We start from the raw sequence: 113,885 nt of genomic DNA on the forward strand, positions 1-113,885 counted from the left end.
GATAGTCCGGGCTGCGAAACAGGCCCGGAATGAAGTATTGTTGTCCCCATCCAGAAAAACGTCAGAAGCCTTGAACCGTTTCGGCGGTTGTTAAGTGATAGAGGGTGTCATGGGTAACGAAAGCATCAATTGGGACAAGTTGGGTTTTGACTACATCAAGACAGACAAGCGCTATCTGTCGCACTGGCGTAATGGCGAGTGGGACGCAGGCACCCTGACCGAAGACAACGTGCTGCACATCAGCGAAGGCTCGACTGCCCTTCACTATGGCCAGCAATGCTTCGAGGGCCTGAAGGCCTATCGTTGCAAGGACGGTTCGATCAACCTGTTCCGCCCGGATCAGAACGCTGCGCGCATGCAACGCAGCTGCGCCCGCCTGCTGATGCCACAGGTGTCCACCGAGCAGTTCGTCGAAGCCTGCAAGGAAGTGGTCCGCGCCAACGAGCGTTTCATCCCGCCTTACGGCACCGGCGGCGCGCTGTACCTGCGGCCGTTCGTGATCGGCGTGGGTGACAACATCGGCGTGCGCACCGCCCCCGAGTTCATCTTCTCGATCTTCTGCATTCCGGTCGGCGCTTACTTCAAAGGTGGCCTGACCCCGCACAACTTCCTGATCTCCAGCTACGACCGCGCCGCCCCACAAGGCACCGGTGCAGCCAAGGTCGGTGGCAACTACGCGGCCAGCCTGATGCCAGGTTCCCAGGCCAAGAAAGCCCACTTTGCCGATTGCATCTACCTGGACCCGATGACCCACACCAAAATCGAAGAAGTCGGCTCGGCCAACTTCTTCGGGATCACCCACGACAACAAGTTCGTCACGCCGAACTCGCCGTCGGTACTGCCGGGCATCACCCGCCTGTCGTTGATCGAACTGGCCAAATCGCGTCTGGGCCTGGAAGTGGTTGAAGGTGACGTGTTCATCGACAAGCTGTCCGACTTCAAGGAAGCCGGCGCTTGCGGTACCGCTGCCGTGATCACGCCGATCGGCGGCATCAGCTACAACGACCATCTGCACGTGTTCCATAGCGAAACCGAAGTCGGCCCTGTCACCCAGAAGCTCTACAAGGAGCTGACCGGTGTTCAAACCGGTGACGTCGAAGCGCCAGCAGGCTGGATTGTCAAGGTTTGATCTGACCCCGGCTGCATCGAAGCCCTCCATCGCTTTGGCGATGGGGGGCTTTTTTTATCAGCGATGCCCGACCTCTCCCCGCGCAATACGTTTACCGCCCCTGTCCTTGATTCCGCTCGCCTGGCCGTCCTGTTGCTTACCCGAGCGTGCCTGGGTGATCAGCCCCGGAATCAACGCGCCCTCAGGCAGATTCTTCCAGAACCGGGCCGGCAAATGCCCTTGCATGACTTTAGGGTTCAGGCGCGCCGGATTAAAGATATGGCTGTAGTAGGTCAACCACATGTCGCTGTGCGGATCGTCGACGTTTTGAGCCAGCTGCTGCCATTCAACCGGGCACTGGCGCTGGTGGATCAGTTGCTCACCGTCGTAGTAAACCCCGTCCCTGGGCGTCGCAATCAGCCAGCGATGCCGCCCCATGCGCCCGATAAAATGCTCACTGGCACTGTGCAGGATGTCGTGGGCCGGTTCGTGCCAGGCGACGTACTGCGGGCCCTCACCTTCAGGCATCGCGACGAATCGTACAAATGCATGTAAGTGATGAGCTTCACGCTGTACCTGTTTGATTCTTCTATGAAATTCACTGCCTAACTTGTCACCGGCCAGCATCGCGGTGCGGTCCCCATGACTGACCCGCCACAGCACTTCGTACAACAGACTCCAGCGTTGATCACCCCTATAACGAGCGGCGCGCTCCAGGGTGTCCAACAGCGTTCGCGGAATTCGTGCGTGAAACGGCCCCTGGGTTTGAGGTGGCGCATCGTCGCTGGCGAACAGATCGGACACGCCTTCACTGGCCCAACTCACCCGGCTCGGGTCCACCTCATGGCTGAGCAGCCAGCGTGCCTGCTGGCGCCAGGTGTCGAACAGGTCATCGCAATCCAGACTGATCATCCCCATAACCCCATTTGTTGCGGCTGCGGCCGGTCGCGCAATTGCTGATACAGCAAGTGGCTGGTGACCTCGGCCTGCTGCGGGTGGTAGTCGCTGGTGATGAAGAACGGCTTGGCCTTGGCCAGCACGCAACGCATTCGGGCCAGGTCTTCGTAGCGGATGCGGCGCTGACGGCGCAATTCCACCAGGCGCTCGGTGGTGCGCAGGCCAATACCGGGAATGCGTGCGATCAACGATGCCTCGGCGCGATTGAGGTCCAGCGGGAAGACCTCGCGGTTCTCCAATGCCCACGCCAGTTTCGGATCGATGTCGAGCGCCAGGTGCCCGGGCCCCTTGAACAGCTCGCCTGCGGTAAAGCCGTAGCTGCGCAACAGGAAGTCCGCCTGATACAAACGGTGCTCGCGCATCAATGGCGGCGCGGCCAGCGGCACGCTTTTCGGGCTGTTGGGGATCGGGCTGAACGCCGAGTAATAGACCCTTCGCAAACTGAAGTTGCCGTACAGCGCCTGGGCGCTATGGAGAATGGTGCTGTCGTCGGTGTCATCGGCGCCGACAATCATCTGCGTGCTCTGCCCGGCCGGGGCAAATTTAGGTGCGCGGGGTTCGTTGAGTACGGTCTGGACACCGGTGTAGATGGTTTGCATCGCCTGTTTGATCGAGCCCAACTGCTTCTCCGGGGCCAGGGTTTGCAGGCTGGCGTCGGTGGGCAGTTCAATGTTCACGCTCAAGCGATCGGCGTAGCGCCCCGCTTCCTCGATCAGCGCCGGATCGGCTTCGGGAATGGTCTTGAGGTGGATGTAGCCCCGGAATTCGTGGTCTTCACGCAGCAGCTTCGCCACACGGATCAGTTGCTCCATGGTGTAGTCCGCCGAGCGAATGATCCCGGAACTGAGAAACAACCCGCTGACGCAGTTGCGTCGGTAGAAATCCAGGGTCAGTGTCACCACTTCTTCCGGCGTGAAACGTGCGCGAGGCACGTCGCTGGAACGTCGATTGACGCAATACTGGCAGTCGTAGAGACAGAAGTTGGTCAGCAGAACCTTCAGCAACGACACGCAGCGCCCGTCCGGCGTGTAGCTGTGGCAGATGCCCATGCCGTCGGTCGAGCCCAGGCCGCGCTTGCCCTCGGAAGTACGCTTCGGCGCGCCACTGCTGGCGCAAGACGCGTCGTACTTGGCGGCGTCGGCGAGGATGCTGAGCTTGTCGATGAGTTCCATGGGTCACGCCTTTTACTGTGTGGATATACAGTATAGGGTCGACCTTCAAGGCACAAGCCATCAACTAACCCTTGGTCGGGTCAGATCACATCACGCGCAGGTTGCGGTGGCCGTTGTTCGCGGATGGGTTGCACGGTTGGCTGCGCCAGCGTCAAGTCGAACTGCGCCCCCAATGCCTTGCGCCCCAGTGCCGTCAACGCCAGCGCCCGACTGTCCAGATCCTGCGTCACCCATTTGCGCTTGATCGCGTTTTGCAGCAACGCCGCCCCCAGCGAACCTCCCAAATGTGGCCGACGCATGCTCCAGTCCAGGCACGGGCACGCGAAGCGGCGACGCAAGGTGTTCAGGTCGTTGACTTCAATACCCAGTCCTTCCATCAACGCCTCGCCACTCTCGCTCAGGCGATAAACCTGCTCGTCGGTTTCCAGCAGCCAGCCTTTTTCCAGCATCCGGTCATGCAGCAACACCGCCAGTGTCCCGGCCATGTGGTCGTAGCAGGTGCGGGCGAATTGCAGGCGATCCGGTGTACGCGAGTTGAAGGCCGGCGCAGTGTTCTGGCCGATCACCATCAGCGCTTCCAGCGCCTGAGCCACGCGCTTGTCGGCGAGGCTGTAATAACGATGGCGGCCCTGCACGTGCAACCGCAGCAGCGCCAGTTCCTTGAGCTTGGCCAAGTGCGCGCTGGCGGTGGAGGCGCTGACGTCGGCAATCGCCGCCAGTTCGGTGCTGGTGCGCGCGTGGCCGTCCATCAGCGAACACAGGATCTTCGTCCGGGCCGGTTCCGCGATGGCAGCGGCCACTTGAGAGACGCCAATGTCGTGTTGTTCTACGTTCATATTTCGCTCCCGGACGAATCAAGGCCGTTTCGAACTGGAGATAGTAGCAACACTTCTCCCACTACGAACAAGGCTGCGACCCATGGACCCGATCATCGCTGCGACTCATGCCGATCCCTATCCTTATTACGCCCGGCTGCGCGCCGAGGGTGGGCTGGTTTTTCACCAAGCACTGAAACTGTGGGTAGCGAGCAGCGCCGAGGCCGTTGCGGCGGTGCTGGCGCACCCGGATTGCCATGTTCGGCCGGCCGCTGAGCCGGTGCCCAAAGCCATTGTCGACCGCATGGCCGGCAAGGTGTTTGGGCAGTTGATGCGGATGAATGAGGGCGAGCGCCAGCGTTGCCCGAGGTCGGCGATTCAGCCGGGTTTGGCGCTGATTGATGCGGACGAGGTCAGTGCACTGGTGAGCGCGCGGTTGATCACACCGGATGCCGACGGGTTGTACAACGCCATGTTTCGCGGGCCGGTTTGCGTGGTGGCGGCGCTGTTGGGGTTCTCGCCGGCTCAGGGTCGGGCGATCAGCGAATTGACGGCGGATTTCGTGGCGTGTCTGTCGCCGCTCAGTGATCCGCTGCAACTGAAGGCTGCCCACGCTGCGGCGGAGCAGTTAAGCGGGTATTTCGTTGAGTTGCTGGATGATCCGGGCAATAAAAGCTCACTGCTCGCCGGGATTCGAGCGCGATTCGCGGGCGATCCTGAAACGCTGATTGCCAATCTGATCGGTCTGTTTTCCCAGACTTATGAAGCCACCGCCGGGTTGATCGGCAACGCGATGTTGGCGTTGATTAAAAACCCTTCGCTTTTATGCGACTCGACGCCCGTTGACGACTTGATCACTGAAGTTCAGCGCTTCGACCCGTCGGTACAGAACACCCGTCGGTTTGTCGCGGCACCGTGCGAGATCGAGGGTGTGAGCCTCAGTTCGGGCGACGTGGTTCTGGTGCTGTTGGCTTCGGCTAATCGAGACCCGCAACTCAATGACAGTCCCGACGCCTTAATTCTGGATCGCCCGCAGCGACGCAGTTTTACGTTTGGTGCGGGGCGGCATCAATGTCCGGGGCAGATGTTGGCGTTAAGTATCGCCAGTGCAACATTGAAGGAGATTCTGCTGCATCAACCTGCACTGGATCGATTAGCCTGGAAGTACCGGCCTTCACTGAACGGGCGTATTCCTGTCTTTAGCGAGTCGCCATAAGACCGCGTCATCGTTCTTCGCGAGCAGGCTCGCTCCTACATTGGATCGGGTTGACTCAGATCCCCTGTGGGAGCGAGCTTGCTCGCGATGACGGCCTAAAAACCGCTACATCATCTGGATCCGCCATACGCCGCCCCGTCACCCCAATCGATCCGCGACAAACTCGACAAAGGCTTGCAACTTGGGCAGCGACTTCCTGGAGCGCGGATACACCATCTGCACCGGTTTGGGCGGCGGAACATAGGCGTCCATGATCCTCACCAGCTCACCGCTGGCCAACGCCGCCGCCACTAAAAAGTCGGGCTGCATCAAAATCCCCTCCCCGGCCACGCCCGCCTGCAACAACACCTGACCGTCATTGCTCTTCAACACCGCGCCTTCAGGCCAGGGTACTTCGCTGGTGCCGTTCCTCAGGGGCCAGGCAAACCGGTTGTTCCAGGACGTGTGGGTAAGAATCCGGTGTCGGTGCAGGTCCTCGGGGGACTGCGGTTCCTGCCATTTTTCCAGATACCGGGGCGAGGCGCAGATCACCATTCGATACGGCGGCAACGGCGTGGCCAGTAGGTTGACGCCAATCAGCTCGGAAATCCTGAACGCCAGATCGAATGACGTCTCGTACAGATCGATCACTTCATTGCTCAAAATCAGTTCGACCTGGATCTGCGGATAACGCTGCATGAATTCGGCCACCAGCGGCCCGACCAGGGAAACGCCGAGACTCATCGGCGCAGTGATGCGCAGCAGGCCGCTAGGTTCCGGGTTGGACGCTTCCACCCGACTGAATGCGTACTTCACCTGGTCCAGGGCCAATTTGGCTTCTTCGTAAAACAGCCGCCCCTCGGCCGTGATGGATTGGCGGCGGGTGGTGCGTTTAATCAGCTGGGTATTGAGGGCTTTCTCCAGACCCTGGACATGCCGCCCGACCATGACCGCCGACATGCCGACCTCATTGGCCGCATCGGCGAAGCTGCCCGCCTCGACGACAGCGACGAAGACTTCCATTTGCTTGAGTTTGCTCATGTCCCTGCCTTGCATTCAATACATCAGGTTAAAGGAGTAATAACCGGCGATGCGTTTATCACCCGGGACTTTGTCCCTAGAGTCACTGTAATAAAGTGCATAACGAGGCGCCATTGATGCAAACCCTATTGGACACGTCACTCAGTTCTTTCGCGCGGGCAGACCTGTTGCAAGGTCCAACGCCGATTCAGCGCGCCGAACGCCTGGAACAACTGCTGGGTTTGAAGGCACAAGGCATCGGCCTGTTTCTCAAGCGCGATGATCACATGTTGATCGGCGGTGGCGGCAACAAACTGCGCAAACTCGAATTCCACCTCGGCGCGGCGCTCGCGGCCGGGGTCGACACGGTCATCACCATCGGCGGTCTCCAGTCCAACCATGCACGGCTGACAGCCGCCGTGTCTGCCCGCCTGGGCATTGCCTGCGAACTGATTCTGACCCGGTCGGTGCCAAAATCCGAAATGGACTACGAGGCGAACGGCAACGTCCTGCTCGACCAGTTGTTCGGCGCAGACATACGGGTGCTTGCCGGTGGCAGCGACTCACTGGCCGAGGCCGAGAAACGCGCCGCCCACCTTCGGGAAACCGGGCGCACGGTTCTGGTAATACCGACCGGGGGCTCAACGCCGCTGGGCAGCCTCGGTTACGCAAGTTGCGCAGCAGAGATCGCGCAGCAGGAAACGCAACTTGGTCTCACCTTCAACCAGGTGGTCGTGCCCAATGGCAGCGCCGGCACCCACGCCGGGCTCGCTGCGGGGTTCCAGTTGCTGGGTCGGGGAACGTCGATGGTCAAGTCGTATTCGGTCTTGTCTGATCGGGACACGTCAGCGGACAGAACCGCGCGACTGACTCAGGACGCACTGACGTTATTGGGCAGCAGCGCCGTCGTTGAGGCGTCAGAGATCGTGATTGATGGCAGTCAGCTGGGCGACGGTTACGGTCTGCCGACCCCCGCCATGCTCGACGCGGTGCGCCTGATGGCTCGCGCCGAAGGTCTGTTGATTGACCCGGTGTATTCCGGGAAAGCGTTTGCCGGGCTGTTGGGTGATATCAGGCAAGGACGCTTCCAGCGCGGTGACAATCTACTGTTTGTGATGACCGGGGGAACGCCTGGATTGTATGCGTATCGGGAGACGTTTCAGGTCTGATCCGAAAGTCTAGCGAGAATCTGTGGTGAGGGCGCCCCTTCCCTCATCATAATTTGGAAAAACGACCGAACATTCAGAAAAAACCTACATCCATTTAATGCCCGTTGATATAGCGTCCGCATCGTTTTCAAAAGTTGAAACAAGGACGCTCATGGCTAGCAAAACAGACACACCTGCGATTCAACACCCAGCGTCAGGCGACGGGCACCAGGCTTGCAACACCCACCAGAACCACCCGGGAATAGATCAGGAGACCCGCTATGTTTTTTGGATCAGTGGATTTTCAAAAGGTGATGATGAGGGTGACTTTTTAAGGTACGAGCTGACCGTCCTACCAGAATTTGAAGACGTGATAATGCGTGTACTGGGCTGGAACAATCTTGATGAAAGCGCCTATGGGGATTGTTTACTGACTGCCGAGCAAATCCAGCAAATCGCCATGACCATTGATGTGCAGCTACCGACTGACCTGGACCTTTTCATAGGCGTGCGGGAATAGTGGGGAAAACCGTTTGATTGCGGCGAGGGGCCTGCCCCCTCGCTGCACATACCCTTTCAGCCCGCGCGCCAATTAATCATCCCGCGTCAGCACTTCCAGCAATTCAATCTCAAAAATCAAATTCGAATTCGGCGTGATCGCGCCCATCGTCCGCTCGCCGTAGGCCAAATGCGCCGGTACCAGCAACTTGCGCTTGCCGCCCACCTGCATCCCCATAATCCCCTGGTCCCAGCTTTTTCACATGTAACACTCGCCTCTGATACCATATCGACTATCAGGCGCTGGGGCACACACATGCAAAAGAAACAGGCAATCTCATACGTTCGATTCTCAAGCGACCGTCAACGAGTCGGTAGCAGCGTTGAACGCCAAGAGTCCATGATTGCGGAGTGGCTGACCAAGCACCCGGACTTCACCCTGTGCGATCTGAGTTTCAAGGATTTAGGTAAGAGCGGATTCCACGGTGAGCACATCGAAGCTGGCGGTGGATTTGGGAAGCTTCTCGTTGCCGTTGAGGAAGGTGCTATCAAAGCCGGTGACGTGGTGTTAGTTGAGGCCATCGACCGTGCTGGTCGCTTGGAACCTCTCGACATGCTCACATCGATCATCAGCCCAATCCTGAAAGCTGGCGTGTCTATCATCACACTGGACGATGGCACCGAGTACACGAAGGCATCTGTCGGCGGCACTCAGATCTTCTTGCTTGTGGCAAAGATTCAGGCGGCACACGGCTACTCCCAGTCATTATCCAGACGTATCACCGACTCTTACACCCTCCGTCGTAACGCAGCCAAGAATGAGGGCACTACTCCCAAACGTATGACGCCCGTCTGGCTCAATAGCGATGGCTCTATCCGTGAGGACGTGGCGCCGTGGATCAAGATTGCGTTTGAACTGTTCGTATCCGGCATGGGCAAGGCCACAATTGCCAAACGGATGCGGGAATCTGGTGTTAAACGTCTAGCCAAATGCAGCGGGCCAGGTGTCAAAGGCTGGTTACAGAATAAGGCCGTGATCGGTAAGTGGGAAACATTAGCCGGTACGCCAGACCATCAGATCATCGACGGTGTGTATCCCGAAATCGTCGAACCTTCACTGTTCTACAAGGCCCAGATCCACGCTGAGAAAGTAAAGACCAAACGTCCGGTGAAGACGGCTAAACACTTCCTTGTCGGCTTGGTTCGCTGTGGCTCATGCGGCAAGAACTACATCATTCAGAACAAGGATGGCTCGCCCCATTCTATGCGTTGCCGGACCCGGCAGAACCTGAAGGACTGTGAAAACTCGCACATCGTACCCAAGCCTGTGATGGATGCGATCTACCGTTACACGTCTGTCAGGGCTACTGATGAAGCAATGGCCCAACAACAGATGGGCGTGAACGAGAAAGAAATCATCACCCATGAAGCCAAGCTGCTGGAGCTGAACAGGCAGTTTGAAAACCTTGTAGCGATGGTCAAAGAGTTCGGTCTTGACGACGGAAACAAGGAAGCCTACAGGCAAGCTAAGGAAGAACGCGAAGCAGCGGAGAATGCCTTAGTCATCTTGCGTGCAACCGCTACAACTCCATCAAACAGCTTCGTGAAGTTTTGGCAGGAGAAAGGCAAAGTGTCGGACCTCGAAAGAGACGATCCGCAACACCTCGCCGCCATGCTCCGCACTGTCGATTACTCAATCACGATCAACGCAGATGGCCGAATCACTTCATCACACTCCGATGTCACGTACAGATATACCGGTGTTGATCGCGGGGAGGACAAGTACAAGCTCATGTCAGGCGAGAAGCTGATTCTTGTTCCTAAGAAGGATTACCCAGAATGCGAACCCGATGCACCAGATGAACCAGCCGAGTCGGTTTGGACCGAGGAAGACTATGAAGATCTTCGGCGTCAACACGAATAACCGCGCCAGCACCTCTGACGAGCCCCAATGATGACGGGCTCAGCACCGTGCATCGTTGCGCAGAATTAACGACCTAGTATACATACTACCGGGGGGACACCCTCGCACTCTGCGGGAGGGTGAACACACAGCGGAGCTGTAGACGGGATACACCTGAAGTAGTCAGACGAAAGCGAACGCTTTCAACAGTACCCAACGTAGGACGTAGCACCTTCGATCTTCGATCAGACGACTACCCACATCGAATATTCCACAATCCGCTTCGCTTCTGCCTTTGCTCTTGTTTGTCGTGCACAACCGAATGCGGGAGCATTCAACAGGACACCCGTGAGCGAAGCTCAAGACAGTGCACCCTTTGGATTATGGTTATAATTTATTAATAGTTATCCTCTACTCTTAAACGTGACTACTGTCGTGAACCCCGTTCACTGGGAATCCAGTCGTTAGCTCACGCTAACCGTGCATACCGCTTACAGCTCACGCTGTACGTGCATCACTCCCCGAGCGATCCCCTACGGTATACATATTAGGTCCGTAATTCAGCGCAATCGGCGCCTACTTGTACCCCGTGTTTGCTGGACTCTGCACGAGTGCCCGGCGCAGCTTTAGCCCCAGGTTGAACCAGTGATGCACTACGTCGATATCGATACGGTAATCTCAAGCCTCACCCAAGGACGCCCGACATGAAATCACCATCTGACCTCAAGATCCTCAGCCTCATCTACAAGCTGTACTACGAAGAGTTTAAGAACTACATGCAGAGTGAAGACGTTCAGAACGGACGTGTGAGCAAGATTTACGTACCCATTAACTGCAAGATGATTGCGAAGGAACTGGATGTAGACGGCGACATCGTGTTTGGGCGGCTTTACTACCATCTAGAGCACAAGTACGGGTACAAGCAGGAGGACAGCACGAAGGTGCACTTCTTCACGCTGGGGGTTGAGACTGATAGGCACTGTGTGAACTTCCCGCTCCTTGCATCAGTGCTAGCAGGACTAGAGGACGAAAGCCGAAAGTTTCAGATCGCTACTTACACCGCCGCTCTGGCTGTCGTGGTAGCGGTCATCGCACTGTTTACGTAATGGCTCGCCTGCATCCAAGGGCTGTCACCCTGTAAGCCGAATGCAGGCGAACACGGCAGGATTGTACAGCAGCGCCTGTGCCCAATAGGACCAAGACCGTTCTCCACAGAACCCATGCCCCGCCGCCAAAAATTCGGGCCACTTGCACATCGGTTTGAGAATCTGGCGGGAAATATAATCCGGCGGTTTTTGGGGCGCTGCTAAGCGGTGCACAGACGGGGTGAATGGAAACCTGAGCTTTTCAAAAATAACCTTTGCCGCCCTTCCAGATCAGTCTACGAGACTCTACAACGCCACTCCAGGCGACCTACAACCGTGCTTGCTCTGGGGTCAAGGGTGTGACAGAGCGTCACTAGACTGGCCCTGCAGGACGTTACAGAACGATTTCTTTCGAAGGGAACGTGAGGGCCAGGTTCTCCATCACTCGCTTCACTTGCATAGACGACCATGATCCGCCCCGGCTTGTGGTGATGCCCTTCCCGTTCAGACAGTCAGCCACCTGTTGCAGTGTGCGACCACCCTTGCGGATACACAGGTCTATCGGATCACGCACTGATTCTTGCCACGAATTCACACGCTGTTGAATAGCCTCACTGGCCTTAGCCCGGTTGGCGTCGGTACGGCCTTTCTCCAGCGCCTCAGAGCGACGGGCGATCTTCTTGGCAGACTGGACGTCACCCTCATCAGCACGCTTCTGGAGAGCTGCCAGAGCTTCCTTGGTACGACTGGCAATGAACGACCGCTCCTGTTCTGCCAGTGCTGCAAACAAATGAAGTTGGAACTTGTCGGCCTGTGGCATCGTTGCCACTTTGAAATCCATTGCCTCATCCAGCAGACGGGCAATGTGGTGAACGGAACGGGACAGACGATCCAGCTTGGCTACTACCAACTTCGCACCAAGCTTCTTACACAGGGCTAAAGCCTTGGCACCTTCTGGACGATCCTCGATTGCCAGTTTGCCCGACACAACATCCACGAACTCACCAACGATGTTCCAGCCGTTCTGCTTGGCTGCACGGTCGATGTACTCACGCTGAGCCTCAAGACCCAAACCAGACTCGCCCTGCCCTTGGCTGGATACTCGGCAGTAGCTCACTACGTCGATAGTGTTTTGGGTGTTGGTGGTCATGTTCTCGCCCTCTGGAATCCGTCTGAGGGCCACTATAACACTCTCTGAACGGTCGTTCTAGGTTTGTTATAGGCATCTTCCCTATGCCTGCAAGAACGTCCACACGGCAATTCCGAACAAGATAATCCCGCTAACAGTCTTGATGACCTTCTCCCAGAAGCTCCACCGCTTCCAGAAAGGACGAACAGCAGCCACCACTGGTGCCTGAACAGGATTTGCCTGTGCCTGAACACGAGCGGCCTGCTCTGCCTGTCTCTGCATCATGCTCACGATGCGCGGCGTCTCGATTGTTATTTCATGTACAGGAGCCCGAGGCGATCCCAGCTTCGTAGGAAAGTCCTGAGACAGCACGGCGCTGATCCGAGCCAGTTCTTGAGACTCATTCCGCAACATCGCAGCCGTCGCTGCATCAGCGATTGGGTCGCCCGATAGTTCCTGTGGGCTCACTGGTTTCTTCAAATCTGAAATCGATGGCATGACACGTCTCCCCATGGGCCAATCCCCGGAGACAAGGTTTGCACACAAAGTGAGAGGCAGCAAGAAAAATATGCTTGACTATTGCAGCAAACAATGTAATGCAAGCAATTCCTTGCGATCCCTTGTAGGAAAACGGTGTTTCGGTGCGTAAATCGTCGATTCTGTGCAATTTAACCACCTTGAGCGTCCTCACAAGAAAAAGCTTAACCCCCAGCGAACGCGACTCCCTACGGAATGCGGGCTGTAGGCCAGACACTCAGTTAGGCCCAGGTCAATCGTGTGGTAAGCGTTGAGGTTTTGTGAGGTTAAATTGGGGTTATTCGGAGGTTTCCATAATCACTGTCTTCACTGACTGCCATCGTAGATAATCGCCACACAACAGGAGACGCACTGCCGTAGGTGGATGGGTGGTGACAAGGAGAACGGAATGAGTGGCTGGCAACGATTAGGGATTGTGTTGTGTGTGTTGACTGGCCTGTTAACCATCAGCTTCAAATATGACTCGTTCCCCACACAGAAGCAGGCATCCATGGAACATGGTGGCGACATTAGGTTCTGGATGAACTGCGATCAATATTTCCGAGACAAAGAAGCTGGGCGATCCACCACCGTAAATGAATGCTCTTATTATAGAAAATATGAGGTAACAGAAAGTCTGAGCAAAGTACTGAAAGCGTATAAGAGCAAGCTCGATACATTGCCCGATAGGCAAGTGAAGTTTGTCGCATATTACTTTGCGTGGTGGGTTGGGATTAACCTGAGCATCTACCTGATTGCGATTTCTACGAAGTGGGTCTACCGAGGCTTTCGCCCGAAGAAGGTTGAGTGAGTGCTTCGCCCTTGGTTTAGGACACTTTTCGAGGGTACAATATGGCTGCAAGCCACGTAGTATAAGGCCTGTAGCGATGTTAACTCGTCGGAGCACTACTATCAGAGATAGTTGCAGTAGGCGTGTTGCGTCTCTTTGGGCAACAGAAAGCCCCACCATTGCTGGCAGGGCTGAGTGTATATATCAGAACGGCGCTAAGTCTGGAGTCACTTCCCACACTGGGGCCACCATGGGGCGACTGTAGCCGATGTCAGGAGACTCACTGTCGAGCATGATGCTCAGGGTTGCCAGTACTCTTGCCGGGGCAGTCTGCACAACAGCCTTCCGCACTGTGAACTTGATCGGTGCGTATGCCGGGATACGTTCCAAGACTTCTGGCACGAAGTCTCCACCGTAGGCGTTAATTGTGTCGTAGTCGATAACTGGTGTGTTCCTGTCCACGAGAGTATCAAGAGCGACTTGCACATCGGTAACCGACTTACCGTGCAACAGATCGAATAGTGCACGTTCTTCAGATTGGTCAATGTCCCAGGAATTCCTGTAGCTCTTCAACTCGTTGATTCGCTGGATTTCGTTAAACACGTCTTGTAGCTCTGGACGGTATTGCACATGACGCTCCAGTTCGTGATAGAGAACATCGAAAAACTTGAACGTGTACCGTTTGATACCGAACGTACTCGCCAGTTTATCTTGCAAATGATTCTTCAGATTCGACAGAGCCACTGTCGTCATACCCGGCAATGCGGCCATGTGTTTACGGTGTTCTGGGTTGGCTGGGTCTAGGTTGTCGCTCAGCCAGTCCAAGTGTTTACTTCTCTGCGATGCCTGAAGCTTGGCAATACGGACAACATCATCAACCAACTGTTCGCCCAAGTAAGCAATCACTCGGTCAAGCACTACACCTTCCGGCTCATCACTGTAGATGTGATGCTTGGGCAGAATGCTTGTTCGGCTGATCTTCTTACCGTGTCCGTAATACTGCGTACCGTGAACCTTGTTCAGCTTCTTAGGGCTGACACACAAGTTTTCCGCACACAACAGACCAAGGGTGGTTGGACTCTCTACACTGGCGATGTGGGACAGTTCGAAGTTGCGTACTGCACCATATTGGTTGGCCTTGAAAGCATATTTCCACACTTCGTACAGGGCGACTACAGACTCTGCCGTGTGGCCTGTCAGCACTTGCAGCGACTGTGCACGCTTGCATTCTCTGGCGAGATAGAAGAAGAACGGTGTACGTCTGGCCTTGTCGAGCCTGTTAACACGAGGACGTTTCTTGTTCTGGGTCTTGGCGGAACAACTGGTTTGGCAATAGAGCTTCTTGGAAGTTGGTGCTACTTTGAACTGTTTCTTGCAATCGGTGTTCTTGCAGTAACGTGACTGACGTGTAGCCTTAGGCTTTGTTGTTTGTGTTGCTGTGGTCATGTTGTGTCCCCTCTGGGTTGACTGAATTGGATTTCTTTAATGTTGCGTCACTGGCGTGGCGGCATGATGGTGAGCAGAACGGTTTGAACTTCTTCGACGCAAAGACATGGAAGCAACACATGCAGGTGTAGTTCTTCATGCTGCAAGCCCCCGCGTTGCGTTCTGGGGGTCGCTATCGAATGACAGCACCCAGCGTGTGACTCCGTACTTCGTCTCAATGACATGTCGCCAAACCTTCTTGCCGCTCTCTTTCGCGATGGTGTATGCAACCGCCATCGCTTCAGCGGAACTGTTGTAGATTGTGTTCACTTGTTTCTCCTATATGTAATGAAGTGTCCTGTGGAGTGCTCTCGCACTGATGTAGGACACTGAATATGGCTGTATCCCTTACAAAACGTGGCTTACACGGCAGCGGCACTACTATCAAAGATAGTTGCAGTAGGCGTGTTACTTGGTTTGTTTGTAGGTAGCGCGTTCAATCGCTCGGTCTACGTATGACTTGATCTGTTCCCGCTCTTCAGCGAACTGTTGCTGTACATCGTTACGGTGATGCAAGACCAATTCTGCGGCGTAATACTTAGCCTGCTCAGTGGAACGGTCATAAATGAAAGCGCCCATGCCGAACATGGCAATGATTTGAATCACTGTTGCAATTACAAGTGCGTGAATTATGGGATTCATAAATGCTCCTTAGCTAGTTGGGAAAGCCTGCTGTGAACAGGCCATGTTTACTCTACTTCTGTACCGGCACCTGCGTTAGCAGTACTCAAGGTCTTAGCAATTTGCTCATCAAACACTTGCTTCGCTCCCTTGGCGATATCTTCGGCAGTTGCATCAGTCTTCGCTGTAATGTTGATCGTAACAGGCGCTGTGATAGTGCTTGTTGTAAGTTCGTTCACGGAAGTAGTAGAGTGCTGTTTCGGCACTGGGTAATTAACCTCCGACTGAGATGCAGCACGTTTCATCGCTGTCGATGCATCGAATGTCTCAAATACATCAGGACGGAAACGACGATACTGCCCATCGGCCATATCACCCACATCGAGGTTCTTGATCAAGTTATCCAGCTTTAGTGAAACAGCACTAAGTCCAAACAAGTCTTTCTCTGGAACTTTTACACCAGACCAGCGAGCTTTGTTTTCAGCAGCACTTTCCTTGGAGTCCTTACCACCTAGAATACGATTCCAGAAGTTGGACACAGGGTCAGCAGCGTTAGCATTCAGCCTTTGCTGTTCAGTTTGTGGAGTAGTGTTCTGATTCGGCAGAGTGATAATCCCATCTGCACCACCGGCTGCGGCTAGTGCGGCGGCTTTCTGCTCTGGCGTCTTGTCATTACCGTCCACATCTTTACCAGTGATAAACCGAACAAGGGCGGTCTTGAACTGAGTTAATCCAATGTCCAAGTCCAGGAACAGGGCATTAATCGGCTTCATTGCTTCAGCTAACTCACGCTCTGCCTGAATACGTTCGTGAATAACATCCTTCAGCTCTTGGCTGCTGTTCAGATTGTTGTCATTCATGTACTTGGCGTTATCAGAACGGGTCTGATCAGCGTCAATACTCTTCATCTGTTTCGCTAGAACGTCTTGGTTGGCACTGAGGTAGTTCGCCATACCCTGATCGAAGTCTTTCGCTAGGATGTTTCCCTTCGTGACTTGCTTCTTGAACCAGCCTGCTTGCTCTTCTGGCTTACCTTTGAACTTCAAACGCTGAGCAGCAGCGGCACGGATAGAACTAGCTACAGGACCACCGATGGCGTCGAACAAATCGTTTACATCAGAGCCTTCCGGCTTGCCTTTGGCCCTGATCTGGCCTAGCTGATAAGCCGCTCTCTTCTGGGCTTCCTTATCTAGTGCAGCGGCCCTAAAAACTGCTGACTGGTCTTCGTAAATTTTCGTGGCCTGTTCCAGTGTCTTACCGAGGGCTACTTGTCCTGCGACAAAATTGGCGTAGACCTTCGCGGACTCTACAGACAGTTCCATACCGTACTTGTTGGAAATCTCAACGAACTTGTCACGACTGAACTTCTGGTTCAGAGGGTTCTTCCCGCCGCTTGTCTCTAGGGCTGTGTTGAACTGCTCCGCTGTACTGGCGTCTGTCTGGCGTTGCTTGATTCGTTCGTTGGCGTATGCCACTGCACTTGTTAATGCGTACAACGCAGCGCCCGCAGCGCCTAGAGCGATTGAGAACGAACCTAGGCCGAAGTCAGCACTCTTGGGATTGTTGCGGTTGGCCTCCCAGTGCGTCTGACGAGATGCTGCCCAGTTGAATCGCTCTGCCCTCTGCTCGTGCGACTCTGCCTGACGCTGTTCACGTAACTTTGCCTGCTGTTGGCCTGCTGCAAACTTCTGAGCCTGACGTTGACCACGTTCACGAGCTTCATTCAGTGCAAGTTGAACTCGCTGGGTAGCTGTCATGCTCTGCACATGCTTCTGTTGAAGCGTTGCAGTCTTAACCTGTTGTTGGGCCAATCGTTGCTCTAGACCGGCTTGACGGGCCTTAGCGGCTGCCAGAGTGGATGTATTCTTAATTTCCTGGCCTTGGGCCTTCAGTCGTTCAATGTTGGCTTTGTGAGACTTGGCTTCAGCTACAGCCGTTTGCTGCTTATCCTTGATTGCCTGAGTTGTAAGGAAAGCACTCTGCTTGGCTCCTGCAAACTGTAACTTCTGGCCTGCCAATTCCGCTTGGAACGTATAACGCTTGGCCTTGGCTACAGCCGTTTCGAGCTGTAACTCTCGGTTCAAGTTGTGGCGGATCGATGAATCTTGCTTCTGTGCACGCTCTTTCGGCCCTACTCCAAGTTTCTTGGCGAACGCATCAGCTTGTGCAGACATGCGCTTCATACGTTGCTCAACTTGGTTCAGGCTGGCGTTGAAGCGATGTAGCCCAGATAGATCAACTTGGAAGTTAAGTAACCCCGAGAGCTTGGCGATGTTCTCATTGATCATCGGCTTGCACCGTAACTACGCCCCGATTGCACGTGCCCTTCTAAGTGTGATTGCACAACCTCATGGAAGTGCTTGCGAGCCGTGCCACGGTATAACTGAGACTCTGTGTAGCTCCCGGTCGCTCGGTACTCCGACAAGAAGCTAAACGCAATCTCAGTTACCACAAGCGGGCCACTCACTAGGAATAAGAAGCCATCTTGAACTTTCACCCAGACTGATGTGTATCGGGAGACGCTAGACATCAAACGCATACGCTCTCTGAGAGCCTTGTTGAGCTTGCGTGGGCTGAAGTTGTCTGTAACTGATAGCAGGTATGCCATACGGTGTGTATGGCCGTCTAAGCGGCGCAGGTGATGCTGCAGAGTGTGTGTCATTGTGTTCCTCTCTCTGGTAATACGAGAACCCAACTGTTAGCTGGAATCCCGTACATGGTCACTGGAAGTTGGAAACTATGCGACATATGCTCCGGGTGTTCCCGGTTGTATGCAGTGACAGCTTCCGTAATTTGTTTATCTGTGTAATCCGCCGAGGACATGACCAACGTGATCGTGTTCTTACCGTCGTCACTCTTCACAGACTTGGAGAGTGATACAACATCAGCAGGCTGATCCACTTGTGGTTGATTAACCCACTCCAACAGCGGATTAGTTGGATTGTATCTCAACATCAGAATCCTTGTAGTAGCGTCTAACACTTACTTGACCCCTTTCAATGCAGCCCTAACCTCAGCTTCAAGTTCTTTTTCAAGTTCCTCATCAGCGGACTTAGCTGCTTCTTCACGCTCTCTGAGAATCTGAGCCTTACGTTGAGCAACAGTTTTCGCAATGACTGCCTCATTGGCCTTTTCAACTCGTGCACGCAGTTCTTCTTCGGCCTCTTTCAACACTACAACTAAATCAGCCTGAATCTCGCTATCAGGTTTCAGGAGATATACCATGTGCTGCATCCCGTAACTTGAGGCCGGTGTATCGCATCGCTTATAGCCCTGTGAAATCTTGTCGAATACCAAGCCTAGAAGTGCATCGATACCCAAAGCGGTGAACTCAACTACAGCTCCACGGTACAACTTCCGGGGAATATTCCCGTGCCTGTTAGGCTCAGCACCGAAAATTTCTCCATATCCGCCAACACGGCTAAGGTATGCACGTTCCGCTTCAGCTTTACATTCAGCAATCATCTGTTTTGTTACTGTGGTCAATACGTTACTGTTACTCATTTTAATTCTCCATTAATGTAGTGTTACCCGATTAGCGGGCGTAGTGATTCGCTGATCAGAGTTGATCAGTCGTTATGTTTTCAGTGTTAGTGTGCGAAGTACGAATTACCGAGCGGGGTTGGGCCAGTGCAGCTTCACTGCAAACAGAGGCACTTGAAGCGCTTCAGCGATAGCCTCGGGGCTCATGTTGTGCATATGTCTGGCAATGTATGCCCTCAAGTACTCTGCTGTGTCCTTCCGCTTCTGTTCATCCTTGAGCATGATCCAGTTCCTCTGTTGGTGATTCAAGAAAGCCTAAAGACTTCAATAGAGCCTCGGCTGTTGTCAGGTTTGTCATATCGATTGTCATACTCGGATGCTTAGCACGGCATTCAGCATATGCAGCGTCTGCCAGTTGTTGGCGTTGACGCACAACAGCATTAAGTGCCTCTACGCTACCCTCTCCCTCTTCCGGTACATACACACCCACCAAGCGGCATAGTTCTTCACGAACTAACTTAGCTACGACAGAGCTGTGTACTGTGTTTTCGAGAACACGCACCACTTGCCCATCATTGGATTCTTCAAGGTAGCAAGTGACAAGGGCACGGACGATGCTTGCAAACTCTGCTCGCTCTTGAACCGCTACGCCGTCCATATGTTTGTTGAAGACTGCTAACACGTCGTAGTACATGCCCTGAAGATCGATAACCGAATGTTCACGGGCTGTGTCTTTGCGGTAACTTAGGGTTACAGGCTGGCGTGTTTGATAGCGAGCCATTCGTTCTTTGTGTGTAGGAATTTGATTCATGATGTTTGTTCCTCTGGTTGTGATTGTTCTGGTTGAACTGGCTCAGCCTGTTTAAGTGTTCGGTGATTCCGTACTCGGCATAAGCCAGAACAGAAGCGACCGTGCGGTGTTCGTGAAGCGAAACGGTTATTGCAGACGCAGCAGTGTTTGTAGGTAAGTGCCATGCGGCCTCCTTGAGTAAGTTGGTATGTGCTTGTAACGCAGCGAATCGCGGACAATAAAAAGGCCAGATTTTCAAGGTCTGGCCTTTTGGGTGTTGCTGATGTGTTGTTGCGAATTCGTGGCCGTGGGGAAAGCAATTGACCCCTATCGTCTACGGCGGTAACGGCGACAGTGAATCAGACTGCCTATCAGGTATTTAGCCACGCCACCTGATGAGGCGACAGGAACCCCCTGTGAGGGCGGCTGTTCGGCCTGTTGGAAAACCCGGCACCGAACGGAGACAGGAAAGAATGTTTCTCTCCCCTTCCTGCCCCCATTGTAGCATCTTTTTCAGCTTTGTCAACATATTTCTTTCTAATGTGCAACTGTTATTTAGCGATATTTTAGCCTAAATATTAGCCATATTTGCTATAAGCCTTTGTTTACGTGGCCTGCAGAGGACAATGATGCCAAAACCGTTCGTCGGAATACGTACAAAGAGCACCGATGGCTGAACCCTACATATGAAATTGTTGCTCCCAACCCTTGATCACCCTCCCGGTGCCAATCACGCACTGGAACGGTTTACCACGGCTGTAGGACGAATCGAATTCGGTGCCGTCTTCCAGCCAGCCGCGGTATTGGGTGGTGATCAGCGCGCCTTTGACGGTGGCTTTGCCGTCGCCCACTTCAAGATCGATTATCTGCAATTCATCATTCATCACATTCACTCTATTGTTCACGCACCCAACAGGGTGTAATGGGCGCCGTTTTCCCAGAATTGTGCGCCATTGGCAACCCATACGAGCGGTTCCTGGCATTAACCTCAACTAAGATAAGCGACACCACGGCACACGGATCACTACGACACGATGGCAATTTTTGAATGAATGACGTCTGGACCAGCGCAGCCATCGGCTCAGTGATGCTTGCCCTGATCATTGCGCTGATCTGCCGCGAGCGCTCGCTGCAAAAACAATTGGCCGAGCAACGCGCGTTGATTACCAGTCTGTCCGAAGGCCTGCACATCCGCCAGGACGGCGACGCCGAGCGTTTCAAGCGCAGCCAGTACTTCGCACGCATCGGCACCTGGGACTGGGATGTCGACACCGACAAACTCTACTGGTCGGACGCGATCTACGGGATGTTCGGTTTCAAGATCGGCGAGGTCACACCCTCCTACGCACTGTTCTGCGCCTGCGTACACCCGGACGACCGGGCCAACGTCCGGGCCGGGGAATTGCGATGCCTTGATACCGGTGAAAACCATGACGAGGAATACCGCGTGGTCTGGCCCGACGGCAGCATTCGCTGGCTGCGGGAAACCGGCAACGTGGTCAAGAACGACCATGACGCCACCATCAAGATGATGGGTGTGGTGCGCGACATCACCGAGGAAAAAGCCTCAGCCAGTTACCTGCAACACCTGGCTCATTACGACCCGTTGACCGGCCTCCCGAATCGCCTGGTGCTTGAAGAGCGCCTGTGCGAAGCGCTAGAACAGGCACGCGTCAGCGCCACTCGGGTGGCGTTGGTGTTTGTCGATCTCAACGGGTTCAAGGCAATCAACGACCACTACGGTCATGCGGCCGGCGACCGGGTGCTGATCACTACCGCTACGCGATTGAAGAAAATCCTGCGCTCAACCGACACCGTCGCCCGGATCGGCGGCGATGAATTCGTGGTCATTCTGCAAGGGTTGCCCCAAGGCGTCAGCCTGCAAGACGAGGCTCGCACCATCTGCCAGAAAATCTTCGTCGAACTGTCACCGCCCATCACCATCGGCAACGACCAACGCCACATCGGCACCAGTCTCGGGGTCGCGGTGTTCCCGGACCATGCGCCGAGCATGGACCGGTTGATTCACATTGCAGACCTGGCGATGTATGAGGCGAAACGCAGCGGGAATAATCAGTATAGGTTGGGCGGACAAACGATGAGTCCTAGCAGGGTCGAATGACCCGCTCAGCCCTTGCGCTGCCCGTAAGGGATGCCGTTGAAACTATGGGTGCAGCAGTGGCAGAACGTGGCCATGTTCTCGGCAGTCAACTCAGGCGCGACTATTGCGAGCAAGCCTTGATCATCAACGAACAAGCCGCTGAAGTAGCTGGACTCATCTGTCCTGACGTAATCCTTCTGTTCACTTTCACGCAACGCAACCATCCAGAAAACCGGCTCAGGGCGATCAAGCCTGGCAACCGCCTCACTGAAAACTTCGTCCCAACGCCGACCGACTCTGGACAGTAAAAACTTGTACAGCGGTGTGTAATCGAAGCCATACCGACGGGTTCCATGCATCGACTCACGGGATGCATCGCAATTGATCGCCGCTTTTGTATGGCGTTGATGACGGTATTCACCCGTGTAATCGTTGTGTCGAACACCCCAGGTGCGAGTGTTGATCTTGCGGTAGAGCGGTTTCTTCTCCAACGGGTACTCCTGACATCCAGTCAACAAAATCGCCGCCGATCTTTACCGGAGCAGCGGACGATTTCAATCAACCTTCCTTGGCCAATTGTTACTGGGTGACCTAACGCTCCACCGGAGTGATGTCCACAATCGTGCCGTTGGTGATCATCACCATCATGTACTTGTCATTGATCTGCACCCACTGCGCCTGTTCCTTCGGTGCTTTCAGGCCTTTGGCTTTCCAGTTGCGCAGTGCTTTTTCAGTGCGTTGATACATGTCCGGGGCGCGGTCGCCGACCACCAGTTCGCGGGTGTTGTTGACGCCAGGCTGGACGGTTTTTGCGGGTGGGTCATCCGCCTGAACGATGGGGTTGATACCGGCAACGCCAGCGGCAATGGCCAGGGCGGCGATGAGGGTTTTGCTGTTCATGGGTGATCCTCCGTTGATGGCATACCCAACTCCGACTGCGCTCACGGTGAATCATTCCTTCGGCGCACATTGATCCGTTTCACGCATTAATGCATGCCAACAATGCACTTATCATATCGATCGCCCTGTTCCACCATTCGCCTCAATAAGAACCGTGCACTGCGTCCAGGCAATGCACGTCATAAAAGCGGTGGAGTACAGGTCAATGACAGCATCAATCCCTTCCGGGCGTTCTCGCGCCGGTGCAATTTTCCGGGTCACTTCGGGCAATTTCCTCGAACAGTTCGACTTCTTCCTTTTCGGCTTTTACGCCACGCAGATCGCCGCCGTGTTCTTCCCGGCCAGCAGCGAGTTTGCCTCGCTGATGATGACCTTCGCGGTGTTCGGCGCAGGCTTCCTCATGCGGCCGTTGGGCGCGGTGGTGCTGGGTGCCTACATCGACGATGTGGGCCGGCGCAAAGGGCTGATTGTCACGCTGTCGATCATGGCCAGCGGCACGATATTGATTGTGTTGGTGCCCGGTTACGAGACCATCGGTTTGTTCGCACCGGCCATCGTGCTGATCGGCCGATTGCTGCAGGGCTTCTCGGCGGGTGCAGAAATGGGCGGTGTCTCGGTGTACCTCTCGGAGATCGCCACGCCCGGCAACAAAGGCTTTTTCACCAGTTGGCAGTCGGCCAGCCAGCAAGTGGCAATTATTGTCGCAGCGGCCTTGGGTTATGGGCTGAATCAATGGATGGCGCCGGCGATGATTGCCGACTGGGGCTGGCGGATACCGTTTTTCGTTGGCTGCCTGATCGTGCCGTTCATTTTCTTCCTGCGGCGCAACCTGGAAGAAACCGAAGAATTTACCGCGCGCAAACACCGCCCGACTATGGGCGAAGTGTTCCGCACACTGGCGCAGAACTGGGTGATCGTCTTCGCCGGAATGATGATGGTCGCGCTGACCACTACGGCCTTCTACCTGATCACCGTGTACGCACCGACGTTCGGCAAAACCGTGCTGCATCTGAGCACGTCCGATGCGCTGCTGGTGACCTTGCTGGTGGGTGTGTCGAACTTCTTCTGGCTACCCCTTGGCGGGGCCTTGTCCGATCGTATCGGTCGGCGTCCGGTGTTGATCGCCATGGCGTTGTTGACCCTCGCCACCGCGTATCCGGCGCTGACCTTCCTGGTCAACGCGCCGAGCTTCATGCACATGCTGCTGGTGTTGCTGTGGCTGTCGTTCATTTACGGCTTGTACAACGGCGCGATGATCGCCGCGCTGACGGAAATCATGCCGGTCGAGGTGCGGGTCGCCGGTTTCTCCCTGGCCTACAGCCTGGCCACCGCGGTATTCGGTGGTTTCACCCCGGCGATGTCGACCTTCCTGATTCAGTACACCGGCGACAAGGCTGCGCCCGGCTACTGGATGAGTTTCGCCGCGCTCTGCGCCTTGTGCGCGACGCTGTATCTCTACCGTCGCTCGACCGGTCGCCTGCAACCGGCGATGTCTTGAACCCGTCCTTTTCGAGAAAATGCCCATGAAGAAGCTATTTAACTTTGCAGCCCTGGCCTTGGCGGCCAGCCTTGGCCTGAGTACGGTCGCCCAGGCCGAAGAGATTCGCGTGATGACCTCCGGTGGCTTTACCGCTGCCTACAAAATCCTCGGCCCGAAGTTCGCGGCATCCACCGGCAACACGCTCGACACCGCCCTGGGGCCGTCGATGGGCAAGGCGCCGGAGGCGATCCCTAATCGCCTCGCCCGAGGCGAGAAGGCTGACGTGGTCATCATGGTCGGCTATGCCCTCGACGACTTGATCAAACAAGGCAAGGTCGACCCTGCTTCACGGGTGGAACTGGCGGATTCGCGGATCGGTCTGGTGGTGCGCACAGGCGCGCCAAAGCCAGACATCAGCTCTGTGGACGGCCTGAAAAAGACCTTGCTGGAGGCCCGGTCAGTGGCGTACTCCGACAGCGCCAGCGGCGTGTACATCGAGAATCAACTGTTCAGGCGTCTGGGCATCGAAGATCAATTGAAACCCAAATCAACAATGATCCCGAAAATCCCGGTCGGCTCGGTGGTTGCCACGGGCGACTATCAGTTGGGATTCCAGCAAGTCAGCGAATTGCTGCCAGTGCCGGGGGTCAGTTTTGTGGCGAAGATTCCGGAATCGATGCAGTCGGTGACACGTTTTGCGGCCGGCATACCGGTCGGCGCGCAACACCCGGTCGAAGCCAAGGCACTGCTTGACTATATGGCCTCCTCGGCCGCTCAGCCGGACGTGAAAGCAACCGGTCTGGATTCAGTCAGCCGCTGAGAACGGGTGGCTGCACTTTCATTTCCACCACCAGCCGTTCCAACTCCAACGCCGCCGGGGTCAGGGTTCGCCCCCGGCGTTTGATCAGACCGACACTGCGCATCACCTGCGGGTCGGTCAGCGGCACCCGCGTCAGGATCGGATGATCGGCTGCCGGCATCGCCATCAATGGCACCGCTGCCACACCCAACCCCGCCTCCACCAGTCCAATCATCGTCGTGACATGACGGGTTTCGCAGATACTCGGTCGCTGCGGCACGATGCCGGTCAGTGCCTGGTCCAGCAAAAAACGATTGCCGGACGTCTTGTCCAGCGAGATGTAATCCTGCTGATAAAACTCATCCCAGCTCACGCTGCTGCGCCCGGCCAACGGATGATCGCGCCGACAGGCCACCACATAACCTTCCTGCACCAGCGGCTCGAACTCGACCTCGGCCTCCAGCGTGCCCATGAAACTCAGACCAAAATCCGCCTCACCGTTGACCACTGCGCTGAGCACGTCATGGGCGCTGGAGTCCAGTACCTTGACTTTGATCCGCGGGAATTGCCGGTGGTAATGGGCAACTACGCGCGGCATGAAGTAGTAAGCCGCCGAGGGTACACAGGCCACCGTGACATGGCCGAGCCGGGTCGAAGCCACTTCACTGATGCCCAGTAATGCGATGTCGAGGTCATCGAGCAATCGCTCGACACTCGGCATAAAACCGCGCCCGGCCTGGGTCAGGCTGACCTTGCGGGTGGTGCGCTCGAACAAGCGCACACCGAGGGCGTCTTCGAGTTTTTCAATTCGCCGGCTCAATGCTGGCTGGGAAATGCGCACGGTATCGGCCGCTTTGCGAAAGCTGCCCTGCTCGACCACGGCACGAAAGGCTTGCAGATCGTTGAGGTCGAAGTTGATCGCCATGGTGTGCACTCGAGGGACGGACAGATTGATCAGCTTACTCTATGAATTTAACCAATTGATGCAAAGTGTAACAGCATGACTCCAGCTCTTTGCTGACGCCTGTGGCTCCAACCTTTATCCTGTCGCCCCCGCCGTACCGAGTAGATGGAGTTTTGTCATGCCCCATGAAGGCAACCTTTTACAAGCCGCCGTTGTGTTTCTGTTCGCCGCGGTGCTCACCGTGCCCTTGGCCAAACGCCTGCAATTGGGAGCGGTACTGGGTTATCTGTTTGCCGGCGTCATTATTGGGCCGTCAGTCCTGGGTTTGATCGGCAATCCACAAAGCGTCAGCCACATCTCCGAGCTCGGCGTGGTGTTGCTGCTGTTCATCATCGGCCTGGAATTGTCGCCGCGTCGCTTGTGGGTGATGCGCAAATCGGTGTTTGGCGTGGGCCTGGCGCAGGTGTTGCTGACCGGTTCGGTGATCGGCGTGCTGGCGCTGTTTGTCTTCGGCCAGCCGCTGAATAGCGCCATCGTCCTCGGCCTTGGGCTGGCGTTGTCGTCCACCGCGTTTGGCCTGCAAAGCCTGGCCGAACGCAAGGAACTGACCAGTCCTCACGGACGCTTGGCATTCGCGATTCTGCTGTTCCAGGACATCGCGGCAATCCCGTTGATCGCCATGGTGCCGCTGCTGGCGGGCGGCGATCACACCACCACGGCGGCCGAGGATTTGAATCACGGCTTGCGGGTGTTGGGCAGTATCGCGGTGGTGGTGATCGGCGGGCGGTATCTGCTGCGCCCGGTGTTTCGCGTGGTGGCCAAGACCGGTTTGCCCGAGGTGTCCACCGCCACCGCGTTGCTGGTGGTAATCGGCACCGCGTGGCTGATGGACCTGGTCGGCGTGTCGATGGCGCTTGGGGCGTTCCTCGCCGGGTTGCTGCTGGCGGACTCTGAATACCGTCACGAACTGGAAGCGCAAATCGAACCGTTCAAGGGCCTGTTGCTGGGGCTGTTTTTCATCAGCGTCGGCATGGGCGCCAACCTGAGCCTGCTGCTCAGCGCGCCGATCACGGTGTTGGGCCTGACCCTGTTGCTGATCGCAATCAAACTGCCGCTGCTGTTTGTGGTGGGCCGATTGGCCGGTGGGTTGGGCAAAGTCAGTGCGATTCGGCTGGGCATCGTGCTGGCGGCCGGCGGTGAGTTCGCGTTTGTGGTGTTCAAAATTGGTCGGGATCAAGGGTTGTTCGAGGCGCGCCTGTACGATTTGCTGGTGCTGACAATCACCCTGTCCATGGCCGTCACCCCGCTGCTGTTGCTGCTGTGCGCACGCCTGTATTCGCCGAAGGTGCAGCCCGTGGTGGTGCCGGAGAAATTCCGCGAAATCGACACCGACGCACCGCGTGTGGTGATCGCTGGCATGGGTCGGATGGGGCAGATCGTGGCGCGGATTCTGCGGGCACAGAACATCAAGTTCGTGGCGCTGGACACGTCCGTGGAAACCATCGAGCTGTCCCGCAGCTTCGGCGGCGTGCCGGTGTTCTACGGCGATCCGATGCGCCCGGAAATCCTCAGCGCGGCCAAGGTCGAGCAGGCGGAATACTTTGTCATCGCCACCGATGACCCGGACACCAACATCAAGACCGCCGAGGTGGTGCACAAGCTCTATCCGCACATCAAGATCATCGCCCGGGCTCGTAACCGTCAGCATGTGCACCGGTTGGTGGACCTTGGTGCCGAGGCGATTCGGGAAACCTATTATTCGAGTCTGGAAATGAGTCGTCGCACCCTGGTCGGACTGGGGCTGACCCAGGCGCAGGCCGATGCGCGGATCAAGCGCTTCAAGCATCACGACGAACAGGTGCTGGAGGCTCAGCATGCGATTTATGACGATGCGGCGAAGGTGCTGCAGACCGCCCAGGAAGCCCGGGCGGAGTTGGCGAGGTTGTTTGAGGCGGATCAGATGGAGGAGCGGGAATCGGGTAAGGTTTGAGTCATTGGGAGATGGTGATGCCGCCTTCGCGGGCAAGCCTCGCTCGTACAGGGGGCACCGGACCTGTAGGAGCGAGGCTTGCCCGCGAGAACGATAACCCGGTCTTATGTCAGGCCAACTTCTTCAGCTCAACGGTCTCCACCGCAAACCGATCCGCCAAAAACGGCGTGATATCCAGCGGCAACGCCTCACCGTTCACCAGCTTATCCAGCAACACCCCGGTTATCGCCGACGTCAAAATCCCCGTGCGGAAATGCCCACAGGCATTGAGGTAACCCTCCACCCCATTCATCGGCCCAAGAATCGGCAACTCATCCGGTGACCCCGGCCGCAGTCCCGCCCAGGTCCGCTTGAGATTCACATCCGCCAACTCGGGAAGACACCGCACCGCCCCCTGCACCAGCCCGGCAATTTCCGGGTAGGTGGTGGTCACGTCGAAGCCTTTATCCTCCGTCGTGCTGCCAATCAGGATCTCGCCATTGTCCTTCTGCGCCACATAACAATCGCTGGTGGTCAGGCAACCGTTGAGGATTTTCGGCAGGCGCTCGGTCAGCAGAATCTGCCCCTTCACCGGTTTCACCGGAATCCGGATACCGGTGGCCTGCTCACTCAAATCCGCCGCCCAGGCACCCGCTGCGTTAATCAGGGTGTTGCAGTGAAACACTCCAGCCTCGGCCGTCTGCACGCCGCTGACGCGAGAACCATGGTGCAAGACCCCGGTGACGTTGGTGTTGAAATACAGGTCCACGCCGTTCTGCCGCGCGCCTTCGGTGTAGGCATCGGCCAGTCGGAACGGACTGACTTGATGGTCGCAGAGAAACTCCAGCGCCCCACTCGCTTCATGGCTGACACTCGGCTCGGCCGCGCGCAACGCCGCCTGATCGAGCCAGCGCACCTGATCGGCCAGATGGGGAATGCAGGCGACGATATGCTCGGCGTAGAGCCGGTCTTCCTCGTCGTAGATCACGAATTTCAGGCCGGTCTTTTCGAACTTGAAATCCATCCCGTGACGGTCTTTCAACTCCTGGTGCAGCGCCGGGTACATCGCGTTGGACTGCAAGGCGAAATCGAAGAACGACTGCGGCAGGATGTGCGGCGTGCTGGAATCCACCACCACCGCCGAACCCTGGGCTTCACGCTTGCGATTGGCCGACATCATGCGAAAGAAAATCACCCCGCAGCCCAGTCCTACCGACTCGCCAATCGCCCACAAGCCACCGGCTGACGCGCGGGTGGCGTTACCCGGGCGCTTAAAGTCAATCAAGGCGACCCTGAGGTTTTTGCGTTTCGAAAATTGATAGGCGCAGGACGCCCCGATCACACCGCCACCGGCGATGACCACGTCATAAAACTTACTCATGATTGGCGGTCTCCATGCCGACGCAGGTGAATGCAGAAAAGGGAATCGGATCGATCGGGAAGCGCGGCCGCAACCAGCCCACATCCTGCCGACCCGTGACTTCGCGCAAACGGTCGGTGCAATAACCGACGCACATCCGCCCCTGACAATCGCCCATGCTCACCCGAGTGCGCATTTTCAGACTGGCGAGGTCTTGCACGCCCTGCTCCAGCGCCCGGTCGATGTCGGCGCGGGTCGCGTGTTCGCAACGGCAAATCACCGTGTCGGCGGCCGGTAGCGCGGTTTGCCCGGCGCCGCGCTCGGTGTAGCGATCGACCGCCGCACGAAAGCGCACGATGGCCTTGAGCTTCGACAAATAACGATTGCGCCGTACCAGGGCCAGTTCCGCGTCCAGCACGTCCCGTTGCAGCAGGATCGATGTGGCCGCAATCCGTCCTGCAAGCATCGCCGCTTCGCCACCGCGAATGCCGCCCATGTCACCGGCCAGGTGCACGTGAGGTTCGCTGCTTTGCTGCCAGATACTGGCACTGGCCCGCAGGTAACCATCGTCACTGAAGCCATGGTTCAGGCCCATCTGCTGACTGAGTTGGGTGCGCGGGATAAAACCGTAGCCAACCGCCAGGGTTTGCGCAGCAATTTGCTCGGCACGGCTCAGGTCCGGCACCCAGGTGCTGGAATACGGCGCCACGGTCACGCCATTCAGCTCACCTTCACCCTGCGCCGCCACCACGCCCCAGCCGTAATGCATCGGGATGCCGTGCAGTTTGAGGAACGCGAGCATGCTCAAGCCATCGAGGAACAACTGCGGCTTGTTCAGCAACGACAGGCTTTCCCGTGCGATCTTGCCGAACGCGCACGCCTCGTAAACACCCGCGACCGTCACGCCGGACGCGTGCAGCTGACAGGCCACCAACGGCAATAAAGGTCCGGTGCCGGCAATCACCACGGGGCCCTGCGGCTTGACCACTCCGCTCTTGATTTGTAATTGCAGGCCGCCCAGCAGGATCACGCCGGGCAAGGTCCAGCCAGGAAACGGCACGCTGCGCTCATGGCAACCGGCGGCGAGCAGCAATTGCGGGTAGTCGACTTCCTGCAACTGCTCCTCGCTGTCCAGCACCACCAACGCCCGCGTGCCTTCGGCGCCGACCACGCGGTGATTCAGGCGCACATCGATCAGCGATGCGTGCGCCTGAAACTCGCCATGCAAGGTGGCCAGCGCTTCCGAGTACCGCGGTCCCAGATAGTCGAGTTGCACACCATCGCGCAACGGTCCGCGATAGACCACGCCGCCCAGCCGCAAAGCTTCTTCAAGCAACGTGCAACGCACGCCGTGCCGGGCCAGTTCAATGGCCGCCGCCATCCCTGCCGGCCCACCGCCGACAATCACCGGACGCAGGCTCATACACCCTCCTGCTCAACGATGCGGTTGACTTGGGTTTCGACCCGCATGCCATCACGCACCACGGTCTGGCAGGCGCGACGTTTGTGCCGCCCATTGATTTTCACCAGGCAGCATTGGCACACGCCCATGCCGCAATAGGCGCCGCTGATTTGATCGTGATCGTTTCGGGCCACCTGGCGCAGGCCAAGGGATTGAATGACCGTGAGGACGGTTTCGCCAAGGGCGGCGCTGACCGGCTGGCCATTGATGTGCACAGTCATATCCGCGCGCGGCAGCGGCTGGATATCGAAGGTTCTTTCTAAACGTGGCATTGCGATGTTCATCCATGAGAGTTCAGGTGAGGTTCCACAGCTCCTTGCTGCACTACACCTTGCGGGCCAACGACTCGGTAAAAAGCTCGCTCCGGTACTTCGACAGCGCAACAGGGTGCGCGTCAAAGCAATGTAGTCGAAGCCGCAGAAGGGGCTTGGATCTTTTACGGTAGGAGATATCGCAGAAGAGAATATTGATCCAGGCCAGTGAAAGACTCCGCACCCCAATCTGTCGATCAGTTGGAGAACACGTACTCACCCTTGACCTTTTTCGAGCCGACGAAGCCCAGGTCCGGGAACAACAGGTTTTTTACCAAGGCGACGAAGAACACCATGCCCAGGGTGATAACGACGCCGACCACGGTCATCACCGGATCTTCTTCATAGCCTTTGAACATCCGCGAAATCTGGCTGACGGTCAGAATCACGTAAATGGTGTAAGCCTGTGCCACGTTCTTGTAGAAGCCCCAGGCAAACGCCAGCGGCACCAACGCCGCGAACAGGGTGAAAAACACCACGGCACCGGAGCCGATCATCGCGCCCAGGTAAAACCCGGAGACCGCCCCCAGCAATGCCTGAATGCAGGTCAGCGCGATCAGAAGGGTGACCTTGCGTGAGTGTTTCTCCCGCAGGGCCGGATCCGGCCGGGCACCAATCCAGTAAGCCAATACCCGATCCTTGACCGCCCCACCGGAGAACGCCTTGAACGTCTCGGTTTTGGAGCGCCCGGCGTCGAGCATCGCCAGCAGTTGCCGTTTGATTTCCTTCTTGTCCAACGTACTTCTCCCCTTCTTGAATCAATGCAAAATAAGTGTGGGAGCGAGCCTGCTCGCGAAAGCGGTGCATCAGGCGACATCATCATCGACTGAAAGTCCGCTATCGCGAGCAGGCTCGCTCCCACAGTGGGGCATCTTCGCTTTATTGGACGCCAGAAAGCAAAACGCCGCTTCCACCCGAGGCGGAAGCGGCAGAGGCATGAGCCTCAGTCGATCAATGCATGAACAGGGCGATCAGGATGATGATCGGGATGGGCACGCCAAGAAAGAACAGCAGTAATGAGCGCATGGTAATTCTCCTGGGTTAGCGAACAGGTGGCACGGAAGTGGTGGTCACGTAGGTGTCGGTTTCCAGATACTCCACGGCATCCCGACGACGACCGCCGAAGGTCGCGGCAAGGCTGGCAAAAAACGCACCGATCAGCAGCGCAATGAACATCCACAACGACGTCCATGCGGCGACTTTAGCGGCGGTGTCAGCCGCTTGTTGCGCAGCGAGCTTGGCGTCGGCCACGGCTTTCTGGGTGCGGGCGTAGACTTCATCGACACGGCGTTCGGCATCGGCCTGGGTCAGGTTGGTACGCTGGGCGACCAATTGCGCCAGGTAAGTCCGGTCTTCGGCAGACAGTTGACCGTCGTTGCCCAGGGAGCGGACGAAGATGCGAGTCACGGTGCTGCGGGCGGCGTCATCGCTGACGGCAGCCGGACGATCATCGCGAAACAGGCTGTCAACGAAGTAGCCATACTGGTCGCTGTCGGTATTGCCCGCAGCGGTGCCAGCGGCCTGAGTCGCGGCACTCGCCGCGCCACCGACCACACTCGCCCCGGCTTGCACGCCACCGCTGACGATGCTGCTGACCGAACCGACGACCAACGTCGCGGTTACCAGCGTGGCCACGCACCAGGCCAGAAAACCATGAGCCGTGTCACGGAAATAGACTTCATCGCCGTGCATGTTGGCCCACTTCACCCGCAGACGACCGGCGATGTAACCACCGAGCCCGGACGCCACGATTTGCGTCACCGCCAGCCACACGATCGTTGAAATGCCCAAGCCCTTGGCACTCACGCCTTCGTTGGCCCACGGAGAAACAGCCGAGAATCCCAGGCCAAATCCCAGCAGCACCAAAATCAGCGACAACGCCGCCGCCGCAGCGGCACCGGCGAAGATCGCGCCCCAGGACACACCCGAGAGCGTGCTTGATTCTTCTGCGGCAGGATAGAAACCATCAGAGGATCTATTCATTGTTGTATCGCTCCAGGCAGGAAAGATGGTGTTACAACTCTTCAAAGAAGGAAGTGCAGTCACCGTGCCAGTCGCGAACTTTAAATAAATTTTTTTATTTCAAAAGCTTATAAATTTTGAACTTCCTATATCCATGCAAAATGCAAGGAAGCGGCAATTGCAGCGGGTTTTATGCATTGCGTACGAACTACTTGCGCTTGTAGCTCTTGTTGCCGCTTGGAGTCAGGCAATACACGCCGCCTCTGGGGCCGGTGCAAAACGAACCAGTGCTGCAGGTGCAGCCATCGTTACTCTGCAACAGCGTTTGCGGACGGGCCTGGCTTTGGCCACCACCATAAGTCCCGGAACAGCTTTTCTTCGAAGCGCTGATCGAGCCGTCACTGCACAGGAACAGATCGCCGTCACAGCGATCAATGCCTCCCTTTTTTCCCGAACACGGTGTGTTGCCGGCCCAGGCGGATGCACTGGCAATGCACAGCAATAAGAGAACAATCGGCATCCCGCCGCGGCGAATCCAAGTACCCACAGATCAGCTTCCTGTTTGAGTTGTGGCCCGATGATATCAATGCGCCTGACTCGTTCATGAAGCAACATGAAAGTTAATTTATTAAGCCGCCGGTTATTCTTGGCAAAATGCCCACACACTCTGCCATGAACTGACTATCAGGCCAGCCCTATGACCCGCATCTTGACCATCGAAGACGACGCCGTGACCGCCCGGGAAATCGTCGCCGAACTCAGTAGCCACGGCCTCGACGTCGATTGGGTCAACAACGGTCGCGAAGGCCTGGAGCGTGCGGTCAGCGGCAATTACGACCTGATCACCCTCGACCGCATGTTGCCGGAGCTCGATGGCCTGGCCATTGTCACCACGCTGCGGACCATGGGCGTGGCCACGCCGATCCTGATGATCAGCGCCCTCTCCGACGTCGATGAGCGGGTGCGCGGCTTGCGGGCCGGCGGTGATGATTACCTGACCAAGCCGTTTGCCACCGATGAAATGGCCGCCCGGGTTGAAGTCCTGTTGCGTCGCCAGAACACCGTGACCGCCCAGGCGACCACGCTGCGGGTCGCCGATCTGGAGCTGAACCTGATCAGCCACGAAGCCAGCCGCGATGATCAGTTGCTGACGCTGTTGCCCACCGAGTACAAGTTGCTGGAATTCCTGATGCGCAACACCGGGCAGATTCTGTCGCGGATGATGATTTTCGAAGAGGTCTGGGGGTATCACTTCGACCCCGGCACCAACCTCATCGATGTGCACATCGGCCGGCTGCGCAAGAAGATCGACCCGCCTGGCAAAGTCCCACTGATTCGGACCGTGCGAGGCTCGGGTTATGTCATTGCTGAACCCCTCTAACGGCTGGCGCTCATCCAGCAGCCGCTTGCTCGCGCTCTACAGTTCGCTGTTCGTGCTCTGGAGCGGGATTCTGATGGGGGTCATGTACTACGAGGTGTCCGCCTACCTGGACAATCTGGCCAAGCACTCGCTAATGCAGCGCCAGCACCTGTTTTCGCATTTTCAGGGCGAACAATTGGCCGACGCCCTCGCCGTCAGCATGACCTTCGACATTCGCGGCATCGACGCCTACGGCCTGTTCGATTCGCAGCACCGTTACCTCAGCGGTGCGCTGCGGCACATGCCCGAAGGCTTGCCGCTGGATGGCAAGATCCACATGCTCGGCGACTGCGCCGAGTCTGACGACCCCAGCCTGCCCGCCGACAGTTGCGACGCGGTCGCGACGCAGACCAAGGACGGTCGCTGGCTGGTGCTGGTGCGCGATAACGGTTCGTTGTTTGCCGTGACCCGGATCATTCTGCACGCGTTGTTCTGGGGCGTGACGCTGACCATCCTGCCCGGCATCGCCGGTTGGCATCTGTTGCGCCGGCGTCCGCTGCGGCGGATTCGTGCGATCCAGGCCAGCGCCGAAGCCATCGTCGCCGGGGACCTGACCCGGCGTTTGCCGCTGTCCAACCGCCGCGATGAGCTGGACATGCTCGCCGCCATCGTCAATGCCATGCTCGAACGCATTGAACGTTTGATGAACGAGGTCAAGGGGGTGTGCGACAACATCGCCCATGACCTGCGCACACCGCTGACGCGCTTGCGAGCGCAGCTGTACCGGATCCAGCAGCAGGCGGATGACGGCTCGACCCTGGCCGTACAACTGGACTCGGTGCTCGGTGAAGCGGATACATTGATGGCGCGGTTTCGTGGATTGCTGCGGATTTCCGAACTGGAAGATCGCCAGCGGCGTTCGGGTTTTGTGCAGCTGGATCCGGTGCCGTTGTTGCAGGAGCTGCATGACTTTTACCTGCCGCTGGCGGAGGAAGGCGAACTGGTGTTCAAACTTCAGCTGCCAGCGTCGATGCCAATGTTGAATGGCGATCGGGCGCTGTTGTTTGAAGCCGTGGCGAACCTGCTGAGCAACTCGATCAAATTTACCCCGCCCGGTGGCGAGGTGATCTTGCGCGGGGTCAATGACGCTGGGCACACGCGAATCGAAGTGCTCGACTCAGGACCTGGCATCCCGGAAAGCGAACGCGAAGCGGTGTTCCAGCGTTTTTACCGTGCCGAGGGCGGGAATCAGAAAAGCGGGTTCGGGTTGGGGTTGTCGATCGTCGCGGCGATTGTCGGTCTGCATGGGTTTGCGCTGGAAGTGGGCACCAGTGAGTTGGGTGGTGCGCGGTTGGTGCTCGATTGTGGGGAGAACCTGATTCCACAGACCTGAAGCCCCACACCATTGCGTAGCAGCTGCCGAGCCTGCGAGGCTGCGTTCGGCGACGCAGTCGTCGTGAAATCAAACCCTGCGGTGTATCAGGAAAACCGCGTTCGCAGGTTTTACGACGACTGCGTCGCCGAACGCAGCCTCGCAGGCTCGGCAGCTGCTACAAAGGTTGCGTTGTACTGCTAGGTTGGGTAGTTCGCCCGAAGGGCCTCGAGCCCGCCCTGATAAATCCCGGCAAACAACGCCTCAACCTCTGCCTCACTGACACCGACAGGCGCAAACCGCCCCGACCACGTCACCCGCGCCCCCTGCCCCTGGGCCTCGACCTTGATCGTCGCCAGGTACTCAGTCGCCGGAAACGGTGCCTGCAAAATCGAATAGCTGTAAGTCTTCCCGGCGTTATCAAACGTCTCCAACCGCTCAACCACCACCGCCCCATCCGCCGTTTGCAGGCTGCGCACCCGCCCGCCTTCACTCAGTTCGCTTTTCGGGATAAACGGCAGCCAGTCCGGCAGCGTGTCGAAGCCGCCAATCAATTGCCACACCTCATCGGCCGAAGCCGGAATGTCGATAAACGCTGATGCCTTTGCCATGTAACCCTCTCTCTCAATCAAAAAAATTCAGATCGCCATGCTGTCGACGACACCGCCGTCGACCCGCAATGCCGCGCCTGTCGTGGCCGAGGACAGCGGTGAGGCGATGTAGGCCACCAGGTTCGCGACCTCCTCGACATTCGCTACACGCTGGATGATCGACGTCGGCCGGGCCTTGCGCACGAACGCATCGGCTTCTTCCCGGACGCTTCGCCCCGATTTGGCGGTGGCGTCCTTGAGCATCTGCTCCAGGCCATCGGTCAGCGTCGGGCCGGGCAGGATCGCGTTGACCGTCACGCCAGTGCCCGCCAGGCGTTTGGCCAGACCGTGGGACACCGCGAGGTTGGCACTTTTGGTCACTCCATAATTGAGCATGTCGGCCGGGATCGCGATGCCGGATTCCGAGGACAGGAAAATCACCCGGCCCCAGCCCTGCTTGACCATGTCCGGTACGTAATGCCGGGACAGGCGCACGCCGGAGATCACGTTGACCTCATAGAAGCGCGTCCACTCACTGTCCGGGGTGTCGAAAAAATCCACCTCGTTGAAGATCCCGAGGTTGTTCACCAGGATGTCCGCCCGCGGTTCGGCGACGAACAGTTGCTCGGCCCCTTCGGCCGTGCCGAGGTCGGCGGTCAGGCCACGCAATTGCGCGCCCGGCACGCTCTGGCGAATACTCGCCAGCGCCTGTTCGACCTTGGCCGTCTCGCGGCCGATCACCACCACCGTGGCGCCGGATTCGGCCAGCGCCTTGCTGATGCCCAAGCCAATGCCGGCGGTGCTGCCGCTGACAATGGCGAGTTTTCCAGTCAGATCGATTTTCATGTTCAAACTCCTCAGAGGGGCAATGGCGCGCGTTCGTTCACCAGTTTTGCGTCGCGCATCACCTGCCAGAACGCAGGGGGAATCACGGCCGTCAGTGCGGCAACGTCTTCAGCAATCCGGTCCGGACGGCTGGAGCCCGGGATCACCGCCGCCACGGCCGGGTTGGCCAGCGAGAACTGCAACGCAGCAGCCTTGATGTCGACGCCGTGGGCAGCCGCGATGCGTTTGATCTGCTCGACTTTGTTGACGATCGCCGGGCTGGCTTTCTGGTATTCGAAGTGGGTACCGCCGGCCAGAATGCCCGAGCTGTAAGGACCGCCGACCACGATTTCGACATTCTGCGCCAGGGCTGCGTCCATCAGACGTTGCAAGGCACGGTCGTGGTCGAGAAGAGTGTAGCGACCCGCCAGCAGAAAACCGTCCGGCTGCGCTTCGGTCAGATCAAGGGTCAGCTCGCAAGGCTCAACCTTGTTCACGCCCAGGCCCCAGCCCTTGATCACGCCTTCTTCGCGCAAACGGGTCAGCACTTTGAAGGCGCCGGTGCGGGCCTGGTTGAAGTATTCCAGCCACTGATCGCCGTAGAAGTCCTGGGCGATGTCATGCACCCAGACGATGTCGAGACGATCGGTTTGCAGGCGTTTGAGGCTGTCTTCGATCGAGCGCATCGTTGCATCGGCGCTGTAGTCGTTGACGATCTTGTTCGGGCGGCCGTGTTCAAACACACCGCTCTTTTCGCCCAAGTCACGGGCCGCGGCGTCTTCGACTTCATCCAGGATGACCCGGCCGACTTTGCTGCTCAGCACGTAGTCGTCGCGGTTGTATTGGGCCAGAGCGTTGCCCAAGCGAATCTCCGACAGGCCCGAGCCGTAGAACGGCGCAGTGTCGAAGTAACGCACGCCAGCATCCCAGGCTGCGTGCACGGTGGCCTGCGCCTCGTCTTCAGGAATGGCGCGGAACATGTTGCCCAACGGGGCGGTACCGAAACCCAGCGCGCCGGGCAGTTTGTCTTTCAAGCTCATGGTTCAAATCCTCGTCAGTTTCAGAGGTCAGCTGAGTGACCGTTGAGCAGATCCTAGATTGCGATGATCGGACCGTCCAAGACATAATGCGCAGCACTTAAGTCCCGACAGGTCTGACATGATCGACATCCGCCAATTGCGCTACTTCGTCGCCGTCGCCGAAGAAGAACACGTCGGTCGCGCCGCCGAACGTTTGCATATCTCCCAATCCCCCCTGAGCCGGCAGATCGCCCAGCTCGAAGAACGCCTGGGCCTGACCCTGTTCGAACGCAGCCAGCAGCGCATCCGCCTGACCCGCGACGGCCAGACCTTCCTCGCCGAAACCCGCGCCCTGTTGACCCACGCCAGCCGCCTCGAATCCCTGGGTAAACGCCTCGGTCGCGGCGAAGAAGGCGGCTTGTGCATCGGCTACATCGAAAACGCCATGCACGCCGGCGTGCTGCCCAATGCCCTGCGGGTGCTGCGCGTCGACCGGCCGAACGTGCACGTTGCGTTGTACAACCTGCGCTCCGCCGAACAGCTTGAAGGCTTGCGCCAGCGTAGTCTGGATATCGCCCTAGTCAGTGAGCCGCCTGTCGCCGACGATCCGGATTTGTTGGGTTTCCAGGTGCTGGACGACCCAATGCTGCTGGCCCTGCCCGAGCACCATCCCCTCGCCCAACAGGCCACACTGACCCCGGCCGACCTCGCCGATCAGGAGTGGATCGGCGTGCAGCACCACCAGAATGTCACCCGCCGCCAAGACTTCGTCAGCGCCTGCATCCGCGCCGGATTCACTCCGGACATCCGCATGGAAGCCACCGGCCCCTTCACTGCATTGGCGCTGGTGGCCTCGGGACTGGGCATAGCCATGATTCAGAAGGGCTTGAGCCGCAACGCACCGCCGGGCGTGGTCCTGCGGGAAGTGCCGTGGATTTGCTTCACCAGACCGCTGTGGGCGGCGTGGCACCGGATCAATCTGCGGCCGTTGGTGGAGACGTTCAGGAAGGTGTTGACCGAGTCGGGCCCGCATTGATCGTTCCCACGTCGAGGCGTCGAACCGTCCGCGTGGGAATGCAGCCCGGGACGCTCCGCTTCCTTTTAGAAAGCTGGAACGCGGAGCATCCCTAGAGGCATTACGCAGCAGAGCGTGGGAACGATCAAAAACCTTTTGGCTGGCAGAGCCTCAATGTCTGGAGTTCACAAAACCCTTGTGGCGAGGGAGCTTGCTCCCGCTGGGTCGCGCAGCGGCCCCAAAACCTGCAACTGCGGTCATTCAGGCAAACCGCGTGCACAGGAATTGCGACTGCTGCGCAGCCGAGCGGGACGGTGCGGCGGTCCGACAAGCTCCCTCGCCACAGAGTTGGGTGGATGAATAGATCCTGTCGCGCACGCCTGTTTAACACCGAAACCACGCTTGTTTAAACACCCTCACAGATACTTCCTGAAAGCTACAAATCCTTGCGCCGTTGCCTACGGCTGCGCCAGAATCCGCCGGCTTGTGCGCCTGGGGGCCGCTCGGTAACTTGATTCCCGTCACTGCTCATCAGTGATCGGGTTTAGTCGCCCGCGTTAACTCAGTTGTGCATGCATCTGTCATGCAGGTCTTTGTTCCTGTACTTGATGGTGGCTGTACGCAGGGCGCCCTCGGGCGCGCCGGATTGCTGAGTTTCCCGGTCGACTAACCTGCGTGCAGCTGCCTCCCCTTACGTTTAGTCGCAAGAGGGGTGGCACCCAATTTGGAAACTCAGCATATGTTCAAAGTAACGCCCAACCCACCTGAAACCGATCCGGTCTCCCCCTACGAACCCGATTCAAAAAAACTAAACGAGGCCGCCGAAAGAGCCCTCGACTTCCACTTCCCATCGAACGCCGACATCAAAGCCACCCCACGAACCCGCAGCACTTTGTTCTCCGTAGACCCCGAGGCCACGGCCGAAACCCTGGCGGTTTATCTGGTCGAAATACTCGCCTCGGTCGACGTGATGGTCCACCAGTTGGTGGATCACCTGGAGGGTGAGTCGCGCTACGCCCTGCTGGGTATTTCCAACAGCATCATGATGGCGGAGATCACGGCGAACCGGGTGTTGGACAAGATTGATCTGCCCATATAAGTGCCGCTCTGCGGTGAGTGAATAACTGACGTTGAATTAAGCAGCGGTCGCTTTTTTTGGGGCCGCTTCGCGGCACAGCGGATAGATAAATAGATGCGTCCCCCTTTTCTCGTAAAACTCACAAAACCCTGTGGCGAGGGGGCTTGCCCCGGTTGGGTCGCGCAGCGGCCCCAAAACCTGCAACTGCGGTGATTCAGGTAAACCGCGGGCACAGGATTTGCGACTGCTGCGCAGTCGAGCGGGAGCAAGCTCCCTCGCCACAGGTAAATCCCTTCGCCACAGATAGGCATTTCATTTCAGGCGGGTCCTGCATCACCGGTACCCCCTCATCTCCGGCGCTCTCTCGCCACAGGGTTTGGTGCTTTACTGAAAAGACCTCAAACCCCATCGAGAACACCGCGATGAACCGCAACGACCTGCGCCGCGTGGACATGAACCTGCTGGTGATTTTCGAAACGCTGATGTTCGAGAAGAACCTGACTCGGGCCGGGGAGAAACTCTTCCTCGGTCAGCCCGCGGTCAGTGCTTCGCTGGCCAAGTTGCGCGATCTGTTCGACGACCCGTTGCTGGTGCGCAATGGCCGGGTGTTGGAGCCGACGCAGCGCGCCCTGGTGATTCTCAAGGAATTGCAGCCAGCGATGGACACCATCTCCGGCGCGGTCAGCCGGGCCAAGGATTTTGACCCGTCCACCAGCCGTGATGTGTTTCGCATCGGCTTGTCCGACGACGCCGAGTTCGGCCTGTTTCCGCCGCTGCTCAAGCAAATACGCGAAGAGGCGCAAAACGTTGTGGTGGTAGTGCGAAGGGTGAATTACCTGCTGATGTCGCCGATGCTCGCCTCCGGGGAGATTTCCGTCGGGATCAGCTACACCACGGAGCTGCCGGCCAATGCTAAGCGCAAGAAACTGCGCGACCTGAGCGTGAAGATTCTGCGTGGCGATAACCGTCCCAGCCCCCTGACCCTGGATGAGTATTGCGAACGCCCTCACGCGCTGGTTTCTTTTTCCGGGGATTTGACCGGTGCCATCGACAACGATCTGGCACGCATCGGCCGCTCGCGGCGGGTGGTGCTGGCGGTGCCGCAGTTCGCCGGGCTGCGCGCCTTGCTGGCCGGCACCGATATGCTGGCCACGGTGCCAGATTACGCGGCGTGTGCGCTGATCGAAGGCAGCAGCCAGCTGCGGGCCGATGACCCGCCGTTTGATATCGTGCTGTCCGAACTGTCCATGGTCTGGAACGGGGTCAACGATAACGATCCGGCAGAACGTTGGTTGCGCTCGCGAATCGCCCAACACATGTCGGCTGAGTTGCCGGTGCTCTGAGCGCGTTGAAATCCGGGTCAGTCTCGCGCAGGAAGATCGGCATGTCGGTCATCGGTGGCATCGCCGGGATGTCGAAATACATCTGGATCACCCAGCCACGGTGGTAGCTGGCGTGATTGACCACGTGCAGCAGCATTGCGCCGGCACTCATGGTGCCGCTTTCGCCCGAGACAAACGTGAACTCGACGGGCTTATCCAGCGACCTCTCGGTCTGTCGGGCGCTCCAGTTGCAATACCAGTGATCGATCTCCTTTTGCGCCATGCGCAAATCAGCGAGGTCGGGATGCAGCAGATCGTGTGAAGTTTTGAAGCCGTGCCCTCGGCCTTCGAGGTGAGCCTGCCAGATACAGTCCACGACATAGATGTGGTTCAGGGTGCCGATCATGTTCTTGAACACCGACACTCGCTCTTTGTGGACCTCCCCCGGCGGCAGCGCGGCCAGGTTGTCAAAGAGGCGCTGATCGGCCCATTGCTTGTAATCGGCAAGCATGCGGGCAGTGCGTATGTTGATCATCAGAGTTCTCCCATTACGATGGGCGCACTGGCAAGCATAGTCCTCTCGTCGGCAAGCATCGCAAACGCTGATAACCGGCACTTCGCCGCGACGCGACGGGTGTAGCAGCTGTCGAGCCCCAGCGAGGCTGCGTTCGGCAGCGCAGCTGTCGTGAAATCAGGCGACGCGGTTCTTCAGGAAGTCCACATGCAGGTTTTACGACGACTTCGTCGCCGAACGCAGCCTCGCTGGGGCTCGACAGCTGCTACAAGGCCTTTCAAGCCAGAAAATCAGAACGTTCCAGGGTAACTGCCGCCGTCCAGCAACAGGTTTTGCCCGGTGAGGTCAAACCGCTACGGGCGCCATTGGACAGACCCAGCACATCAATCGGCGCTTTGACAGCGCCCGAGGAGCCCGTCTGTGGGGAAACAGACAGGGATGGGCAATACAATTGTTCTGGTTTGTCACGAGTGACTTCTGCGGGAGTGGGGCTTGCTGGAGATTCCGCCTGCACATTCAACAGATGGGGTGGCAGGCAGATCGCTTTCGCGAGCAGGCTCGCTCCCGCAGGTAATGTGATTAGCTGGGGCCATTTCGTCGTTTGAAGGTTGAACAGTCCGAGCGGAATTTAGCCGAGGGATTATCGACATCGTTTCTCGCGTTAATCACAGGGCCTGCAACTAACTGTCAATTAGCTGAACCAGTTCTAACTTCAATATCAAGTTTCGATGTTTTTCCCATTCATCTTGGTATTTGGCGGGTATTGAAGGTTGACTTCACCCACCTCCCTGAGTAAATTGCCCGGGCCTTCGACGAAGGCCTTTTTTCAACTCACAAAAGAATCCAATGGACACAGTATCTAGTCGCTGTCGGTGCACTGCGAATTCGCGGAACCTGGCACATAATCCAGTCAATGACGGGACTCGACTTTTCGGTCGGGTGAGCTGCGCTAGAGCTTGATGCTCCGCCGTAACTTGCCTCACCGGCGTCCGTCCGGTCCAGAGGCATGTTATGAACTTCAAAACCACCGTAATGCCGGGCGTGCGCGCCTTTGCATCGACCATGCGGGTCAAGCTGTGCCGTGAGCGTCTGCTGACGACGCGGGTCAGCGCCCCGTTTTCCTACCCTTCTGCCCCTGCCAAGGCACACCCTCGTGCCAACTGGCGCGTCTGTCCGATGACGGGCCGGCTTCAGCAACGCTGGAGCTTCGACGACAGCCAGGAACCACCGAGTCGGCGCATTGCGCGAATGCTCGGCCTGACCCGCGGAGCCTGCACATTCAGTTGACCTGAAGGCACTTCAAAGTCCTTCCAGCAACGTTTTCCTTAATAGGGAATTCGGCAACTTCTTATTACCTGTTAAAACACAAAGTTATCGGAGTTAGTTATGGACGAAGCCAGTAGACGGTTCGCTGCTTATCAACTTTCCCTTGATACGCAGCGAACGTTAAAACACAAGAAAACAACACTTTCGAAATTGATCGCCTGTTTGCGACTCGACATACACTCGCTCACCTATGAATAGATGAGCGAGCCGTGTGTCGTGCCGCAAGACGGCGGCAGGAGCACACACAATGACGACTGTAAAAACGCCGGATATTCGCGCCAAAGGCGCCAGCAGCGATAACGCCAAACTGTCGATGCGCGCTGCTCGGGAAGCGCAAAACGGCCTGGGCGTGACCCTCGCCAATCTCAACGCCACCCCTGACGGTTTGACTGAACTCGAGGCCGAAGGCCGGCTGGCCCGCGCAGGTTATAACGAGGTCGCCCACGACAAGCCGCCTCACGCCATCGTCCAACTGCTCAAAGCCCTGAACAATCCCTTCATCTATGTCCTGCTGACCCTGGCCGGCATCAGTTTCTTCACCGATTACTGGCTGCCGATAAGCCAGGGCGAAGGCGACGAGGCGGACCTGACCAAGGTCATCATTATCATGACCATGGTTACCCTGAGCAGCCTGCTGCGGTTCTGGCAGGAGTACCGCTCGGCCAAATCCGCCGAAGCCCTCAAAGCCATGGTCCGCACCACCGCGACCGTGCTGCGGCGCGGACAAAAAGGCAACGTCCCGGTGCTGCGCGAAGTGCCGATGCGCGAACTGGTGGCCGGCGACATCGTCCAGCTCAGCGCTGGTGACATGATCCCCGCGGACATCCGCCTGATTGAGTCCCGCGACCTGTTCATCAGTCAGGCGGTGCTGACCGGCGAAGCCTTGCCCGTCGAGAAGTACGACACCCTGGGCGACGTCGCACAGAAGTCGGCGACCCGCAGCGCCGCCGATCAATCCAACCTGCTGGACCTGCCGAACATCTGCTTCATGGGCACCAACGTGGTCAGCGGCACGGCCAAAGGGGTGGTGGTCGCAACCGGCCCGCGTACTTACTTCGGTTCGCTGGCCAAAGCGATTGTCGGTTCGCGGGTGCAAACGGCCTTCGACCGCGGGGTGAACAGCGTCAGCTGGTTGCTGATCCGCTTCATGCTGGTCATGGTGCCCATCGTGTTCCTGCTCAACGGCTTCTCCAAAGGCGACTGGAGTGACGCGTTCTTGTTTGCGCTGGCAGTCGCGGTCGGCCTGACCCCGGAAATGCTGCCGATGATTGTCAGCGCCAACCTGGCCAAGGGCGCAATGGCCATGGCCAAGCGCAAAGTAGTGGTCAAGCGCCTCAATGCGATCCAGAACTTCGGCTCGATGGACGTGCTGTGCACCGACAAGACCGGCACCCTGACCCAGGACAAGATCATTCTTGAGCACCACGTCGACAGCAACGGCCGGCGTGACGACACGATCCTCGAACTGGCGTGGCTCAACAGCCATCACCAGAGCGGTCTGAAAAACCTGATGGACCAGGCCGTGGTGCAGTTCGCCAACGCCAATCCAAAATTCAGGGTGCCGTTCGCCTACAGCAAGGTCGACGAGTTGCCGTTCGACTTCGTCCGTCGGCGCCTGTCGATCATCGTCAAGGACAGCCGCGACGATCACCTGATGGTGTGCAAAGGCGCGGTCGAGGAAATGCTGAGCATCGCCAGCCATATTCACGAAAACGGCACGGTCGTGGCGCTCGATGCACAGCGCCGCAAAGACCTGCTGGCCCTGGCCAACGAGTACAACGAGGACGGTTTCCGGGTGCTGCTGGTCGCCACCCGCGAGATCCCGAAAGCGCAGAGCAAAAACCAGTACAACACCGCGGATGAGCGCGAACTGGTGATTCGCGGCTTCCTGACCTTTCTCGATCCACCGAAGGAAACCGCGGGCCCGGCGATTGCCGCGCTGCGCGACATGGGCGTGACCGTCAAGGTGCTGACCGGCGACAACGCCGTGGTGACTTGCAAGATCTGCCGCGAAGTCGGGCTGGAACCCGGCACGCCGCTGCTCGGGCCAGACATCGAGACCATGGACGACACCACCCTCAAGCTGCGGGTCGAAGAACGCACGGTGTTCGCCAAGCTGACGCCGCTGCAAAAGTCCCGGGTGCTCAAGGCGTTGCAGGCCAACGGTCACACCGTGGGTTTCCTCGGTGACGGCATCAACGACGCCCCTGCCCTGCGCGACGCCGACGTCGGCATTTCAGTGGACAGCGGCACCGACATCGCCAAGGAATCGGCCGACATCATTCTGCTGGAGAAGAGCCTGATGGTGCTGGAGGAAGGCGTGCTCAAGGGCCGCGAAACCTTCGGCAATATCATGAAGTACCTGAACATGACCGCCAGCTCCAACTTCGGCAACGTGTTCTCGGTGCTGGTGGCCAGTGCGTTCATTCCGTTCCTGCCGATGCTGTCGATCCACCTGCTGCTGCAAAACCTCATGTACGACATCTCTCAGCTGTCGCTGCCGTGGGACAAGATGGACAAGGAGTTCCTGCGTAAACCACGCAAGTGGGACGCGAAGAACATTGGCCGTTTCATGCTGTGGATCGGGCCGACCTCGTCGGTGTTCGACATCACCACCTTCGCCCTGATGTGGTACGTGTTCGCCGCCAACAGCGTGGAAATGCAGGGTCTGTTCCAGTCCGGATGGTTCATCGAAGGGTTGCTGTCGCAGACGTTGGTGGTGCACATGCTGCGCACGCAGAAGATTCCGTTCTTCCAGAGCACGGCGGCGTTGCCGGTGATCCTGATGACTGGATTGGTGATGGCGCTGGGTATCTACATTCCGTTCTCGCCACTGGGCACTTTGGTCGGCCTGCAACCGCTGCCGTGGGCGTACTTCCCTTGGCTGGTGGGCACCCTGCTCAGCTACTGCGTGTTCGCGCAGATCATGAAGACGATTTACATCCGCCGCTTCAAGCAGTGGTTCTGATGGCCTGAGCCCCCGAAATTCGGGGGCAAACCCAAATCACCTGAACACCATAACCCCTGTGGGAGCGAGCTTGCTCGCGATAGCGGACTGACATTCAAAAAAGAAGTCGTTTGACACACCGCCATCGCGAGCAGGCTCGCTCCCACAGAGAACTGCGTTAAGCCTTATCGAAAAAGGGAGAGTCCTGATGTCGGGAACGACTCTACTGATCAACCTCGCAGGCTCCATTGCACTTTTGCTGTGGGGCACTCACATGATTTCTTCGGCGTTGTTGCGCGGCTTCGGCACGCCGCTGCGCCAGTGGCTGGGCCACAATTTGAACAACCGCTGGATGGCGCTGCTTTCGGGTATCGGCATCACCGGCATCCTGCAAAGCAGCACCGCCGTCAGCCTGATGGCGACGTCGTTCACGGCCGCCGGGACCCTGGGTCTGGCGCCGGCGCTGGCGGTGATGCTCGGTGCCAATATCGGTTCGACCCTGGTGGTGCAACTGCTCAGCGCCGACGTATCAATCCTCACACCCATCGTGTTGCTCGCGGGTTTGATGGTGTTCCGGCTGCGCGATGACTCGCGCTACGAAAGCGTCGGCTGCGCGCTGATCGGTCTGGGGCTGATGTTGTTGGCCCTGCGCATGCTCGGGTCGACACTGGCGGAAGTCGAAGGCGCGCCGGTCTTCCAACTGATCATGCAGAGCCTGGACGGCGATCTGCTGATTGCGTTGCTGGTGGCATTGATCCTCACCTGGTTGTGCCATTCCAGCGTGGCGGTGGTGTTGCTGATCGTCTCGCTGGCCGCCACCGGCCTGCTGTCGGGAACCACCCTCGTCGCGCTGGTGCTCGGGGTGAACATTGGTGGTGCTTTGCCCTCGGTGATCAATGCCGGTTCGAGCGTCGGCCGGCGCTTGCCGCTGGGCAATCTGTTGGTGCGTGCGGTGGGAGCCCTGGTGGTGTTGCCGTTCGCCGGGCTGCTGGCCGAACTCAAACTGGAGCCGTCGGTGTTGGTGGTATCACTGCACAGCGGTTTCAATCTGCTGCTGGCGCTGGTGTTCATCGGCTTGACCGATGTGCTCGCCAAAGGGCTCACCCATTTGCTGCCGGCACCGGAGCGGGATGTCGATCCGGGCATGCCGCACTACCTCGACGAAGCGGGTCTGGAAGTGGCCAACATCGGCCTGTCCAACGCCGCCCGGGAAGCGCTGCGCATGGCCGACATGCTCTCGGCGATGCTCGGCCGCCTGGTGCAGCTGTTCCACACCTCGGCGCCGGCCTGTGCCGATGAAGTGCGGCGCATCGATCAGTCCCTGGACCTGCTGGGCGCGGCCATTCGGGCTTACCTGGCGGACATCGGCAAGGAAGGCATCAGTGATAGCGATGCCGATCGCTCCCAGGAAATCCTGCTGTTCGTGATCAACCTCGAACATGCCGCGGACATTCTTTCCAGCAGCCTGGCGCAGTTGGCCATGCGCCGCTTGCGCCGTGGCGAACGGTTCTCGGCGTTCGAGCTGGGCAACATCGCGCCGCTGCACGATGCGCTGCTGGAAAGCCTGAGCCTGGCGATCACGGTGTTCCTGCGTGAAGACATTCCCACCGCGCACCACTTGATCCATCGCAAGGAGACCGTCAGAAGGCTCGAAGCGCACGCCAGCCGCGAGCACTTTCGCAAGTTGCAGGAAGACAAGGACACCTGGGCGGAGTCCGGCGACATCTTCCAGCGGGTCCTGCGCGACTACCGCCGTGTGCATCACCACATCGCCGCCCTGGGCTATCCGCTGCTGGAGCGGGCCGGCGAGCAACCGGTCGAGAGCACCGACCTGACCAAGGAGAATCCCTCATGCGCCTCTTGATCTGCGCGGGCCGCTATTACGCCGACAGCCGTCTGTGCCGACGGGTCCTCGACGCCTTCCAGCGCCTGCAACCGGTGCGTGTGCTGATCCATGGAGGCAATCAATACCTGGGCGGTGACATCGAAGAGTGGGCCCGGGAACACGGCGCCGACATCGTGCGCTACCCGCCCAACTGGCAGCGCCACGGCAAGTTGGCTGAACGCCTGCGCAACCACTTCATGTTGCTCGACAGCCGACCTGACGTGGTGATCGCCCTGCCCGGCGGCGAAGACACCGAAGAGCTGGTCGCCCGGGCCCGGACAGCCGGTTTGCAAACCTTATCGGTAGCGGATCGGGGCTGACCATTCTCAGCCACACCGCGATCGTGTAGCAGCTGCCGAGCTGCGCGAGGCTGCGTTCGGCGACGAAGTCGTCGTGAAATCAGCCCCCGCGGTGCGCCAGTAAAACCGCGTCCGCAGGGTTTACGACTACTTCGTCGCCGAACGCAGCCTCGCGCTGCTCGGCAGCTGCTACAGGACCGCGTTACGGGCTGATCGCTAACCAAAAAACTTCGAGGTAACACTTATGCAAAAACCTACTCGCCTGTTTGCGTCCTTCGTGCGCAGTCTGCCAGCCGCTCAAGGCCGGCGCCTGCGCCGCAATTTGTTGTTCGTCAGCGTCACCCTGGGCCTGATTGCGGTGCTCAGCGTTATCTCCAGCGCCAACGCTGCCGGCGGTGCATATGCGGTGGATGACGCCGGAATCAATGCACCCGGCGAATGCAACATCGACGCCTGGTATCAAAATGGTCGGCACGGTTCATCCAGCACGAGCGTGGTGTCACAGGACTGCACATTCAAAGGCCTGCCCAACGTGCAGTTCGGAGCGGCGCTGCAGCACAACCGTGATGACGGGGACTCGGAAACCCAGTTAAGCCCGCAATTCAAGGCGCAACTATTCTCACGGGAAGACCTTGGCCTTGAGTGGGCGCTGGCGGGTTCGACTCACTTTGCCTTCAATCGGGCCCACGCCTTCGATGGCGTCGACCTGAACCTGCCATTCACCTACCAACCAATCGAAACCCTGCGCCTGAACCTCAATGCCGGCTGGAGCCATGCCTATAACGATGGCGCGCAAAACCATCGCTGGACCTGGGGCACCGGCGTTGAATACGACCTGGCGCGCTCCATGACGCTGATTGCTGAACGCTACGGCCAACAAGGCGGCGAACAGGCGTGGCAGGCCGGGCCGAGGTTGCATGTCGGTGAGCGCATTGACGTCGATCTGGTGGTGGGCCGCAACCTGACGGGGGAACGCGATCAGTGGCTGACCACAGGGGCAACGCTGCGGTTTTGAACGATATCGGGCGCGGATAACGCACCCACAGGGAACTCCTGGCGTTCGCCGGTCATCCTAAATGATGAGGTACTTCCTTTTTTGCTTCACGCTTCAGAGGACACCGCTATGCGCCGTCTGATTATCATCTCCTCATTCATGTTGTGTCTGCCCTTCGGTTCGGCCTTCGCCAAAGTGGACGCAGGCGATGTCGCCACTTCTGCCGGGGTTTCCGCATCGCTGTACTCGACGTTCAAGGACCACAAACTGGCGATTCCCGCCCGTGATGACGCCTCCAGCTTCGTGGCCAGTGGCGGTACGATTCGCGGTGTGTACCTGGAGTCGGTGTTGAATCAGATTCGCCAGGAAAATCCCGGACTCAAAGCCAGCGACGAAGAGCTCGCCAGAGCCATCCTCATCCAGGAAGGCGCTGCTGCTGGCCAATGAAGGTTGAACAGGTAACGGTGGGGCTCGCGACAGCCGGATAGTCTCCAGCCCTACCCTTTGCTTCACCCAGCTGACAAGCGAGCCCACCCGGCCACAAGCTGCGCGCTGATGCTGACCCCGCCACACACCACAATCACCACGTCATGGGCTTCGGCGATCGCCGGATGGTCCAGGTACGCCACCGCCAATGAGACACCGCACGCCGGTTCGACTAACTGACGCAGGTCGTTGGCGTAACGCACCACGCCCATGATCGCCTCGTCATCACTGAGCACCACGCATTCGTGAGGAAAGTCGAGGAGGTGCTGCACTGGCCACGCGGCCACTTTCGCAGCGCCCAGTGATGTCGCGACGGTGTCGATACGAGGCAGCCTGACGGGATGTCCGGCCTCGATGGCGGCGGCAAAGGAGGCCGCGCCTTGGGTTTCGCAGGTAATGATCCGGCAGTCCATGCGATGGTGGCGAATCAATCCGGTCAGCAGGCCCGCCAGCAATCCGCCGCCACCCACCGACGTCACCAATGCATCCACTTCAGGACAATCCTCAAGCACTTCATCAATCAGGGTGCTGTGCCCTTCCCACAGCACGGGATGATCGAAGGCTGGCACGTACTCGGTATCCGCGTCCTGTGAAAGCGCTTTGGCCCGTTGATTGGCCTCGTCCCAAACCTTGCCGTGAACGATCACCTCGGCGCCGGTTTTGCTGATCCTGGCGCGGGTGGTTTCCGGGGTGGTGTGCGGCACAATAATGCAGGCTTTCAGGCCTAAGGCAGCGGCGGCCATGGCGGTGGCAAAACCGGCGTTGCCACCGGACGGACAGACGACTTTGCTTTTGCCCTGGGCCTTTGCCTGACTGCACAAAAGGCCCATGCCGCGCAATTTGAACGAGCCGCTGGGTTGCAGGTTTTCCAGCTTGAGCCAGATGCGCCGGGTCGGCGTTGACAAGCCTGGGTGCAGAATCAAAGGCGTTCTGATGTGAAGCATTGTGTGCTCCCTTTGGCAGCACCGGCTTGTCGAGGTTTCGACGAGCCGGCGATGAACGATGCTTATCCAAGCTTAGTTCACCCTGCCCCAGGGTTATCGGTTTACCGGTAGCGCGGTGCCGCCGATGAGTGGCCGAACGAGCCTGACAGCACTTGGCGCTGGGCTTCGTAAGCGTCCCATTTGTCGCCTTCGTGCAGGCCCGGAATGGTCACCACTTCACCCTTCGCCAGGCCGACCAGCGCGGCATCGACCATGTCCTCGGCGGACATCACGATCTCTTGTGGCAGGTTTTCCACCGGGTTGCCGGCCTCGCTCCAGAAGTCGGTGGCGGTCGCGCCGGGCAACACCGCCTGAACGCGAATGCCCTTGTCGGCCAACTCATGGTGCATTGACTGACTCAGGCCCAGCACGAAGGCCTTGCTCCCGCCGTAAACGCCGTTGAGGATTTCCGGAGCGACGGCGACGATGGAGGAAATGTTGATCACGGTGCCGGTGCCCCGTGCGACGAAGCCAGGCACCACGGCATAGGACAGACGCATCAGCGCGGTGACGTTGAGGCTGATCATGGCTTCCATGTCGTCCACCGGGCTGCCGAGCAACGGCATCACTGCGCCAACACCGGCGTTGTTGACCAGCACGGTGATGCTCGCGTCGTTGCGCAGAATGCTTTCAACTCGCAGCAGGTCGGCCTTGTCTTTGAGGTCGGCAGCGACCACTTCCACGGCGCGGCCGGTTTCGTCGCTCAGATGATTGGCCAAAGCGTTGAGTTTGCCCTGGCTGCGGGCGACCAGAATCAGGTCGTAACCCTGCCGGGCGAGACGGTCGGCGTAGACCGCGCCGATGCCGGACGAAGCGCCAGTGATCAGTGCAGTGCCTTTGGATGAAAGGGCCATGTTCAATTTCCTTCACAGTAAGGCGATAAGGTCGCCGGGTGTGAACCGTTATAAATTGACTGACGCTCGTCTCAAATGACGTTTAAAGTACGTTTTTCGGACATTGGCTTTTGAGGGCACCATCATGATTTCCGTGGCGTTCGTGGTTTTCGAGGGGTTCCAGTCCATGGCGCTGGCGGCGATGTCGGTGTTCGAGTACGCCAATTTCAGCGCTGGAGAGGTGCTCTACGAGGTTAGCGTGATCTCTGAAGATGGCCGCTCCCTAAGGGCTTCCGGCGGTTTGAGTGTCGGCACCCAGGCATTCGATGAGCGGGTGTTCGACACGGTCATCGTGGTCGGCGGCGATTCGATCCTCGAGCAGGCGCCCGAGGGAGTGTTGGCGTACCTGCGCGACAGCGTGAAAACCGCCCGCCGCACGGCTTCGATCTGTTCGGGGGCATTCGTGCTGGCCCAGGCCGGCCTGCTCGACGGACGGCGGGCCACTACGCATTGGGCCTATGCGCGAGAACTGCAAGCGCGGTTTCCCTCGATCAAAGTGGAAGATGACCGTATTTACGTGGCCGACGGTTCCATCTGGACCTCCGCCGGCATGACCGCGGGCATCGACCTGGCGCTGGCCATGGTTGAAAAGGACCATGGTGCCGACCTGGCCCGGGCCGTGGCGCAGAAACTGGTGATGTACCAGCGCCGCGCGGGCGGTCAGTCGCAACATTCGGCCTTGTTGGAAATGGAGCCGAAATCCGACCGCATTCAGACCGTCCTCGGCTACGCCCGGGAACACCTGACATCGGCGTTATCGGTGGAGCAATTGGCGGAAGTGGCACGCCTCAGCCCACGGCAATTCAGCCGGACCTTTCGCGCCGAGACCGGGCAGTCCCCGGCCAAGGCCATCGAAAACCTGCGTCTGGAGGCGGCGCGGCAAATGCTCGAGCGCGGACGGCTGACCCTCGACCAGATCGCCGCCGAGGCGGGCTTCACCGACCGTCGCCGCATGCGCGAAGCCTTCCTCCGGGCGTTCGGCCAGCCGCCGCAGGTGATTCGGCGTAATGCCAGGTCGCAGATGACGGCGTAAGCGTCAGCGCGCAGGAAGCGCTGCTCGCAGGTCGACCGCTTGATAAAGCGGCATCAGCCGCAGGGCCAAGCCATCGGCCAGGGTAATCGGCATCAACCTTTGCTCGGTTGCTGGACCTGACAGCGGCAGAACGAGCGCCGACCAGGGTTCGAGCGAGGGTGTCGAGCAAGCGACGACGCCGCCGATGACCGCCAGGAACATCACAATCGCTATCAAGCGAAGAGCACCTCCCATGGGCTCTTTACCCGCCCGCATCGAATGGCCCATGCGCCTCTTCTTTCGCCAGACCGAAACGTTCACTCAGGCTAGCCCAAACCGGCGAATCGGCATGACCTTCTACACTGAGGAAATCGGTCCATAGCTGGAATGGGTGCACATGAAAATCTCGGCCAGGCTGGCGTTCTTCGCCATTGTTTCCACCCTCGCCTACCTCGGTCTCGCAGTGTGGGGGCTGGGCGGGTTTGCGGCGTTTTTCGCCCATGCGCCGCTGGTGGTGGTTGTCGTCGCCACTTTGGCAATGGTCGTCGCCTCGCTGTTCACCGAGGTCAATCTGAGTTCCGGCGAACGAGAAGACCGGGCCAACCGCTGGGTGCTGCCAGCATTTGGGGTGATTGGACTTTTGAGTGGGTACCTGCCGGCCTACACCGACCGGATCGATTTCTGGACCTTCGGTGGCGAGGGAGTGCGCTGGGTGGGGGCGTTGCTGTTCATCATCGGCGGCGCGCTGCGGATGTGGCCGGTGTTTGTGCTGGGCAAGCGTTTCAGCGGGTTGGTGGCGATTCAACCGGGGCACAGTCTGGTCACCGACGGGATTTATCGCCGCTTGCGCAACCCCAGTTACCTGGGGATGCTGGTCATCGCCGTGGGCTGGGCCCTGGCGTTTCGCTCGGGGGTCGGGTTGCTGCTGGCGGCGCTGACGGTGATTCCGCTGATTGCCCGGATTCACTCGGAAGAGGCGTTGTTGAGGGCGCAGTTTGGGGGTGAATATGAAGCCTACTGCGCCCGGAGTTGGCGGTTGATTCCCGGGTTGTACTGAATAAACACAATCCTAATGTGGGAGCGAGCTTGCTCGCGATGGCGGAGTGTCAGTCAACATAAATGTCGAATGTCAGTCCCTCATCGCGAGCAAGCTCGCTCCCACAGGGGATGGTGTTACGAAGAATGTAGACAGAGCCGGCCATCGCCATCCACTCGATGCGAAACGGAGTCGTAGCCGGCTAATGTTGCATGCACCGTCTGAATCGGATGGTCATGAGTCGAGGTAATGATCACAAGGTCCGCCCCTGCCGACTCCGCCGCAAGAATCCCCACGGCGGCATCTTCAAAGATCAGGCAATCGGTCACCTCGACGCCTAACCGTTGAGCCGCCAGTCGGTAGCCCGCGGGATCCGGTTTGCCGGCACTGACATCTTCGGCCGTGACCATGACATCAGGCTCGGGAATCCCCGCTGCCGCCATCCGCCGCAACGCCAGCGCCTTCGGTGCAGAGGTCACGATCGCCCATTGCCTGGCTGGCAAAGACTTGAGGAAGTTCGCCGCGCCGGACACCTCGACAATCCCCTCTACGTCCTCGATTTCCGCTTGGGTAATCCAGTCGGCTTGGGCCTTGGCGTCCACACCGGGCAATGCCAGGCGGTTGATGGTGTCGATAGCGCGGGCACCATGGATGGTCGGCAAAAAGGACTCGACATCCACGCCATGGCGCACGGCCCAGGTGGTCCAGATCCGCTCGGCAGCGGCGATGGAGTTGAGGACAGTGCCGTCCATGTCGAACAGGAACGCGCGATACGGGGTATTAAAAACGGATTCGGCGGCAGACAAGGATGAGTTTCCTTTGTGTGTCAGGCAGGTCCGTCAATGTACACGACCTACAGAGTCCTTCGCGACTTGAGGGCCCCATCGACACAATCCAGCAGTTGTCCCAACGCCCAGGGTTTCTTGATGAACGACACTTCATGCCGCACCCCGGAGGATTCGGGGGTTTCAAAACCGGACATGATCATGATCGGCTTGTCGGGCCAGCGATCGCCGAACTGATTGGCCAGGTCCGCACCGTTGAGTTTGCCGGGCATGGTGATGTCCGTGAGCAACAGCCCAACCTCGTTGGCGTGCTGTTCCAGGTATTCCGATGCGGCATCCGCGCTGACCTGCGGAAAAACCACAAATCCTTCTTCCTGAAGAATTTCGCAGAGAAATTCCAGAATCAGCGGGTCATCTTCAACCACCAGAATCAACCCATCAGGAGCCTGCTCGCCCGCCGTCGGTATTGGACACATGACTTTGCCACTCCCTGATCGCATAAATGATTTCGCGGGCTCAAATCCGCTGCTTACAGGTATGAGCAGCGGACTCGGCGGAAATTCATTTTTGATACGGGAAGGTGATGAAATCAGGCGTCCTGCAGAATCAAATCGGCTCCTTTCTCCGCCACCATCAACACCGCCGCGTGGGTATTGCCGGAGGTGACGTTGGGGAAAATTGATGCATCGACAATGCGCAAACCGTCCAGACCATGGACCTTGAGGCGCTTGTCGACCACCGACCGCTGCTCGTCCGCGCCCATCGCGCAGGAGCCGCACAGGTGATAAATCGAACCGCTGTTCTCCCGAAAATACTGCAGCATCTGTTCGTCGCTTTCGATGGCCGGGCCGGGCAGCACTTCCTCGACGGTGATGCCTTTGAGCGCCGGCGCCTGCATGATCTTGCGCATCAGGCGGCTGCCCTGGATCACCTCGTCGATGTCCTTTTGCGTGCTCAGGTAGTTGGGGTCAATCAGTGCGGCATCCCGCGGGTTTTTTGAGGCGATCTCGATGTGCCCGCGACTGGTTGGCCGGCACGGGTTGAAGCACAGCAGGAAGCCTGAGTACGGTTCGGGTTTGAGGCTGGCCTTGTTGTTTTTCGGGATCTGGTACGACAGCGGGTTGAAGTAAAGCTGAAGGTTCGGATGGTGCTGCTGCTCGTTACCCCGGAAGAACCCGCCGGCTTGGTTGACGCTCATCGCCAGTGCGCCCTTGCGGGTGAACAGGTATTTGAGGCCCAGTTTGAACTGACCAAACAGCGAGCTGAGTTGGTCATTGAGCGTCGCAATGTTGGCCTTGTAGTAATAACTGGCGCACAGGTGGTCTTGCAGGTTCTGCCCCACCGCTGGCAAGTGTTTGACCAACGGGATGTTGTGTCTGGCCAGCAGCGCCTGATCGGCGACACCGGACAATTGCAGAATCTTTGGCGTGTCCACGGCACCGGCACACAGAATCACTTCTTTGCTCGCGGCGAAGGTGCGCACCACGCCGTGCTGGGTGATGGAAATCCCGGTCGCACGACCGTTGTTGAACAGCACCCGGTCCACTAGCGCGTAATGCTCGACCGTCAGGTTCGGCCGGCTCAGTGCCGGATGCAGGTGCGCAAAGCTGCTGGAACAGCGTTGGCCGTTGCGGGTATTGACGTCGTAGATCCCCGAGCCTTCGAATTTCGGCCCGTTGAAATCGTCGCTGCGGGGATAGCCGAGTTCGTCGCAGCCTTTGAGGAATACATCACAGATCGGATGGGTCTGGCCCTTCATTGGCGTGATGCTGATCGGGCCACTTCCGCCGTGGTATTCGCTGTCGCCCAGCGGATGGTTTTCCAGTTTGCGGAAGTACGGCAGTACATCCTTGAAGCCCCAGCCTTCATTGCCGCTTGCCGCCCAATCGTCGAAGTCATGGGCCTGGCCACGGACATAGATCATCGCGTTGATAGAACCCGAGCCGCCCTGCACTTTGCCGCGCGGGGCGTAGATTTCGCGGTTGTTCAGCTGTTTTTGCGGCTGGCTGTAGTACATCCAGTTGAAGGTCGGGTTGTAGTACATTTTGGCGAAGCCGACCGGGATTTTGAACCACAGGGAACTGTCCTTGCCGCCCGCTTCCAGCAGCAGCACCGAGTGTTTGCCCGAAGCCGACAGCCTATTGGCAAGAATGCAGCCTGCGGCGCCAGCGCCAGCGATGATGTAGTCGTAAGTCATGCACGGTTACCGCGTAAGTCGTTGTACAAAAAAAACCGAGCGCCCCTCCTGTAGCAGCGAAGCTTGCTCGCGAAGGCGTCGCATCAGTCAACATTGATATTGGCTGACCCACCGCTTTCGCGAGCAAGCTTCGCTCCTACAGAGGGGTTGCGCCCTCTCCCATCAGCCCCTGGCTGGCGATGTGTCTTTTACGTCAGCCGGGGTCGGCGCCATTTGCAAGTGCAGACGCTCACCGGTGTAGGGCGAATGCTTACGCACCACGTCCATGTTCAGCTCCACACCCAGGCCCGGCTCGGTGGACGGGATGATGTAGCCGTCCTCCCATTGCAGAGGCTTGGTCAGGACTTCGGCATGAAAACCGCCCCAGGTCATGATGCTTTCCTGGATCAGGAAATTCGGCGTGCAGGTGGCCAGCTGGAAACTCGCCGCCGCGCCAATCGGCCCGTTGTAGAGATGCGGCGCGATCTGCGCGTAATAGGCCTCGGCCATGCTGGCGATCTTTTTCGCTTCCAGCAGACCGCCACAACGCGCGACGTTCATCTGCAGAATCGACGCGCCACCGGCTTGCAGCAACTTGAAGAATTCGTACTTGGTGGTCAGTCGTTCGCCGGTGGCAATCGGGATGCTGGTCTTGGCCGCGACTTGCGCCATGGCCTCTTCCTGACCCGGCGGCACCGGCTCTTCAAACCATAGTGGGTCGTACTTCTCCAGACGCCTGGCCAGGCGGATTGCCGAGGACGGCACCATTTGCCCGTGGGTGCCAAACAGTAAATCGCACTTGTCGCCCACCGCTTCGCGGATCTTGCGGCAGAAGGTTTCACAACGCTCCAGCACTTCCAGCGAGATCTGGTGCCCGGAGTACGCGGTGTACGGCCCGGCCGGGTCGAACTTCACGGCGGTGAAGCCTTTGTTCATGTTCTCGATGGCGCATTCGGCGGCCAGGTCCGGGTCGTCGTAGTCGTATTCACCCTTGCTGTTGACCGGGTACAAATAGGTGTAGGAGCGCAGGCGTTCGTTGACTTTGCCGCCCAGCAGTTCATACACCGGTTTGTTTGCCGCTTTGCCGATAATGTCCCAGCACGCCATCTCCAGGCCGCTGACCACGCCCATCATGGTCAGGTCCGGACGCTGGGTGAAACCGCTCGAATAGGCCTGACGGAAGAAGCGTTCGATGTGGTGCGGGTCATGGTTGAGCAGGTAGCGTTCGAACACATCTTCGATGATCGGCAGCATGGCTTTGGGACCAAAGGTCGCAGCGTAGATTTCGCCCACGCCTTCGATGCCGCAATCGGTCTTGAGCTTGACGAACAGCCAGTACATGCCGCCGATGTGCGGTGGCGGTACGGCGACGATATGGGTTTCAAGGGCGACGATTTTCATCTCAGGCACCTGTCTTGTTCAAAGATTTACGATTGATACGTGCGCGCAAGGTCAGGGCCGCGACGGTCCCGAGCAGGCCGACGAAGGCGATGTAGCCGAAATACAGCTTGTAACCAAAGGCACCCGGGAAATGCTCGGTGAGATAGCCGTTGATCAAGGGAATGAAAGCGTCCGGCAGGTACCCGACGACCGAGACAATGCCGATGGCCAGGCCGGTGATGCGCAGCGGAATGTTGCAGGTGTCGAGGATCGCCCAGTACAAGCCGCGAATGGCGTAAGTCATCAAACCAATGAAAATCACCGTGCCGATCAACAGGCCCATGCTGTTGAGTGCCGGGAACACGATCAGGCCGACCATCGCCAATGTCGCCAGAAACAGCGCCACGATCAGTACCGAGATGTTCGAGAACTTGTCACCGAGCCAGCCACCGCCGATCCCGCCAATCGGGCGCATCCACAACTTGATAGTAGTGATGGTGCCGGCCATGACCGCGGTCATACCGCCGCCCTGCAAGTAATCGGAGAAGCTGTAAGTAGCCCAGAAGATGTGATAACCGCAGAACACAATGGCTGTCACCAGCCACAGTTCAGGGATTTTCACCAGCGTGGTCAGGTCGCTGAGCAGGTTGTACTTGCCCTTCTCCACCGCCGCCGTGTCTTCCATCGACTTCGGGTCCTTGATCAGCACCAGCACACAGCCGATGGCGATACAGGTGAAGGCGTAGAGGTAGACCACGTGCTTGAAGCCTTCAGCGGCGGACTCGCCACGGGTTTCGGTGGCGAAGGCAAACAGCCCCAGCGCGACGGTCGCCAGCAAGGCTTCGACCAGTCCGCGACCGCCATCGAGGATGCCGAAGAAACGCCCTTGTTCAGTGTGATGAGCGATCATTTTCACGCGCTTGAGCACCGAGGCCCAGAACGTCAGGCCGGTGGTCAGGCCCCAGCAACCGAAGATGATCATCAAACCGGTCATCGACGGCGCGGTGGAATACCAAAGGCCCAGGGCGCCAGTGGCGACCAGCGAGAAGAAAATCAGGAATCGTGGGGCAATGCGATCCGCCAACCAACCGCTGGGCAGATACGACAACAGGAAAATCGTGCCGAGCATCGAGTACAGATAACCCAGTTCGCTGTGGTTGATCTGGAACACTTCGAGCATGGTGGTCTGGTAGACCTGGCGCAGGTACAGGATCGGATAGATCGCACCGGCGGCCAGCACTAATAGCATCAGTTGGAAATAGCGACTTCCCTTGTCACTGTGGACTTTTGAACCCGCGTTCGAACCCTGAACAGCGGCAGCAGTGGATGCATGCTTGGACATCTAGGAGACCTCGGGCAGCCCGGTGGTCCGGGCGCCCCTGATAATTGTTTTTATGGGTGCGGCGTGAGGCGTGTTGCGGGTGGATCAATACTTCATGACCACAAGACGGGTCTGGGTGAATTCGAGCATGCCGTGCTTGCCGTCATCGCCGCCCAGGCCCGAGCGTTTCCAGCCGGCGTGGAAGCCCTGGTACGGGTCCGCCGGGGTGCGATTGACGTACAACTCGCCGGCCTCGATGGCGTTGGCGACTTTCATCGTGGTGCGGTAGTTCTCGGTGTACAGCACCGAAGACAGGCCGAACTGATGGTCGTTGGCCATGGCCAGCGCTTCGTCGATGTCGCGGTACTTGAGTACCGGCAACACGGGGCCGAAGATTTCTTCCTGGATGATTTCCATGTCCTGGCGGCATCCGCTGAGCAAGGTTGGCGGGTAGAAATGCCCCTTGCCGTCCGGCAACACACCGCCAGTTTCCAGTACAGCACCGGCGGCGACGGCGCGCTCAACCATGGCATGAATGTTCTGTTGCGAGCTGGCGCTAACCAACGGGCCCATCAGGTTCGCATCGGTGGCGCGGTCGCCGAACTTCACGGCGCTGATTTTGGCTTGCAGCAGGGCAAGGAATGGCTCGTAGACGCTTTCTTGCACATAGACCCGCTCCACCGCCGTGCACAACTGGCCGCAGTGAGTGGTCTTGGAGGCAATGATGTCGCTGGCGGCTTTTTCCAGATCGGCGTCGGCCTCGATGATCGCGGGCGTCTTGCCGCCCAGTTCCAGCGAAGGCTTGGCGATGTTGGCCTTGCAGTAATCGAGCACGATGCGCCCCGCGTTGACGCTGCCGGTCAGGGTGATCAAACCGACCGCCTTGTGCGTGCAAACGGCGGCGGCCGTGGCGTGATCCATGGTCAGAATGTTCACCACCCCTGCGGGCAAACCGGATTGCTGCACAGCTTTGGCGATTTCGAACGCCGAGGTCGGAGTGTTGTTGCTCGGGCGCACCACCACGGTGTTGCCGGCAATCAGCGCCGGGGCGATTTTTCGCAGCAACGTGTAAACCGGGTAATTGAACGGAATCAGGCATGCGACCACGCCAATCGGTTCACGGTGCAGAAACAGGTTTTCGTTCGGGCTGTCGCTGGGAATGATCTCGCCTTCGATCCGGCGCGCCCATTCGGCGTGATAACGGGTGATCTGCGCGGCGTAGCGGGCTTCGTTGCTGGCATCAGCCACGCTCTTGCCGGATTCGGCGGCCAGGGCTGCACCGATATTTTCAGCGCAGGCATCAAGGGCGTCGGCGAAGGAACGCAGGTGTTCGGCGCGTTCGATACTGGTGAGTTTGCCCCAGACTTTCTGGGCTGCGACGGCGGCTTCCACCGCATTGACCGCTTCATCGGCGGTCGCGGCCGAGACGTGGCCTACCAGCGCTTCGGTCGCCGGGTTGAAGACTGCGATCAGCGCTTCGCCGGCAGGTTCTATGAAGTGACCATTAACAAAATTTCGCTCGAGTCGCATGTGCATCGCCCATCGTTGTTTTTATCCAGTGAGATGCAGTCTTGGCATCTGGCAGGCGTTGAACAAACGATTTATTGAGCGATGCAACATTCGAAAAATGCAGGTTACCCCCAAACAATGGGATTCCCTGTGGGAGCGAGCTCGCTCGCGATGAGGGCAGTCCAGTCAACATTGATGTCGACTGATACACCGCTATCGCGAGCAAGCTCGCTCCCACAGGGTTTCTGCGTCTATCAGGTGGCGGCGGTCGAGGGCTCAAGCTGCCGTTGCGCCAACCAGATCTCTTCCTGCAACCACTGACTGAACACCTGCAACTGCGGCATCAATGTCTGCTCCGGCCGGGTCACCAGCCAATAGGACTGATGCCCTTCGACATGTACGTTCAGCACTTGGGTCAACTGCCCGCTGGCCAGTTCCGACGCGACCATGTGCCAGTCGGCGATGGTGATGCCCAACCCGTCGACGGACGCACGGATCGCCAGGTCCAGCAGGTCGAACTCGTAGCCGCCCTGGGTATCGACCCCGGTAATGCGCGCCGCGTCCAGCCAGTGTTTCCAGGTCAGGTAGCGTTGGTCTTCCCGGGCCAGGACGTGCAACAACGTCAGGCGATTGAGGTCGATGCCCTGCGCGCTCCACTCCCGCCCATACAAGGACGGCGCGCACACCGCGATGTGCCGCTCCTGGAACAGCAGCGAGCTGTCCAGCCCGTCCCATTCGCCGTCGCCGAAACGGATCGCGCAATCGAGCGTGCTGGTTTCGGCCAGGCTGTCCTGCAACCGTGTGGTGATGCTCAATTCCAGTTCCGGATGCTTTTCCCGCAATCGCCCCAGGCGCGGCATCAGCCAGCGATTGGTGAAGGTCGGCGGCGCGTTGATGTGCAGGCGATTGGAATGGGATTTCTGCTGGATGCTGCGCACGGTCAGTTCGATCTTGTCGAAGGATTGATGCAGCGCCCGCAGCAGAATTCGCCCGGCGCTGGTCAGTTCGAGGTGATGGTGGCGGCGTTCCAGCAGCGTCTCTTCGAGCTGTTCTTCCAGCTGACGCACCTGGCGGCTGACGGCGCTCTGGGTGACATTCAACAACTCGGCAGCGCGGGTGAAGCTGCCCGTGCTGCCAGCCACTTCAAAGGCTTTCAGCGCGTTGAGGCCGGGCATTTTGCGTTTCATGGAGGGCTCTCGGGATGAGTGACAAGACGCAAAGCATCCCACGCTCGCCGTGCATTGTCCTACAGGATTTTCTCAGTAACATGCATCTGGCGAAGGTTTACTCGCGCTTTTTATCGTTTGTTCAACGCATCGCTGATCGCAAGACTGGCCGGCATCTCTAATAAAAATAACCGAGAGCTGCCCCATGCACTTCCCTGCTTCCCTGCGCCTTAGTCCGTCTTGCCTCGCTTTACTCTGCACCTTTGCAGCGCCTGCCATGGCGGTACAAGTGACCGACAACCTGGACCTCGGCGGTGCCATTCGTGCCCGCTGGGATTACGATCCGGACCGTGACATCCAGAAGTTCGGCCTGGACACCGTGTTCCTCAGCGCCAAGTACAACTCCGACACGTGGATCGGTGAGGCTCAATACCGTTTCTACGGGCGGTCCTACCCTTACCAGTACACCAAGAACTACGGTGACATCCAGTTCGCCAAGTTCGCGTGGGCCGGCTACAAGTTCAACACCGATCAGCAGGTGCAAGTGGGCCTGAACACGGTGCCGTTTGGTTTGCAGCCGTACTTCGGCAGCACGTTCTACGAAACCCTGGGCAACGTCATCGGCCTGGAAGATGTGCAACAGGTTGGCGCCAAGTACATCCAGCAATCGGGCGACTGGAACCTCCAGGCCGGTTACTACCTGCGCCCGGCGTGGCAAGGCAAAGGCACCAGCAACGGGGTCACCTACTCCAGTGTGGTGTCCGAAGCCGACAGTTACGTCGCCGACGGCAGCGACAACCAGGAGCGCAACACCGTGGTGCTGCGCGTGGCCAAGGCGCTGGACCTGGGACCATGGAAGTCTGAAATCGGCCTTTCTGGCCTGACGTCGTCGCTTCAGAACAGGGACACCAATGACGATGGCCGGCGTAACGCCGTGGCCGTTCACTACTTGGGCAAGAACGGTCCCTGGGGTGTTCAGCTGCAAGCGGCGCGGCAACAGATGTCGCCGCGCAACGCCGGCACTGATGAACTGGTGACGCTGGGCGGTTACGACGGCACGTACAACGTCGCCAGTCGCGGCAATCTGTATGTGGCGGATGTGAGTTATGACGTGGCCGGCAAATACCTGTTCGATCAGGTCAGCGGCGTGAAGCTGTACGTCAACTACAGCGCCTTTGATAAATCCGCCGACGACTTCAAGACCTCACAACGGATGATCCTCGGCACCTCGTTCTCGCTGAGCAAACTGTGGATCGCGACGGAATGGATCTATGGCAAGAACGATCCGTACATTGGCGGGAGCAGCTACACCCAGAGTCTGGGCGCGGGTGGTAGTGACCAGTGGGAAAACCAGTTGTATATGAACATCGGTTATTACTTCTGATCCGGGTTTTTTAGCATCCTGAAGGACGCCATCGCGAGCAAGCTCGCTCCCACAGGATCACCGAACCTGTGGGAGCGGGCTTGCCCGCGAAGACGCCCGTCCAGACAACACTTGCATCAGCCCCCTCCTGATAGTCAGATAGGCACCACAACCCCATCCAAAAACAATAAGCCGACCCGACGCGACACCCGAGGCCGGTGCGGAGCCATCCTCCCATGCGTCAACTGCCTTCGCTCAACATGCTGCGTGTCTTCGAGGAAGTCGCGCGGCATCGCAGCTTCAGCCAGGCTGCCCTGGTCCTGAACGTCACTCAGGGTGCCGTCAGTCGCCAGATCAAACAGCTCGAAGACTACCTCGGCGTGGCGCTCTTCAAACGGACGCCCCAAGGCTTGTCACTGACCGAAACCGGCACCGCCCTCTCCCCGCATCTGGCGGAGGCCTTCGACCACATCGAACGCGCCCTGCAAGCCGTGCGCGTGCCGAACCTGCGTCAGCGCCTGCGCATTCTCGCGCCACCGACCTGGGCCACGCGCTGGTTGTCGGCGCACTTGCGCGTGTTCTGCCAACGTTACCCGGACATCAGCCTGAGCGTGACCAACCAGGCCAGCCACGACAACCTCGCGGAAATCGATTGCCACATCCGCTTCGGCCTCGAAGCCGCCAGCCATTGCAGCAGTCAGTTACTGGTGATGGAACGGCACATCGCGGTGGCCAGTCCGGAGCTGTTCAACGACGGGCAACCGCCGGACCTGCGACAGTTTCCGTTGCTGCACATTTTGCACGACGGCAAGCGCTTGAAGGTCTGGGAGAACTGGCTGGCGGCGATGGGCCGCGACGATGTGGATGCGGGGCAAGGGTTGGAGTTCAGCACACTGGATCAGGTGATCCACACCGCGCTGGCGGGGGGTGGATTGGCAGTGATTGATCGGCAGATGATCGAAAAGGAACTGGCGAATGGCAGTTTGTTGCCGATCACCCCGGTAGAAGTCATCGGGCCGTATGGCTATTGGCTGGATGTGGCGAACGACAAGCAGGGGTTGTCGAAAGTGCGGTTGTTTACCGATTGGTTGGGATTGGTCAGTAATCCCTGATCACCCGCACCTGTAGCAGCTGCCGAGCCCGCGAGGCTGCGGGCTTGGCAGCTGCTACAGAAGACGGTGGTGAGGCTTGATTAGATCGGTGCCGCGACTTTTGCTGCCCCCGTTGCACTCCCCTCCACCGGACTCTGCGCCTTGCACGCCTGGCTCAGCGTCAACGATTTAGTCTCCGGCGCCCACGCCCATGACAGCAACGCACCCAGCGCCAGAATCGCCGCCAGAATGCCCATGGTCGGGCTCAAGCCGATCCCCGCCACGCTCACCGGCAACAAGAATGTACTCACCGCCGAACCCAGGCGACTGACGGCTGTCGCCAGGCCAATCCCGCTGGCCCGCACTTCGGTCGGGAAGCTCTCGGCCGGGAATACCCCCACCAGGTTGCTCACCGCCGACAACACCAGTGTAAACAAGCCAAACACCAACACCATCAGGAACGCCGCGCTGCTCGGCAACACGGCCAACATGAACAACGCGACCGCCAGAATGATGAACGAGTTGATCAAGAACCCGCGGCGAGAGAATTTAATCGTGCACCAGATGCCGATCAGCGCCCCGAGGATCAGCAGCATGTTCAGCATCAGCTCCGTGCCAAAGCCTTCGGCCAAACCCATCTTTTGCAGGATCGACGGCAGGAAGGTGTAAATGGCGAAGTACGGCATCACGATGCAGACGAAGAACAGGCAATTGAACGCGGTGCGTTTGCGGTATTCACGGCTGAACAGCACGGCGTAGCCGGAACGGGTTTCGGTGGATTGGGTTTCGTCGAGTTCGACGTTGTCACCCAGGTGTTTCTTGACGATCGCTCGCGCCTCGGCGATTCGGCCCTGGTTCACCAGCCAACGCGGCGACTCCGGTGTGCCAATGCGGGCAATCAGGATCAGCGCCGCCGGGATGGCCGACGAGGCCAGCATCCAGCGCCAGGCATCGTCGCCGAGGCTGAGCATGGCGGTGCCGACGAACGTAGCGGCGACGTAGCCGAAGGTCCAGATCACGCTGAACGAACCGAGCAGCACACCGCGATGTTTCTTCGGTGCAAACTCGGCCAGCATGGCGTGACCGACGCTGAAGTCACCGCCCAACCCGATACCGATCAACACCCGGCACAGGAACAGTCCCATGGCTGTCTCGGCGTAGAACTGCATCACCGAGGCAATGGTAATCAGCACGAAGCTGACCAGGAATATTTTCTGCCGGCCGACCTTGTCGGAGATCCAGCCAAAAAACAGACTGCCGAGAAACAGGCCGATGAGTGCTGAAGCGCCAATCAAACCTTGCCAGAACGCATCCAGCTGCATTTGCGGACTGAGCAACGTGAACGCGATACCGATCAGGCCGAGGATGTAGCCGTCGGTGAAGTGTGCGCCGAAGGTCAGTCCTGCGATTTTGAGGTGGAAGCGCCCGATGGGCAGGTCGTCGATTTTTACCGGTTGTACGGACATGTAAGTCTCCAATTGTTGTTATTGACGGAGAAATGAAACCGATAGCTTTTTTTGTGGGAGCGGGCTTGCTCGCGAAGAGGAAGTTTCAGTCGACATTTATGTTGCCTGACACGCCGCTGTCGCGAGCAAGCCTTCCCCCACGAGGTTTGGCGCCGTTACAGGCCGCCCATTAACAGGTATTTGATTTCCAGGTAGTCATCCAGACCGTACTTCGAACCCTCACGCCCCAGGCCCGATTCCTTGATGCCTCCGAACGGTGCCACTTCCGTGGAAATGATCCCTTCGTTGATTCCGACCATGCCCGCTTCCAGGCCTTCGGCCATGCGCCACACACGGCCGATGTCACGGCTGTAGAAGTAAGCCGACAAACCGTAGGGCGTGTCGTTGGCCTTTTGCAGGACTTCGGCTTCGTCCTTGAAGCGAAAGCACGCCGCCACCGGCCCGAAGGTTTCGTCCTGGGCGATCAGCATGTCGCTGTGGGCTTCGGCGAGGATGGTCGGCTCATAAAACGTACCGCCGAGCGCATGACGACGACCGCCGCACAACAACTTCGCACCCTTCTCCAACGCGTCGCCTACGTGCAGTTCAACCTTGGCCAGTGCTACTGCGTTGATCAGCGGACCTTGCTCGGTCTCGCCGTCCAGCGCACTGCCGACCCGCATCGCCGCCACGGCTTCGGCGAGTTTGCCGGTGAAGGCTTCGTACACGCCGTCCTGAATAAAGAAGCGGTTCACGCAGACGCAGGTTTGCCCGGTGTTGCGGAACTTCGAGGCCATGGCGCCTTTGACCGCAGCGTCCAGATCAGCATCGTCGAAGACAATGAACGGCGCGTTGCCGCCTAGCTCCAGCGACACTTTTTTCAGCGTGTCCGCTGCCTGGCGCATCAGCAATTTGCCAGTGCGGGTAGAGCCGGTGAACGACAGTTTGCGCACGATGCCTGAGGCTTGCAGCGCACCACCAATGGCCACGGCATCGCCCGAAACAATGTTGAACACACCCGCCGCAATCCCGGCCTGTTCGGCCAGTACCGCCAGCGCAAAAGCCGACAACGGCGTCTCTTCCGATGGCTTGAGAATCATCGTGCAACCTGCCGCGAGTGCCGGGCCGACCTTGCGGGTGACCATGGCCAGCGGGAAGTTCCACGGGGTGATCGCAGCGACCACACCGATGGCTTCCTTGACTACGATGATCCGCGCATCAGCCTTGTGGCTCGGGATCACGTCGCCGTAAGCGCGTTTGGCTTCTTCAGCGAACCACTCCAGAAAGCTCGCGGCGTAGACCACTTCACCCATGGCTTCGGCCAGCGGTTTGCCCTGCTCGCGGCTGAGCAAGGTCGCCAGGTCCTTCTGGTTGCTCAACATCAACTCGCTCCAGCGCTTGAGCTTCTGGCTGCGTTCCTTGGCGGTCAATTTGCGCCAGGCAGGCAAGGCACGGTTGGCGGCGTCGATGGCCAGGTTGGTGGCTTCGGCGCCGGCCTTTTGTACTTCGGCAATCAACTCGCCATTGGCCGGGTTGAAAACCGGGTAAGTCGGCCCCCCGCTGGTCCATTGGCCGTCGATGAAATTGCCGTTACGGATCAGCGCGCTCATGCCACAGCCTCAGTCAGATTGAAGCGCTCCAGGCCCGGACGGGCCGAACGCAAGATACGTTTGCCGGCGGTGTAATCGTTGATCACGTCGCACGGGGTGTAATTGCGTTCCAACTCGTGCAGCTCGTCGGCGTCGAGTCTGGTGTCCAGCGCCGCCAGCGCACTGTCGAATTGCTCGGTGGTGTCAGCGCCCACCAGCATGCAATCCACGCCCGGATGATTGGAGACCCAGGCCTGGGCGATCTGCGCATTCGACACACCACGGGCACGGGCCACGCGCTGTACCGAATGCGCGATCTGAAACGAGGCTTCGTCGCTGTACATCTGCTGGGTAAAAAAGTCGGTCTGGTTGCGGGTCGACTGCACGTCACCAGTCAACAAGCCACGGGCCAGCGGGCTGAACACCGAGACGCCCAAGCCCTGATCGCGGCAGAACGGGATCATCTCGCGCTCTTCCTCGCGGTAGGCGCAGTTCAGTTGCAGCTGCATGTTGATCGGCTTGACCCAACCATTGCGCTCGCAGGCCATGAGGATCTTCGCCAGTTGCCCGGTGAGCATGGTCGACACGCCGATGTACCGGGCCTTACCGGAACGCACGATGTCGTTCATGGCGCTCATGGTTTCTTCAACCGGCGTGTTCACGTCGAAGTAATGCAGCATGAACACATCGACGTAATCCATGTTCAGGCGCTTCAGCGAGGCGTCGATGCTGTCCATGATGTGCTTGCGTGAATGGCCGCTGGCGTTGATCCCGGTGCGGGTGCCGTAACCGACCTTGGTGGTGATCACCAGGTCTTCGCGACGGGCCAGGCGCTTGACGATGCGTCCGACCACTTCCTCGCCGACGCCGGCGGAATAGAAGTCGGCGAGGTCGATGAAGTTCACACCGTTGTCCAACGCGTGCGCGACGATCGGTTCGCTCTTCTTCTCATCGAAGATCCACGGTTTCCAGTCCGGGGTGCCCATGTTCATGGTGCCCAGGCACAGGCGAGAGACTTGCAGGCCGGAGTGGCCAAGACGAATGTATTGCATGGCGCGGACCTCAGGCTTTTGGCGTGTAGAAAGGGTTGCTGATGTGATCGACCACATCTGCCAGTTGCGCGGTTTGCGGCTTGCCGGTCAGCGCGGCACGGATCGCCGTGCGGCAGGCGTTGTAGTTGTTCAGGTAGACCGCATCCAGGTCATCGCAGGCCGGGTTGACCCAGTTCGCGGTGACGATCGCCCACTCGTCTTCAGCTTCCGGCGGCAAGGTACCGTCGAGCAGCGCTTCCAGAACAGCCTTGGCGATCCCGGCCTGCGACGCACCCCAGGTAGCGTTGCCATGCAAGTCGCTGCTGATCGCAGCCTTGTTGACATAAAGGGTCATCGGCTTCACCGGAATGTTCGGCTGGGCGATCACCATGAACGGACAATGGCCCTGGCTCGGCGACGCCAGGCTATTGGCAAACGCCTGCCCCGCCGGACCGTTACGCGGGCCGATCAGAATGTTGATATGCGCGGCGTTTACGCCCGGGCCTTCGAAACCTTCACCGATGTACAGGTCGAGTTCTTTCATGGGTCATTACTCTTCAGTGATTTTTTGGATGATCAGAAATGCACGCAGACTGTGGAGGTCGCATGGCAAATGTCAGGGAGCGAAGAGAGCGGGTCGTGGCGCAGAGAATCAGTCATAGGTGCAAACGCTCTTTTTTGTTGTTGATGAGCTGTGTTTGCGATTTTTTAACACTGGGAGATTGAGGGGCTGTAACCATGAAATGTCATAGGGGCATGAGGTTTGGTAATACCCCGCAGAACTGCGGCGCAATTGTGTTTAAAATGCCGCCCCCATCAAACTGCTGGCCCTGCCCGATGAACGCTGACGCTCTCTCCACCCTTCACGACCATTTGCTGACAGCCCTGGCCGATGCACCCGCAGAAACCCGCCGGCTGTTCCATGGCCGGGGCCGGTGCTGGCCTGGGCTGGAGCAATTGACCGTCGACTGGCTGCAGGGGGTGGTGCTGGTGTCGCTGTTCAAGGAACCTGAAGCAGCGCAGCTGGAAGATTTGAAGCGGTTGCTGATGGCGGTCACTGAATCGGCGCAGTGGCAACAATCAGGGGCGCAGACCCTGTTGCTGCAACACCGCTACCTGCTGCAAAGCACCACCGAATGGCTGCTTGGGGAAGCGATCGAGGAATTGATCATCACCGAGGGCGGCCTGCGTTATCGCGTGGACCTGGGCCGCAAGCAGAACACCGGGTTGTTCCTCGACATGCGCTACGGTCGCGACTGGGTAAGGGCCAATGCCGATGGCAAGCGCGTGTTGAATCTGTTCGCCTACACCTGCGGCTTTTCGGTCGCCGCCATCGAGGGAGGCGCCGAACACGTGGTCAACCTGGACATGTCCAGCCCGGCGCTGAACCGTGGTCGCGACAACCATCGGCTCAATGGCCATGACATGAGCAAGGTGAGTTTTCTCGGCCATGATTTGTTCAAGTCCTGGGGCAAGGTGATCGGCAAGGGCCCTTACGACCTGGTGATCATCGATCCGCCGTCCTTTCAGAAAGGCAGTTTCCTGCTGACCAAGGATTACCAGCGCGTATTGCGTCGGCTGCCGGAGTTGCTCAGCCCCCAAGGGACGGTGCTGGCGTGCATGAACGATCCGGCGTTCGGGGCGGATTTCCTGATTGATGGCGTGATGCGTGAAGCGCCGGGTTTGCGGTTCGAGCGGCGACTGGAGAATCCGCCGGAGTTTCCGGATGCTGATGTTGAATGCGGGTTGAAGGCGTTGGTGTTTACGCTGATGGACTGAGTGCTCCTACAAGGGTTCTGGTGTGTGGCCATTGTTTGGGTCAACGCGGCTGTAACCGTGTTTTGCCGGCGTCCATGTGCTCAACGGCAACACGCCAATTGAGCAAGGCCCAGGGCGGTTGGACTGTCGGTGCGATCGTCCAGGCCAACCATGGCATTCGCAATGAACTGCGCGTCGATGGTTACCCGGTCGGGCGTTATATGGAACAGGCTGACTCACCGTTCCTCAAGGCATCGCTGCCTTATCCGGGGATGGGCTCGATCGTCTTGTGCCTGGCCACCGATGCGCCGCTGCTGCCGCATCAATGCACGCGCCTCGCACAGCGTGCCAGCCTCGGGCTTGCCGGTACCGGCGGCGGCAACGAAGACCACAGCGGCGACATTTTCATCGCCTTCGCCACCGGCAACCAACACGTGCCACCGGCCGCTTACGAAGGGAAAGGTGCGCCTACTTGCGACAACCTGAGCATGGTCAACAACGACCACATCAGCGAGTTGTTTTTGGCGGCGACTGAAGCGGTGGAAGAAGCGATCATCAACGCCGTGCTGGCCGCTGAAACGACTGAAGGTAACGGCCATACCGTGCCGGGTCTGGACGCAAAGACACTGCTCAAGGCCTTGCGTCAGGCCGGTTGGCCGGGTGAAACAGGCGGGATCTGAAGACTCGGTTCAACGAGGCGCCCGATGCAGTGCATCGGGCGGCTATTGATTAGTCTTTAAGGATCAACAGCGGTGTGTCTTTTTTCACGAGGTAGGTCGCCAGCTCTGAGGCTTTGCCGTCACCGACGTTCTTCGCAAGATGCACGGTGCCTGCGGGGATGTACAAGGAGTCACCGGCTTTGAGCGTCACTGGCGCCCGCCCTTCGAGCTGATACTCAAACGTGCCCGAGATGACGTAAGCGACTTCCACGCCAGGATGAGAATGCTTGGGGGATGTGACGCCCGGGTCGAAATCGACACGCACCTGAATCACCTCACCCTTGGAAATGTCGAGGTCCTGGCGCACCAGGTCCGTGCGGTGCAGGCCTGTCTGCCAGCTTTTTGCCGGGCTGGCGTCAACGGGCGCCTTCACTTCTTCAGCCGCGAATGCGTTAAGTGATACGGCGGCAGCCAGGGCGATGCCGAGCAGGCCTGCGGTGTGACGGGATTTGATACGGGACATCGCAATTCTCCAATGATTGCCGCGGTTGCGGTGGCTTCATTACGAGGTCGCGGTGTATCGCGCAAGTGTCGAGAACAGCATGGTTTTGTATGCCCAGGTAACTGCTGGCGCCGGGGATACGTTCAGATACAAGCACGTGGGTGCGTCAGTGCGGTACGCCCAGTTTGGTCACGATGTCTTCTGGCTTGATACGTCGTCCGTCCGTTGAAACCAACTGCAGTTTCTGGATCGGCTGACGATCCTGTGCGTCGACCATGACCGATCCCGTTTCGCCCGGTTCGTACAAAAACTCGTTGCCCCACTGCGACAAGGCAATCAGGACGGTTTGCAAGGCCCTGCCCTTTTCAGTCAGGACGTATTCCTTGTAGATGCTTCCATCAGCCGCCGGCGCCATCCGCAACACACCTTCTGCCACCAGTCCCTTGAGGCCGGTGCCTCGATTATTTTGAACGGATCGGTGCATGCCGTCATGGGATGGCCGGGTTACAGCGCCTACGCGGCAAGCAAGGGCGCCGTCCGTTCCATGACCCGGGTGATGGCCGCAGAATTTGCCCCGCGTGGCATTCGCGTCAACCAGATTACCCCTGGCGCTGCACGCACACCGGTATGGAACCCCCACACGGTGAAAGTGGGCATGGATGCGCTGGAGGAAAAACTGAACACCACGATCCCGCTCGGTCGCATTGGCGAAGCTGAAGAAGTGGCCACCGTCGCCTTGTTCCTCGCCTCCAGCGACTCTTCGAATGTCGTGGGCGCAGAGATTGTCGTCGACGGCGGTGCAACCAGTTCGCCATTGGGCGCACCGGCTCACCGAAAAAACTGGCAGGCGTAACGGATTTGTATCGGCGTGTATGTTCGCTGACGATCTTACACAGCGATACACAACCACCGGATTAGGACACACAGGCACTACATAAAGGTGGAAAAGTGGGGCCTCTCCCGCTCGTCCGTAACGCGGCGACATAAACGGTGAGGCCCCCAACCCTTTAGCAGGAACCCGTCATGATCAATGAAATCGACACCGTGCTGTATACCGGCAAGACCCACACCACCGGCGGCCGCGACGGCGAATCGAAGAGTTCGGATGGACGTCTGGACATCAAGCTTTCCCCGCCTGGCTCTTCAGGGGCTGGGACCAACCCGGAACAGCTGCTGGCTGCTGGCTGGTCGGCCTGTTTCATCGGCGCGATAGGTAAAGCGGCTGCTGCGCTGAAGGTGACCTTGCCAAGCGGCGTCGCCGTTGATGCCGAAGTGGACCTGGGCAAGTCCGACAACGCTTTTTTCCTCCAGGCACGCCTCAATGTCAGCCTTCCTGGTCTCGATCCTGTCGTCGCACGGGCGTTAGTGGATGCCGCACATCAAACCTGCCCTTACTCCAAAGCAACCCGTGGCAACATCGACGTCACCCTCAATCTGGTTTAAGCCTGGCCCACATTGCGGCCTGCCTTCCCGGCAGGCTGTACCGGGTTGTTCCCTATAGCATTTATCCATCCTGCCGCCGTTGCCCAAGGACGAAATCGGTCTAAAAAGTCCGGTTTGCGTTTCGCAGCCTTTGCTATTCTAAAACCTGTAGGTGAAGACGCAGACTGATGCGCAAGAGGATAGCGAGGAAGCGTGGGGCGCGCTCCTAAGGGTACACGGTTAGAAAGATCTCCGAGGTGAGGTCCAGCCCTTATGCCGTGTGAAGCAGGACAGCACAAAACTGTTCTGTCAGAAGCCTGATAAACCTTGTAAGCCAGAGACCAGCGCTGGCCACCTACTCGATTTCGAAGCCCGCCCTGTGCGGGCTTTTTCGTTGTGCGCAGAACCGGGAGCCAATACCACTTCCTTCCCATTCGACCGTTCGTCGCCAAGCAGGCCTCTCCCCTATTGACTTCAATGGGCGGCTGCGCGAGTATTATTTCCATCGCATACGATACAAACGTATACGCCATACAATCAAACCCTACTGCACCTTTGAGGATTCATCCCATGAGCAAGATCGAAAAAGTCCTGGCCTCCGGCAAAACCCACACCACCATGAGCAGCACGGGCACCACTTCGCGCGGCCATAACGGCAGCCTCGACATCGTGCTTTCGTCGCCCGGCAGCGACAAACCCGTTCATGAATTCAAAGGCACCCAGCCACACCCGAAAGCCGAGCAACTGTTTGCCGGTGCCTGGTCGGCCTGCTACATCGCCGCCGTCGGTCTTGCTGCCAAACAGCGCAACGTTGAGCTTCCCTCCGATTTGTCCGTCGATATCGAAGTGGACTTGGGCCAGACCGGCGACGCTTACTTCCTCCAGGCACGCCTGACGCTGCGCGCTCCAGGTCTGGATCAGGGTGTCGCAACAGAAATCGCCCACGCCGCAGACCAGATCTGCCCGTACTCCAAAGCAACCCGCGGCAACATTGACGTGGCCCTGAACGTAATCACGGCCTGATACACCGCGAAGCTTTGACATCAATTGGCTTTCTAGAAACACCCTACATGTCGTATGCGATGTAAGCGCATACGAACACAAACCTTATTGAAACATTCAGGTAATCATCCATGAGCAAGATCGAAAAAGTACTGGCCACTGGCAAAACCCACACCACCGCCAGCAGCACCGGCAACACCTCGCGCGGCCACAACGGCAGCCTCGATATCGCCCTCTCGTCGCCCGGCAACGCCCAGCCTGCGCACGTGTTCGCCGCCACCCAGCCGCACCCGGCCGCCGAGCAATTGTTCGCCGGTGCATGGTCGGCCTGCTACACCGCCGCCGTCGGGCTGGTAGCCAATGACCTGAACGTGGTGCTGCCGGCGGACATGTCCGTCGACATCGAAGTCGACGTCGGTCAGACCGGTGCGGAGTACTTCCTTCAAGCTCGTTTAACCCTGCGCGTGCCCGGCCTGACGGACGACGTTGCAAAGACCCTGGCACACACCGCCGACCAGATCTGCCCGTACTCGAAGGCGACCCGTGGCAACATCGACGTGGATCTGAAAGTCCTCACGGCATGACGCACGCGCGGCGGGTTCGACGTGTCCCTGCACGTCGACCCGTCGGAAGGCAGAAACGAGGTTCTCGGGCGCGACCGGTCTGATGCAGAATGAGTTCACGCCACTGCAGACCTCGATCGAGCCTCTGCGCAACAACCTGATCACATCAATGAACACTGAGGAGTAAGCGATGACCACGCAAACTGAAACCGCCCTTCTGGCCGGCGGCTGCTTCTGGGGCATGCAGGATCTGATAAGGAAACAAAAAGGCGTGCTGTCGACGCGCGTGGGTTACTCCGGCGGCGATGTGCCCAATGCCACGTACCGCAACCATGGCACCCACGCCGAAGCGATCGAGGTCGTGTTTGACCCGGCCATCACCAGCTACCGCCAGATCCTTGAGTTTTTCTTTCAGATTCACGATCCGTCGACCGCCAATCGCCAAGGTAACGACATAGGCCTCAGCTACCGCTCGGCGATTTTCTATCTGAACGAAGAGCAGCAAGCGGTGGCCGAGGACACAGCGGCCGATGTGGATGCCTCCAGTCTGTGGCCCGGCCGGGTCGTGACTGAAATCGTCCCTGCGGGCCCGTTCTGGGAGGCAGAGCCAGAGCATCAGGATTACCTGGAAAGACTGCCCACCGGTTACACCTGCCACTTCATTCGGCCGAACTGGAAACTGCCGAAACGAGCGTGATGCTTTGCGGCCTGGGTTCCGTCAACGGAACCCAGGCACCTTTGCGTCAGGTGTTGGTTTTCAGCTTGGTCCACAACCGTGTGCTCAACCGTGCAATCGCGGCGGGCAGGTCCTCGACGGTGAACAACTTGTCCATCACGGTTTTCGGCGGGTAGATCGCCAGGTCCTGCTTCACCGCCGGATTGACCAACGTATCCGCTGCCAGGTTCGGGTTGGCGTAGTGGATGCTGTTGCTGATGTTGGCGATGACGTCAGGCTTCAACAAGTAGTTCATGTAGGCATAGCCATTTTTCTCGTGGGGCGCACTCTTGGGCATGACCACCATGTCGAGCCACAGGGTCGAGCCTTCGTCCGGGATCGAATAGGCGATCTCGATGCCGTTGTTCGCTTCCTTGGCACTGGCGGCCGCTTGCACCACATCACCGTTGAAGCCGATCACGGCACAGACATTGCCATTGGCCAGGTCGCTGACGTACTTGGACGCATGGAAATATTGGACGTAAGGCCTGATCTTGAGCAGCGTTTGCTCGGCCTTCTTGTAATCCGCCGGCTCGTGGCTATGGGGTGGCAGTCCCAGGTAATTGAGGGTGATCGGCAGAATTTGCGTCGGGTTATCGATGATCGCCACGCCGCATTCACTCAACTTCTTGATGTTGTTCTCATCAAAAATCAGGCTCCAGGAATGGGTGACGTCGGTGGTGCCGAAGATCGCTTTGATTTTCTCGACGTTGTAGCCAATTCCCGCCGTGCCCCACATGTACGGATAGCCGTACTGGTTGCCCGGGTCATTGACCTCGAGTTTTTTCAGCAGCGCCGGATCGAGGTTTTTCCAGTTCGGCAGCTGGCTCTTGTCCAGTTTCTGAATCGCACCAGCCTTGATCAATCGCGACAGGAAATGATTCGAAGGGCTGACCACGTCATAACCGGTATTGCCGGTCATCAGTTTTGATTCCAGGACTTCGTTGCTGTCGTGAATGTCGTAAGTCGCCTTGATCCCGGTTTCCCGGGTGAAGTTGCTCAAGGTGTCGTCGGCGATGTAGCCGTTCCAGTTGGAAATATTGACCTCTTCGGCCGCGTAGCTGACTGCTGAAAACGTCGTGAGCGCAACCATCAGGGAAATAGTAGGGGCCTGCATGTTCAATCACCTTTTTGTTCTTTTGGGATAACCGGAATCTAGATTTCTGTCCTCGCACGGACGGCTTCGACACGCATCCGAAACATCGCGCCGATGTCGAGCAAGGGTCGCGGCGGGAGCCAGCCGGGTTGGGCTCTGTCCATCACTGAATCGAGCAACGGCGAGCCAACGCCCGACGCCAGTTCGGCGAGCAGTCGTCCCCAAAGGGTGCCGCGCGCCACGCCCGAACCGTTGCAGCCGGCCACGGCAAACACGCCCTCTTCCACCCTGGAAAAAAACGGCTGCCCGGAGCGAGAGGCGCTCAGGTGTCCGGTCCAGGTGTGCTGGATATCCTGCTCGGTCAGCCACGGGAAACGCCGCTGCAAACCCAGCACATGGTGCTGGCGACGGATCGCCAGTTCATGGCTGGACAAATCCCGCGAGCGGTATTCCGCGGTGTTGCGGATCATCACCCGACGATCGGGTGTCAGCCGTACCGTGGCGCCGAGCGGACGGGTGGACAGCACGCCCCAGGGCTCGACACTGCCGATGTTGCGAAACTCTTCGTCACTCAACGGCCGCGTAAGGCTGGCGCTCAGTTCCATGGCAAAGGTGCCGCTGTCCTGGATACCCGCGCGCGGCACGAAGGCGTTGAGGCAGATCAGCACCTGCTTCGCCTCAATGCTGCCATCGATGCCGCTGGCCCGCACACGCCCTTTCCCCAGACGGTCGAGGCCGGTGATGTCGGTATTTTCGTAGACGGTCACGGTCTCCGGCAGTGCTTCCAGCAAGCCCTTCACGTACTTTGCCGGTTGCAGCAACGCGTTGCCCTTGCCGCACCAGATCGCGGCGCGGTAATGCCGGGTGCCGAGTTTCTGCTTCAGTTGCTCGCCTTCGAAAAACTCCGCCGATGCACCGAGCGCCCGCAGGGTGTGCAGCTTGGCGTCGATATGGGTCAGCTTGCCGGGATCACTGACGGCGAAGAAATAGCCCGACTCCCGGAAGTCGCATTCGATGCTGTGTCGGGAGATCACCTTGCGCACTTCCGCACTGGCGGCACGGGAAATCGTGGTGTCCACTTCAAACCCGGCAAACCCGGAGTTGCCGATCAATTCATCATTGGAGGGGTGCTCGTGGGCCACCACAAATCCGGAATTACGTGCCGAAGCACCCTGGGCCGCGCGCTGCCGGTCGACCACCACGATGCGCGCCTGAGGGTGCATCTGCGCCAGCGCATGGGCGGCACTGAGGCCGGTAATGCCCGCACCGATGATCAGCCAATCGGCCTTTTGCGCGCCGATCAGACCATCACGCGCCGGGGCACATCCTGCTTGCGCGATCCAGCCACATTCATTATTCATGCGTCACCTGCCTAGACTGTCGTTCTGCTCGCCGGCGCATGCGGTCATTGCATAGGCAATGTCTGATGGCGGCGGCCAGGACTAGAATCTATTAGGTCTTCGGTGCTACAACCAACGTTATAAACTCATTGAGCCATTCATAAAACGCATGGATAAGATTCGTCACGTCCCTTCCCTTCAAGCCATGCAGGCATTGGTGGAAGTTGCTGAGATGGGCAGCTTCACCCAAGCGGCGCATAAGCTCTGCCTGACCCAAAGCGCCGTCAGCCGGCAAATCCAGCAGCTGGAAAGTCACTTCGGCGTGCCGATGTTCGTGCGCAGTAGCCGCAGCATTCGCCTGACCCCGGAGGGCGAACAGGTATTGGCCAGCGCGCGCACTATTCTCGATCAACTGAAAACCCTTGAGGATCGGCTGTCTCCGCAAAAACGCCCGTTTCGCATCCGCATGCATGTGTCGCTGGCGGTACGCTGGTTGTTGCCGAAACTGAGCGATTTCTATTGCTGCCACCCGGACATTTCCCTGTCGATCGAAACCGTGGCGACCGAGATCGTCGAGCCGGCCAGCGACAGCGACGCCTACATCCTCTACCTGCCCGAACCGTCCAGCGATCCCGCCTGCCTGACCCTGTTCGAGGAAGCGCTGGTGCCAGTGTGTGCGCTCGGCCTCGCCAGTGAATCTCGGCCGCTGGCGTCGGTGGAGGATCTGGTGCGTTTCCCGCTGCTGCATCGTTCGGCCGACCAGCAAGCCTGGATCGAATGGCTGGCCGCCAATGACGGCAAGCCGCTGCAGGACTATCGGCACATTCCCTTCAACCTCGACGAGTTGGCGCTTGATGCGGCAGCGCGTGGGCTGGGGGTGGCGGTGACCGATCTGACCCTGGCGCAGGAATCGATTGATCGCGGGGTGCTGGTCGTTCCGTTCGGCAGCCCGTTGAAGACCCGCGGCGTCTATTCGCTGTGCCTGCAACCTTCGGCGGCGACTCATCCGGCGTGCGCGCAGGTCATGCAATGGTTCGCTGCTCAGGCTGAATGATGCAGGTATGGATACCTATGTGGGAGCCAGCCTGCTGGCGATGAGGGTGTGTCAGTCAAAGAATTCATGGCTGTCAGACCGCTATCGCGAGCAGGCTCACTCCCACAGGGTTTTGTGTTTATTCAGGGATTCAGGTTTCTGGTTGTACTACACCGCGCTCTTCCAGCAGGCGCACAAACATGGTCAGGCTCTGGGACACCGTCCCTCTGCGCCACACCAGCCAGGTGCACAAAAACCGGAAGGATGGCGACAACGGCCAGACACTCACCGTGGTGCAGCCCGGCATGCTTTCGAGCATGCTGCGCGGCATCAGCGCCAGGCCGGCTCCGGCGCTGACGCAGGCCAGCATGCCGTGATAGGACTCCATTTCGAAGATTTTGCCGGGCACTGCCGCGTCCTTGGCGAACCAGCTTTCAAAGTGGTGGCGGTAGGAGCAATTGGAGCGGAACGCATAGATGTTTTCGCCGTTGACCTCCCGCGCGCGGTGGATCGGGGCATGGTGGAGCGGCGCGATCAGCACCATTTCTTCCTCGAACGCCGGCACGCCTTCCAGTGCAGGGTGCAGCACCGGGCCGTCGACAAACGCAGCGGCCAATCGGCCCGACAGCACGCCGTCGATCATGGTCCCGGACGGTCCGGTGGACAGGTCCAGCTCGACCTTGGCGTGCTTCTGGTTATAGGCCGCCAACAGCCCAGGGATGCGCACCGCCGCCGTGCTCTCCAGTGACCCCAGCGCGAAGGTGCCCTGGGGTTCTTCACCAGCCACCGTCGCCCGGGCTTCCTGCACCAGGTCGAGAATCCGCCGGGCGTAATCGAGAAAACTCCAACCGGCTGGCGACAGGCGCAGGCGGCTTTTCTCGCGGATAAACAGGTCCACACCCAAGTCTTGCTCCAATTGCTTGATCCGTGTCGTCAGGTTCGACGGCACTCGGTGGATGTGTTGGGCGGCCACGCTGATGCTGCCGTGTTCGGCCACTGCTTTGAAAATTTCCAGCTGAACCAGATCCAAAGTCATTCTCCAAACGTGAACGATATGCTCAGCATTATTCAGTTTCCAGAAAACAAACGCCACCGTAACCTGAGCGTATTCCCACCTAGCAGGACGGTGCCATGACCAACGTTTCCAGCCTCACCCACGCCATTTCGATCAACCCCGCCACCGGCGAGCAGATCGGCAACTACCCGTTTGAATCCGCTTCGGCGCTGCAGGCTGCACTGTCCCGTGCCGCTGCCGGGTTCCGTGTCTGGCGCAGCACAGCGGTTGCGCAACGCTCACAGCTATTGATCACCCTGGCTCAGGCATTGCGCGACAACGCGGCAGCGATGGCGAACATGATTTCCCTGGAGATGGGCAAGCCGATCACCCAGGCCCGCGGTGAAATCGAAAAATGTGCCCAGCTCTGCGAGTGGTACGCCGAACACGGCCCGGCCATGCTGACCGCCGAGCCGACTCTGGTTGAAGGTGGCAAAGCACGCATTGAATATCGTCCGCTCGGCCCGATTCTCGCGGTGATGCCGTGGAATTTCCCGATCTGGCAGGTCCTGCGTGGCGCCGTTCCTGCGCTGATCGCTGGCAACACCTACGTGCTCAAACATGCGCCAAACGTGATGGGCAGCGCTTACCTGCTGCGGGAAGCCTTCAAGCAAGCCGACTTCCCTGAAGGTGTGTTCGAGGTCATCAACGTCACGCCAGAGGGCGTCTCCACGGCGATCGCTGATCCGCGCATCGCAGCGGTGACCCTCACCGGCAGCGTGCGCGCCGGCATGGCCATCGGCGCGCAGGCCGGAGCAGCGTTGAAGAAATGCGTACTGGAACTGGGCGGTTCCGATCCTTTCATCGTGCTCGACGATGCCGACCTCGACGAAGCGGTCAAAGCCGCCGTGATTGGCCGTTATCAGAACACCGGGCAAGTCTGCGCAGCCGCAAAACGCTTGATCGTCGAACAAGGCATCGTCGAGGAATTCACACGCAAGTTCGTCGAAGCCACGCGCAACCTGGTGGTCGGCGATCCACTAGCCGCCGACACTTACATCGGCCCGATGGCTCGCTTCGATCTGCGAGATGAACTGGATCAACAGGTGCGCGACACCCTGGAAGAAGGCGCGACGTTGCTGCTGGGTGGCAAGAAGGCTGAAGGCCCGGGCAACTTCTACGAGCTGACTGTCTTCGGTGATGTCACCGACCAGATGACTTCGTTCAAGCAGGAACTGTTCGGCCCGGTCGCCTCGATCATCACCGCACGCGATGCCGCCCACGCGCTGGAACTGGCCAATGACAGCGAATTCGGCCTCGCCGCGACGATCTACACCGGCAACGTCGAACGTGCCCAGCAGATGGCCGGCGAACTGGAAACCGGTGGTGTGTTCATCAATGGCTACTGCGCAAGCGACCCGCGCGTCACCTTCGGCGGCGTGAAGAAAAGCGGATTTGGCCGCGAGCTGTCGCACTTCGGCGTGCGCGAGTTCTGCAATGCCCAGACGGTGTGGCTGGATCGTCGCTGATCGCCTCCAGCGATAACTTGCGCCTAACCGACGATATCGATCAACTGCTCGCGCTGCGCACCGGTCAGCATCGGCCCGAAACCGGCGCCGGCGTTGTCCGCCATATAGCGCGGGTTGCCGGTGCCGGGAATCACGCAGGTCACCGCTGAATGCGACAGCAAGAACTTCAGCGCCATCTGCGGCCAACTGTTGACCCTCACATCCGCCGCCCAGCGCGGCAAGGGTTTGTCCTTCAAGCGGCTGAGCAGGTTGCCGCCGCCGAACGGCCGATTGCAGATCACCGCCACGCCGCGCTCGCGGCACAGCGGCAGGATGCGTTTCTCGACGCCGCGGTCATCCAGCGCATAGTTGATCTGCAAGAAATCCAACGGCTCGGCCTTGAGCACCGCTTCCACCTCGTCATACGCCGACGCCGTGTAATGGGTGATGCCGATGTAGCGGATGCGCCCTTCTTCCTTCCATTTTCGCAAGGTCGGCAAATGGGTTTGCCAGTCCAGTAGGTTGTGGATCTGCATCAGATCGATGCGATCGGTTTGCAGCAGCTTGAAGGACTGTTCCATCTGCGCGATGCCCTCTTCGCGGCCACGGGTCCAGACCTTGGTGGCCAGGAAGGCCGGCGAACGTGGCTCATGAATCGACAGCAACTCACCGGTCGTCTCTTCGGCCCGGCCGTACATCGGCGAGCTGTCGATGACCGTTCCGCCCTTCTCGAACAATGCGCGCAGAACGGCGGGCAACTGCTTGTAGGCGGGGCTCGATGGCTCGACATCAAACCCGCGATAGGTGCCCAACCCGACGATGGGCAATGGCTCGGAGCTGGAAGGAATGGCGCGGGTCAGCATGTTCTTGCCTCCTGTGTCCTTCGACGGCGTGGTTGCAGCGAAGGCCGGCCCGAAGGTGAAAACCGCCGAAGCCCCGGCAGCCAGCGTGAGTATTTGGCGACGCGTGTATCCATCAGTGTGGCTCATGCAGTGGTCCTTCCACCTTTTTGCTGTCAGCCCTTTGTTCCTGGTGCCTGGCAAGCCACAGGCATAACCAGCCCCACAGCCCGGCAAACGGTACGATCACCAGCGCTATCAGACCAAAACCGGCGCCCAGTGCCGTCAAACCCACCGATAACCAGCCACTGGCGGCATCTCCACCGCGATACACCAGGGTTTCGATCACATTCTTGGCCTTGTACTTTTCCTCGCGGCTGACTACGGTCCACAACACTTCACGCGCCGGCCGCACGATGGCGAACTCGACCGCACGACGCAGCCCCTGCGCCAGGGCGACGGTGGCGGGCACGGGTGCCAGGGCCATGGCGGTAAACGCCACGAGGGTCGCCAGCGGCAATGCCACCAGCGCCCCGCCGACACCGACCAAACGTATCAACAGCGCCGTCAGCAGCAGTTGAAAGATCAAGGTCAGCGTCGACACGATCAAATCGACCACGGCGAAAAATAGCGTGCGGCTGGCCACATCAGCATAGCTACCCGCCACAATCCGTCCCTGCTCGAAATACAACAAGGTCGCGGCGCTGGTGTGCAGCAGCATGAACAACACCAGCCCCAGCAGATAGGGCGAGCGCACAATCAGGGTGATCCCGGCCAGCATGCTGCCGCCCATGCGCCGATCATCCATCAAGCGGCTGCCGGACTGCGATTGGGTTTGGGAGAGCAGCGCCCGATAGCAGCGCACCGCGACTTCCAGCAGCAGCGCCGCCGCGACGGTCAACGCCACCGGGCCCAGACGCGTGGCCATGGTCGCCGCCAGCAACGGCCCGATGAACGTGCCCAGGGTGCCCCCCGCCGCGATGAATCCGAACAGCCGTCGCCCTTGTTCACTGGTAAACCGGTCGACCAGCACGCTCCAGAAAATGCTGACGATGAACAGGTTGTAGAGGCTGATCCAGACGAAGAACACCCGCCCGACGGCCACCGGCGCAATGTGATTGGCGATCAATACACCAAACACCAGCATCAACGCGGCGATCACGCGATAGATCAACGGCACGAAACGCGTGGCCGGCAGCCGCGCCGCCATCGCACCAAACACCGGCACCATCAGCAACATCACCCCGAACGTCGCCGTGAACAGCCACTGCAATTTGTCGGCTCCGCCCTCGAGACCCAAGGCATCGCGCAGCGGTCGCACCAGGTAATAACTGGCCAGCACGCAGAAATGGAACGCAAACCCCAGCATCAGCGCGGTTCTTTCACCGGGCTGGACGTCGAGCCATTTTGCAGCAATGGGCATGGGCGCCCTCCTCTGTAGCCGGGCTCGGTGTGCCCCGCTACCGATGAACTAAACTCTGGCTCCGATCCAGTGGATTGGGTTTCTCAGCCCAGAGCCGTCAATGTCGCCCACTAAAGTTAGCCGAATGCCACGAACCCTGGTGTTAATCGTCGTCATCCTGGCCGCGTTGTACTTGGCGCTCTGTGCGGCGCTGTTCGTGTTTCAGCGCGCGCTCATCTACTTCCCGCAGCCCAGCGCCATCGAGACGCCCGAAACGCTGCTCACGCTGACGGTAGACGATGCGGACGTGCGGGTGTCGGTCAGGCCCCACGACGGGCCGAAGGCGTTGATCTATTTCGGCGGCAATGCCGAGGATGTCTCTCGCAACTTGCCCGGCTTCGCCCAGGCGTTCCCGGAGCATGCGATCTATTTGCTGCACTATCGAGGTTTCGGGGGAAGCTCCGGCTCGCCTTCGGAGGAGTCGATTCAGCGCGATGCCATGACTTTGTTTGACAAGGTCTACGACACTCATCCTCACATCGCCGTGGTCGGGCGCAGCCTCGGTTCGGGGGTCGCCGTGCGCCTCGCCAGCCAGCGCCCGGCCTCAAATCTGATTTTGATTACGCCCTACAACAGCCTGGAAGACCTCGCCGTGCGCCAGTTCCCGTGGTTTCCGGTGAAGTGGTTGCTGCAGGAGCGGTTTGAATCATGGAAGTACGCGGCGCACATCACGATACCGACGCTGCTGATCGCGGCAGAGCACGACGAAGTCATACCGCGCTCCAGCACCGAGCAGCTCTACACGCATTTTGCCAAAGGCGTGGCCACGCTGCGGGTCATACCGGGGGTGGGCCACAATTCCATTTCCGAGAGCCCGGAATATTTAAAGCTTCTAGGCGATGCACTGTGAACAAAACACCTTGCCGCTCCGCGACCTGTAGCAGCTGCCGAGCCTGCGAGGCTGCGTTCGGCTGCGCAGCAGTCGTAAACCGGGCTGGCATGGTCTGACTGATACACCGCGAGCTCTGATTTCACGACTGCTGCGCAGCCGAACGCAGCCTCGCAGGCTCGGCAGCTGCTACACAGTAAGGGGGTGCGTCATAGAGCTCATCGATCATTCGGTCGGCAACAGTGATTGGACGGATCGCCCACAGGCTCTTAGCCTGCGCCCGCGCTGAACGTGCGGCACATCCAACACTTGAATCACCCGTTATCTGCGCAGGCGGAACACCATGATCGTCAGACCGAAACCGACTTTCCTCAACATCATGAGTGCGATCAAGGGCTCGATCGCGAAAAAGATCGCCCTGCGCTGCCTGATGGTGACACTGCTCGCTTCGGGCATCGTGCTCGTCGAGACCTTGCACCCGAGTTACTTCTCCAAGGTCAGCGCGACGCCCTTCACGCTGCTGGGTTTGTCCCTGTCGATTTTCATGAGTTTTCGCAACAACGCCTGTTACGACCGCTGGTATGAAGCCCGCAAAGCCTGGGGCGACGTGATAGTCGCGATTCGCTCGATGATCCGCGAAACCCGGATCATCAAGGACGAAACCGAGCGCCGGAAAATGCTTCATCATTTGTGCGGATTTGCCCATGCGCTTAACGCGAAGTTGCGCCTGGAAAATCAGCGGGCGGCCAGTAGCTCCTGGCTTGACCCGCTGCCAGAGGACAACGTGCCGGACTTCAGCGGGCAAATTTTGCAGCAGGTCGGCCAGCAATGTTCGACACTCAGCGAGTCCGGGGTGATCAACGAATGGCGCTACACGATCATGAGCAATCACCTGGCGCACCTGACCCAGGCCCAGGCCGTGTGTGAACGCATCAAACACACGCCGCTGCCTTTCGCTTACACCTTGTTGTTGCACCGAACCAGCTACCTCTTCTGCTTCTTGCTGCCCTTCGCAATGGCCGAGCCACTGGGGTGGCTGACACCGATTTTCACGGCGATTGTCAGCTACACCTTTTTCGGTCTGGATGCGATTGGCGATGAACTGGAAGACCCGTTTGGTCGCGACGAAAACGACCTGCCCATCGACGCCATCGTGCGCAACATCGATCGGGAAATTCTTGCAGCGCTGGGAGAAACACAGCTGCCTCCGGCACTCGAACCGGTGGATTTCGTGTTGGGCTGAAGCAACGACTCAGACCTGATAGAAGTCGCGATACCACGTCACAAACTGCCTCACGCCTGCTTCAACTTCCACGTGGGGCGAGAAGCCGACCCAGTCTGCCAGCGCCGACACATCGGCCCACGTCTTGATGACATCGCCCTGTTGCATCGGCAAATAATTGCGCTGCGCTGTTATGCCCACCACCGTTTCCAGGCATTCGATAAAATCGAGCAAGGCGACCGGTTTTCCACGCCCGATGTTGAAAATCCGGTTGATGCCACTTGCCTCCTTGTCCGGGACCGGCGGCTTCGCAAGCAAACGGGCGATGCTTTCGACAATATCGTCGACATAGGTGAAATCACGCGCCATCTGGCCATGGTTGTAGATATCAATCGGCTGGCCCTTGAGCATCGCTTCGGTGAACGTGAACAGCGCCATGTCAGGACGTCCCCAAGGGCCGTACACGGTAAAAAAACGCAGGCCGCTGGCACGAATCCCATAGAGATGGCAGTAGCTGTGGGCAAGCAATTCATTGGCGCGCTTGCTGGCGGCGTACAGCGACACCGGCTGATCGACCGGGTCGTCGACGCTGAACGGGAGTTTGCTGTTGGCGCCATACACCGAACTGCTCGACGCATAGATCAAATGCGCAGGCCGATAGTGTCGGCAGGCTTCGAGCACGTTCAGGAATCCCACCAGATTCGATTGTGCATACACATCGGGGTTATCCAGCGAATAGCGAACCCCCGCTTGCGCCGCCAGATGCACGACCTCGGTGAACTCACTGTCTTTGAATAACGCCATCAAGGACGGCTTATCGACAATGTCCATTCTCTCAAAACGGAAACCGTGCAATTCGCCCAGTTGCTTGAGCCGAGCGTGTTTCAATTCCACGCTGTAATAAGCGTTGAGGTTGTCGATACCAACAACTTCCCGCCCTTCCAGGCACAATCGTTTGACCGTGTGATACCCGATGAAACCTGCCGCGCCCGTCACGAGAATAGTCATCATGTCGCCCCGTTTGCCCAATGACCGGCAGTTAGTTATAGCGTTGCAATGGCAGTGGATCCAAGTTTCATATCAGGCCCCATTATTGGGGCATCATCCCGGATTATCCTGTCCCTACGACGACTATCAATAGCTAAAAAAGTTTAATCCGCTCAGCTGACAATAAATTGGCTTTAAAAACAATAGGTTGATAACTACCGAGTGCACTATTGGATGGAAGGCATGTTTTTTGACAAGGAACGTTTGACAGTTTGTCGAGAGTGGTCAATAACTACACGGGCCTGATGAAACAGAATACGAGTGCAGTTTGTTCGTTTACCGCTGCTCATCAGACAACTTCTGAAGTCTTTGTTTGTTGCGGCCCCTTGGTATGGACCGTGCGGTAGCTTTGTCCTCGAATAATGAATCAAGCTATATACCCGACAGGCTGTCACATATAGCGCACATTCATTATCCCGCTGTTACGCCCATGTAACACACCCTGACTCATTAATGACACACTCCTTCGCCCATCTCATAAAAACAATAACCCTGCCTGGCTTAAATACTTCTAGGGCCTCAATAGAGCCACTGCCTGCCTAAACTTTCGATATTCACGGAGTTTACCAGCATGCCAGCAATCCGTTCCGAACGCTCTAACTGGTACCTTCTGCAGTGCAAGCCTCACCAGGATGAACGTGCCCATCTCAATCTTCTTCAACAAAACTATGTCGTCTTTCACCCCCAACTGTTGAGTGAACGCGTGATTCGCGGCAAACAACAGAGGGTGCGCGAATCCCTCTTCCCCGGGTATCTGTTTATCCATCTTGGCGGTAATGACAACTGGGCGCCCATACGCTCCACTCGGGGCGTCAGTCGTTTCGTCGAATTCAATCATGGTCCTGCGACGGTGGCCGAGAACGTCATCGAGCATCTGCGTGGGCGCTGTGTCGAATCATCGGTATCCCACGATGACCCGCCCCTTACGCCCGGCGACCACCTGCAAATAATCCGCGGGCCACTGTCGACACTCGAGGGGATTTTCATCACCTCGCATGGGGCTGAGCGCGTCATGATCCTGTTGCAGTTTCTAAATCGCGACCAGGCGATCTGCATGCCCTTAAGTGACCTCGAACGTCAGCACCCCTCGTTTCAATCCAATATCTGACTGATAGCTCATTCCAGGAGCCATGATATGGCCTTGAATTCACGCTGCCCTTTTGCACTGATCATGGCCTCTCTCTACCCTGGAATGGCCTGGAGTATTGATCCGGCACCTATTGATGTTTACGGGTTCGATTTCACTCCCACCTTTCTGTTTTCAGAAAGCTATGACGATAACTTTCGAGAACTGGAGACCAACAAACAGTCCTCGATGATCACGAAGCTGGCGCCCTCCTTCGAACTCAAGGCCGAAGATCGCAACAGCGCTACCCGACTGACCTGGCAGCCCACCCGCTACATTTACCACGACGAGTCGGATGCCTCGAACACCGCACAACGGGTGCGGGCGGACAGCATCATGGAGTTCACCGACCGGCACCGTCTGAAGCTCGAAGCCGAATACCGCAAGTGGGAGCGCACCGAGGACACGGCGGTCGACGGCGTCAACGACAAACTCAACAACAAAAAAGTCGGCGGCCTCTACACCTATGGCGCCAAGAGCGCTGACAACCAGATCGATTTCGGCGCCAGTTACGCGGAACTTCGCTACGACAACGCCGACGGCATCAATGACGACAAAGAGCGCAATACCGCCGCCCTGACCAGTACCTGGTATCACCGCATCGGCAGCAATACCCGTGGCCTGATCGAGTACGACCACACCAATTTTGACTATCTGGAACCCAACAGCCTGCGCAGCAGCAAATCCAACGCGGTACTTGCCGGTGCCGTCTGGGACATTACCGCAAAGACCACCGGTAAAGTCCGTGTCGGTTATGAGAAAAAGGACTTCGACAGCAGCGAATCCAAAGACCTCGACAACCCCACGTGGCAAGTGGACCTGCAATGGAAACCTCGCACCTATTCAACGTTCACCTTCGTGGCCCGCCAGGCCCTTGCCGAAGGCGACGATGGTGCCGATGCCGTCAAGTCCACCTTCACCCAGGTCGGCTGGCGCCATGGCTGGACCGAACGGATCACCACGGTGGCACAAGCCGGGTACGGTCGTTATGTCTACGAAGGCCAAAGCCGAACCGACAACCTTCAGGATTACAACCTGGCCGTGGTGTACGCGATGCGCCGATGGCTGGATATCGAACTCGGCTATCGATATCGCGACAACGACTCTGATGCCGACGACGAAAGCTACACCCGCAACGTTTTTCAGATCAGCTTCAACGTCAGCCTTTAAGAGGGTTTCGACATGAACGCACGCACCCTGGGCCTATTGTTCGCACTGGTTGTGCTACCCGATACCTACGCCGCAGACCCTGGTACCCAGTACAAACTGGCCGCTGGCGATGTCTTGCGCATCATCGTGTTCGGCGAGCCGGAGCTGAGCATTAAAAAAATCCGCCTCAGCGATGCCGGCACATTTTCCTATCCGTTCCTGGGTGAGATTTCCGCCAAGGGACTTACACCCGGCCAGGTCGAAAAGATCATCGTCGACGGACTTAAACAAGGCTATCTGAACGACCCGAAAGTCAGCTTGAGCCAGATCGAATACCGCTCGTTTTATATCAACGGCGAAGTGAAAAAACCCGGCAGCTATCCCTTCATACCCGGATTGACCCTGGAAAAAGCCATCGCTCTGGGCGGTGGACTGACCGAGCGAGCCTCCATCAAACGCGTGACCATCTTGCGCGGTGATGGCGGCCCGACCCTCACCGATGAGGTCACGCGAAACACCACGATTGCCCCCGGCGACACCATTTCCATTGCACAAGGCTTTTTCTAATCATGGACAACAGCCCTAGCACCTACGTCGAACGTCCTCTGCAAACGCATCTGCATCAGCAGTACAGCGAAGACAAGGACACCATTGATCTTCTCAAACTGTGGAGGGTGATCTGGCGCGCCAAATGGAGCATCGGATGGCTGGTCCTGCTGAGCGGTTTGCTGGCGGCTGTCGTGGTCTCGAGCATTACCCCGCAATACGTCGGCAGCACCACCTTGCTGTTCAACGATAAAACCCCGCCGCTGATGTCCTTCCAGCAAGTCAAGGACTCAGGCAGCAACGCCACTGATTACTTGCAGACACAACAAGCGCTCCTGCAATCACGGGACCTTGCCGAGCGAGCGGTGAAAAAACTCGAGCTGACGACCAACCCGGTCACCGATCCGCGCCAGCAACCGAAGCCATGGTTCACGCCGCGCCAATGGCTGGCCGACCTTGACCTTGCTCAATGGATCCCGGGACTGGGCCGGTTGATGCCGGTGAAAGACACGCCAAGTGAAGAAGATGTCTTTAATCAGGTCACGCAGAACCTCATGCTGCACACCAGCGTCAAGTTCGTTGGCAAGAGCCAACTGCTCGAAATCGAGGTCGAGTTGCCAGACCCGGTCCTGGCGGCAGCGGCGGCCAACGCGCTGGCCCATGGCTTTACCGACAGTCAGCTCGATACCAGCGAAAAGTCCTCGCAGACCACCACAGCATGGATGAACACACGGCTGGTCAAGTTGCGTGACAACCTGCGTGTTGCCGAGAAAAAGCTTCAGGGCTACCGGGAGGAACAAGGTTTGGTAGATGTCGGCGGGGTTGCCACCATCAGTGCCAACGAACTGGAAATGACCGGCAATCGCATGGTCGACGCCCGTCGCAACCGCGCTGAAGCCGAGAGTGAATACCGCCAGGCGAAAGCCCTGAGCAACGGCGACCTGAGCCGACTCTCCAGCGTACCGGCGGTCTTGAGTAACCCGCTGGTCCAGCAATTCCAGGCGGACCGGGCCAAGGCACAAGCTAAGGTCGATGAGCTGTCGGGGCGCTATGGTGCGAAACACCCAAGCCTGATTTCCGCGCAATCGGAATTGCGCGCCGCCACCACCAGCCTGCAATTGCAGGTGCAGCAGGTCGTCGCCGGGATCGAACGGCAATACCAACTGGCCTCGGCCAGTGAAGCTTCGCTGCGCCAATCCTTCAACAGCAACAAGGCGCAGATCCAGGACATTGCCCGCAAGGAATTCCAGTTGCGCGAGTTCCAGCGTGAAGTCGACAGCACCCGCGCCCTGTATGAAACCTTCGTCACCCGCTTGAAGGAAACCGCGGCCACCGCCGACATGGACTCCACCAAAGTGCGCATCGTCGACCCGGCGATTGTGCCTGTAGAAGCGAGCAAGCCCCGTAAAACATTGATTGTGGGGATCGTCGGGTTAGTGGCTGCGGTGATCGGGGTCGCGTTGGCGCTGCTCTTCGACAGCCTGAGTAACACCTTTAAAACCGACGAGACGATTGAAAGCACGCTTAACATTCCCCTGCTCAGCGTGGTGCCGCTGGTGATGAAGAAAAGTCGCCGGCAATTGGCGCGCTTGTTCGAAGACAACGACAACCCGCGCTTTTCCGAGACCATCCGCAATCTGCGCACCTGGCTGATGTTGCAAAGCAGTGAAATGCCGTCGCAGGTGGTACTCGTGACGTCGACCGTTGCCGGTGAGGGTAAAAGCACCATTGCCACCAACCTGGCCAGTTCCCTCACTTCGCTGGAGCGAGTGCTGCTGATCGATGCCGACATGCGCCAGCCAACCCTTTCGGTGAACTTCGATTTTCCGCCTGACAGCCCGGGACTGGCCAATGTCATTGCGGGCACCGCCAGGCTTGAAGACTGCATCGTTTCGGTGGGCAATCTGGACATGCTGCCGGCCGGCATGGTCATCCCCCCTTCGCGGGATCTGTTCACAGCGCCGCGCCTGCCTTCCCCCGCCGAATCGCTTAATCCGTCACGCCAGCCTCCGCCGCAGGATCTGCTCAGCTCGCCGCGCATGGCGCGCATGCTTGAGGCGCTGAAGTCGCGTTACCGCCACATCATTATCGACTCACCGCCTGCGGAAATGATCAGCGATGCACTGTTGCTGGCCCAGCATTCGGATGCGGTGATCTATGTGGTCAAGGCCGACAGCACGCCGATCAGTCAGGTGCAGAGGGGCATTGCCATGTTGCAGCAGAGCCACGTGCCGGTATTTGGCACCGTGCTCAACCAGGTAGACCTGCGCAAGGCGCGCAAGTATGGCTACCACCATTCCAAGACGTTTTATAACTACGACTTCGCCACCCGCTAACGCCACAAAATCTGCGGCGAGGCCGAAAGAGGCAAGCCCCCTCACCACAGTCTTTCTGCCATCACCACACATTGCTTCACCTCTGCCGAGCTACGGAAAAGCCTGCGGGAGCCACGCCGTGCGCGCCCATCAGCGCTGATGCATTAATTCTGCCTTGAGGTTAAGCCCATGACTCCTCTCTATACCGCTCACATGACACACCGCCGAGGCCTGACGTTTTGGGGGCAGTGGTTGTGTGCAATGACGCTGGCAACCTCGCTGCTGATGCTGCTCGTGTATTGGCGTGTTGGCAGCCTGACCAGCGAATACCGCATCCTGATGATTCTGACGGTGCTCGGCTCGGTGCCGATCTACAGCGTGATGCAGGTTTACCACAAGCGTCATGGCCTGTTGGTCGGGCTCGGCCGGTTACTGGCCGGCTGGCTGATCCTGCTGGCCGTGCTGGCGGCCATTGCCTTCATCACCCAGACCAGTGCGATTTACTCGCGCCAGGTCATCATGGTCTGGGCGGTGCTGGGCTTTGTCGTCCAGGCTGCGATGTTTCTGCCCCTGCATTACTTCGCACGACTGCACTCGCGAATGGTCTGCAACGAGCGTCGTGCGGTGATCATCGGCACCTGCCCGACCGCCCATGAACTGGCGAAAAAACTCTCCAGACCAAACCGTGCGCTGGTCATGGGTTTCATCGCCGCAGCCGACAACAGCGGTCCGGCCCCCAGCATCCTGCCGCTGCTCGGCCACGTCGATGCGATCCGCGAAATCATCACGCGCCTGGACGTGCGCCGCGTCTACATAGTCCTGCCGATGACGCATGCCGCCACCATCGAAGCGCTGTACATCGACCTGCTGGACATGAATGTCGACGTGGTGTGGATCCCGGATTTCGGCAGCATGGTATTGCTCAACCATTCGATCTCGGAAATCGAGCGGATGCCAGCCATTTACCTCAACGAAAGCCTGATCAGCTCCCATCCCGCCAGCCTGTTCTGCAAGGACCTGTTCGAACGCAGTCTGGCCGCCGTGGCCATTATTGTCCTCAGTCCGATGCTCTTGATCGTGGCGATCGCCGTCAAGCTGACCTCCGCCGGTCCCGTGCTGTTCAAGCAAAATCGCCACGGCTGCAACGGCGAAGTGATCAAGGTCTGGAAATTTCGTTCGATGCGCCTCCACGACGATCGCGAAGTGCACCAGGCCACCCGTGATGATGACCGTGTCACACCGTTTGGCCGCTTTCTGCGCCGCAGTTCCATCGACGAGTTACCGCAGCTGTTTAACGTGTTGTTCGGGCAAATGGCACTGGTCGGCCCTCGTCCGCATGCCGTCACCCACAACCTTTACTACACCGGCAAAGTGCGCGCCTACATGGCCCGTCACCGCCTCAAACCGGGGATTACCGGGTTGGCCCAGATCACCGGGCATCGAGGCGAAACCGAAACGGTGGAAAAGATGCAGCTGCGCGTCGCCCAGGACCTCAACTACATCAACCAATGGTCGCTGTGGCTGGACATCAAGATCCTCATCAAGACCCCCTTCACGCTGTTCTCGAAAAACATCTACTGACCCCTGCCCCCTCGTTGATCACTGTCACGCCGACCTGAGGTTTGATCATGAATGTGAGCGTATTTGGTATTGGTTACGTGGGCCTTGTCCAAGGCGCCGCGCTGGCGGAAGTGGGCCATAACGTCCTGTGCGTGGATGTCGACGCCGACAAGGTACAGGCGCTGAAGGATGGCACGCTGCCGCTCTACGAGCCGGGGCTGAAAAGCCTGGTCCACAGCAATTACCAAAGTGGACGGCTGCAGTTCGGCACTGATCTCGCCAGCGCTGTCCACCACGGCGATGTGCTGTTGATTGCCGTGGGGACACCGCCTGACGAAGACGGCTCGGCAGACCTCAAACATGTATTGAGCGTTGCGCAAACCATCGCGCTGAACATGGACCGGCATCACATCATCGTCGATAAATCCACCGTCCCCGTCGGGACCGGCGACCGGGTGCGCGCGCACATCGAGCAGGTGCTGGCCGACACCGGTCGCTGCAACCTGACCTTCGACGTGGTCTCCAACCCCGAGTTTCTCAAGGAAGGCTGCGCGGTCGAGGACTGCATGCGCCCGGACCGGATCATCATCGGCACCGACAGCCAACACGCCGAAGAAGTCATGCGGGAACTGTACGAACCGTTCAATCGCAACCGCGAAAAGATCATCGTCATGGACCTGCGCAGCGCCGAACTGACCAAGTACGCCGCCAACAGCATGTTGGCGACCAAGATCAGCTTCATGAACGAAATGGCCTGCCTCGCCGAAAAGCTGGGTGCCGATATCGAGATGGTCAGACATGGCATCGGCTCTGATCCGCGCATCGGTTATCAATTTATCTATCCGGGTGTGGGCTACGGAGGTTCGTGTTTCCCCAAGGACGTCAAGGCGCTGATACAGGCCGCCGCCAGCGTCGACATCGACGCTCGGCTACTCAAGGCCGTCGAGTCGCGCAACCACGAACAGAAGGCCAGCCTGTACACGAAGATTTTCAATCACTTCGACGGTGCCCTTCGCGGCAAGACCTTTGCCCTGTGGGGGTTGAGTTTCAAACCCAACACCGACGACATGCGCGAAGCCCCCAGCCGGGTACTGATGGAAGCCTTGTGGCACGCCGGCGCCAGCGTCCAGGCGTTCGACCCCAAAGCCATGGAGGAAGCCCAGCGTATTTACGGTTCACGCGACGACCTGACCCTGGCCGGCACCAAGGAGGCCGCCCTGAAAAATGCCGACGCCTTGATCATCGTCACCGAGTGGCAATCGTTTCGAGCGCCGGACTTCGACTTGCTCGGCCGGCAGCTCAAGCAACCGCTGATTTTTGACGGGCGCAACTTGTTCGATCCGCAGCGGTTGAGCAAACGCGGTTTTACCTACGTCTCCGTGGGCCGGCAGACCCGCTCAGTCATCTGAAAGGAGCGGCGCCATGATCAAGCTGGAATTAGTCGGGCAATACTCAACGAAGTTACTGGAGGCCAACCAGGCCTATTCCTTCATCAACTTCGCGTCCATCGGCCGCGTTTTCGAGCAGCCCCCGAACACCGTCGCCTATTTTTGCGATGGAATGCTGATGTCGACCTTCATGTCGCGTGTGACCGGCAGGAGGATTGGACGGGTCAGCTTTGACTTCACGTCCATCGCCGACCTTGTACTGCGCAGCGCCGAGCAACAGGGCAAGCGCGTGTACTTCGTCGGGGCCCGGCAAGTGGAACTGGAACTGTTCGTCAGCAAGATCAAGGCCCTTTACCCGCGGCTGACCCTCGCCGGTTACCACAACGGTTACTTCAATGCGTCCCAGGCCGAGGGCATTCGGGCCGACATCTGCCGCAGCGAAGCGGACATCCTGATCGTGGGTCTGGGTGCCGGACTGCAAGAGCAGTTCGAGCAGGACGCGTTGCGCGCGGGGTTTCGCGGTGTCGCCTTCACCTGTGGCGGGTTCATTCGCCAGGAAGCCCTGGCCACGCGCACCTATTACCCGGCGCTGATCAATCGCCTGCACCTGCGCGCGTTTTATCGCATGTATCGCGAGCCCCATACGATCAAACGCTACCTCATCGACTACCCGAACAATTTTGTGCACCTGTTGGCGCTCATCGCGTCACGCAAAGTCGCCATCAGCGTTGAGGAATGACCATGCACATCCTGTTTATTCTCAAGGACTTCAAGGTGGGCGGCGGTGTCGAGCGCGTCCAGCAACGGCTGTCCGAGCAGTTTCTCAAGGATGGCCAGCGCGTGAGTTTTTTCGTCATGAACGGAGACACGCCCGACACGGAAGGTGTTCAAACGCTCGGCAGCGGCAACGGCATCGTCGGCCTGCTCAGGTCCATCGTGCAGTTGCACCGGCTCATTCGCCGTGAAGGCGTCACCCACGTGATTTCCGCCAAGGAGCAAGCCAACCTCTGCGCCTGGTTCGCCACCTTGGGCAGTCCTTGCAAAGTCATTTACAGCCGTCACGCGGCACTGGATTGCACTGAACAGAAAACCGGCCCTTCAAGCCTGCGCCTGCTCTATACGTTGTACCTCTGCGGTAACGGCAAGGTGGTCACGGTCTCCACCGCCTTGCGCCAGTCACTCGTCGACGTGATGCCCTGGGGTCGGCGACGGATCCGCTATTGCCCCAACGCCGTCGTCACCGAACAACTGCTTCAAGCCGCACAAGCGCCGCTGTCCGCCGATTTTCCCCGCGACTATTGGTTGAGCCTGGGCCGCCTGGTGGAACCTAAAGGGTTTCATCTGTTGCTGGATGCCTACGCCCTGGCGCTGCGCAGTGAAGCACTGCCCGATCTGGTGATCGTCGGTGACGGTCCGTTGCTCGACGCACTGACCACTCAGGCACATCGACTGGGCATCACGCACCGGGTGCATTTCACCGGGTTCCTGAGCAACCCCTATCCACTGCTGAGGCACGCACGGCTGTTCATTCTGAGCTCCGTTCAGGAAGGCATGCCGACCGTCCTGATCGAGGCGCTGGCGCTGGGCACGCCCGTGCTGGCATGCGACTGCGAGACCGGCCCCAGGGAACTGCTGGACAACGGTCGACTGGGCCAACTGGTCGCCGTCAACGACGTACCGGCGTTGGCGCGGGGGATGCTTCAAAGCCTGACCGCACAAAGCGGCGTTGCACCCAGCGCAAAAATGCTCAGTGACGCCATCCATCCGTACACCAGCCAGTACGCCGCGCAAGCGTACTACCAGGTATGGAACCAATGAAAAAGCTACTGATTATCCTGCATGACCTCAGCGCAGGCGGGGCTGAAAAAATGATGGCGCGCCTCGCCGGCGCCCTGGTGGACGCTGGCAATGACGTGACCTTGCTGCTGCTCACCGGCGGCGGCCTCCATGCGGCGAACCTCGACCCGCGTGTAAAAAAAGTTGAATTGCAAAGCCAACGCACCGCGCGAGCGGTGCCGGCGCTCGCGCGATTTCTGCGCGCCAATCGCTTTGACGCGCAACTGGCGGCCCTCACTCACGTCAACGTGGTGGCGATCGCCGCCGCCGCGCTGTCCGGCACGCTGGCACGGCTGCACGTCAGCGAACGCAATGCGTTTTCCCATGACAAGCACGTCAACCCCGACTTCATGGTGCGGGTCGCGTACCTGGTGGCGCCGCTGCTGTATCGGCTCATTCCCAACCCAGTGATCTGCGTCTCGCGCGGTGTCGCCCAGGACCTGATCGATACCACCCTTGCGCGTCGTCAAGACGTGACCATTGCCGACAACCCGGTGCTCGATAACGACTTCCGCGACAAGTTGCCTGGGCCGCCAAGCCACCGCTGGCTGCTGGAAAAACCCGGTTCGGTGATTGTCGCCGTGGGTCGCCTGGTGCCGCAAAAAGGCTTCGACACCTTGATTACAGCGTTCGCCGCGCTGCCGGATCCCGACGCCCGCTTGATCATTTTTGGCGAAGGCCCGCTCAGGTCGCAGTTGCTCGAGCAGGCCCGAACGCTGGGCGTGGCGGATCGCTTCGACCTGCCGGGTTACACCTGTGAACCTCTGGCTGAAGTGGCCGCGGCGGATTGCTTTGTGTTGTCGTCACGCTTCGAGGGCAGTCCCAACGCCCTGGTAGAAGCCTTGTCCACGGGTACACCGGTGGTGGCGACGCGCTGCCCCCATGGTCCTCAGGACATCCTCATCGGCGGCCTCGTCGCTCCGCTTGTCCCCGTCGACGACCCGATCGCGCTGGCGCAGGCGGTTGCGCTGCAACTCTCCACACCGCGGGACCTGCAACGTCATTCCCGCCTGGATGCGGCCACCCGGTTCATGAATGCCAGCGCGGTGCAGACCTACCTCGCCGCGCTGCTCGGGAGCCCATCATCATGAGCACACTGCAGATCAGGTATTCGACCTTGCGCGATGGTTTCACCTTGTTTGGCGTGCTGTTCTACATCCAGGTGATCACGTTTGTGCTCAGTCTGGGTGGTGCCTCCAGCTTCGGCGACATCGATAAAGACCTCGAAGGCAACGTCGCCAACCAGATCTGCGGCCTCATCACACTGTTGGTGCCTTTGTTCTTCTTCATCCGCAACAAGGTGTTCCTCAGCAAAACCTTTTACCGCAGCAACTTCTTTCTGCTGGTGTTCATGCTCAGTGTCATCGTATCGATCGGCTGGTCCCACGATCCGATGCTGAGCCTCAAGCGGTTCATCGCGATGCTCAGCGTGGTGTTTTTTGCCGGTTTCGTTGCCTACAACTACCCCCTTGAAAAAATCACCTTCATGCTCGGCTGTGCCATCGGTGTGGCGGCGTTGATCGGCTTGATACTCGCCGTGGTCATGCCTGGCGTCGCGTTCTTGTCCGGTGGCATTCGCGACGGCGCATTCAAGGGCATTTTTGCCGAAAAGAACGCCGGCGCACGGCTCAACGCGATCGCCATCCTGCTGTTGCTGCCGATGATCCGCCAACGCAACCGCTGGGCCCTCTTCTGCTCGTTTTTTTCGCTGATCGCCATCCTGCTCGCCCAGTCGGCGACCGGCGTGGCATTGATTCTTTCCGGCACGTTGAGCTACTGGTATTTCCTCACCCTGATCCGCCTGCGTATCAACCGCTCGCAGTGGCTGTTCTTCGGTTGCACGCTGGTGTTCCTGCTGGTTTGCCTGCTGCTGTACAACCACCTTGGGTGGCTGCTGGAGATCGCCGGTCGTGATCCGTCACTCACAGACCGCACGTTGATCTGGGAGCTGCTCGCGCCCTTTGTCGACCAACAATGGCTCAAGGGGTACGGCTTCGGCGCCTTCTGGGCCAGTCCCGACGCCAATGCATTCATCCTTCGCTGGGGCTACATCGGCAACGCCCACAGCGGGTACATGGAGACCCTGCTCAACGGCGGCGTCATCCAGTTGACTGCCCTGGCGTTGCTGCTGGGCGAAGCGCTGTTCAAACAGTACCGCGCCGTGACGGCGAACCAGGCGGCGCAGTTTCGCGCCAGCGCCCTGGTGATCATCGGCTTGTTCGTCGTCACCAATTATGTGGCTTACGTGATTCCCAACTACCGCTCCGCCGAGTTCCTGGTGTTCTGCACCCTGGCCCTGTCCTTTCGGCGTCACCACGCGACCTACCCCGAATTATCACCGACACCCCTGCGCCAGCGTCCGTCTGGCGAGGGATTCCCGCGCGATTCAGCCCAGGCGTAATCAAAGGAGAAACACCCGTGTCAGACCAAGCCACCCCTTTAGCGCATTCAGTGTGCGTTGTAATCCCGATGTACAACGGCGCCGGCAGCATCGAGCAAACGTTGACGTCCCTGGTCGAGCAAACCCGGCTGCCCGATCACGTGATCGTTGTCGACGATGGCTCCACCGATGACGGCCCCCAACGGGTCAAAGACTTCGTGGCGCCGTTTCGCCTGACGCTGTTGCAGCAAGCCAACGAAGGCCAGGCCAGCGCCCGCAACCACGGATTGCGGCACTCTGAAGAGACGTTTGTGGCAATGCTCGATGCCGATGACCAATGGCGTCCGCAAAAGCTGGAGCTGCAACTGGCCCTGTATGACGAACTCAGTCGTCAGGGACGGTCGGTGGGGCTGATCGACTGCTACACGCAGGTCAATTACAGCGACGGCCGGCGGCAACTGGACAACCGGCGCAAGAACGGCCGGCATTTCTACGATTTCATCCACGCCAACGTCGTCAATGGCGTCTCCACCGCGCTGGTCAAGCGCGAGGTGATCATGCAACTCGGCGGCTTCGATGCCAGCCTGCGTTACTCCGAAGACCGCTACATGTGGACCCGGATCGCCGAACACTGGGAGATCCACACCGTGCCGCAGGTGCTTCTGGAGCGCACGGTCAACGGCGGCAACATGACCGCGCAGCCGAAGAAGTACTACCCGAACAAGATCCGGTTCATCGAGGTGTATCTGGCCCGCTATGGCGCGCAGCTCAGCAAGCAGCAACGGATCGATTTCGTGCTGGGCAACCACACTGACTTTCTCAATGCCTTTTCCCGACGCGACGAGCATGCCGAGGTGCTCGACGTGTACCGGCGAATGCTTGAGTGCTCCTGGCAAGCACTGATCTTCGCCAACGGCAAACCGACCTTGCGCTACCTCTACGCCCGCGCCAGAACCTTGCGCAAGGCAACGGCGTCAACCACCGCTCATTGAACCGGTCCCACGCCCATGGCCAATCATCGCCTCATTACCTTAGGGTGGATCTTCACCGAGAAATTCGGCCTGATCTTCCTGTCCATGATTACGTTTGTCGTGTATGCCAGGCTGCTGTCGCCGGCGGAACTGGGTGTGGGCACGGTCATCATTGCCATCGTCGAGTTGATCGGCCTGGTGTACTCATCGGTTCTGGAAGACCCGCTGGTACGACTCGAACGGCTGGAGGACAAACACATCACCACGGCCTTCTGGGCGGCGGTGCTCGTCAGCCTGGGGTCCATCGTCGTCATCTCGGGCGCGGTGATGCTGTACACGCCCGACCCGGTGCTGCAATGGATGACGGCCGTGGCCTCGGTGAAAATCCTCTTCACCATGATGGCGCGCGTCTACGTGGCGCAGATGCGCCGCAACGGCAACTTCAAGATGCTGGCGTCACGCACCTTGATGGGCAAGGTGTTTGGCGGCGTTGCCGGCATTGCTGTCGCACTCTGGGGTCTAGGGGCATGGGCGGTGATTGCCCAGGCGGTGGTCATGGAACTGGTGTCTATCATCGTGTTGATGCTCGGAGACCGGCGCCGCATTGCCTTCCATATCGACGGTCCGGTCTTGCGCGAACTGTTGAAATCCGGCGCACCGGTTGCCATTAACGCACTGAGCTCACAAACACTTCAGCGCGGGGTCAACGTGGTGCTCGGGATGACGGCCGGCGCCAACGCGGTCGGGATGTTCAACATGGCCATGCGCATCATCGAGCTGCCGCGCACTGCGATTTACAACGGCCTGCTGAGCTATGCGCTGCCGGCATTCGCCCGGCGTAGCGCAGAACCGTTGCGACTCCTGGGGATCATTGGCGATTCAACCGCCGTGAGCGGCTTTCTGTTGACGCCCCTGTTCATTGGCATCGCGCTCACGGCAAACGACCTCATCCCGTTGATATTCGGCGCCAAGTGGACCGACGCCATTCCCCTGCTGCAAGTGCTGGCCTGCACGGCGGCCATTGGCAACACCGCCATGTACGCCACGACGGCACTGGTGGCGGTCAACCGCAGCCACCTCACGATCAAGGCTGAAGTAGCAACCACCGTTCTCGCGCTGGCGCTGGTCTACACCCTCGGCAACCTGTATGGCGGCATGGCTGCGGCCCTCGCTCTGCTGGCGCGAATGCTGATCATCACGCCGCTGCAAATCCGCGGGCTCATCGCGGCCATCGGTTACGGCTGGCACCGGTTCTTCGACTCCAGTTACCGCAGCGTGATTGCCTCGGTCGTCATGGCCGCGACCGTCCTGTTTGTTTCACCGCAGCTGGGTTTGCACGGCTATCTGCACCTGATCGGCAACATCGTGGTTGGCGCGCTGAGCTATGCCGTGGCGTATAGCGTCATGCACCCGCGCTGGCCGCAAGAATTCAAATCGGTGTTCACCGCTCGCTGAATTCAATACCTGAGACAGGAAGACCTCACCATGCGCAAAACTACGTTGATTACTGGCGGGGCCGGCTACATCGGCTCCCATACCGCGTTGGCGCTCATCAACGCCGGGCACAATGTGCTGGTGCTCGACAACCTGTGTAACAGCTGTCGAGAGTGCATCGGGCGTCTTGAGTTGCTGACCCACACCCGGGTCGATTTCATCACTGGCGATATTCGCGACGAGATCCTGCTCGACGAGATTTTCAGCCGCTACGACATTGATGCCGTGGTGCACTTTGCCAGCCTAAAATCCGTAGAAGAAAGCGTGCGCAAGCCACTGGACTATTACGCCAACAATGTCGCCGGCACGCTTAACCTGTGCCGGGCGATGGCGCGCAATAACGTGTTCCAGCTGGTGTTCAGCTCATCGGCCACGGTGTACGGCGAGCCCACACGCACGCCGATTGCCGAAGATTTCGGCACCGGAAAACCGGTCAATCCCTATGGACGCACCAAGCTCATGATCGAAGAGTTACTCACCGATCTGTGCCATTCCGATCCGCGCTGGAGCATCGGGTTATTGCGCTACTTCAATCCGATTGGCGCGCACGAAAGCGGGATGATCGGCGAAGATCCCAGAGGTCGACCCAACAATCTGTTGCCGTGCCTGACGCAGGTGGCAATCGGACGGATGCCCGAACTCACGGTGTACGGGTGCGACTACCCGACCGTGGACGGGACGTGTGTGCGCGACTACATCCACGTGGTCGACCTTGCCATCGGCCACCTCAAGGCGCTTGAGGTGTTGCAGCACCACAGCGGCATCAACTTCTGGAACCTGGGCACTGGCATTGGCTACAGCGTGCTGCAGATCATCCAGAGTTTCGAGGACATCACCGGCATCACCATCCCCTACCGCTTCGCACCACGACGCGAAGGTGACATCGCCAAATGCTGGGCCGATCCCGGCAAGGCCGGGCGGGAATTGGGCTGGACCGCGCAACGCGATCTTCAACAGATGATTATCGATACCTGGCGGTGGCAGTCGTGTAATCCGCAGGGGTATCAGTCTTCATTCGAAATGCCAGTGCTGAGTGCCGTGAAGTGATGCAGATGTTTAATGCCTCTCTTCTAGCCCTGCTGCTGTCCGTCTCGATGGTTTGCAACGCAGCACAAGCGCCCCCCGGTGTAACCACCACCGGGCTCGTGCTGTGGCTGGATGCGGCCGATGCATCATCAATGACCCTGGATGCGCAGAACCGTGTCCAGCACTGGAACGACAAATCCGGCGAGTCCCATCACGCCACAGTGGACGATGCCGCCTCGCAGCCACAGCGGATGGCAAACGCCCTGAATGGTCATTCGGTCGTGCGCTTCAGTGGTGTCTCGGCGTTGCTGGGTAAAACCATCCGCAGCGCCAAAGGCCCTGTGACGGTATTGATTGTGTCCCGTCGATTGCCCGAACAAGCCGAGGCCGATCCCTGGCAACGGTTGTTCAGCTCACGCCCGCAAACCGCCCACAACGACAACGTGTTGCCGAACTTCGCCATCAGCCTGCAACAGACCACCGCGTATGCGCCGACCGTCTCCGTCCTGGAGCTTTACGATGTGCCGATTGGTCCGTATGCCGTCGGGCGCAATGTGGTCGGCAATGCCGACAACTTTCGCGGCGACATCGCGGAAGTGCTGGTATACGACCGTGCGTTTGCCTCCCTCGCAGAACGCCAGCGAGCATTTCAGTACCTGGCGGATAAATGGTCCGTTGCCATTCCCAAACAGGCCGATACCTGGACCCGTGTCGGACCGCTGGGCCGATTGCCGGCCCAGACCAACGCCGATCTGCCGCTGTCCGATCAGGTTAATGCCGGCCAGTGGGTGCTCGACACGAAACTGTCCGACGACTTCAATGGCACCACCCTCGATCTTGAGCGCTGGCACGCCAACAACGCCATAGGGAACGAGTCGCTCGGACGCAAACCGGCACTTTTCACCCCGGCCAATGCCAGCGTCCACAATGGCAACCTGAACATTGTTTTTCGCAAGGAAACCTTGCCGCAGAAATACGTACAACTCGGTTTCAAGGACTACACCTCAGCGATGGTCCGGACCCATTCGCGTGGGTTCTACGGTTATTACGAGGCGCGCGCCAAACCGATGAACTCGGCAGGCTCCAGCGCCTTCTGGCTCGCGTGGACGGGCATGGCGGACAACGCCACCGAGATCGATATCTTCGAAATCGGCGGCAAGACGAAAAACGCAGCGTTAGACCGTTCGTACAACATGAACGCCCACCTGTGGGCCACGCCGCAAAGCACCGAGCATGTCGCCGATGGCAGCGTCTGGATCAGTCCCTGGCGCCTGGCGGATACCTTCCATGTCTACGGCTTCGACTGGCAGCCCGACACCCTGCGTTGGTACGTCGATGGAGTGCTGGTCCGGGAAACGAAGAACAGCCATTTCTTCTTCCCGATGCAGGTAGTGTTTGACAGTGAGGCCATGTGGCAGTGGTTCGGCGTGGTCGACGATGCTGACCTGCCCTCCACCTTCCGCGTCGACTACCTCAAGGTGTGGCAACGGCGTCGATAGCCTTCCAACCGTCGCCTGGCTGATGTCGGGTCAGGTGATAGATACGACCTGTTTATCCTGACAGCGCCACCGTCCTGAACTTTCGAGCGACCGTAGGGGTCGACCGGGCTCCAGCCTCCTCCGTGCCACCGACGATTCCCGTACCGGGCGTCTCAACCGGCTCTCGGGCGACGGTTAAATAACAAGAATGGATGATCACGATGAATTGCCTTATCTGTGTCGGCGTGGCGGAACGCATTCAGTGTCAAGGCCCGTGGGAGGAAAGGGATTGCCCGCACTGCGGGCGCTATCGGGTTTCCGATGAGCTCCTTTTGAACTTGATGGATCAGGGCCAGATCTTCGATATAGACAAAACCAGACGCTGGCTCGACAACCGACGCAAAAAAGAAGGCATGACACCTTCAATAGAACTCCACGAAGCGCTACTGCTGCTATAGCGTTCAGCCCGGGTCAAATTTCAATCGGCAACGTGGTCAGTTTCCATTCAGCGCTAACACGTCTGGAGCGCATAAACATGATCCATCGCCGGCTGAAAGAACTGGACTTGCTGCGCTTCCTCGCGGCAATCGCCGTCGTGTTTTTTCACTATGCTTTTCGCGGGTATGCAAAAGGCGAGATGTCGGTAATGCCCTACCCGTTGTTGGCCGAGCCTGCCAAATACGGTTATCTGGGCGTCGAACTTTTTTTCATGATCAGCGGATTTGTCATTCTGATGACCGCTTCGAGCAATAACCTCAGGGTGTTTTTTATATCCCGTGTCGTTCGTCTCTGCCCTGCTTTCTGGGTGTGCTGCACCCTGACTTTCCTGATCACGCTTGCCATCGGCCGGCCAAGATTCACGGCTGATATTTACCAGTACATGATTAACATGACATTCCTTGGCGACTTGATGGGTGTGCCGCCGATTGACGGGGTCTACTGGTCCCTGTTTGTCGAAATAAAGTTCTACCTGATGATCTCCATTCTGTTGGGTTTCAAGAAAATAGAAAAAATAGAGACCTTCCTCGTACTGTGGCTGTTGGTCTCCGCCACCGCAGAAGTACTCGCTTTTGAAAAACTGCGTTCGATATTAATTACCGATTACGCGGCCTATTTCATCGCGGGCTCGACGTTCTACATTATCTGGGCCAAGGGATTCACAACGACACGTGTGCTCCTGTTGGCAGGAGCATTGGCATTGGCCAACTACACCGCCATTGTCTGGGCCCAACTGCTCGAATCAAAATACTCAACCGAATTCGATCTTCTGATCGTATCCAGCATGATTACCCTGTTCTTCATGACCTTTCTTTTGATCGCAACGAATAAAACGGCAGCCATCGGTGCATTGAACTGGACGGCATTAGGCGCGCTCACTTATCCCCTTTACCTGCTCCATCAAATGATCGGCTTTATGATCTTTAACGTTGCTTATCCGGCGGTAAACCCGCACCTACTACTGTGGGGCACCATCGCCTTGATGATCAGTGCGTCTTATATCGTTCACACACAGATAGAAACCCCCATGGCCAGGTACATCAAGAAAATCCTTTCATTGTCCTTCAAGCGTGTCGAGGCTGATTAACGCCCACCCGGACAGCGGAGGATCAGGCGTCAGGACCTTGTCCCCTGACGCCTGTCAACGCCCTCAAATCATCGGCGAACTGCTCACCACGCGCAGTGCCAACCCTTCGTAGGCGTCCAGCGTAATGGTGAAATCACCCTCAGGCGTGAGATCTCCTTCGACTCGCTCGTTGATGATGTCGACCACCGGGCCCGGCGCAATGTTGGGCAGGTGCAAGGTTTCGGTGATCGGCGTCGAGCCAAAGTTCAGCGCAGTGATTTGCGTGCCTTTACCCGCCGGCAATTCGTGGACCATGACCAGCAGCCCCGGGTGCTGAACGTCAGGAACCAGGACCTGCCGACTGGCAGCGATATCGTAGGCGCGGCGCACGGCGAGGATTTTTTTGAGTTGCGAGACGAACGAATCCGGGTCTTTCAATTGGCTGGGCAGGCTGCCATACAAGGTCTTCGGACGTGGCATTTGCCCTGCGGACAGCGGCGCATCCGGATTGAGGTCCACCAGATCGTAGGCGCCACGATGAATCCAGCGGGTGTCGCCGTCCCCCATCAAGTGCTCGACCTGTTCGGCCGGCAACGGCAGCGCGCCGACCAGGTCCCAGCCCGACAGCGCGAAAACGCCCGGTTGCATGGCGTTGTACATCACCAACAGCAAATGCACCTGGCGAATCTGTTGGATGTCCGCTGCCGTGATCGCGTCGAGATCACGAATCCCCAGCGCTGCCGTGATGATGCTGACGGTGGTGCAAGACACGCCGTTGGTGACGAATTTCAGGTTGTAGGGTGCGTGCTCGCCCGCCAGACGCTCATACATCTGCTCGCGAATGTGTTCACGCAGGATGTTGCCCGGAAGGGTCTGACCCTGGTAGAGGTAGGTGTCATGGGCGTGCAGCGTCCAGAAATGCACCAGTTCCAGGGTCAGTTCGTCGTGGTTTTGCAAGGCATGGATCAGCGAACCGGGGTCGATTCCGAGGGTGTGCATCTGCCGCAGCATCAAGCGCAGGAACTCGGTATCGCCCATCAGCAACGCGTGCTGATAGGCCGGTCGGGTGATGAAGTCATACGAGAGGTCGGCGCCGCCGTGGGACATGCTGGCGATGTCGTCGACGGTCAGGTTGAGCTCCTGGAAACTGAAACCGCCGGCCTTGCGGATCGCACCGGCCAGCAGCTGGTTACCGGTGATCGATAACGGATGGCTTTCAGACCAGGCCGTGCCGTCAAGCTTGCGCTCCACGCCGAGGAATCCGTTGGCGTCCAGGCGCAGGATTTTCGCGCCCATGACGTCAATGGCGTGCAGGGCATCGCCGATGATCATCTGCTGCGCGGCGAAGGTCGGGTCCAGCCAATTCAACGACGGCTGCCCTTCCTTGAAGTAATGCAGATAGACCCAGCGTCGCGGCTTGCCATCAACGCCGATCACGATCGGCGTCGCGCTCCAGTCGGTTTCCTTGACCCCGGGTTCGAAGAAGATCACCCGCTGCAACTGGCCGACGATGTAGTGCTTGTCCCGGAGCACGTCGACCTGCAACGGACTGAGGTTTTGTGCATCACGGCCCTCGGCGATGTCCGGCAGCAACGGCCAGTCCTCTTCGCGGATTTCGACCATGTGGTAGAGACCCGGATAGTCTTCATAGGCCATCTCGGCCAGGCGGAAGTCCGCGCCTTTGCCAGTGTGCGAAGGGATCACGTCATCAATGATCACCGCATTGTGCGCGGCGGCCATGCGCACCAGCGCCTGGAGTTGCGCCTCGGTGCCCAGTTGCGGGTCGATCTCGAAACTGATGCGGTCAAAATTGCCGTCAATGGTCGGCGTGCGTTGGGTGCCCGTCAGGCCGCCCGACATTTTCAGCGGCCCGTTGTGAATGCCTTGAATGCCGATTTTCGACAGGGCATGCCATAAGGTTTCATCGCCCAAAGCCTCCAGCACGCTGCCGTCTTCGCGAGTGACGATGGACGCCGGGTAGGCGGTGAACCACACCGAGGCCAGGGCTGACGCATCACGGGGCCGGGTATGGGCGTAAGGCTGTTGCCACAACCGACCTTGCCCCGAATAGAGCTTGGCCCGTTGCCTGGCGGCATGCAGCATCGATTGTTCAACCAGCCAAGTCACATGGTTTTTGTCAGCCGCGGTCATAAAAGCAATCACCTGTTGTCGGGGTAAATGTGCGCGTGGCCATCCCATGCGTACCTGCACCGGTGGACCCGTCCTTTTCATATGAGGCCCTGCGTTGGCATTCGTTGCATCCCGGGTTGACGATTCAGAACCCGCATCCTGTTTCACGTCATACCGGTGGGTGAATCCTTAGCCCCTCTATATCCCCCCGGCGCAACCTAGGCATAAGTGACGTAACTTCGCCTCTGTTACGCCACCACGGGTTCTCTTTTCAGCGCGGGCAACGCAATGACGAGCGCCAGGCCAATCAGCCCCGCCGCAACCGCAAAGGTGATTGCCATGCCATGGGCGACCGCTTCCGGGGCTGCGCGGGTGACGTCGGTCGTCGATGCCGCCAGCGCAAACACCGCGCCCATGACCGAGGCGCCGGTGATTAGCCCGAGATTGCGTGACAGGCTGAGCAGACCGGCAATGACGCCGCGCTGATCCTGGCTCACACCGGTCATGATTAATGTGTTGTTGGCCGCCTGAAACAGCGCATAGCTGGCGGTGATCACAGCGATGGGCGCGAGGTAGCCGAGGACGCCGAAACGCGTCGGCATCATCGACAGCAGACACGCACCGAGCGCCATCGCGACGAGCCCCAAAACGGTCATGCGCTGAGCACCAAAACGGTCCACCAGGCGGCCGGCGGGGACGCCCGCCAATGCAGCAACCAGCGGGCCGACGGACAACGCGAGCCCGACCAGCGCTGCATTCAAACCAAGCGCTCCCGAGAGATAAAACGGCCCGACCACCAGCGTCGACATCATCACCGTCGAGACGAGCATGCTCATGGCCAGGCTCGCGCTCAATCCCCGATCATGCAACAGCGTCAGTTTGATCAGCGGCGATGCAACTGTCGCCTCGACGAACAGGAAAACGCCTGCCCCGGCAACAGCGATGAGCAATAACGCAAGGTTGAGCGAACCCCAATCGCCCTCACCCCCTGTCATTGCCAGCGCATACGCACCGAGCGTCAAGGCCAGCACCAGCGTGCCCGCAAAGTCGAAACCGCCGCGCCGAGCCTTTGGCATTTGGCGATCCGCAGGCAAGTAGCGATACGCGAGCACACCATTCAAAATGCCCAGCGGCAGGTTAATCAGAAAAATCGCCTGCCAGCCGAAACCAGAGATCAACACGCCGCCGAGCGACGGCCCCAGCGTGGTGCCGATCGCCGACACCGTGCCGAGCAATCCCATGGCGCTGCCGGTCTGCGCCTTGGGCACCGTTTCACCGACGAACGTCACGGTGAGCGCCAACATGATCGCTGCGCCGAGGCCTTGCACCGCCCGGGCGGCGACCAGCCACCCCAGCGAAGGCGCGAGGCCACAGGCCAGTGAAGCCAAGGTAAAGATGCCGATCCCGCTCAACAGCAGGCGACGGCGACCGACGATGTCGCCCAAGCGTCCAACGCTGACGATCAACGTGGTGATTGCGAGCAGATACGCGAGGACGATCCACTGCACTTGCTGGAAAGAAGCGTCGAGTGCGTGGGACAAGGCTGGCAAGCCGGCATTGGCGATGCTGGTGTCGAGTGAAGGCATCAACATCGACAACGACAGGCTGGCGAGCGCCCAGCGAGCCGAGCCGGATGGCGTGGTGAGTTTCATGGTTGGGCCCTTGATGAAGTGTCGGCCTTCAGCGTATGCCCGCGCCTGGCATGGCGGAAGACGCACCACTTGCACTTGATACCTGCACGCGACGCCATGTCATCGCCGAGCCGTGCTAACGTTGAATCATGACCACTCCCGACCTGAACCTGCTGATTACCCTCGATGCGCTGCTCACCGAAGGCAGTGTGGCGCGTGCCGCCCAACGACTGCGGCTGAGCCCGTCGGCCATGAGCCGGGCGCTGGCGCGACTGCGTGAAACCACCGGCGATCCCCTGCTGGTCCGAGCCGGACGCGGCCTGGTGCCGACACCCCGAGCACTGGAACTGCGCGAACACGTCAGCCAACTGGTGCAGCACGCCGAAGCGGTACTGCGCCCCGCCGAGCAGCTCGACCTCAAGCACTTGGTGCGAACCTTCACCCTGCGCACCAGCGACGGCTTTGTAGAGAACTTCGGGCCAGCGCTGATTGCCCGGCTCAGCGAAGAAGCACCCGGGGTACGGCTGCACTTTTTGCAGAAACTGAACCAGGACAGCACGCTGCTGCGGGACGGCACGGTCGATCTGGAAACCGGCGTTGTCGCGGACACCACCAGCCCGGAAGTGCGCACCCGCGCGTTGTATCAGGACCGTTTCATCGGCGTGGTACGGCCGGGACATGCACTGAGCAAGGGCAAGATCACGCCCGCCCGGTATGCGGCCGGCCGGCATGTCCTGGTCTCGCGGCGCGGACGTGACCAAGGGCCGATGGATGACGCCTTGAAATCGCTCGGTCTGGAACGGGAGATCGTGACCATCGTTGGCGGTTTTTCCGCGGCCCTGGCGCTGGCCCGGGCCTCGGACCTGATCGCTACGGTGCCCGAACGCCACACCCGCACGCTACGCGCCGGCCTGCACAGTTTCCCCCTTCCGGTCGCCACGCCAGTGATCACTGTTTCAATGCTCTGGCACCCGCGAATGGACGCCGATGCCGCGCACCAGTGGTTGCGTGGATGTCTTCGGGAAGTGTGTGCGGGGTCGCTGGATTAGCAAACTGATTTTTGTCGCCGCCGGGTCTAGACTCTATGCGTTGCTTCGGGCCATACCGGTCGGGCCAGCGATCTGGACAGGAGGGAACGTCATGAGCGACAAAGACGATTTGCGTAAGTACTCCTCTCAAGTGGTCGACGGCGTGGAGCGCGCGCCCGGCCGTTCCATGCTGCGGGCCGTGGGCTTCACGGATGAGGATTTCAAGAAACCGCAGATTGGCATCGCCTCGACGTGGGCGATGGTCACGCCGTGCAACATGCACATCGACAAACTCGCCGTTGAAGCGGAAAAAGGCGCGAACGCCGCGGGCGCCAAGGGCGTCATTTTCAACACCATCACCATTTCCGACGGCATCGCCAACGGCACCGAAGGCATGAAGTATTCGCTGGTGTCGCGGGAAGTGATCGCCGATTCCATCGAGGTGGTGGCCGGTTGCGAGGGCTTTGACGGGTTGGTAACCGTAGGTGGTTGTGACAAGAACATGCCGGGGTGCCTGATCGGCATGGCGCGGCTGAATCGCCCGTCGATCTTCGTCTATGGTGGCACCATCCGCCCGGGCGCCGGCCACACCGACATCATTTCCGTGTTCGAGGCCGTGGGTCAACATGCACGGGGCGATATCAACGAAATTCAGGTCAAGCAGATCGAGGAAGTGGCGATCCCCGGTCCCGGGTCCTGCGGCGGCATGTACACGGCCAACACCATGGCCTCGGCCATTGAGGCATTGGGCATGAGCCTGCCCGGTTCCAGTTCACAGGACGCCGTCGGCAGCGATAAGGCGTCCGACAGTTTCCGCGCCGGTCAGCAGGTCATGGAGCTGTTGAAGCTGGACCTCAAACCACGCGACATCATGACCCGCAAAGCCTTCGAGAATGCCATCCGCGTGGTGATCGCCCTCGCCGGCTCGACCAACGCCGTGCTGCATCTGCTGGCCATGGCGCATGCGGTGGATGTCGAGTTGACGCTGGATGATTTTGTCGAGTTGGGCAAGATCTCCCCGGTGGTGGCCGACCTGCGCCCCAGCGGCAAGTACATGATGAGCGAGCTGGTAGCCATTGGCGGCATCCAGCCGTTGATGAAGCGCATGCTCGCGGCCGGCATGCTGCACGGCGATGTGCTGACCGTGACCGGCAAGACCCTGGCAGAAAACCTGGAAAACGTGCCCGACTACCCCGAAGGCCAGGACGTGATTCTGCCGTTCGATCGGCCGGTCAAAAAAGACTCTCATCTGGTGGTGCTGCGCGGCAACCTCTCGCCGACCGGCGCGGTGGCTAAGATCACTGGCAAGGAAGGTTTGCGCTTTGAAGGCACGGCGCGCGTGTACCACGGTGAAGAAGGTGCGTTGGCCGGGATTCTCAATGGTGAAGTCCAGGCCGGCGACGTCATCGTCATTCGCTACGAAGGGCCCAAGGGTGGGCCGGGCATGCGCGAAATGCTCTCGCCCACGTCTGCGGTCATGGGCAAAGGGCTGGGCAAGGACGTCGCGCTGATCACCGACGGCCGCTTCTCCGGTGGTTCCCATGGATTCGTGGTGGGGCATATCACCCCGGAAGCCTTTGACGGCGGGCCGATTGCGCTGATCGAAGATGGCGACAAGATCACCATCGATGCTGAAACCCGGCAGATCACGGTGGATGTTTCTGACGCTGATCTGGCCGAGCGCAAGACCCGCTGGGTACGGCCGGAATCAAAATACAAACGCGGGGTGTTGGCCAAGTATGCGAAGACTGTGTCCAGTGCTTCGGAGGGGGCGGTTACGGATAAGTACCTTTAAGATCAACAGATCGCAGCCTCGTTTCACTCGACAGCTCCTACAAGGGTTTTGCATTCCCCTGTAGGAGCTGTCGAGTGAAACGAGGCTGCGATCTTTTAACGATGCCTACAGTCGAAACCGATCCACCGACTGCGAAAGCTTGCCGGCCAGGCTCGACAGTTCATCCGTCGTCGAAGCCGTCTGGCCAATAATCTTGCTGTTGCCTTCCGACATCCCGGCAATCATGTCCACCTGATGCGCGATTTCGTTACTGGCCAGGCTCTGCTCGCCGATCGTGCGGGTGATGTCATTCACCAACTCAGTGGTATTGAGCGTGGCTTCGAGGATTTCACGGATCGCGCGCTCGACGTCGGCCGTCACGGCCATGCCTTTGTCGACCTGGGCAACGCCCGCCTCCATGCTGGTCACCGCTTCACGGGTGCTTTGCTGGATGCGTGAGACCATGCTGGCAATTTCCTGCGTGGAGGCGCTGGTGCGTCCCGCGAGACTGCGGACTTCGTCGGCCACCACAGCAAAACCACGGCCCTGCTCACCGGCGCGAGCAGCTTCGATGGCGGCGTTGAGGGCCAGCAGGTTGGTTTGATCGGCGATGCCCTTGATCACCTGAATGATGCTGAAAATCCCCTCGGACTCCTTGTCCAGCGTGCGAATCACCTGGGCTGACTGCTGCGCCGAACGCGCAATGCCGTCCATGTCATTGACCACCTGATGAATCACGCGACCACCATCCTTGGCCAATGCCTCGGCCTGGTTGGCCATGTTCAGCGCGCGTTCGGCGTGACGGGTGATTTCCTCGATGCTGGCAGTCATTTCACTGGCGGCAGCGGCCATGGTGCTGGCGGCAACGCTTTGCTGTTGGCTGCTGTCGGCGACCTGATGGCAGCCGCTGCTCAACTGCACGCTCATGCCACTCACGCCATGCGCATTGCTGCGAACCACCTCAATCATGCCGCGCAAGTCACGCTGCATGGTGGCCAGACTGCGAATCAAGGCGCTGGCTTCGTCCTGGTGGGTCGGTTCGACGATAGGCTCGCTGAGGTTGCCATGGGCGATGCTTTGGGCAATGCGGCTGGCGGTCTGCAACGGCCCCATGATACTCAGAATCACCCAGCGGCCCTGGATCAGCAGCAACAACAGGCTGGCGATGAGCACGATACCCAGGGTGAAATTCGCACTGCTGATGGCCTGTTCGGTGCCTTTGCTGGTCTGTTGGGTGTTTGTTTCAATCACCTCGCTGAGGGTGGCCATCTGGTCTTCCAGTTGGCTGAACGCGGTATTGAAGGTGCCGAGTTCCTTTTGTGCGGAATCCGGATTTTCCAGCGCCAGACTGACAATGCGCTCGGCCGCGCTGATGTAGGTGTCGAGGCTCGGCTTGACCTTGTTCAGGCCCGCCTTGATGGTGTCGTTGACCGGCAACTTGAGGTTTTCACCCAGCACTTCACGAAAATGCGCCGCATGCTCCTCGATGGAACTGCGCACCTCGGCTTTGCTGCTGGTGCTTTTGCCCAGCCCAACCACCATCGCAGACAGCACATCGGCGCGCAGTGCATCGTGCATCATGTCCGCTTCGAGGTGATTGCGCAGCGCGGTCATGCTGACCTCGTTGTCCTTCACCGCTTCGGCCATCCGGGTGTTTCCCACGTAACTGACCAGGCTCACGATCAACGCGGTAAGCAAGCTCGTACCAATCAGCAGCAACAAG

General features: G+C 59.0%; 104 protein-coding genes and 4 pseudogenes (1 of these 108 running past the window's edge). 54 read left to right on the top strand and 54 right to left on the bottom strand.

Features of this window, described 5'->3' with window-relative positions:
• The first annotated feature begins 109 nt into the window (after positions 1-109).
• The gene (locus tag ACA075_RS16935; protein WP_219094829.1) at positions 110-1,129 is read left to right on the top strand and encodes a branched-chain amino acid aminotransferase; all 1,020 of its coding nucleotides are present in this window, start codon (positions 110-112) and stop codon (positions 1,127-1,129) included.
• 57 nt (positions 1,130-1,186) lie between these two features.
• On the opposite strand, the gene ACA075_RS16940 is transcribed toward ACA075_RS16935, so the two are convergent.
• The 3 genes from ACA075_RS16940 to ACA075_RS16950 form a co-directional block, all read right to left on the bottom strand.
• Positions 1,187-2,020 carry a TIGR03915 family putative DNA repair protein gene (locus ACA075_RS16940; RefSeq protein ID WP_497293996.1) on the bottom strand — a complete coding sequence of 278 codons (834 nt, stop codon included), beginning with the start codon at positions 2,018-2,020 and terminating at the stop codon, positions 1,187-1,189.
• Positions 2,017-3,237 (bottom strand): putative DNA modification/repair radical SAM protein, encoded by a 1,221-nt coding sequence (locus ACA075_RS16945; protein ID WP_497293997.1) that lies wholly within the window; start codon positions 3,235-3,237, stop codon positions 2,017-2,019. Before ACA075_RS16945 ends, ACA075_RS16940 begins: the two co-directional genes overlap by 4 nt.
• Positions 3,238-3,317: 80 nt before the next feature.
• A complete protein-coding gene (locus tag ACA075_RS16950) occupies positions 3,318-4,073 on the bottom strand; it encodes an ArsR/SmtB family transcription factor (RefSeq protein WP_497293999.1) in 756 nt (251 codons plus the stop codon).
• A gap of 82 nt (positions 4,074-4,155) precedes the next feature.
• Here ACA075_RS16950 and ACA075_RS16955 point away from each other — a divergent pair, with 82 nt between their 5' ends.
• On the top strand, positions 4,156-5,268 hold the full coding sequence (locus ACA075_RS16955) for a cytochrome P450 (RefSeq protein WP_497294001.1): 1,113 nt from the start codon (positions 4,156-4,158) through the stop codon (positions 5,266-5,268).
• Positions 5,269-5,406: 138 nt separating this feature from the next.
• Here ACA075_RS16955 and ACA075_RS16960 read toward each other — a convergent pair whose 3' ends face one another.
• Positions 5,407-6,288 carry a LysR family transcriptional regulator gene (locus tag ACA075_RS16960; protein ID WP_497294003.1) on the bottom strand — a complete coding sequence of 294 codons (882 nt, stop codon included), beginning with the start codon at positions 6,286-6,288 and terminating at the stop codon, positions 5,407-5,409.
• A 116-nt stretch (positions 6,289-6,404) separates the two neighbouring features.
• On the opposite strand from ACA075_RS16960, the gene ACA075_RS16965 reads away from it, so the two are divergent.
• Together ACA075_RS16965 and ACA075_RS16970 are read left to right on the top strand one after the other, a co-directional pair.
• On the top strand, positions 6,405-7,436 hold the full coding sequence (locus ACA075_RS16965; RefSeq protein WP_497294005.1) for a D-cysteine desulfhydrase family protein: 1,032 nt from the start codon (positions 6,405-6,407) through the stop codon (positions 7,434-7,436).
• 151 nt (positions 7,437-7,587) lie between these two features.
• On the top strand, positions 7,588-7,935 hold the full coding sequence (locus ACA075_RS16970) for a pyocin S6 family toxin immunity protein (RefSeq protein ID WP_497294007.1): 348 nt from the start codon (positions 7,588-7,590) through the stop codon (positions 7,933-7,935).
• A gap of 72 nt (positions 7,936-8,007) precedes the next feature.
• Here the strand turns inward: ACA075_RS16970 and ACA075_RS16975 are convergent.
• Positions 8,008-8,172 (bottom strand): annotated as a pseudogene (locus ACA075_RS16975) (FKBP-type peptidyl-prolyl cis-trans isomerase); the annotation flags it as partial.
• Between the two features lie 57 nt (positions 8,173-8,229).
• Here ACA075_RS16975 and ACA075_RS16980 point away from each other — a divergent pair.
• Both ACA075_RS16980 and ACA075_RS16985 read left to right on the top strand, forming a co-directional pair.
• Complete coding sequence (locus ACA075_RS16980; RefSeq protein WP_497294008.1) at positions 8,230-9,837, top strand: recombinase family protein; 1,608 nt, start codon at positions 8,230-8,232, stop codon at positions 9,835-9,837.
• 683 nt (positions 9,838-10,520) lie between these two features.
• On the top strand, positions 10,521-10,922 hold the full coding sequence (locus ACA075_RS16985; RefSeq protein WP_497294010.1) for a hypothetical protein: 402 nt from the start codon (positions 10,521-10,523) through the stop codon (positions 10,920-10,922).
• A 373-nt stretch (positions 10,923-11,295) separates the two neighbouring features.
• On the opposite strand, the gene ACA075_RS16990 is transcribed toward ACA075_RS16985, so the two are convergent.
• The gene (locus ACA075_RS16990) at positions 11,296-12,051 is read right to left on the bottom strand and encodes a recombinase family protein (RefSeq protein WP_497294012.1); all 756 of its coding nucleotides are present in this window, start codon (positions 12,049-12,051) and stop codon (positions 11,296-11,298) included.
• Positions 12,052-12,132: 81 nt separating this feature from the next.
• Positions 12,133-12,528 (bottom strand): hypothetical protein, encoded by a 396-nt coding sequence (locus ACA075_RS16995; protein WP_497294014.1) that lies wholly within the window; start codon positions 12,526-12,528, stop codon positions 12,133-12,135.
• Positions 12,529-12,955: 427 nt separating this feature from the next.
• Here ACA075_RS16995 and ACA075_RS17000 point away from each other — a divergent pair, with 427 nt between their 5' ends.
• Positions 12,956-13,357, top strand: a complete 402-nt coding sequence (locus tag ACA075_RS17000) for a hypothetical protein (RefSeq protein ID WP_497294016.1) — start codon at positions 12,956-12,958, stop codon at positions 13,355-13,357.
• Positions 13,358-13,540: 183 nt separating this feature from the next.
• Here the strand turns inward: ACA075_RS17000 and ACA075_RS17005 are convergent, their stop codons facing one another.
• The 8 genes and pseudogenes from ACA075_RS17005 to ACA075_RS17040 all read right to left on the bottom strand — a co-directional run.
• Entirely contained in the window at positions 13,541-14,782 is a 1,242-nt protein-coding gene (locus tag ACA075_RS17005) for a hypothetical protein (RefSeq protein ID WP_497294017.1), read from the bottom strand.
• Positions 14,783-14,917: 135 nt separating this feature from the next.
• A complete protein-coding gene (locus ACA075_RS17010) occupies positions 14,918-15,091 on the bottom strand; it encodes a hypothetical protein (RefSeq protein WP_497294019.1) in 174 nt (57 codons plus the stop codon).
• A gap of 138 nt (positions 15,092-15,229) precedes the next feature.
• Entirely contained in the window at positions 15,230-15,463 is a 234-nt protein-coding gene (locus tag ACA075_RS17015) for a hypothetical protein (protein WP_497294020.1), read from the bottom strand.
• Between the two features lie 47 nt (positions 15,464-15,510).
• Entirely contained in the window at positions 15,511-17,730 is a 2,220-nt protein-coding gene (locus ACA075_RS17020; protein ID WP_497294022.1) for a hypothetical protein, read from the bottom strand.
• 370 nt (positions 17,731-18,100) lie between these two features.
• Complete coding sequence (locus ACA075_RS17025; RefSeq protein ID WP_497294024.1) at positions 18,101-18,397, bottom strand: hypothetical protein; 297 nt, start codon at positions 18,395-18,397, stop codon at positions 18,101-18,103.
• A gap of 27 nt (positions 18,398-18,424) precedes the next feature.
• Complete coding sequence (locus ACA075_RS17030; RefSeq protein WP_497294026.1) at positions 18,425-18,946, bottom strand: hypothetical protein; 522 nt, start codon at positions 18,944-18,946, stop codon at positions 18,425-18,427.
• 247 nt (positions 18,947-19,193) lie between these two features.
• A complete protein-coding gene (locus ACA075_RS17035) occupies positions 19,194-19,736 on the bottom strand; it encodes a hypothetical protein (protein ID WP_497294028.1) in 543 nt (180 codons plus the stop codon).
• Between the two features lie 674 nt (positions 19,737-20,410).
• Positions 20,411-20,599: pseudogene (locus ACA075_RS17040) on the bottom strand (FKBP-type peptidyl-prolyl cis-trans isomerase); the annotation flags it as partial.
• A gap of 164 nt (positions 20,600-20,763) precedes the next feature.
• Here ACA075_RS17040 and ACA075_RS17045 point away from each other — a divergent pair.
• A complete protein-coding gene (locus ACA075_RS17045; protein WP_497294030.1) occupies positions 20,764-21,837 on the top strand; it encodes a diguanylate cyclase domain-containing protein in 1,074 nt (357 codons plus the stop codon).
• Between the two features lie 5 nt (positions 21,838-21,842).
• Here the strand turns inward: ACA075_RS17045 and ACA075_RS17050 are convergent, their stop codons facing one another.
• Positions 21,843-22,307 (bottom strand): hypothetical protein, encoded by a 465-nt coding sequence (locus ACA075_RS17050; RefSeq protein ID WP_497294032.1) that lies wholly within the window; start codon positions 22,305-22,307, stop codon positions 21,843-21,845.
• 100 nt (positions 22,308-22,407) lie between these two features.
• On the bottom strand, positions 22,408-22,716 hold the full coding sequence (locus ACA075_RS17055; RefSeq protein ID WP_094471931.1) for an RcnB family protein: 309 nt from the start codon (positions 22,714-22,716) through the stop codon (positions 22,408-22,410).
• Positions 22,717-22,921: 205 nt separating this feature from the next.
• On the opposite strand from ACA075_RS17055, the gene ACA075_RS17060 reads away from it, so the two are divergent.
• Positions 22,922-24,214, top strand: a complete 1,293-nt coding sequence (locus ACA075_RS17060; RefSeq protein WP_497294033.1) for an MFS transporter — start codon at positions 22,922-22,924, stop codon at positions 24,212-24,214.
• Between the two features lie 25 nt (positions 24,215-24,239).
• The gene (locus ACA075_RS17065) at positions 24,240-25,016 is read left to right on the top strand and encodes a substrate-binding domain-containing protein (protein ID WP_497294035.1); all 777 of its coding nucleotides are present in this window, start codon (positions 24,240-24,242) and stop codon (positions 25,014-25,016) included.
• Here ACA075_RS17065 and ACA075_RS17070 read toward each other — a convergent pair.
• Positions 25,006-25,920, bottom strand: a complete 915-nt coding sequence (locus tag ACA075_RS17070; RefSeq protein WP_497294037.1) for a LysR family transcriptional regulator — start codon at positions 25,918-25,920, stop codon at positions 25,006-25,008. The two genes, ACA075_RS17065 and ACA075_RS17070, sit on opposite strands and share 11 nt — an antisense overlap.
• Before the next feature lie 157 nt (positions 25,921-26,077).
• Between ACA075_RS17070 and ACA075_RS17075 the strand changes: the two genes are divergently transcribed.
• Positions 26,078-27,889, top strand: coding sequence for a monovalent cation:proton antiporter-2 (CPA2) family protein (locus tag ACA075_RS17075; protein ID WP_497294039.1), 1,812 nt, complete (start codon positions 26,078-26,080; stop codon positions 27,887-27,889).
• Positions 27,890-27,998: 109 nt separating this feature from the next.
• On the opposite strand, the gene hcnC is transcribed toward ACA075_RS17075, so the two are convergent.
• The 6 genes from hcnC to ACA075_RS17105 all read right to left on the bottom strand — a co-directional run bounded on the left by hcnC (position 27,999) and on the right by ACA075_RS17105 (position 33,483).
• Positions 27,999-29,249: a cyanide-forming glycine dehydrogenase subunit HcnC gene (gene hcnC / locus ACA075_RS17080; protein WP_497294041.1), complete on the bottom strand. Its 1,251-nt coding sequence runs from the start codon at positions 29,247-29,249 to the stop codon at positions 27,999-28,001.
• Entirely contained in the window at positions 29,242-30,651 is a 1,410-nt protein-coding gene (hcnB, locus tag ACA075_RS17085; RefSeq protein ID WP_497294042.1) for a cyanide-forming glycine dehydrogenase subunit HcnB, read from the bottom strand. Before hcnB ends, hcnC begins: the two co-directional genes overlap by 8 nt.
• The gene (hcnA, locus tag ACA075_RS17090) at positions 30,648-30,962 is read right to left on the bottom strand and encodes a cyanide-forming glycine dehydrogenase subunit HcnA (protein ID WP_497294044.1); all 315 of its coding nucleotides are present in this window, start codon (positions 30,960-30,962) and stop codon (positions 30,648-30,650) included. Before hcnA ends, hcnB begins: the two co-directional genes overlap by 4 nt.
• A gap of 236 nt (positions 30,963-31,198) precedes the next feature.
• The gene (locus ACA075_RS17095) at positions 31,199-31,738 is read right to left on the bottom strand and encodes a hypothetical protein (protein WP_497294046.1); all 540 of its coding nucleotides are present in this window, start codon (positions 31,736-31,738) and stop codon (positions 31,199-31,201) included.
• Between the two features lie 304 nt (positions 31,739-32,042).
• The gene (locus ACA075_RS17100) at positions 32,043-32,984 is read right to left on the bottom strand and encodes a hypothetical protein (RefSeq protein ID WP_497294047.1); all 942 of its coding nucleotides are present in this window, start codon (positions 32,982-32,984) and stop codon (positions 32,043-32,045) included.
• Positions 32,985-33,171: 187 nt separating this feature from the next.
• Positions 33,172-33,483 carry a YdcA family protein gene (locus tag ACA075_RS17105; protein ID WP_497299281.1) on the bottom strand — a complete coding sequence of 104 codons (312 nt, stop codon included), beginning with the start codon at positions 33,481-33,483 and terminating at the stop codon, positions 33,172-33,174.
• A gap of 177 nt (positions 33,484-33,660) precedes the next feature.
• Here ACA075_RS17105 and ACA075_RS17110 point away from each other — a divergent pair, with 177 nt between their 5' ends.
• Both ACA075_RS17110 and ACA075_RS17115 read left to right on the top strand, forming a co-directional pair.
• Positions 33,661-34,344, top strand: coding sequence for a response regulator transcription factor (locus ACA075_RS17110; RefSeq protein WP_010455216.1), 684 nt, complete (start codon positions 33,661-33,663; stop codon positions 34,342-34,344).
• Positions 34,322-35,716 (top strand): sensor histidine kinase, encoded by a 1,395-nt coding sequence (locus ACA075_RS17115; protein WP_497294049.1) that lies wholly within the window; start codon positions 34,322-34,324, stop codon positions 35,714-35,716. Before ACA075_RS17110 ends, ACA075_RS17115 begins: the two co-directional genes overlap by 23 nt.
• A gap of 179 nt (positions 35,717-35,895) precedes the next feature.
• On the opposite strand, the gene ACA075_RS17120 is transcribed toward ACA075_RS17115, so the two are convergent.
• Genes ACA075_RS17120 through ACA075_RS17130 form a run of 3 tightly spaced genes read right to left on the bottom strand, consistent with a single transcriptional unit; the run spans position 35,896 to position 38,150 of the window.
• Positions 35,896-36,306: an SRPBCC family protein gene (locus ACA075_RS17120; RefSeq protein ID WP_497294051.1), complete on the bottom strand. Its 411-nt coding sequence runs from the start codon at positions 36,304-36,306 to the stop codon at positions 35,896-35,898.
• Between the two features lie 27 nt (positions 36,307-36,333).
• Positions 36,334-37,131, bottom strand: a complete 798-nt coding sequence (locus ACA075_RS17125; protein WP_497294053.1) for an SDR family NAD(P)-dependent oxidoreductase — start codon at positions 37,129-37,131, stop codon at positions 36,334-36,336.
• 11 nt (positions 37,132-37,142) lie between these two features.
• Positions 37,143-38,150: an aldo/keto reductase gene (locus ACA075_RS17130; protein WP_497294055.1), complete on the bottom strand. Its 1,008-nt coding sequence runs from the start codon at positions 38,148-38,150 to the stop codon at positions 37,143-37,145.
• Between the two features lie 118 nt (positions 38,151-38,268).
• Between ACA075_RS17130 and ACA075_RS17135 the strand changes: the two genes are divergently transcribed.
• From ACA075_RS17135 to ACA075_RS17145, 3 genes are all read left to right on the top strand, one after another.
• On the top strand, positions 38,269-39,165 hold the full coding sequence (locus ACA075_RS17135; protein WP_497294057.1) for a LysR substrate-binding domain-containing protein: 897 nt from the start codon (positions 38,269-38,271) through the stop codon (positions 39,163-39,165).
• 718 nt (positions 39,166-39,883) lie between these two features.
• Positions 39,884-40,243, top strand: a complete 360-nt coding sequence (locus ACA075_RS17140) for a DUF6124 family protein (RefSeq protein WP_497294059.1) — start codon at positions 39,884-39,886, stop codon at positions 40,241-40,243.
• Positions 40,244-40,644: 401 nt separating this feature from the next.
• Positions 40,645-41,565 carry a LysR substrate-binding domain-containing protein gene (locus tag ACA075_RS17145; RefSeq protein WP_497294061.1) on the top strand — a complete coding sequence of 307 codons (921 nt, stop codon included), beginning with the start codon at positions 40,645-40,647 and terminating at the stop codon, positions 41,563-41,565.
• Here ACA075_RS17145 and ACA075_RS17150 read toward each other — a convergent pair.
• Positions 41,486-42,079, bottom strand: coding sequence for a DinB family protein (locus ACA075_RS17150; RefSeq protein ID WP_497294063.1), 594 nt, complete (start codon positions 42,077-42,079; stop codon positions 41,486-41,488). The genes ACA075_RS17145 and ACA075_RS17150 overlap by 80 nt on opposite strands.
• Positions 42,080-43,069: 990 nt before the next feature.
• Between ACA075_RS17150 and ACA075_RS17155 the strand changes: the two genes are divergently transcribed.
• The 6 genes from ACA075_RS17155 to ACA075_RS17180 all read left to right on the top strand — a co-directional run bounded on the left by ACA075_RS17155 (position 43,070) and on the right by ACA075_RS17180 (position 49,956).
• Entirely contained in the window at positions 43,070-43,345 is a 276-nt protein-coding gene (locus ACA075_RS17155) for a hypothetical protein (RefSeq protein WP_497294064.1), read from the top strand.
• Between the two features lie 286 nt (positions 43,346-43,631).
• Positions 43,632-46,352: a magnesium-translocating P-type ATPase gene (mgtA, locus tag ACA075_RS17160; protein ID WP_497294066.1), complete on the top strand. Its 2,721-nt coding sequence runs from the start codon at positions 43,632-43,634 to the stop codon at positions 46,350-46,352.
• A 187-nt stretch (positions 46,353-46,539) separates the two neighbouring features.
• Complete coding sequence (locus ACA075_RS17165; RefSeq protein WP_497294067.1) at positions 46,540-48,195, top strand: Na/Pi cotransporter family protein; 1,656 nt, start codon at positions 46,540-46,542, stop codon at positions 48,193-48,195.
• Entirely contained in the window at positions 48,183-48,536 is a 354-nt protein-coding gene (locus ACA075_RS17170; protein WP_497294069.1) for a DUF2493 domain-containing protein, read from the top strand. Before ACA075_RS17165 ends, ACA075_RS17170 begins: the two co-directional genes overlap by 13 nt.
• Before the next feature lie 223 nt (positions 48,537-48,759).
• Positions 48,760-49,530 (top strand): PA4824 family protein, encoded by a 771-nt coding sequence (locus tag ACA075_RS17175; protein ID WP_497294070.1) that lies wholly within the window; start codon positions 48,760-48,762, stop codon positions 49,528-49,530.
• A 108-nt stretch (positions 49,531-49,638) separates the two neighbouring features.
• A complete protein-coding gene (locus tag ACA075_RS17180) occupies positions 49,639-49,956 on the top strand; it encodes a DUF2388 domain-containing protein (protein ID WP_094471899.1) in 318 nt (105 codons plus the stop codon).
• A gap of 62 nt (positions 49,957-50,018) precedes the next feature.
• On the opposite strand, the gene ACA075_RS17185 is transcribed toward ACA075_RS17180, so the two are convergent.
• Both ACA075_RS17185 and ACA075_RS17190 read right to left on the bottom strand, forming a co-directional pair.
• A complete protein-coding gene (locus ACA075_RS17185; RefSeq protein ID WP_497294071.1) occupies positions 50,019-50,939 on the bottom strand; it encodes a pyridoxal-phosphate dependent enzyme in 921 nt (306 codons plus the stop codon).
• A gap of 101 nt (positions 50,940-51,040) precedes the next feature.
• A complete protein-coding gene (locus ACA075_RS17190; RefSeq protein ID WP_497294073.1) occupies positions 51,041-51,832 on the bottom strand; it encodes an SDR family NAD(P)-dependent oxidoreductase in 792 nt (263 codons plus the stop codon).
• Positions 51,833-51,956: 124 nt separating this feature from the next.
• Between ACA075_RS17190 and ACA075_RS17195 the strand changes: the two genes are divergently transcribed.
• On the top strand, positions 51,957-52,904 hold the full coding sequence (locus ACA075_RS17195) for a GlxA family transcriptional regulator (RefSeq protein WP_497294074.1): 948 nt from the start codon (positions 51,957-51,959) through the stop codon (positions 52,902-52,904).
• A gap of 3 nt (positions 52,905-52,907) precedes the next feature.
• Here ACA075_RS17195 and ACA075_RS17200 read toward each other — a convergent pair whose 3' ends face one another.
• Positions 52,908-53,171: a hypothetical protein gene (locus ACA075_RS17200; protein WP_497294075.1), complete on the bottom strand. Its 264-nt coding sequence runs from the start codon at positions 53,169-53,171 to the stop codon at positions 52,908-52,910.
• A 109-nt stretch (positions 53,172-53,280) separates the two neighbouring features.
• On the opposite strand from ACA075_RS17200, the gene ACA075_RS17205 reads away from it, so the two are divergent.
• A complete protein-coding gene (locus ACA075_RS17205; RefSeq protein WP_497294077.1) occupies positions 53,281-53,940 on the top strand; it encodes a methyltransferase family protein in 660 nt (219 codons plus the stop codon).
• Between the two features lie 116 nt (positions 53,941-54,056).
• Here ACA075_RS17205 and ACA075_RS17210 read toward each other — a convergent pair whose 3' ends face one another.
• From ACA075_RS17210 to ACA075_RS17240, 7 genes are all read right to left on the bottom strand, one after another.
• Entirely contained in the window at positions 54,057-54,725 is a 669-nt protein-coding gene (locus ACA075_RS17210; protein WP_497294079.1) for an HAD-IA family hydrolase, read from the bottom strand.
• Between the two features lie 47 nt (positions 54,726-54,772).
• Complete coding sequence (locus tag ACA075_RS17215) at positions 54,773-55,180, bottom strand: response regulator (RefSeq protein WP_497294081.1); 408 nt, start codon at positions 55,178-55,180, stop codon at positions 54,773-54,775.
• 113 nt (positions 55,181-55,293) lie between these two features.
• On the bottom strand, positions 55,294-56,901 hold the full coding sequence (locus ACA075_RS17220; protein ID WP_497294083.1) for a GMC family oxidoreductase: 1,608 nt from the start codon (positions 56,899-56,901) through the stop codon (positions 55,294-55,296).
• Between the two features lie 162 nt (positions 56,902-57,063).
• Positions 57,064-58,281: a mandelate racemase/muconate lactonizing enzyme family protein gene (locus tag ACA075_RS17225; protein ID WP_497294085.1), complete on the bottom strand. Its 1,218-nt coding sequence runs from the start codon at positions 58,279-58,281 to the stop codon at positions 57,064-57,066.
• A gap of 1 nt (position 58,282) precedes the next feature.
• A complete protein-coding gene (locus tag ACA075_RS17230) occupies positions 58,283-59,602 on the bottom strand; it encodes an MFS transporter (RefSeq protein WP_497294087.1) in 1,320 nt (439 codons plus the stop codon).
• A gap of 84 nt (positions 59,603-59,686) precedes the next feature.
• Positions 59,687-61,111: an aldehyde dehydrogenase gene (gene aldA, locus ACA075_RS17235; protein WP_497299282.1), complete on the bottom strand. Its 1,425-nt coding sequence runs from the start codon at positions 61,109-61,111 to the stop codon at positions 59,687-59,689.
• Positions 61,112-61,344: 233 nt separating this feature from the next.
• Positions 61,345-62,277, bottom strand: coding sequence for a LysR substrate-binding domain-containing protein (locus ACA075_RS17240; RefSeq protein WP_497294089.1), 933 nt, complete (start codon positions 62,275-62,277; stop codon positions 61,345-61,347).
• Positions 62,278-62,461: 184 nt separating this feature from the next.
• On the opposite strand from ACA075_RS17240, the gene ACA075_RS17245 reads away from it, so the two are divergent.
• Complete coding sequence (locus ACA075_RS17245) at positions 62,462-63,640, top strand: hypothetical protein (protein ID WP_497294091.1); 1,179 nt, start codon at positions 62,462-62,464, stop codon at positions 63,638-63,640.
• A gap of 215 nt (positions 63,641-63,855) precedes the next feature.
• On the top strand, positions 63,856-64,731 hold the full coding sequence (locus ACA075_RS17250; protein ID WP_497294093.1) for a LysR substrate-binding domain-containing protein: 876 nt from the start codon (positions 63,856-63,858) through the stop codon (positions 64,729-64,731).
• Between the two features lie 80 nt (positions 64,732-64,811).
• Here the strand turns inward: ACA075_RS17250 and ACA075_RS17255 are convergent, their stop codons facing one another.
• The 4 genes from ACA075_RS17255 to fae all read right to left on the bottom strand — a co-directional run bounded on the left by ACA075_RS17255 (position 64,812) and on the right by fae (position 69,319).
• Positions 64,812-66,176, bottom strand: a complete 1,365-nt coding sequence (locus ACA075_RS17255) for an MFS transporter (RefSeq protein ID WP_497294094.1) — start codon at positions 66,174-66,176, stop codon at positions 64,812-64,814.
• Between the two features lie 155 nt (positions 66,177-66,331).
• A complete protein-coding gene (locus ACA075_RS17260; RefSeq protein WP_497294095.1) occupies positions 66,332-67,765 on the bottom strand; it encodes an NAD-dependent succinate-semialdehyde dehydrogenase in 1,434 nt (477 codons plus the stop codon).
• Positions 67,762-68,796 carry an aldo/keto reductase gene (locus ACA075_RS17265; RefSeq protein WP_497294097.1) on the bottom strand — a complete coding sequence of 345 codons (1,035 nt, stop codon included), beginning with the start codon at positions 68,794-68,796 and terminating at the stop codon, positions 67,762-67,764. Before ACA075_RS17265 ends, ACA075_RS17260 begins: the two co-directional genes overlap by 4 nt.
• A 10-nt stretch (positions 68,797-68,806) precedes the next feature.
• Complete coding sequence (gene fae, locus ACA075_RS17270) at positions 68,807-69,319, bottom strand: formaldehyde-activating enzyme (RefSeq protein ID WP_497294098.1); 513 nt, start codon at positions 69,317-69,319, stop codon at positions 68,807-68,809.
• A gap of 293 nt (positions 69,320-69,612) precedes the next feature.
• On the opposite strand from fae, the gene ACA075_RS17275 reads away from it, so the two are divergent.
• Entirely contained in the window at positions 69,613-70,554 is a 942-nt protein-coding gene (locus ACA075_RS17275) for a class I SAM-dependent methyltransferase (RefSeq protein WP_497294100.1), read from the top strand.
• A gap of 83 nt (positions 70,555-70,637) precedes the next feature.
• Positions 70,638-71,213 (top strand): annotated as a pseudogene (locus tag ACA075_RS17280) (P1 family peptidase); the annotation flags it as partial.
• Positions 71,214-71,262: 49 nt separating this feature from the next.
• Here ACA075_RS17280 and ACA075_RS17285 read toward each other — a convergent pair.
• Both ACA075_RS17285 and ACA075_RS17290 read right to left on the bottom strand, forming a co-directional pair.
• A complete protein-coding gene (locus ACA075_RS17285) occupies positions 71,263-71,715 on the bottom strand; it encodes a cupin domain-containing protein (protein ID WP_497294102.1) in 453 nt (150 codons plus the stop codon).
• Positions 71,716-71,860: 145 nt separating this feature from the next.
• Entirely contained in the window at positions 71,861-72,178 is a 318-nt protein-coding gene (locus ACA075_RS17290) for a winged helix-turn-helix transcriptional regulator (RefSeq protein ID WP_497294103.1), read from the bottom strand.
• 6 nt (positions 72,179-72,184) lie between these two features.
• Between ACA075_RS17290 and ACA075_RS17295 the strand changes: the two genes are divergently transcribed.
• The 5 genes from ACA075_RS17295 to msrA all read left to right on the top strand — a co-directional run bounded on the left by ACA075_RS17295 (position 72,185) and on the right by msrA (position 75,378).
• Positions 72,185-72,547 (top strand): SDR family oxidoreductase, encoded by a 363-nt coding sequence (locus ACA075_RS17295; protein ID WP_497294105.1) that lies wholly within the window; start codon positions 72,185-72,187, stop codon positions 72,545-72,547.
• 170 nt (positions 72,548-72,717) lie between these two features.
• On the top strand, positions 72,718-73,137 hold the full coding sequence (locus ACA075_RS17300; protein ID WP_497294106.1) for an organic hydroperoxide resistance protein: 420 nt from the start codon (positions 72,718-72,720) through the stop codon (positions 73,135-73,137).
• Positions 73,138-73,686: 549 nt separating this feature from the next.
• Positions 73,687-74,139: an Ohr family peroxiredoxin gene (locus ACA075_RS17305; protein WP_497294108.1), complete on the top strand. Its 453-nt coding sequence runs from the start codon at positions 73,687-73,689 to the stop codon at positions 74,137-74,139.
• Between the two features lie 110 nt (positions 74,140-74,249).
• On the top strand, positions 74,250-74,702 hold the full coding sequence (locus ACA075_RS17310; protein WP_497294110.1) for an Ohr family peroxiredoxin: 453 nt from the start codon (positions 74,250-74,252) through the stop codon (positions 74,700-74,702).
• A 169-nt stretch (positions 74,703-74,871) separates the two neighbouring features.
• Positions 74,872-75,378 (top strand): peptide-methionine (S)-S-oxide reductase MsrA, encoded by a 507-nt coding sequence (gene msrA / locus ACA075_RS17315; protein ID WP_497294111.1) that lies wholly within the window; start codon positions 74,872-74,874, stop codon positions 75,376-75,378.
• A 46-nt stretch (positions 75,379-75,424) separates the two neighbouring features.
• Here msrA and ACA075_RS17320 read toward each other — a convergent pair whose 3' ends face one another.
• On the bottom strand, positions 75,425-76,513 hold the full coding sequence (locus ACA075_RS17320) for a polyamine ABC transporter substrate-binding protein (protein ID WP_497294113.1): 1,089 nt from the start codon (positions 76,511-76,513) through the stop codon (positions 75,425-75,427).
• Positions 76,514-76,551: 38 nt separating this feature from the next.
• Positions 76,552-77,853, bottom strand: coding sequence for an NAD(P)/FAD-dependent oxidoreductase (locus ACA075_RS17325; RefSeq protein ID WP_497294114.1), 1,302 nt, complete (start codon positions 77,851-77,853; stop codon positions 76,552-76,554).
• 148 nt (positions 77,854-78,001) lie between these two features.
• Here ACA075_RS17325 and ACA075_RS17330 point away from each other — a divergent pair, with 148 nt between their 5' ends.
• Positions 78,002-78,886: a LysR family transcriptional regulator gene (locus ACA075_RS17330; protein WP_497294116.1), complete on the top strand. Its 885-nt coding sequence runs from the start codon at positions 78,002-78,004 to the stop codon at positions 78,884-78,886.
• A gap of 130 nt (positions 78,887-79,016) precedes the next feature.
• Here ACA075_RS17330 and ptrR read toward each other — a convergent pair whose 3' ends face one another.
• Complete coding sequence (ptrR, locus tag ACA075_RS17335; RefSeq protein WP_497299283.1) at positions 79,017-79,895, bottom strand: putrescine utilization regulator PtrR; 879 nt, start codon at positions 79,893-79,895, stop codon at positions 79,017-79,019.
• A 101-nt stretch (positions 79,896-79,996) separates the two neighbouring features.
• Here ptrR and ACA075_RS17340 point away from each other — a divergent pair, with 101 nt between their 5' ends.
• Positions 79,997-81,388 (top strand): aldehyde dehydrogenase family protein, encoded by a 1,392-nt coding sequence (locus tag ACA075_RS17340; protein ID WP_497294118.1) that lies wholly within the window; start codon positions 79,997-79,999, stop codon positions 81,386-81,388.
• A 23-nt stretch (positions 81,389-81,411) separates the two neighbouring features.
• On the opposite strand, the gene ACA075_RS17345 is transcribed toward ACA075_RS17340, so the two are convergent.
• The gene (locus ACA075_RS17345) at positions 81,412-82,356 is read right to left on the bottom strand and encodes an aldo/keto reductase (protein WP_497294120.1); all 945 of its coding nucleotides are present in this window, start codon (positions 82,354-82,356) and stop codon (positions 81,412-81,414) included.
• Positions 82,343-83,629, bottom strand: a complete 1,287-nt coding sequence (locus ACA075_RS17350; RefSeq protein ID WP_497294122.1) for an NTP/NDP exchange transporter — start codon at positions 83,627-83,629, stop codon at positions 82,343-82,345. Before ACA075_RS17350 ends, ACA075_RS17345 begins: the two co-directional genes overlap by 14 nt.
• Before the next feature lie 124 nt (positions 83,630-83,753).
• On the opposite strand from ACA075_RS17350, the gene ACA075_RS17355 reads away from it, so the two are divergent.
• Both ACA075_RS17355 and ACA075_RS17360 read left to right on the top strand, forming a co-directional pair.
• Positions 83,754-84,518: an alpha/beta hydrolase gene (locus ACA075_RS17355; RefSeq protein WP_497294123.1), complete on the top strand. Its 765-nt coding sequence runs from the start codon at positions 83,754-83,756 to the stop codon at positions 84,516-84,518.
• A gap of 322 nt (positions 84,519-84,840) precedes the next feature.
• Positions 84,841-85,740 (top strand): bestrophin family protein, encoded by a 900-nt coding sequence (locus ACA075_RS17360; protein WP_497294124.1) that lies wholly within the window; start codon positions 84,841-84,843, stop codon positions 85,738-85,740.
• A gap of 9 nt (positions 85,741-85,749) precedes the next feature.
• Here ACA075_RS17360 and ACA075_RS17365 read toward each other — a convergent pair whose 3' ends face one another.
• Entirely contained in the window at positions 85,750-86,727 is a 978-nt protein-coding gene (locus tag ACA075_RS17365; RefSeq protein WP_497299284.1) for an NAD-dependent epimerase, read from the bottom strand.
• A gap of 610 nt (positions 86,728-87,337) precedes the next feature.
• Between ACA075_RS17365 and rfaH the strand changes: the two genes are divergently transcribed.
• The 15 genes from rfaH (at position 87,338) to ACA075_RS17440 (ending at position 105,620) form a co-directional block, all read left to right on the top strand.
• The gene (gene rfaH, locus ACA075_RS17370) at positions 87,338-87,874 is read left to right on the top strand and encodes a transcription/translation regulatory transformer protein RfaH (RefSeq protein WP_497294125.1); all 537 of its coding nucleotides are present in this window, start codon (positions 87,338-87,340) and stop codon (positions 87,872-87,874) included.
• Positions 87,875-87,901: 27 nt separating this feature from the next.
• Positions 87,902-89,062, top strand: a complete 1,161-nt coding sequence (locus tag ACA075_RS17375; RefSeq protein WP_497294127.1) for an outer membrane beta-barrel protein — start codon at positions 87,902-87,904, stop codon at positions 89,060-89,062.
• Between the two features lie 12 nt (positions 89,063-89,074).
• Positions 89,075-89,608, top strand: a complete 534-nt coding sequence (locus ACA075_RS17380; RefSeq protein WP_497294129.1) for a polysaccharide biosynthesis/export family protein — start codon at positions 89,075-89,077, stop codon at positions 89,606-89,608.
• 2 nt (positions 89,609-89,610) lie between these two features.
• A complete protein-coding gene (locus ACA075_RS17385) occupies positions 89,611-91,923 on the top strand; it encodes a GumC family protein (protein ID WP_497294130.1) in 2,313 nt (770 codons plus the stop codon).
• 168 nt (positions 91,924-92,091) lie between these two features.
• Positions 92,092-93,483, top strand: coding sequence for an undecaprenyl-phosphate glucose phosphotransferase (locus tag ACA075_RS17390; protein ID WP_497294132.1), 1,392 nt, complete (start codon positions 92,092-92,094; stop codon positions 93,481-93,483).
• A gap of 47 nt (positions 93,484-93,530) precedes the next feature.
• Positions 93,531-94,871, top strand: coding sequence for a UDP-glucose dehydrogenase family protein (locus tag ACA075_RS17395; RefSeq protein ID WP_497294133.1), 1,341 nt, complete (start codon positions 93,531-93,533; stop codon positions 94,869-94,871).
• A gap of 13 nt (positions 94,872-94,884) precedes the next feature.
• Positions 94,885-95,589 carry a WecB/TagA/CpsF family glycosyltransferase gene (locus ACA075_RS17400; protein ID WP_497294135.1) on the top strand — a complete coding sequence of 235 codons (705 nt, stop codon included), beginning with the start codon at positions 94,885-94,887 and terminating at the stop codon, positions 95,587-95,589.
• A gap of 2 nt (positions 95,590-95,591) precedes the next feature.
• Positions 95,592-96,668, top strand: a complete 1,077-nt coding sequence (locus tag ACA075_RS17405) for a glycosyltransferase (protein ID WP_497294136.1) — start codon at positions 95,592-95,594, stop codon at positions 96,666-96,668.
• The gene (locus tag ACA075_RS17410) at positions 96,665-97,777 is read left to right on the top strand and encodes a glycosyltransferase (protein WP_497294138.1); all 1,113 of its coding nucleotides are present in this window, start codon (positions 96,665-96,667) and stop codon (positions 97,775-97,777) included. The genes ACA075_RS17405 and ACA075_RS17410 overlap by 4 nt, the downstream gene beginning before the upstream one ends.
• Positions 97,774-99,087, top strand: coding sequence for an O-antigen ligase family protein (locus ACA075_RS17415; protein WP_497294140.1), 1,314 nt, complete (start codon positions 97,774-97,776; stop codon positions 99,085-99,087). The genes ACA075_RS17410 and ACA075_RS17415 overlap by 4 nt, the downstream gene beginning before the upstream one ends.
• 17 nt (positions 99,088-99,104) lie before the next feature.
• Positions 99,105-100,058: a glycosyltransferase family 2 protein gene (locus ACA075_RS17420; protein WP_497294142.1), complete on the top strand. Its 954-nt coding sequence runs from the start codon at positions 99,105-99,107 to the stop codon at positions 100,056-100,058.
• Positions 100,059-100,073: 15 nt separating this feature from the next.
• Positions 100,074-101,492 (top strand): oligosaccharide flippase family protein, encoded by a 1,419-nt coding sequence (locus ACA075_RS17425; RefSeq protein WP_497294144.1) that lies wholly within the window; start codon positions 100,074-100,076, stop codon positions 101,490-101,492.
• Positions 101,493-101,522: 30 nt separating this feature from the next.
• Positions 101,523-102,578: a UDP-glucose 4-epimerase GalE gene (gene galE / locus ACA075_RS17430; protein WP_497294145.1), complete on the top strand. Its 1,056-nt coding sequence runs from the start codon at positions 101,523-101,525 to the stop codon at positions 102,576-102,578.
• Between the two features lie 5 nt (positions 102,579-102,583).
• Entirely contained in the window at positions 102,584-104,056 is a 1,473-nt protein-coding gene (locus tag ACA075_RS17435; protein ID WP_497294147.1) for a family 16 glycosylhydrolase, read from the top strand.
• A gap of 514 nt (positions 104,057-104,570) precedes the next feature.
• Positions 104,571-105,620, top strand: coding sequence for an acyltransferase family protein (locus ACA075_RS17440; RefSeq protein WP_497294149.1), 1,050 nt, complete (start codon positions 104,571-104,573; stop codon positions 105,618-105,620).
• 63 nt (positions 105,621-105,683) lie between these two features.
• Here the strand turns inward: ACA075_RS17440 and treS are convergent, their stop codons facing one another.
• Together treS and ACA075_RS17450 are read right to left on the bottom strand one after the other, a co-directional pair.
• Positions 105,684-107,750, bottom strand: a complete 2,067-nt coding sequence (gene treS / locus ACA075_RS17445) for a maltose alpha-D-glucosyltransferase (RefSeq protein WP_497294150.1) — start codon at positions 107,748-107,750, stop codon at positions 105,684-105,686.
• A 227-nt stretch (positions 107,751-107,977) separates the two neighbouring features.
• Positions 107,978-109,381, bottom strand: a complete 1,404-nt coding sequence (locus tag ACA075_RS17450) for an MFS transporter (protein ID WP_497294151.1) — start codon at positions 109,379-109,381, stop codon at positions 107,978-107,980.
• Between the two features lie 128 nt (positions 109,382-109,509).
• Here ACA075_RS17450 and ACA075_RS17455 point away from each other — a divergent pair, with 128 nt between their 5' ends.
• Together ACA075_RS17455 and ilvD are read left to right on the top strand one after the other, a co-directional pair.
• Positions 109,510-110,409 (top strand): LysR family transcriptional regulator, encoded by a 900-nt coding sequence (locus tag ACA075_RS17455; RefSeq protein ID WP_497294153.1) that lies wholly within the window; start codon positions 109,510-109,512, stop codon positions 110,407-110,409.
• Positions 110,410-110,500: 91 nt separating this feature from the next.
• On the top strand, positions 110,501-112,183 hold the full coding sequence (ilvD, locus tag ACA075_RS17460) for a dihydroxy-acid dehydratase (RefSeq protein ID WP_497294155.1): 1,683 nt from the start codon (positions 110,501-110,503) through the stop codon (positions 112,181-112,183).
• A 105-nt stretch (positions 112,184-112,288) separates the two neighbouring features.
• Here ilvD and ACA075_RS17465 read toward each other — a convergent pair whose 3' ends face one another.
• Together ACA075_RS17465 and ACA075_RS17470 are read right to left on the bottom strand one after the other, a co-directional pair.
• Entirely contained in the window at positions 112,289-113,152 is an 864-nt protein-coding gene (locus tag ACA075_RS17465; protein ID WP_374039713.1) for a methyl-accepting chemotaxis protein, read from the bottom strand.
• Positions 113,147-113,885: pseudogene (locus ACA075_RS17470) on the bottom strand (MCP four helix bundle domain-containing protein); its annotated part runs 17 nt beyond the window's last position; the annotation flags it as partial. The pseudogene ACA075_RS17470 and the gene ACA075_RS17465, both read right to left, overlap by 6 nt.

The organism is Pseudomonas sp. LBUM1663 (genome assembly GCF_059695905.1).

Bases quoted from the DNA above. Each gene is read 5' to 3' on its own strand.
- ACA075_RS16935 (WP_219094829.1), top strand. From the start codon at position 110: ATGGGTAACGAAAGCATCAATTGGGACAAGTTGGGTTTTGACTACATC.
- ACA075_RS16940 (WP_497293996.1), bottom strand. From the start codon at position 2,020: ATGATCAGTCTGGATTGCGATGACCTGTTCGACACCTGGCGCCAGCAG.
- ACA075_RS16945 (WP_497293997.1), bottom strand. From the start codon at position 3,237: ATGGAACTCATCGACAAGCTCAGCATCCTCGCCGACGCCGCCAAGTAC.
- ACA075_RS16950 (WP_497293999.1), bottom strand. From the start codon at position 4,073: ATGAACGTAGAACAACACGACATTGGCGTCTCTCAAGTGGCCGCTGCC.
- ACA075_RS16955 (WP_497294001.1), top strand. From the start codon at position 4,156: ATGGACCCGATCATCGCTGCGACTCATGCCGATCCCTATCCTTATTAC.
- ACA075_RS16960 (WP_497294003.1), bottom strand. From the start codon at position 6,288: ATGAGCAAACTCAAGCAAATGGAAGTCTTCGTCGCTGTCGTCGAGGCG.
- ACA075_RS16965 (WP_497294005.1), top strand. From the start codon at position 6,405: ATGCAAACCCTATTGGACACGTCACTCAGTTCTTTCGCGCGGGCAGAC.
- ACA075_RS16970 (WP_497294007.1), top strand. From the start codon at position 7,588: ATGGCTAGCAAAACAGACACACCTGCGATTCAACACCCAGCGTCAGGC.
- ACA075_RS16980 (WP_497294008.1), top strand. From the start codon at position 8,230: ATGCAAAAGAAACAGGCAATCTCATACGTTCGATTCTCAAGCGACCGT.
- ACA075_RS16985 (WP_497294010.1), top strand. From the start codon at position 10,521: ATGAAATCACCATCTGACCTCAAGATCCTCAGCCTCATCTACAAGCTG.
- ACA075_RS16990 (WP_497294012.1), bottom strand. From the start codon at position 12,051: ATGACCACCAACACCCAAAACACTATCGACGTAGTGAGCTACTGCCGA.
- ACA075_RS16995 (WP_497294014.1), bottom strand. From the start codon at position 12,528: ATGCCATCGATTTCAGATTTGAAGAAACCAGTGAGCCCACAGGAACTA.
- ACA075_RS17000 (WP_497294016.1), top strand. From the start codon at position 12,956: ATGAGTGGCTGGCAACGATTAGGGATTGTGTTGTGTGTGTTGACTGGC.
- ACA075_RS17005 (WP_497294017.1), bottom strand. From the start codon at position 14,782: ATGACCACAGCAACACAAACAACAAAGCCTAAGGCTACACGTCAGTCA.
- ACA075_RS17015 (WP_497294020.1), bottom strand. From the start codon at position 15,463: ATGAATCCCATAATTCACGCACTTGTAATTGCAACAGTGATTCAAATC.
- ACA075_RS17020 (WP_497294022.1), bottom strand. From the start codon at position 17,730: ATGATCAATGAGAACATCGCCAAGCTCTCGGGGTTACTTAACTTCCAA.
- ACA075_RS17025 (WP_497294024.1), bottom strand. From the start codon at position 18,397: ATGTTGAGATACAATCCAACTAATCCGCTGTTGGAGTGGGTTAATCAA.
- ACA075_RS17030 (WP_497294026.1), bottom strand. From the start codon at position 18,946: ATGAGTAACAGTAACGTATTGACCACAGTAACAAAACAGATGATTGCT.
- ACA075_RS17035 (WP_497294028.1), bottom strand. From the start codon at position 19,736: ATGAATCAAATTCCTACACACAAAGAACGAATGGCTCGCTATCAAACA.
- ACA075_RS17045 (WP_497294030.1), top strand. From the start codon at position 20,764: ATGAATGACGTCTGGACCAGCGCAGCCATCGGCTCAGTGATGCTTGCC.
- ACA075_RS17055 (WP_094471931.1), bottom strand. From the start codon at position 22,716: ATGAACAGCAAAACCCTCATCGCCGCCCTGGCCATTGCCGCTGGCGTT.
- ACA075_RS17060 (WP_497294033.1), top strand. From the start codon at position 22,922: ATGACAGCATCAATCCCTTCCGGGCGTTCTCGCGCCGGTGCAATTTTC.
- ACA075_RS17065 (WP_497294035.1), top strand. From the start codon at position 24,240: ATGAAGAAGCTATTTAACTTTGCAGCCCTGGCCTTGGCGGCCAGCCTT.
- ACA075_RS17070 (WP_497294037.1), bottom strand. From the start codon at position 25,920: ATGGCGATCAACTTCGACCTCAACGATCTGCAAGCCTTTCGTGCCGTG.
- ACA075_RS17075 (WP_497294039.1), top strand. From the start codon at position 26,078: ATGCCCCATGAAGGCAACCTTTTACAAGCCGCCGTTGTGTTTCTGTTC.
- hcnC (WP_497294041.1), bottom strand. From the start codon at position 29,249: ATGAGTAAGTTTTATGACGTGGTCATCGCCGGTGGCGGTGTGATCGGG.
- hcnB (WP_497294042.1), bottom strand. From the start codon at position 30,651: ATGAGCCTGCGTCCGGTGATTGTCGGCGGTGGGCCGGCAGGGATGGCG.
- hcnA (WP_497294044.1), bottom strand. From the start codon at position 30,962: ATGCCACGTTTAGAAAGAACCTTCGATATCCAGCCGCTGCCGCGCGCG.
- ACA075_RS17100 (WP_497294047.1), bottom strand. From the start codon at position 32,984: ATGAATAGATCCTCTGATGGTTTCTATCCTGCCGCAGAAGAATCAAGC.
- ACA075_RS17105 (WP_497299281.1), bottom strand. From the start codon at position 33,483: ATGCCGATTGTTCTCTTATTGCTGTGCATTGCCAGTGCATCCGCCTGG.
- ACA075_RS17110 (WP_010455216.1), top strand. From the start codon at position 33,661: ATGACCCGCATCTTGACCATCGAAGACGACGCCGTGACCGCCCGGGAA.
- ACA075_RS17115 (WP_497294049.1), top strand. From the start codon at position 34,322: ATGTCATTGCTGAACCCCTCTAACGGCTGGCGCTCATCCAGCAGCCGC.
- ACA075_RS17120 (WP_497294051.1), bottom strand. From the start codon at position 36,306: ATGGCAAAGGCATCAGCGTTTATCGACATTCCGGCTTCGGCCGATGAG.
- ACA075_RS17125 (WP_497294053.1), bottom strand. From the start codon at position 37,131: ATGAAAATCGATCTGACTGGAAAACTCGCCATTGTCAGCGGCAGCACC.
- ACA075_RS17130 (WP_497294055.1), bottom strand. From the start codon at position 38,150: ATGAGCTTGAAAGACAAACTGCCCGGCGCGCTGGGTTTCGGTACCGCC.
- ACA075_RS17135 (WP_497294057.1), top strand. From the start codon at position 38,269: ATGATCGACATCCGCCAATTGCGCTACTTCGTCGCCGTCGCCGAAGAA.
- ACA075_RS17140 (WP_497294059.1), top strand. From the start codon at position 39,884: ATGTTCAAAGTAACGCCCAACCCACCTGAAACCGATCCGGTCTCCCCC.
- ACA075_RS17145 (WP_497294061.1), top strand. From the start codon at position 40,645: ATGAACCGCAACGACCTGCGCCGCGTGGACATGAACCTGCTGGTGATT.
- ACA075_RS17150 (WP_497294063.1), bottom strand. From the start codon at position 42,079: ATGATCAACATACGCACTGCCCGCATGCTTGCCGATTACAAGCAATGG.
- ACA075_RS17155 (WP_497294064.1), top strand. From the start codon at position 43,070: ATGAACTTCAAAACCACCGTAATGCCGGGCGTGCGCGCCTTTGCATCG.
- mgtA (WP_497294066.1), top strand. From the start codon at position 43,632: ATGACGACTGTAAAAACGCCGGATATTCGCGCCAAAGGCGCCAGCAGC.
- ACA075_RS17165 (WP_497294067.1), top strand. From the start codon at position 46,540: ATGTCGGGAACGACTCTACTGATCAACCTCGCAGGCTCCATTGCACTT.
- ACA075_RS17170 (WP_497294069.1), top strand. From the start codon at position 48,183: ATGCGCCTCTTGATCTGCGCGGGCCGCTATTACGCCGACAGCCGTCTG.
- ACA075_RS17175 (WP_497294070.1), top strand. From the start codon at position 48,760: ATGCAAAAACCTACTCGCCTGTTTGCGTCCTTCGTGCGCAGTCTGCCA.
- ACA075_RS17180 (WP_094471899.1), top strand. From the start codon at position 49,639: ATGCGCCGTCTGATTATCATCTCCTCATTCATGTTGTGTCTGCCCTTC.
- ACA075_RS17185 (WP_497294071.1), bottom strand. From the start codon at position 50,939: ATGCTTCACATCAGAACGCCTTTGATTCTGCACCCAGGCTTGTCAACG.
- ACA075_RS17190 (WP_497294073.1), bottom strand. From the start codon at position 51,832: ATGGCCCTTTCATCCAAAGGCACTGCACTGATCACTGGCGCTTCGTCC.
- ACA075_RS17195 (WP_497294074.1), top strand. From the start codon at position 51,957: ATGATTTCCGTGGCGTTCGTGGTTTTCGAGGGGTTCCAGTCCATGGCG.
- ACA075_RS17200 (WP_497294075.1), bottom strand. From the start codon at position 53,171: ATGGGCCATTCGATGCGGGCGGGTAAAGAGCCCATGGGAGGTGCTCTT.
- ACA075_RS17205 (WP_497294077.1), top strand. From the start codon at position 53,281: ATGAAAATCTCGGCCAGGCTGGCGTTCTTCGCCATTGTTTCCACCCTC.
- ACA075_RS17215 (WP_497294081.1), bottom strand. From the start codon at position 55,180: ATGTGTCCAATACCGACGGCGGGCGAGCAGGCTCCTGATGGGTTGATT.
- ACA075_RS17220 (WP_497294083.1), bottom strand. From the start codon at position 56,901: ATGACTTACGACTACATCATCGCTGGCGCTGGCGCCGCAGGCTGCATT.
- ACA075_RS17225 (WP_497294085.1), bottom strand. From the start codon at position 58,281: ATGAAAATCGTCGCCCTTGAAACCCATATCGTCGCCGTACCGCCACCG.
- ACA075_RS17230 (WP_497294087.1), bottom strand. From the start codon at position 59,602: ATGTCCAAGCATGCATCCACTGCTGCCGCTGTTCAGGGTTCGAACGCG.
- aldA (WP_497299282.1), bottom strand. From the start codon at position 61,111: ATGCGACTCGAGCGAAATTTTGTTAATGGTCACTTCATAGAACCTGCC.
- ACA075_RS17240 (WP_497294089.1), bottom strand. From the start codon at position 62,277: ATGAAACGCAAAATGCCCGGCCTCAACGCGCTGAAAGCCTTTGAAGTG.
- ACA075_RS17245 (WP_497294091.1), top strand. From the start codon at position 62,462: ATGCACTTCCCTGCTTCCCTGCGCCTTAGTCCGTCTTGCCTCGCTTTA.
- ACA075_RS17250 (WP_497294093.1), top strand. From the start codon at position 63,856: ATGCGTCAACTGCCTTCGCTCAACATGCTGCGTGTCTTCGAGGAAGTC.
- ACA075_RS17255 (WP_497294094.1), bottom strand. From the start codon at position 66,176: ATGTCCGTACAACCGGTAAAAATCGACGACCTGCCCATCGGGCGCTTC.
- ACA075_RS17260 (WP_497294095.1), bottom strand. From the start codon at position 67,765: ATGAGCGCGCTGATCCGTAACGGCAATTTCATCGACGGCCAATGGACC.
- ACA075_RS17265 (WP_497294097.1), bottom strand. From the start codon at position 68,796: ATGCAATACATTCGTCTTGGCCACTCCGGCCTGCAAGTCTCTCGCCTG.
- fae (WP_497294098.1), bottom strand. From the start codon at position 69,319: ATGAAAGAACTCGACCTGTACATCGGTGAAGGTTTCGAAGGCCCGGGC.
- ACA075_RS17275 (WP_497294100.1), top strand. From the start codon at position 69,613: ATGAACGCTGACGCTCTCTCCACCCTTCACGACCATTTGCTGACAGCC.
- ACA075_RS17285 (WP_497294102.1), bottom strand. From the start codon at position 71,715: ATGTCCCGTATCAAATCCCGTCACACCGCAGGCCTGCTCGGCATCGCC.
- ACA075_RS17290 (WP_497294103.1), bottom strand. From the start codon at position 72,178: ATGCACCGATCCGTTCAAAATAATCGAGGCACCGGCCTCAAGGGACTG.
- ACA075_RS17295 (WP_497294105.1), top strand. From the start codon at position 72,185: ATGGGATGGCCGGGTTACAGCGCCTACGCGGCAAGCAAGGGCGCCGTC.
- ACA075_RS17300 (WP_497294106.1), top strand. From the start codon at position 72,718: ATGATCAATGAAATCGACACCGTGCTGTATACCGGCAAGACCCACACC.
- ACA075_RS17305 (WP_497294108.1), top strand. From the start codon at position 73,687: ATGAGCAAGATCGAAAAAGTCCTGGCCTCCGGCAAAACCCACACCACC.
- ACA075_RS17310 (WP_497294110.1), top strand. From the start codon at position 74,250: ATGAGCAAGATCGAAAAAGTACTGGCCACTGGCAAAACCCACACCACC.
- msrA (WP_497294111.1), top strand. From the start codon at position 74,872: ATGACCACGCAAACTGAAACCGCCCTTCTGGCCGGCGGCTGCTTCTGG.
- ACA075_RS17320 (WP_497294113.1), bottom strand. From the start codon at position 76,513: ATGCAGGCCCCTACTATTTCCCTGATGGTTGCGCTCACGACGTTTTCA.
- ACA075_RS17325 (WP_497294114.1), bottom strand. From the start codon at position 77,853: ATGAATAATGAATGTGGCTGGATCGCGCAAGCAGGATGTGCCCCGGCG.
- ACA075_RS17330 (WP_497294116.1), top strand. From the start codon at position 78,002: ATGGATAAGATTCGTCACGTCCCTTCCCTTCAAGCCATGCAGGCATTG.
- ACA075_RS17340 (WP_497294118.1), top strand. From the start codon at position 79,997: ATGACCAACGTTTCCAGCCTCACCCACGCCATTTCGATCAACCCCGCC.
- ACA075_RS17345 (WP_497294120.1), bottom strand. From the start codon at position 82,356: ATGAGCCACACTGATGGATACACGCGTCGCCAAATACTCACGCTGGCT.
- ACA075_RS17350 (WP_497294122.1), bottom strand. From the start codon at position 83,629: ATGCCCATTGCTGCAAAATGGCTCGACGTCCAGCCCGGTGAAAGAACC.
- ACA075_RS17355 (WP_497294123.1), top strand. From the start codon at position 83,754: ATGCCACGAACCCTGGTGTTAATCGTCGTCATCCTGGCCGCGTTGTAC.
- ACA075_RS17360 (WP_497294124.1), top strand. From the start codon at position 84,841: ATGATCGTCAGACCGAAACCGACTTTCCTCAACATCATGAGTGCGATC.
- ACA075_RS17365 (WP_497299284.1), bottom strand. From the start codon at position 86,727: ATGACTATTCTCGTGACGGGCGCGGCAGGTTTCATCGGGTATCACACG.
- rfaH (WP_497294125.1), top strand. From the start codon at position 87,338: ATGCCAGCAATCCGTTCCGAACGCTCTAACTGGTACCTTCTGCAGTGC.
- ACA075_RS17375 (WP_497294127.1), top strand. From the start codon at position 87,902: ATGGCCTTGAATTCACGCTGCCCTTTTGCACTGATCATGGCCTCTCTC.
- ACA075_RS17380 (WP_497294129.1), top strand. From the start codon at position 89,075: ATGAACGCACGCACCCTGGGCCTATTGTTCGCACTGGTTGTGCTACCC.
- ACA075_RS17385 (WP_497294130.1), top strand. From the start codon at position 89,611: ATGGACAACAGCCCTAGCACCTACGTCGAACGTCCTCTGCAAACGCAT.
- ACA075_RS17390 (WP_497294132.1), top strand. From the start codon at position 92,092: ATGACTCCTCTCTATACCGCTCACATGACACACCGCCGAGGCCTGACG.
- ACA075_RS17395 (WP_497294133.1), top strand. From the start codon at position 93,531: ATGAATGTGAGCGTATTTGGTATTGGTTACGTGGGCCTTGTCCAAGGC.
- ACA075_RS17400 (WP_497294135.1), top strand. From the start codon at position 94,885: ATGATCAAGCTGGAATTAGTCGGGCAATACTCAACGAAGTTACTGGAG.
- ACA075_RS17405 (WP_497294136.1), top strand. From the start codon at position 95,592: ATGCACATCCTGTTTATTCTCAAGGACTTCAAGGTGGGCGGCGGTGTC.
- ACA075_RS17410 (WP_497294138.1), top strand. From the start codon at position 96,665: ATGAAAAAGCTACTGATTATCCTGCATGACCTCAGCGCAGGCGGGGCT.
- ACA075_RS17415 (WP_497294140.1), top strand. From the start codon at position 97,774: ATGAGCACACTGCAGATCAGGTATTCGACCTTGCGCGATGGTTTCACC.
- ACA075_RS17425 (WP_497294144.1), top strand. From the start codon at position 100,074: ATGGCCAATCATCGCCTCATTACCTTAGGGTGGATCTTCACCGAGAAA.
- galE (WP_497294145.1), top strand. From the start codon at position 101,523: ATGCGCAAAACTACGTTGATTACTGGCGGGGCCGGCTACATCGGCTCC.
- ACA075_RS17435 (WP_497294147.1), top strand. From the start codon at position 102,584: ATGTTTAATGCCTCTCTTCTAGCCCTGCTGCTGTCCGTCTCGATGGTT.
- ACA075_RS17440 (WP_497294149.1), top strand. From the start codon at position 104,571: ATGATCCATCGCCGGCTGAAAGAACTGGACTTGCTGCGCTTCCTCGCG.
- treS (WP_497294150.1), bottom strand. From the start codon at position 107,750: ATGACCGCGGCTGACAAAAACCATGTGACTTGGCTGGTTGAACAATCG.
- ACA075_RS17450 (WP_497294151.1), bottom strand. From the start codon at position 109,381: ATGAAACTCACCACGCCATCCGGCTCGGCTCGCTGGGCGCTCGCCAGC.
- ACA075_RS17455 (WP_497294153.1), top strand. From the start codon at position 109,510: ATGACCACTCCCGACCTGAACCTGCTGATTACCCTCGATGCGCTGCTC.
- ilvD (WP_497294155.1), top strand. From the start codon at position 110,501: ATGAGCGACAAAGACGATTTGCGTAAGTACTCCTCTCAAGTGGTCGAC.
- ACA075_RS17465 (WP_374039713.1), bottom strand. From the start codon at position 113,152: ATGCAGCGTGACTTGCGCGGCATGATTGAGGTGGTTCGCAGCAATGCG.